Source organism: Bacillus sp. TH13 (genome assembly GCF_016651175.1).
In the GTDB taxonomy this organism is placed as follows: domain Bacteria; phylum Bacillota; class Bacilli; order Bacillales; family Bacillaceae_G; genus Bacillus_A; species Bacillus_A thuringiensis_S.
In genome coordinates this window covers 115,344-230,686 of sequence record NZ_JAEKEJ010000020.1, presented here as the reverse complement: position 1 = coordinate 230,686, position 115,343 = coordinate 115,344, and the positions used below count along the sequence as shown (strand labels likewise).

Here is a 115,343-nt window from a genome sequence, read left to right as displayed (position 1 = left end):
AATAAAAAATGAGAAGGGAACCATTTCAATATCTCAGTTAAACAAAAAGGTATGGGTTCATACGGAGTTAGGTTATTTTAATGGAGAAGCAGTTCCTTCGAACGGTCTAGTTCTTAATACTTCTAAAGGGTTAGTACTTGTTGATTCTTCTTGGGATGACAAATTAACGAAGGAACTAATAGAAATGGTAGAAAAGAAATTTCAGAAGCGCGTAACGGATGTCATTATTACACATGCGCACGCTGATCGAATTGGCGGAATAAAAACGTTGAAAGAAAGAGGCATTAAAGCGCATAGTACAGCATTAACTGCAGAACTAGCAAAGAAAAGTGGATATGAAGAGCCGCTTGGAGATTTACAAACAATTACGAGTTTGAAGTTTGGCAATACAAAAGTAGAAACGCTCCATCCAGGGAAAGGACATACAGAAGATAATATTGTTGTTTGGTTGCCACAATATAAAATTTTAGCTGGAGGCTGTTTAGTGAAATCTGCGGAAGCAAAAGATTTAGGAAATGTTGCGGATGCATACGTAAATGAATGGTCTACATCGATTGAGAATGTGCTGAAGCGATATGGAAATATAAATTCGGTAGTACCTGGTCATGGAGAAGTAGGAGACAGAGGATTACTTTTACATACATTGGATTTATTAAAATAAGAAATTGTAGAAATACAAAAGAGAGGAGAAATAATTTTCTCCTTTCTTTCTTCTAACTATATTTAAATGCTGAATCTGTCGATTACGCCAGCATGTATTACTGAGATTTTAATTCCAAGTATACAAATACTAGAACTGTCATAATTGCTATAACAACATAAGTAGCATCAAGCATTATAAGTGTTTTTAAAGTTTCAGTCATTCTAATTCACCCCTGTTATAAAAATATAACATGATCTTTTTATTGATTAGATAAGAGATCATAAAGATAAAATGTATATGAAATTTCTTAAGTAGTTTCTATATAAATATATCATATAAATAATGTAAGTAATGTTAAGATAGTGTAAATGTATTGTAAATAAAAGGCTTTACAATAAAGGCTTTAATAAAAAATGATAGTTCCTTAAAATAAAAAATACGCTATTCTTTCTATTGAATGATAGAAAGAATAGCGTTTTTGTATGTCTATTTTCATATGTGATGAATTGCAACTATTTGTATAAGGATTCAAAAAATTTTCGTTGTATATATTTCTCCAAATTAATTATTTAGCTATTTAAAAGTATCGAAAGATGTGTGCACACTAATGTATATTTTTTAGTGTCAATAAAAATATTATGTCAACAATATGAACTGTCACAAATCTTTATATATTATTGTGATTGATATCACATCACTTTTTTTCAATGGGTATTATGCTTAAGGTGTAATGAATGATTGGGAGAGGGTGGGATGATATGTTTTGTTATCAATGTGAACAAACGCCAACAGGCGGATGTAAAGTAATGGGTGTTTGTGGTAAGAATGAAACGATTGCGAGTTTACAAGATACGATTGTGTTTGGGCTAAAAGGAATTGCAGCTTATCGCACACATGCTGCTCAGCTAGGGTATACGGATGCATTTGTAGATGCTACAACACAAGAAGCTTTATATATGACATTAACAAATTCTAATTTTAACGAACAAGAGCATATTGATATGGCTATGAAAGTTGGGAAATCAGCTTTACGGGTGATGGAGTTATTGGATGAGGCACATACGAATCATTTTGGTGTGCCAGAGCCTGTACAAATTACACAAAATCGTGTAGAAGGTAAAGCAATTGTAGTTACGGGTCATAATTTATTTGCATTAGAAGAACTATTAAAGCAAACAGAAGGAAAAGACATTAATATTTATACGCATTCTGAAATGCTACCAGCACACGGATACCCGCAGCTGAAAAAATATAAACATTTAAAAGGAAACATCGGTAAGGCATGGTATGATCAAAGACGCCTTTTTGAAAAATTTACGGGTGCCATATTAGCTACAACGAACTGTGTTATGCCAATTAAAGGCTCGTACTCTGATCGATTCTTTTCATATGACATTGCAGGTTTAGAAGGTGTACAAAAAATTGAAAATGATGATTTTACACCATTAATTCAAAAAACGCTAGAACTTCCAGAAGTACATATGGAGTCGGATGAACAGTTAGTGACAGGGTTTCATCATAATACAGTATTATCATTAGCTCCAGAAATTATTGATGCAGTAAAAGAAGGGAAAATAAAGCGTTTCTTTGTTATCGCCGGTTGTGATGCACCGGGAAAAGGCGGAGAATATTATCGTGAATTAGCAACGTCACTTCCGCCAGAAACGGTTATTTTAACAACTTCTTGCGGGAAATTCCGCTTTAATGATGTGGATTACGGTGTTGTACCTGGTACGGAAATTCCGCGTTATATTGATTTAGGACAGTGCAATAATTCAATTTCTACAGTGAAAATAGCGGCTGCTTTAGCTAATGCTTTTCAATGTGAAGTGAATGAATTGCCAGTAAGTATTGTCCTATCATGGTTTGAACAAAAAGCGGTTGCCATTTTACTAGGGCTATTTAGTCTTGGGATTCAAGATATTCGCATCGGTCCAAAGGCTCCTGAATTTATTTCACCTGGCGTGCTTGATGTATTACAAGAAACATTTGGTTTAAAACTAATTACAAATGCAGCAGAAGACATGGCTATGATGTTATCGTAACGGAAAAGATGTTTTCACTTAATTGTAGTTTTATAAATCATTTGTATGTGTGTGAGTAAACGTACATACAAATGATTATTAATAAAGAAAATCTGCTATATCTATAAATTTTATAATTTTATAAAGCTTTTAAAGTGTAACACCACATGCCCATCACCTTAAGATTTTAAGTATCCCCAAAACGAAATTTCTACATGAATATCTATAATTTTACCTCTTTTTCATTTGATTTGAAAATAAGCTTTCTATTTTTAAAAACCAACGATACCACCTCAAATTATATGAATAAAATCCATTCATTTATTAGGAAAATGGATTGAAAATAATAAGGTAGACTAAAAAGTAAAATATTATTTATGATAATCATTCTTTTATAAAATTTAAATTGGAAATAGCCCTACTCATTTTCAAAATGGAGGGGCTTTTTTTACTGTAAAATCAATATCTGCAGCTTATTTTTGTTGAAAAAATTCTCATTCTTATTTTGATAGTGATATGGGTACATATACATGCCCATCAATCTTTTATTATGAAGTAGCCCTTGAATATATTGTTTTTTATTGACAGACATAAAAATGATTCATTTGCTGTATTGATAATTTATAGACGTTATAATAAAATGTTTATGTATATGCAAACTTAATTTATTTTTGTTTGGTTTTATTGGGAGGTTAGGCAGTGTTAATAACAATAAAATAATGGATATATCACCTGCAAAAAGAATGAAACCAATACGGAGAAGATGATTTCGTTAAAAATTCGAAAAATAAGCATTATTAGCTCTTGAAGAAAAATGACTAGAAAAATTACAAGCATATGGAAAATAGGGTTATACAAAAAGTCCTAAAGGGGGACGGAATTATGGAGAAAAGAAAGTATTCAGTAACACCACAAGATCGAATGAATTATGTATTAGGTCTTTATTCTGCAGATCAACAAATTAATGCAGTTCTTTATTTTCCTGTAGGTATATCCAAGGAAATACTTGAAGAATCAGTAAGGATAACGTTGCAATTGCAACCAGTTTTGAACAGCCAGTTTGTAGAAAATGATATTCCTTACTGGGAGGAACATTCATCTGACACTAACTCATCTATTTGCTTTTTTGCAGAAGGAAATAATCAAGAACTTGAAATAATGGCAATAGATTTTATTAAAGAACCTGGTGATCGTATACAGGGGCCTATGGTTCAAACGAAATTATTACGGGGCACTACAACAGATATGTTAGTTGTGAAATTATCTCATCTATGTTCAGATGGTGCAGGAGTCAAGGAATATATTAAATTGCTTGGAACAATATATACGCACCTTTCATTGGGACGGTCTAAGAAGCAAATTATAAAGGAATTTGATGAGGGAAATGAGAGTTGTCGAGATCAATCACATGTATTCAAATACGCTGGAATATCGGACATAAAAAGTGCGTATCGTCCTAACCAAGAACAACAGGCATCGTTATGGTCTTTTCCATCTCAACCTAACAAAAATAAATTTCCCCAAGTGTCCGTACGGCGATTGAGCCATGAGCAAACTCTACGTTTAACCCAATGGACAAAAGCACAACAGGCTACCTTGAATGATGTAATCATGACTGCATACTTCCGAGTTTTATCACATTTCACTGTGTATGCAGAACCTCGCACTGCAGAAAAAATGATTGGCTTGACAACTGATTTACGTCGATATCTGCCTAATAATACAACTGGTGCTATTTGCAACTTATCCGGTATGGAAATGCCAGTGATTAAAATGGAAGACGATGAAACATTTAAGCAGACTCTTGTTCGAGTTAAACAATCAATGGATAAAATAAAGTCTCAAAATCCAGGTCTTTCTTCAGCAGCAGGAATGGAGCTACTGGCAGAAATGAAGCTATCTACAGTGAAGGAAATGTATAATCAGCAATATGAACAGGCTGTACAGATGGGGATGGCGTTGCCATTACTGACAAATTTGGGAGTGATCGCTGAGGAACCTATTCAGTTTGGTCAAATTCAAGCTGAGGATGGGTATATGGCATCACCTATTATGTATGCACCATTCTTTTCAATGGGAGTAAGCTCTTATAATGGAAGACTTACATTTACGATTGGTTATCATGCGCCGGATACATCAAAAGAAAAGGTAGAAAAATTTTTAGATAGTGTTGTTAATCAACTATCAGAAATAAAATAAAAGAGAATATAGAGAACAAATTTCTAACAGAATTGTATTTTAGGGGCTCGTATCATGTACGGATAATCTCTGGGAATTTTCTCTGACCGTACTTGCCTTTATGCTTTATATGCAATGGGAATGGTAGTGAGAAACAATTTGTATCGTGAAAAAACAAGATATATCGGTATGAAAACAATAAAGCAGTGCTGATTTAAATTACACTTTGAATCAGCGCTGTTTTACTAGTTTGATGGCCCTTACAACAAAAAAAGGAGACTGTATCCGGTTAGGGTAAAGCGGATTTTTAATTTTTTTGAAAATAAAGTTGACATCCACAACTACTTAGTCATACAATGTAGTTGTAATAAGTAATACTGAATAGTGTAGCTTTACTCAAAAGCTATTCGGTAAAAATTCGCCTTAGTACTCTGTAATACTGAATATAAGTCAGACAGAATAGGGGGTAAAGGAGGATCAGGACATGGAAAATTTAACTGAAATGCTGAAAGGTTCACTGGAAGGGTGTGTACTGGAAATCATTAGTCGCCGTGAAACGTATGGCTATGAGATTACCCGCCATCTGAATGATCTTGGGTTTACCGAAGTTGTGGAAGGTACGGTGTATACCATCCTTGTACGATTAGAGAAGAAAAAGCTTGTGAATATTGAAAAGAAACCATCAGATATGGGACCGCCTCGTAAGTTTTATTCATTAAATGAAGAGGGCCGCCAAGAGCTTGAATTGTTTTGGAAAAAATGGGATTTTGTAACGTCAAAAATTAACGTCTTGAAGTCAAAATAGGTTCATAAGATAAAATGTTCCGGCCGATACTTTGGGAATTTCTTGTTCGGTTTTATAAAAAAGGAGGAAAATAAGATGTTAGAAATGTTTAAAAAGTTAATTGGTGATAAAAAAGAGTACAAAATGATGATGGCACGAGTTGAGGCTCTGCCAGAGGACTACCAGTTTGTATTTAAGAAAATTCAAAACTACATGTGGAATTTCTCAGCGGGTAACGGGATGGATATGTTACACATACAGTATGAATTAATCGATTTGTTCGAAGCGGGTGCAGCGGAAGGAAGACAAGTGCTTGACATTACTGGGGATGACGTGGCTTCCTTTGCTGACGAACTAGTGGCAAACGCTAAAACTTACGTCTCCAAGTATCGTGAAGATTTGAATGAAAGTATTATGAAGAAATTGAGAAAAAAATAAATGGAATAAGTAATAACGACTGATTAGCTGGTTACACATATGAATTGCATCATAGCTATTCAGTTATATTTTTAACTCGGTACTAAGTAATACAGAATATCAGTGATACTAAATAGGTAGAGGTAAATAAATTATCTTCGTAAAACATTTTATAGGGAGGAAAAAAGTATGAGTAATGCAGCGATTTCTGTAAAAAGCTTGAAAAAATCCTTTAAAGACAAGGGAGTTTTAAAAGGGGTAGATTTTGAGGTGCAGCGTGGAGAAATTTTCGCGTTGCTAGGCTCAAATGGAGCGGGAAAGACGACAACGGTCAATATCCTTTCGACGCTAATGAAGCAAGATGATGGTGAAGTGAGTATTTGCGGTTTTGACGTCCAGCGACAACCAGATTATGTTCGTCAAAGCATCAGTTTGACAGGACAGTTCGCAGCTTTAGACGGCATGCTTACTGGAAGGGAAAACTTGATAATGATCGCTAAGTTACGTGGTGTTTCCAATCCCGCACAAGTTGCTGATAATCTACTTGCAAGATTTAGTCTGACTGATGCGGCCAACCAGAGGGCAGATCAGTATTCAGGAGGGATGAAGCGCCGGCTTGATATCGCAATGAGTTTGATTGGGGCGCCAGCAGTTATTTTTCTCGACGAACCAACGACCGGACTTGATCCAGAAGCGCGGATCGAAGTGTGGGATACAGTAAAGGAACTTGCCGGTAGCGGTACAACTATTTTGCTTACGACTCAGTACTTGGAGGAAGCAGAACAACTGGCAGACCGTATCGCTATTTTGCATGGCGGAAAAATTATTACGACAGGTACTCTTGCTGAACTGAAAGAGATGTTCCCACCGGCAAAAGTGGAGTATATCGAAAAGCAACCGACATTGGAAGAAATATTCCTTGCGATTATTGGCAAAAAGGAGGAGATGTAAATGAAAAGTAAAACAGGTGTATTACTAGGTCGTTTAATGCGTAACATTATGCGCAGTCCGGATACAATTATTACAGTAGCGATTACACCGATTATGATGATGCTATTATTTGTCTACGTGTTTGGCGGCGCAATAAAAACTGGAACGGAAAACTACGTTAATTATTTATTGCCGGGAATTTTGCTAATGGCTATCGCATCCGGTGTAGCTTACATTTCCGTGCGACTCTTTACGGATGTAAAGAGTGGGCTGATGGCACGTTTCATTACGATGCCTATTAAGCGCTCATCGATATTGTGGGCTCACGTTCTAACCTCTCTGGTTGCTAATGTACTTACTATCGTGGTGGTTATTCTTGTTGCACTCTTAATGGGTTTCCGTTCCAGTGCTAATATTCTAGATTGGCTCGCGGTAGCTGGGATACTTGGGATGTTTACGCTGGCGCTAACATGGCTAGCTATCATTCCAGGATTGAAAGCGAGGTCTATGGAAGGTGCGACTGCTTACTCGTACCCGCTAGTTTTTCTTCCATTTATTAGTTCGGCCTTTGTGCCTACCGAAACGATGCCAAAAATTGTTCGTGCGTTTGCAGAGAATCAGCCTGTAACTTCAATCGTGAATGCGATTCGTGCTCTTTTATATGAAGGAACTGTTGGAAACGATATTTGGATTGCGCTTGCTTGGTGCGTAGGTATAATGGTCATCTCTTACTTTTTCGCCAGTAAAGCATTTAAACGTCAGTTAGGGTAAGAAACGTGATAAACGAAACCTTCAGGAATAATATATATTTAGAAAAGCACGGGAGATTTTCCGTGCTTTTATTATTTATCATGCTCTCATTGTAGTAAATGAAATGGTATTTAAAAATAGGATAATTATCCAGTGATAAAGCTTAATATTTGAGGCTCACTGCTTATGGAATGTATAAGCACACTCGTTTTTGTAAATCTGCTAATACTTCATCGGGTATTTCTTTGATTTTAATATCCTTCCCTAGAAAAAGCAGCCAATTTATTATTTCCGTCACTTCATCGGGATTGTTAACATTGATAAAAGTTTTTAAAATGGCTGTGGATTGGTAAGGATTAGTATAAGATATTGAAATTTTTAAAGGATGGTATTTTTTGAACTGGGCAATTGCTGTCGGACCAAGTTCAAGTACAAGGTTAATTGCTTCAGCCTTCTTACTTAGTTTTTCTAAAATCTTTTTCTTATTGAGCCTTTTATTCGTCGTGTATGGTTCGATATTGATGAGAGCATCGACAGGAAACATTAACTTCTTTTCTTCTTTTAAGTCAAATCCTTCAATGATCCAATGGCTTTTTTCTTGATAAAGGTGTAATAGATAAATTGGATAAGACTTAATTTCTTCATCTTCTTTAATGGTAATCAATAAATGGTTATCCAAAAGAAGGATTTGAATGAGTTTTTCTAACATAGGATGGGGGAGATCAGAAAGCTCAAGTAGATCGGGATTATGAGGATTAGTTCCTTGGAACAGCAAGAGTTGATTTAAAAGAACGAGGTCATCCTGCTGGGTTTCTGAGATGAGTCCTAGTAGTTTTTCGGCTAAAGATTGACGACTCTTTAGGTAGGGAAGTTGTTGATTCCTCGTAGCCATAAAGGCAATAAAAAGAGCTTTCACTTCATTATCAGTAAAGCGAACAACGGGCAGGATAGAATTATGCATAACAAAATATCCACCCGTTCTCCCAACTTCAGCGACAAGTGGCATTCCCATAGCTTCAATTTCTCTAATGTCTCTAATAGCTGTCGACCGTGATATGTTAAATTCTCGTATGATTTCAGAAATTGTAAAGTGGGAGCGGTTGTTGATATACCGCATAATTGTATTAATCCGTTCAACTTTTTTCATTTTGGTCTCCTAAACAGTATCATTTTTTGACATGGTTTAAAGATATTATAAACGTATCAGATGAAAAGATAAATCGTTTGATTAATAAAAAAAGAGGCAGGTTTTGCATATGAAAAATTATTCTATAGAAGAAAAAGATAGCTTTATTGTATTAGGTATTGGAACTGAAATTAAGAGTGAATACACAGACTTTGCTGGAATAAATAAAGAAAAGGACGACTTTTGGTCGGCTGTTAAAGAAGATGGAAGGCTGGACACTTTAAAAGCTTTAGCGACAAATGAATACATTTTTTCTGTGAGCGAAGCGGTGAATAACAAGATGATGTATTATGCTGGTGTCATGACAGAAGCACAAATAGAAGAAGAATCTAGAGTGATCCAGTTTCCAAAGGGAGAATACTTAGTAGTGAAAGGGGAAGACAAAACGGCTGAAGAGCTAAGTAATAAGCTGACTGGCATCGCCTTCGGTCAAGCTTTAAGAGAAGCAACGGATTTTGCTTATGTTGGTGGGCCAAATACAACGGTTGAGATGGGGCAAAGAAACGGCTTAGTATTTGGTGAAATGTGGATTCCAGTTGTTAGGAAGTAAAGTGATAAAAGGTACGAATATGGAAAGTAGAGGCTAACAATATTGAATTGTTGGCCTTTTTGACATAAATAAATTATTCATATGCTACTACACATTATGTTCTGATAAAATGGAATAAAAGGAAATTAATGTAAGGTGGTGGCGGTTTGAATAAAAAAAGGATATTTGAGCTATTCATAGTAGCGTTTGTTTTTCTATTCCTTCATGTAAGCACATATACCAATGAAAAATTTAACGATAAATTGGGTTCCTTTACTTTCGTTGTTCTATTTCTTATGGTTTATATTTACGCTGTATTTATAGAACGGTATTTTGATGATATACAAAAGTGGGTTCGAAATATCACAATTTGTTTTGCTTTGTTAGTAGTTGCTGTAGTATCACTATGGATAGGTTACTTTTAAATCCTTACTTAAGAGAATGAGAAGTATGTAATTACAATACATTGAATCCGATTATATTACTTAGCTGCATCGGTTTATATTAATCTTTTCTCTCCCCAATCAGGATAAAATGTACAATAGGAAATTTTATGTAAGATAAAGAAGGAAGGTTTATGGTCAGCTTGAGTACTTTGCTAGCTTTTGCGCTTGTTTCACTTAGTATGGTTTGTTCACCTGGGCCTAATTTAATTTATCTTATTTCTCGTCCCATTACGCAGGGGCGTATGGCAGGATTTATTTTTTTTATTGAGCATCATGCTTGGATTTGTAATTCATATAATCGCAACAATGTTCGGACTTACAGTTTTATTCCTTGCAGTACCCGCTGTCTACGAGGCAGGTGCTGCTTACTTGCTCTGGCTCGCCTGGAATTCGATAAAACCTGTTGCTACATCTATTATGGAACCGCGTATGATTTCTAATGAGCCACCAAGGAAATTATTTCTGATGGGACTCATGACGAATCTTCTGAATCCAAAGATTGCTATTTTGTATGTATCACTTCTACCTCAATTTGAAGATCCAGAGAAGGGATCGTTGCTTTTTCAAGGTGCAGTTTTGGGGCTTACGCAAATCACTGTTAGCTTTATAGTTAACCTTGTAATTGTATGTACAGCAAGTAAAATTGCAAAATGGTTTGGCACACGCCCGACGTGGCTACGAGTACAGCGTTGGCTTATGGCAAGTGTTTTAACGGGGCTTTGCTGTACGTCTTGCTTTTGAACGTCGACAGTAAGAGCCTCTTGACCTTCAGTTTCTATAATATAACCTAATAAATATTAATATAAGTTATGTATAACAGATATTTACCTTATAAAATAAGGGGGGCATATTATGACTGAGACAAACGAATTTTCAGGAGTCAATTTGAAAAAAGATGTGAAGTTTTCTATTATAATTCCTGCACACAATGAAGAAAAGTACATTAGAAAATGTTTAGATTCAATTGCAAAGGCATCAGAGGCATATAAAGAGCAAACGGAAGTTATAGTTGTTTTAAATCGTTGCACAGATAAAACAGAGGAAATAGCAAAATCTTATAATTGTGTTACATTGAAAAATAACGATAAAAACTTATCTAAAATTCGAAATGCAGGGGCTAAAATAGCTAATGGAGAAATAATCGTCACTATAGACGCTGATACCATAATGACAGAGTCTATGTTGTCTAATGTAGATAAATATTTAGCTTCAGGTACATACATTGGTGGTGGGGTAAATGGAAAGTTTGAAAGAATATCTTTAGGAATATTTCTCTCCGCAATGTTAATAATCATCCCCTTACTTTTTAAGTACGGAGCTATATCTGTAGGGATTTTTTGGTGCTATAGAAAAGACTTTATGGCAATTAACGGATTTAATGAAAACATGCTTATGGCAGAAGATGCAGATTTCGCTAAACGGTTAAAAGAATGGGGAAAGAAAAATAATAAGAAATTCGGTACTATTAAAAATGGAATGATAACTTCATGCAGAAGATTCGATACATATGGAGACTGGACTTTACTTAAAAATCCAAAAGTAATTTTAGCTTATCTAAAAGGAAATGATAGAAAATACGCAGATAAGACATATTATGATAACCAAGAAAGATAAAAATGGAGAAAAGCGGCAGAGGATAGCTAGTACTTTTTTAGATATAATGAGAATCCAACTTAATTTAATAGATATTATAAGAAAACCATCAATTTGATGGTTTTTATTTTTGAAATAAATATGTATTTTTTTATAAAAATATTTTTTGACCCCCATAAAACTTTGTACTCCTCCGAATATGTATAGTGAAGAAAAATGAGTAGGAAAGAATATAGAAGTATTAATAAAATTACTAGATTAAGTGGGCATCCAAAATAAAAGGATGAAATTACCAATGGTATAGAGGAGAGTTATTCAAGGATTGCAGATAAAATAGAAAAAGAATAAACAAAACGAACGGTAGAAAATAAGAAAGTAGATAAAAATATAAACTTAACTTTAGTGCCGAGAGAAAAGGAAAATCATTAAGAAAGCGTTAGGAAAAGTTAGAATCGAAAAATATAACTAACAGCAAGAAGACAAGCCCAAAGAAAAGTACCAAGAAAATCTGGTTAAATGGTCACTTGTGTAGTGACCATTTTGCTATTTGAAGGAGGCTGGGAGATTACAAGTGTTGAGTTTAGTAATGAAGATCTTAAGAAAACCGAAAATAGAAGATATCGTATGTAACATACAAAACAACGAAGAAGATAAAGAAGCGTTTATCGTACAGTATCAGCCTTTTATTAGAAAATCAATCTCATCTGTCTGCCGTCGATATATTACAGAACAGGATGATGAATATAGCATTGGATTGTTTGCGTTTAACGAAGCAATTGAACAGTATTCATATACAAAAGGAAAGTCCTTTTTAGCGTTTGCTGATCTTCTTATAAAAAGAGATGTAATTGACTATATACGTAAGGAGTCTAAACATAACTTTGTCTTTTTAAAAGAAGATGAGCAAGAGGAAATGTTAGAAATGCAAGTGTCGCTTACGGAGTATATGAAAGAGATGGAAAATAGTAACCGTAAGGAGGAAATTCTTCATTTTCAAAGTGTGCTAGCTGAGTTTAAAATCACATTCTCAGAGCTTGCTAAAGAATCTCCTAAGCATCGTGATACACGTGAGCACTTAATAGAAATTGTGAAAATAATTATAAAAGAAGAGGAAATGATGGAAGAGCTGTTCCGAAAGAAAAAGTTACCGCTTAAACAGATTGAACCGCGTGTTAGGGTAAGTCGTAAAACGTTGGAACGACATAGAAAATACATTATTGCAATGTGTATTATTTTTGCAAACAACTATACATATATTCTGGATTACATAAGAGGGGAAAAGCATGATGAATAAAGGAATTGTGATGGATATAAAAAAGCATAGCGTAGTTGTTTTAACACCAAATGGAGAGTTTATTACGTGTAAAAGAAAAGGGGATTCTTGCATAATCGGGGAGGAAATCTCGTTTGATGAGCAAGAACAAAAAGCATCGCATTTTTCGATTCCTTCCTTTTTAAAGCCTGCATCAATACTTGTTGCTTGTTTTCTATTTGCAGTGCTGTTTTTCTACAACCAACCAGAAGAAAAAGTATTTGCTTACGTCTCAGTTGATATAAATCCAAGTTTAGAGGTGAGCGTAACAAAGGATTTTCGTGTTATAGATTTGCAGGCTTGTAATGATGATGGAAGGCGTATTTTAAAAGAATTGAAGCAATGGGAAAATAAACAATTACAAGAAGTAATACGTACTATTATAAAGCAAAGTCAAGAGGATAAGTATTTAACGAATGATAAGCAAGTTATGCTAACAGCTGTTGCAAAGGACAAGGCACTAGAACCACAGTTGGAAAAGGCAATGAAAGAATTAAAGAAAGAATATGAGCTAAAACATATTACAGTTGAATATCAAAGTAGCACAATGCAAGTACGAGAGAATGCTAGAAAAGCTGGAATTGGCACAGGTGTTTATATAAAGCAAGAGAATGAGAAGAACAAATCGCTTACGCCTCCTGCCACGCCGTCTAATCCGGTGGAAAACGAAGAAGAGGTGCAATCACAGCCGGAGTCATCTCATGATGCATCACTGGATTTGTCTCCTGTAAAAGAAAAAAAATATGAAAAGCAAGAGCAGAAAGAACAAAAGAAAACAGAGGAACAGCCATCGAAGCAAATAAAAGAAAACAATGAAAGAGGATCTCAGCAAGAAAATAGAGGGAATCAACAGGAGAATAACAGTAGAGAAGCTCAACAAGGAAATAATGGGAATCAGCAAGGGAACAACGGAAGAGGATCTCAACAAGGGAATAATGGAAGAGGATCTCAACAAGGAAATAATGGAAATGGGCAAGGGAACAACGGAAGAGGATCTCAACAGGGAAATAACGGAAACGAGCAAGGGAACAATGGAAGAGGATCTCAACAGGGAAATAACGGAAACGAGCAAGGGAACAATGGAAGAGGATCTCAACAGGGGAATAATGGAAACGAGCAAAGGAACAATGGAAATGGGCAAGGGAACAATGGAAGAGGGTCCCAGAAAGAAAATGACGGAAACGAGCAAGGGAACAATGGTAGGGGGTCTCAACAAGAAAATAGAGGCCACCAGCAAGGGAATGAAAAGAAGAATCAATAGAATATGGAATTGAGAGATTCATTTCAAAGCTAAAAGGATTTCTCTCGCTATTGTGGGCAGTAAAACTTCCATCTCAAAATTTGGCTGGGGCAAAGAAGTTAGGTGGGAGTTGGGCTGCTTGTAAATGCCCAATTGGTGAGGGCTGATTAAAGTTGCACTTTATTATTCTATAGTTCTATTAAGAAGGAGTATGTGAAAAATATAATGGAGAAAAACATTCAACAAGAGAAAGATAAAGAAAAACCTGTTTTTTATGATCCGAAAGGAAGGAGAAACATAGCCTTTATTTGGTTTCTATGTATCTCAATAGTTAGTGTAGGTGTTGTATTTTATTTTTTCTTTCAAAGTATTTTTTCAACACCAGAAATTCCAAATATGAATACCGCTGTACAACAAGATACTAAACTGGTACCAATTAATCAAAAACTTAGTGATCAGCAGTTAAAGAAGGAAGAATTTAACCTAAATACCGAAACGAAGGATAATAAAAATTTGGTGAATCCGCCGAAGGATAGTAAACATCCTAAAGAAGTGTATGGTTTTTATGTAAACTGGGATGAAAATAGTACCGCTTCTCTAAAAGAAAATATCGATTCATTAACTACGTTAGTACCAGAGTGGTATCATTTAAAAGCAGATTTAACGATTAGAAGTGAGATAAAACCTGAGATAGTAAAGTTGGCAGAAAAGAATCAAGTGAAGATTATGCCTTTGCTTACTAACTATACTGAGGAAGCTTCTGGTCCTGATAGTGGGCTAATTCATAAGTTACTGAGTTCCTCAAACGATGTAAAGACAAAGTTTATTAATGATTTAGTAAGCCAAGTTAAAAAAAATCAGTTTTCAGGTATTAATATTGACTTTGAGGCCGTACCTGAAAGTGATAGAGAAAGCTTAACAAATTTTATGAAAGAACTTACTACGGAATTTCATGAACATGATTTGCTCGTTACACAAGATGTTCCAGCTAATGATAAGGCTTTTGATTATAGTGCGTTAGCAAAAATAATAGATCGAATGATTGTAATGATGTACGATGAGCACTATGAAGCCGGGGAACCAGGACCAATTGCTTCAAATAAATGGTTCCAACACACATTAAAAGAACTGAATATTCCGTCTAATAAGCTTATAGTTGCTTTCGGTAACTATGGATATGATTGGCAAGTAAATAGTAAAGAAGCTGCGAAGTCTTTAACTTTCTCAGAAGTTATGGCAATAGCTCATGATTCAAATATGAAAATTCAATGGGATAAGATGAGTGGAAACCCTTATTTTAGGTATAAAACAGAAGGGAAAGAACATACTGCTTGGTTCTTAGACGGTGTAACTCTTTATAATCAAGTGAAAATCGCAATGGACAATAATGCAAAGGGATTTGCGTTATGGAGACTAGGAGCAGAAGACCCTACAATATGGAAAGTTTTAAAAAATCCGATTGAGGCACAAAAAAATCCTAATGTATTACATAAAATCAATAGTTTAGATGAAGTAAATTATTCTGGACAAGGTGAAATTTTACAGATTGAGAATGAAAGAAAAAATGGATTGAGAGATTTTAAAGTAGGCAAAGATGGTTACCTTACAGATGAAGTATATCAATCCTTACCATCTGCATATGAAGTGCAACGATATGGAAAACCAAATGGGAAACAAGTAGTATTAACATTTGATGATGGACCAGACCCGAAATATACGCCAGAAATTTTAGATATATTAAAAGAGAATAAAATAAAAGCTGCTTTTTTTGTACTTGGTGAAAACGCACAACTAAATACTAGTATTGTAAAAAGAATATACGATGAAGGGCATGAAATTGGCAATCATACTTTCAAGCATCCTAACATAGCTGATACGTCTTTACTGCGAACGAAAGTAGAACTTAATACGACGCAACGTTTAATTCAGGAAGTAACTGGACATTCTACGGTTTTATTTAGACCACCATATGAAGCGGATGCTAACCCGGATTCATCAAATGAAATATTGCCTATTTTACGTGCACAAAATATGAACTATACAATGGTAGCGGAAAAAGTTGATCCCGAAGACTGGGCAACACCATCAACAAATGAATTAGTAAAGCGTGCTCTTAATCCCATTTATAAGGGAGAGGGAAATATTATTCTTCTCCATGATGCGGGAGGGAATCGTACACATACAGTAGAGGCGCTCCCAATCATTATTAAAGATCTAAAAAAGCATGGATATAGTTTTGTAACAATTTCAGATTTAATGAATAAAGAACGAGATGAAATTATGCCTCCTGTTTCTTCTGAGGGGAAGCAATATTTACTTTACAATAAAGCTGTCTTTTCAGGGGCAGGATACTTTAAGCATATATTAACAACTATTTTTTATATTGCTATTGGATTAGGGATTTTTCGATTTTTATTCTTAATTTATTTTGCATGGAAGCAGAAAAGAAAAACGTTATCTCGCTATATTAATTCGTCCTATCAACCTTTTGTTAGTGTTGTCATAGCAGCATATAATGAAGAAAAGGTGATAGCTAAGACGATTCGCTCAATTTTGGATAGTAATTATAGAGAATTTGAAGTTATTGTTGTGGATGACGGATCGACAGATGGTACGTCAAAAGTAATGAAAGAAACATTTTATAAACACCCTAAAGTTCGTTTCATTCAGAAAGAAAACGGCGGGAAATCATCGGCAATGAACCTAGGGTTTCAACAATCGCGAGGAGAAATCATTGTCACTTTAGATGCGGATACTATTATTGCGCAAGATGCTATTTCTTTAATGGTTAGACACTTTGAAGATCAGAATGTAGCTGCAGTTTCAGGTAATGTCAAAGTGGGGAATAGACGGAATTTGTTAACTACTTGGCAACATGTTGAGTATATTACAGGGTTTAATTTAGAACGTAGAGCTTTTGATGAGTTAAATTGTATTACAGTCGTTCCAGGAGCTATTGGGGCGTGGCGCAAGAAGAATGTAGTTGAATCTGGATATTTAAGCGAAGATACATTAGCAGAAGATACGGATCTTACTATTACATTTTTACGTCAAGGGCATAGAATTGTATATGAAGAAAAAGCGCATGCTTTTACGGAATCACCTGAGGATGTGAAAAGTCTCATTAAACAGCGCTATCGTTGGTCATATGGTACACTTCAATGTCTTTGGAAACATCGAAAAGCGTTGTGTAATTCAAAACATAAAACATTAGGATTTATTGCACTGCCTAATATGTGGTTATTCCAATATGTTCTGCAATTCATTGCTCCTTTTGCAGATATATTAATGATTATAGGACTATTTAGTAGTAATCCGCTAAAAGTTTTAGGATTTTATCTTGTATTCTTTTTAATGGATCTTCTCGCTTCTCTGTTCGCATTTAAATTAGAGGAAGAGAACCCAAAACCATTGGCATGGTTAATTTTACAACGTTTTATTTATCGTCAATTTATGACCTATGTTGTCATTAAATCTATATTCTCATCGCTTTGAGGAGTAGCGGTAGGGTGGAATAAACTAAAGAGACTGGGGAGTGTTAAACATTCCACGGAACATAAGGAGGCATCATAAAAGAGCAGACTATTTGCTCTTTTTCATTAGTTTTAGTTAGTTGAATGTAGAGTTGTAGCATAAAAACTGCTGCTTCTATAATGAGATTCCTATTCATTATGAATAGTGAGACATTATGTTAAGCTAATCCTTTAGTTTCGGATTAAAGTTTTTTTATATTTTTTAAAATGACGGACACAAAAACGCATATACCTTCGAATTATATATATGGATAACATAAATATGTATATAAAAGGGGAGAAATAAGATGAAAGAAAAAAAGAAATGTTTCAAGAAATCGCTGAGGTGTTAAAGGTATTGGCGCATCCAGTTCGTCTATCTTTAGTAAAAATAATGCTTGCAAAAGGTCCTACTAATGTAACAACAATGTATGGGGATTTACAAATGCCTCAAAGTACAATTAGTCAACATTTATCTAAACTAAAAGCTGCTAAAATGGTTACAGGTACTCGGAAAGGATTAGAAATTTATTATGAGGTAACTGACAATCGCACAAAATCAATATTAGCATGTTTAGTTTAAATGATGACTTCTATTTCAAAATAAAAAGCGCTATTCTTTTCTATGATTTTACAGAGAGAATAGCGTTTTTTATTTTTAAGGAGTATCTTTTTATATGCCTATAGAATGGAGTGAAAGGTTTATGGGTTTAAATGTACCTACTGTTACCTTAGGTTCTAATGCGTCTAATAATGAAAAAATTCTCGGTTTAGGGGTGCTTCTTTATAGCTTACGTACAATTGAGATTAGAAAAAGTAGAGCGAGCGCTTAATGAGGCGGAAGTAGTGTTTATATGCGAAACTTTATAGAAATCTCATTTTTCTAATTGTATCTTTTTAGATTGATGGATGTGGGGTCACGTCCATCAATCTAAGAAAACAAGTTAGCTAAAAAATGATGAAAATAAACTTTATAGAAATAAAAAATATGAACGTAGAGGATTAAACAAAGTATATAGTGCTTTTTTAGTCATGTAATCTTTTAATCTGATGATCTTTTCCCCATTCAAACAGATCATTCATTATTTGCATTAAAGATTTTCCGTATTCACTTATGGTGTACTCAACCTTTGGTGGTACTTCTTGATATACGGTACGATAGATAATCCCATCAGCTTCAAGTTGCCGAAGTTGTTGTGTAAGAACCTTTTGTGTAATGTTTGGGATTTCTCGTTTAATTTCATTTGTTCGCATTTTTCCATCCGACAAAATACATAAAATATGAACTTTCCATTTTCCACCGATTACATCGAGTGTTGTTGCAATTGGGCAATTATCATTTTGATTCATATAACACCTCCACAGGTACTTTAAGGTTCCTATAGCACTTTAAAGTACGTACTTTTCAATTATATGTGACTCATTCATACTAATACGTAAAGGGTTGAATAATTTATAAAGGGGATGAAAAAAGATGAAAACACTTGTAATTGTAGCACATCCTGATATTGAAAAATCAAAAATTAATAAAAGATGGATTGAAGAACTTGAGAAATATTCGGATGAAATTACGGTGCATGAATTGTATAAAGTGGCACCGAATTGGGAGTTTAATATTGAAGAAGAGCAAAAGTTATTAGTAGAACATGACAGATATATATTTCAATTTCCGCTTTACTGGTACAGCTCACCACCATTATTAAAAAAATGGTTCGATGATGTATTAACATATGGATTTGCGTACGGATCTAAAGGAGATAAAGTGAAGGGGAAAGAATTTGGTGTAGCTATTTCTATAGGTGGATTAGAAAAAGACTATGAAAATAGTGGGATTACAATGGATGAGTTGACGAAACCATTCCAAGCTACATGCTTATATACAGGTATGGAATTTATACCTTCCTTTTATTTATATGGTGCAGAATATAAACTAAGTGATGAAGAGATTGATAAAAGTGCACCTGAGTATGTGCAATATGTGATGAACAAGAAGTATTCTAATATATAATGAAAAATAGCCATTTACTTGTGAAGTAAATGGCTATTTTATATTTTCCTTATATTCACTAAGTGTAATCTTTAGTAAATTAATAGTTAATCTGGTAAAATAAAAAACCTAACATATATAAAGGGGAGTTTTACTTGAGAACGATGCGACAATTATTACAAAAGAGAGCAATGCAATCACCAAATTTGGAAGCGCTTGTAGGGGGGAAGAAAAGATATTCGTTTCAGCAATATAATGAACGAGTAAATCAGCTTGCACATTATTTGTTACATAATGGTGTGCAAAGAGGAGATCGTATAGGAATACTATGCAAAAATAATCACCCATTTCCAAGCGTTATGATGGCAAGTTTAAAAATTGGAGCGGTATTTATTCCGCTAAATCATCAGCTGACTGTTTATGAATTAGAAACGATTGTAAAAGAAGCGAAATTAAAAGTGTTAGTTATTGATGAAGAATTTAGTGAAGTGTTATTAAAGGTTGATGCTGTTAAAGAAATTCCTTATGTAATTCAAACGACAAAAAAAGACTTTGGTTCATTTGAATTAGAGTTGCAAAAACAGCCAACGACAGAACCGAACGTAGAAGTTCATGAAGAAGACGATGCCATTTACTTGTTTACTTCAGGAACGACTGGACAGGCGAAAGCATGTGTAATTGGACATAAAAACTTACATCACTATTTTGCTGAAATTGCGGGACAAAGAGAAATCCCAGCAGGTGAACGCTTTTTATCTGTGCATCCATTGTTCCATATGAGTGGCGTGCTTTCTATTTTAAATTGTATTTATCATGGCGTTACGATGATTTTCTTAGCTGATTCGAATCCTACTCTTATTTGGGATAAGATTGAAGAAGAGAAAATTACTACGATGCTTGCGTTCCCAGCTGTTTATAGTTACATGCTTGATGAATTAAATAAAAAAGAACGTAATATTTCAACCTTTAAAGTAGCACAAAGCGGTGGTACAAAAGTGCCAGAAACACTCATTCAAAAATATATGGAAAAAGGAATATATATGGTGCAAGGTTATGGTAGTACAGAAGGTTGGGTTGTAACCTCATGGCATCCAATGATGGGAAAAGAAAAGATGTCTTCTGTAGGAAAAACCTTGAAAAATGTAGAGGTGAAAATTGTTCATCCGGAAACAGGACATGAACTAACAACAAATGAAGTTGGAGAGATTCATGTGAAAAGTCCATACATGTTTAAAGGGTATTGGAATAATGAAAAGGCGACAAAGAAGGTAGTAAAAGATAACTGGTTTAACATGGGTGATGCTGGCATGATAGATGACGATGGATTCCTGCATATTATGGGAAGATATAAAGACGTTATTATACGCGGTGGTGACAATGTATATCCAGATCAAGTAGAAGATGTTATTCATGAAATACATGGTGTTTTAGAAGTTGCAGTAGTTGGAGTTCTAGATGACTTTTGGGGAGAGGTTCCAAGAGCTTTCATTGTGAAGGATAGCGAAACAATATTAACAGAAGAAAGTATTATTCAGTATTGTAAACAGAAATTAGCCAGTTACAAAATACCAGAAGTGGTATTCATAGATGAGTTACCGAAAAACGCTTTAGGAAAAGTGTTGAAGAGGGAATTAAGAGATGCTGTTCTTGTGAAATAGAAAATTATGAAATAATGGAGAACCCAGTTATGTATAAAGCATGACTGGGTTTTTGTTAATGTTTCTGATAGTGGAGAGTATAAACGTTTTTGTTTTTTTGATGCAATTTTTTAGCTTGGTAACGCTCGAACGATATTCGATTATTAGGTAATTTAAACCTCGCTACCTCCACTTGAAATTGTTATAATTAAAATGTTTTTAACATTTAAATAATTAGGGGGCTAGAGAATGAAAATTGCGATAGTCTGTTTCGATAACTTTACTGATATAGATGTTTTTTTACCATGGGATTTATTAAATCGTGTACGTTTAGTTGGCGGTATTTCTGATTGGACTGTCCAGCTATTAGGAACGGAAAAAACTCATATATCCATGTCTGGCTTACGTATCCCCATGACAGGAAGCATATCTGATATACCTTCCGCTGACGCAGTAATATTTGGAAGTGGCAAGGGGGTCCAAGGTTTATATCAAAATCAAGAATATCTTAATAGCATTCATGTAGATCTTCAAAGACAATTAATAGGCTCTATGTGCTCTGGTTCACTACTACTAGGAGCTAAAAAATTGTTAACTGGTAAAAAAGCAACTACATATCCATCTGTAGTAGAACAACTTAAAGAATTTGATGTAGACGTTATTGAACAAAGCTTCGTAAACGAAGGGAATATCTCGACTGCCGCAGGTTGTTTTGCTGCTCAAGATCTCTCAGCTTGGATTATAAGAACTTTGATTAATGAAGAAATGGTTGACACTGTGCTTGAAACTGTTCAGCCAGTGGGCAAAGGTTTATATTTTAAATAATCAAGTTAGAAATAGATAATCTGACTTGATTATTTAAAATGACGTTTTTGTACAATTTCTTCTTTAGTGAATCCAAGTAATTTTCCTAAGGAGGGCGACCGTCACATCGTTATCAAGCCAAGGATTTGGAATTACCTCAAAATGAAAAATTTCCCCTTGTACAGTTAATTATAGAATTCGACTTATTTTTTTCGTATTGGGGAACTACCGATTTCTTAAGTTGATGGGCATAAGGTTTGTTACTAGATTTTGTATTTCGTGTAAGATAACAAAGAATATTCAATCAATTACTGGAGGAAGAGATGTAAATGAAGCTGCCGCTATTACAAGTAGAGACGGAGAAACTTATGATCCGTCCGTTCCAAAAAGATGATTACGAAAGTTGGTTAGATGGATTTAATAAGAGACTGCCATCGCAGTATAAATATGACGATGGCTATCAAGTTATGGCATCATCAACAAAAGAATGGTTCACGGAATGGATAAGGGGTTTTGATGAAGCAGCACATCGAGATGAGATGTATGTATTAGGTATTTTTCGTAAAGAAGATGGGGCTAATATTGGAAAGCTAGAGCTAATAAAAATTTTACGTATGGACTATCAATGGGCGATGATGGGCTACTCTATTCATAATCAATATTGGAAAAATGGATATGGGGTAGAAAGTGTAAACGCTACGTTACCGTTATTTTTTAATAGCCTTGATTTTCATAGAATCGAATTACATATACGTGTTGATAATGAGCCATCAGTGCGCCTTGCAGAAAGAGCAGGTTTTTCATTTGAATGCAAGAGAGAGGCATTTTCATTAGAGAATGGTAAATGGATGGATTTTCTTATTTATTTTAAAAATAAGGAGATGAATATATGAGAGTATTTATTACAGGTGGAAATCGTGGATTAGGGTTACAGTTAGTAAAAGTATTTCATGAAAATGGGCATATTGTTTATCCATTAGTTAGAACTGAGGCTGCGGTAACGCAATTGGAGCAAATGTTTAGTTGTAGATGTTTTCCTATGTTGGCAGACTTATCGGCTGATGAGAGTATGGGGCAAATTAAGAAACAGCTTGAGGAATATACAGAGTATGTTGATCTAGTTATAAATAACGCTGGCATTACTGGGAAGGAGACTGAGATTTTACATACAAATTCAGAAGAGTTAACGGACTTATTTAATATTCATTGCTTAGGTGTAATTCGGGCTGTAAAAGGTACATATGTGGCGTTAACTAAATCGAATCATCCGAGAATAATAAATATGTCCTCTCGATTAGGATCATTACATAAAATGGCGAACAAAGAGTTTCCGCAAGGCCAGTTCTCATATTCATATCGAATTGCTAAAGCTGCACAAAATATGTTAACACTCTGCTTACAACAAGAGTTTGAGAATAAAGGAATTCGTGTAACTGCCATTCACCCAGGGAAATTAAGAACTGATATTGGTGCCTTTGATGCGAATATGACTCCGGCTGAAGGAGCAAAAAATATATATGATTGGATAATAGATTCAAATGAGGATGTTTCAGGGAAGTTTATTGAGCCTGGTATGGGGGAATTAAAGTGGTGATATACGATCTTGCAATCATTCAGAATCTATTTGGCCCGTCTAAAAAAATATTAAATGGCTTACCAAAGGCAGTAACGATTGAAGAAATAGAAGAAGATGTTTTGTATAACGTACAAACATATAAAGAAAAGATAGGTAGATTTGAAGAGGTTTGTTTTAATTGGGAGTTAAAAAGAGCAAGTATTGTATTAAACAAAAGGTTTAGTAGTTATAACTCAAGTGTGAAAGAGTTACTTGATGCCGGTTTTTCTTTGTATGCCGCAAAGATAGAAGTATGTAGAGAATTGAACAATGTAGAAGAGCTTGAAAGACAATATACATATCGATCAATAGCAGAAGGAACGTTATTGGAAAAAGAATTTAAATACATTTGGGAACAATGTATGTCGGGTTCAGGGAATCAAACTTCAATTTTAACTATCGATGAACATTTTTATTCAGTGCAAACAGAGTTAGGTAAGGGTTGGGAAAAGTCATGTATTGTTTTTTATGATAAAACTGAGCCAATTGGTATGTCCATACCGCATATAGAAACTGGAACAGAAAGTGAAGGACGATTATTTTACTTTGGAGTAATGCCTTATTATCGTGGGAAAGGAATTGCTTCCCAGCTGCATCTTCAATCTTTACATATGTTAAAGGAAATGGGGGCTACTTATTACATCGGAAGTACACATACTTCAAATGAAAAGATGCAGAGGATATTTTGGAGAAATTATTGTTCGGTGAAAACGGAGACAGAGCTTTATTATAAAATTTTTAAAGTAGATTAGGAGAAAAGAAAATGAAGACTATAAATGTATTTCATTATGACGCATTTACGGATAAACCAAATAAGGGAAATCCAGCAGGTGTTGTATTAGAGGCGTATGGATTAACAGAAAAGGAGATGCAGCGTATTGCTGAAAAAGTTGGATATAACGAAACAACTTTTGTTCTTTCCTCAGAAGTAGGAGATATAAGAATGCGCTATTTTACACCTGGTTTTGAAATGGATTTATGTGGTCATGGGACAGTAGGGACGATATATGCCTTGCGCGAAAAAGGTTTATTAGAAGAGAAAAGTAACCTTACGATTGAAACGAAGGCTGGGATTTTACCGATACAAATAGATGTGAATGAAAAGGGAGAAACCTTTATTAAAATGAGGCAGGCAGCACCTCAGTTTAAAGATTTTGCAGGTTCAAAAGAAGAATTAGCTCATAGTATTGGTTTGGAAGTAAATGATTTAGATGTAAGTTTACCGATAGTATATGGAAGTACGGGGAATTGGACTGTAATTGTGCCGATTAAAAATCTAGATGCGTGTGAGAGAATGAAACCTAATAATGCTGCATTTCCATCAGTATTAAAAGAAATACCTAATGCTTCTATTCACCCAATTTGTCTAGAAACTTATGATGAACTAGCACAAATGCACGGCCGTCATTTTTCGTCAGCTTACGCTGGGACGATTGAAGATCCAGTGACAGGAACAGCTTCAGGTGTAATGGGAGCGTATTATGCGGAGTATTTAGAGAAAGATTTTGAACATGAATTGGATTTAATCGTTGAGCAAGGTCAAGAAATACATAAAGATGGTCGTGTAAAGGTATATGTAACGAAAGATGTAAAAAATGAGAAGTTACAAATAGATATTGCTGGAACTGCAGTGTATGTGAAAGAGTTTGAAATTTCAATATAAAGTGAAACTTTAATCAGTGGGGGTCCTACTGCCCGTTAATTCGGGATAAAAAAGAAAGCCCGGAATACATCCGGACTTTCATTATCTGTTCAACACTTCAATATACGAAGCATCTCCAGTTGTTCTTAATGCAGAGCGGAAATTGTTGTTTTCCAACGTTTTAGCAACTTGTTGTAATTGCTGTGCATCATCGTGATGAATAATTAAACTGTCAGCACCGCTTTCTTCTATATGAATGTGTTCGACATTTCCAATGGCATCATGTACAGCTTTTAAAAATTCAGGTTTCATAATGTCCTCCTATATGTATGTAACGTGTTTATTTAGTATTTCCTTATTTTTGAAATATAAAAGTAAATGAAAGGAGAAATAAAATGAATATAAAGCAGTTTAACGAACATATAACATCACTATTTGGAGAGCATCTTCATAAATATGGCGATGATGAATATGGTTTTACTTATATAAGTAAAGATGAATTTCACAAAATCGGTTACACAACAAATTTAACGTTAGAAACTATTGAAGAAGCGTATCGAAATGGAGTCGATATGATAGTTACACATCATGCGCCGTGGAGTTTTTTATTTGGTATGGAAGAGGCTTGTATTGAGAAATTGAAGCAATATGAAATGAATCATTTTTGGATTCATTTGCCGTTAGATTTTGTAAAGTTTGGCACGTGTACATCGTTATTTAACGAAATTGGGATAGATACAATACTGGAATATTCAACCTATGAGGAAGAAGAACTACCGGGAATAGGAAAATATAAAGAAGCGATTCCTTTTTCAAACTTAGTTGGAAAACTTGAAGAAAAAATGGAAGAGAAAGTGAAGAGCTGGAGAAATCACGATAAACCAGTAAAACGGATTGCGATCTTAACCGGTGCAGGAAACAATACAAATTTGATTGAACGTGCATTAGAAAAAGGATGTGACACGTACATAACAGGTGAAAAAACATTATATACAGTGCAACATGCGAAATTTAAAGGAATTAATTTAATTGTAGGCAGTCATACGTTTACAGAAGTGTTTGGTGTAGAAAGTTTGGCTCATAAGTTAAAAGAAAGAGATAATTCAATAGAAATTATTAGATTAAATGAAGATCATTTGGAGTGAAGAAATCACATCGTATTACCATAAATGGAATGAACTATATGATGGAATATTGAAGGAAGCAGTTGAAATGAAATAAAATTATTTTTTGTTATATTAAGATTTTTAGGAGGAATTCCTTTATGTTTGTCAAATGATAGTAAAGGTGTCTTTTGAATTAAGGAAATATTCGGAGTTGAAGGGTGAGAGAATGGACATTTCAATAATCACCGCACAACTAGTTAAGGAAAAAATTATTTCACATTATCCAAATAGCGTAAAAGCATTAAACGGGGAACGACAAGTACTATATATTTGTTAGATGAACAATACGTTATAAAGTTGAATGAATCGGATGTCATACGTGAAGAAGCTTATTTTCTTCAGTTTTATAAAAAGGACGAATTATTTCCAAAGCTTTTATATAAGGAACCTTTAAATCGCTATATTGTTTACTCATTCCTTGAGGGCACAACTTCTTGCAAACTAGGCCATAAATGGAGTGTTCTTAGTAAACTTGTAAAGAAAGTTATCAAATTGAAAATAAAAAAGTAGATCATTATCAACAAAAATCAGTTTAATAAAAATATAGGGATAGGGGAAATTATGATGAAAAATTTCGTTTGTACAACGTGTGGCGTGCAGTATGCAGCGAGTGTAGAAGAACCGGTGAGTTGTCATATTTGTGATGAAGAAAGGCAGTATGTGAATCCGAAAGGGCAGTCTTGGACGACTTTAGAAAATTTGCAAACAGATGATACATATAAAAATGAAATAATCAAAGAGGAAAATGGACTTTATAGTATTACGACAAAACCAGGATTTGCGATCGGTCAAACGGCATTTATAGTGAAAACAGAGTCATATCGTTTACTGTGGGACTGCATTACGTATTTAGATGAAACGACAATTGCGAAAATAAAAGAGCTTGGTGGATTAGATGCAATTGCATTGTCTCATCCTCATTATTATTCAACGCAAGTAGAATGGGCAGAGACATTTGATGTACCAATTTATATACACGAAGATGATAAAGAATGGGTGATGCGCCCAAGTAGTCGTATTATTTATTGGTCTGGTGAGTCTTTACAATTAGCGGATGGGATTACTGTACATCGTCTTGGAGGACATTTTAGTGGTGGTTCTGTATTGCATTGGGAAGAAGGTAATGATGGAAAAGGGATTTTGTTAACAGGTGATATTATTCAAGTTGTAGCGGATGAGCGGTGGGTAAGTTTTATGTATAGCTATCCAAACTTAATTCCATTACCAGCGAGAAAAGTGGAAGAAATGGTGAACCGAGTGAAGCCGTTACAGTTTAATCGTTTATACAATGCTTTTCATCGAGTAGTAAAAGAAAATGCAAATGAGGCAGTTGAACGTTCTGCTGACAGGTATATAAAAGCAATAGAAGGAAAGTTGTTTCATACGTAAAAGGAGAGTAGCTTAATGAAAACGTTAGTATGTTTTGGAGATAGTATTACAGCTGATGATGTATTTTTTGATGGGATACCTAGATTAACGCCAAGGTTACAAGTAATGTTTCCAGATTGGAAAGTAGTGAATGCAGGTGTTCCAGGTGATAATACGTTCGATGCGTTAAATAGGATTGAAGAAGATGTAATATTATATAAACCAGATTTCGTAACAGTTTTTCTTGGTACGAATGATGCGGTCTCTTTTTCACAAACGTCACTACAGGAATACAAAGAAAACTTAGAGCAGATTGTGAAACAGATTTCATCAAATAAAGTACTACTGATTAGCCCTGCACCAGTTGATGAAGAGAGGCAGCACAATAGAACAAATGAAGTGCTCTGTCAGTATGCAGACGTGGTAGAGGAAGTGGCGAAAGAAACAGGAAGCTATTTTCTAAATTTGTATGCTGAAATGATTCAAGAACTGAATTATAAAGGGTTTGTAGAAAATGATGAAAAAGATGGATTACACTTTGGGCCAGAAGGCTATGAGTATGTAGCGAAGTTAATTGGTGAAAAGTTAAAAGGGATTTTATAAAAAAGCAAAGCGATATCGCTTTGCTTTTCATTTTTTTTAGTAGCTCAATCTAGAAATGCTTGCTGCAATGCTTTCAGTCCATCGCTGTAAATACCATGAAACAGATTTATTACCTCTTCATCACTAACCTCAACAGGAGTGAAAGTACCTGACCACTCTACTAACGATGTGTTACTTTCAGTACCTTCTTTAACCTGGATTGTAGATAAATAATTAGTGACTGGGAACGGTGCATTCATGATTGAATACGTGTAGTAGCGTTCTTTATCATTGAATACTTCTAAGCGTTCTATAATTGTATCGCCATCTGGATTAGCTAGATGACGTACACGACCGCCTTCAGTTAATTTACTGCTAGGTATATAAGGTAACCAGTCTGGAAGGGAGTTGAAACCTCCGATTAATTGCCATACTTGTTCAGGTGAAGCAAAAATTTCCATAGATGTAGTAGTATGTGCCATATTCATTACGCTCCTTTTCATCCCGGTATTTACGGGTAAATAATCAGTGGGGGATGCTCCCACTGATTAAATTTTCATTATTATTTTACGTTGATTGGTAGTGGTGCATTAGGTGCTACTAGTTTTTGTTCGCGCATTTCTTCCCAGAATGCTGCTGGAATTACTGTATTTAAGGCATTTTGGTCTTCTACAATTCGTTCCGGTTTACTTGCCCCAGGAACAACAGCAGCAACTGCTGGATTAGCTAGTGAAAATTGTAGTGCAGCAGCTTTGATGCTGATATCGTGACGATCTGCAAGAGCTTTGATTTTCTCAACTTTTGCAATAATTTCTGGCGATGCTTTTTGATATTCGAAGTGAGCGCCTCCAGCAAGAATACCTGAGCTATATGGGCCACCAACAACAATATCCATATTATGCTTTACAGCTGCAGGCATTACTCGTTGCAATGCACGTTCGTGGTCTAATAATGAATAGCGACCAGCTAATAAGGATATATTTGGTTTTGCTTCTTCTAGATCAAGCATAAGTTCAATTGATTCTACTTTGTTTACTCCAAGCCCCCAGCCCTTAATAACTCCTTCTTCACGTAAACGTGTAAGCGCACGGAATGCTCCTGTTCGAGCTGTTTCAAATTGTGAAACCCACTCATCACCATAAAAGTCTTGTGCTAAATCATGAATGAAAACAAAGTCTAGACGATCTGTTTTTAAACGTTTCAAACTCTGCTCGATAGAACGAAGTGTTGCATCTGCGCTATAGTCATTGATCATTTTATTTTTGCGACCAAATTCGAAAAGTCCGCCTTTTTCACCTAAATCACGTGCAGTTGGATCCTCTAGTTCATCCGAAATAGTTCGACCTACTTTCGTACTTAAAAAGTAATCATCACGATTTCTTTTTGACAGTGCTTCACCAAGACGGATTTCCGCTAATCCAGATCCATAAAGTGGAGCTGTATCAAAGTAACGAACGCCATTCTCCCAAGCAGCATCCACTGTAGCGATTGCTTCTTCCTCTGGGATATTACGGTACATATTCCCTAGTGGTGCTGTACCAAACCCGATTTTTTCTTTTAGTAATTTACTCATTATAGATATCCTCCTAAAATGTATTTGGAAATTATTTACTCATTATGAATGGATGTGAAAATTAAAACATGTCATTTCATCATCTGACAAAATGTATGATAAAAATACTCACTTTAAAGTACAGGTACTAACAGGTAATTTTTAATACTGCATGACTCACTCAACTCTTACAAATGCTATTATGAAATGTATTTTACATAATGAAAAGTACGTACTTTAAAGTGATATAGATACTAAAAAGTAACACAGGTACTTTTTAGTACCGTACTACTCATCTACTGTTTACGTATGCTATTATGAAACATGTTTAACACAATAAAAAGTACGTACTTTAAGGTGCTATAGATACTTAAAAGTAATATTTAAATATTTTAGCTTATTTGTCTTATAAAATTATTAAAGGAGATTTTTATATGAAAACATACAATATTCCTGTAGAGGCGACTTTAGAGGTTATCGGTGGAAAGTGGAAAGTAGTTATCCTTTGTCATTTAAAGAAAGACAAAAAGAGAACGTGCGAGTTAAAACAATTAATGCTTGATATTACACAAATATAGTAAAGAAGTAGGGATGAAAATCGAAATGGTTTCTATCCCTACTTTTTCATTTTATATATAAATTAAGAACTAAAACTATATACTTTTAAAAAGTAAACTATATAATAAATGTAGAAACGAAAATTTATGAGCAAGGAAGTTGAAAAACATGACATTAACAATGGGCTTTATTGGATTTGGAAAATCAGCTAACCGTTATCACCTACCTTATCTGAAGACACGTAAAAATATAAAAGTAAAAACGATTTTTGTGCGTCAAATAAATGAAGAATTAGCGGCTCCATATGAGGAAAAAGGTGTTTACTTCACTACTGATTTGGACGAATTGTTGAATGACAAAGAAATTCAAGTAGTGACGATTTGTACGCCAGCACATACGCATTATGAATTAGCAAAAAAAGTTATACTAGCCGGAAAATCAGTTATCGTTGAAAAACCATTTTGCGATACAGTAGAACATGCGAAAGAATTATTAGCTTTAGGACGAGAGAAAGGTGTAGTCGTTATGCCTTATCAAAACCGTCGTTTTGATGGTGATTTTTTAGCTGTAAAGCAAGTAGTTGAACAAGGATTCCTTGGTGATATTATTGAGATTGAATCACATATTGATTATTTCCGTCCTGGTTCAATCACTCATGAAGCCCCAAAAGAAGAAGGTTCATTTTACAGTTTAGGTATTCATACGATGGACCGCATGATTTCACTATTCGGCCGTCCAAATACAGTGACATACGATATTCGTAATAATGAAGTGGAAGGTGCGGTTGATAACTATTTCGATGTTGGTCTACATTATGGAAATCAGTTGAAGATTAAGCTGAAAACGAACCATGTCGTAGCAAAAGATTATCCACGCTTTATCGTTCATGGAACAAATGGCTCATTTATTAAATACGGTGAAGATCAGCAGGAAAATGATTTGAAAGCGGGTATTATGCCTGAGAGTGCAGGATTTGGTGAAGATTCGCCGATGTATTATGGAATTGCTAAGTATCGTAATGCAAATGGTGACTGGATTAAAAAACAAATTAAAACGCCGCTTGGTGATTACGGTCGTTTCTATGATGCCGCGTATGACACAATTGTAAATGGTGCACCAAAACTTGTGAAAGACGAAGAAGCGGTAACGAATATTGAAATCTTGGAAAATGGATTTGCTGCCCCATCACCTTCAGTTTACAAACTTGAGGCTTTACATTTGAATGAATAGAAGAGGGGATAGAGTATAAAGGAGGTATGGAAATGGCAAGCGGATCAACACAAGTAAAATACCTCGGCATTTATCAAAAGATTAAACAGCAAATTTTAGACGGTGAATATAAAATCAACAAAAAAATTCCGAGTAGCCCCGTCCTTGCTGAAGAATTCGATGTTTCAGCACTTACTATTAAAAAGGCGCTGGATCTATTAGTTAGAGACGGCTATATCATCCGCCGGCGCGGAAGTGGAACAGTAGTGCAAGATTGGCGTCAGCAGGAAAAGGCACGAATGATTCAAACTTTAACAGGTACGAAAGCTGTTTACGGCAGTGAGGTAAAAAGTGAAATTATCGAGTTTGCGATTGTTGGTGCTGATGAAGTAGTTGCTGAGAAATTGGGAGTTTCAATCGGTGATTTCGTCTATAAGATCATTCGCCTTCGCATCATTCACAGCATTCCGACGATTATGGAGCATACATGGATGCCAATTTCGGTTATCCCAGGTGTTGAGGCTTCTGTTTTAGAGGAGTCGATATACTCACATATTCAAAAAAAACTGGGCCTTGAAGTAGGGACATCTGTTGTCAGGGTTAAAGGAATTCGCCCAGATGATAGGGAAAAGCAGTTTATGAACTTAACAAATCAGGATTTCCTAATGCGAGTTGAACAAGTAGCTTACTTAACGGATGGACGAACTTTTGAATATTCTTATGCAGATCATCTACCGGAAACCTTTGAATTTGAAACAGTTATTACGGCAAAAAATTATAAAGAGACATAAAAAACGGTTGAGGCAAGTATTGTCTCAACCGTTTTTTTTATCTTGGATAGAATTTACACATATAGTAGGAGCAGTTATTATTCATCGGCTGTAATCAGCATGGATGTGTTCCCGGTTTTTTCAAGATGAACTTCTCCCCAGGAACAGAGGGAATCGAGTATAGCTCCTAAAGACGAACCGTAATCCGTTAAAGAGTACTCTACTTTCGGTGGTACTTGGTCATATATTTTCCTTTGGATTACACCATCTTCTTCTAGTTCCCGTAATTGTTGCGTTAACATTTTTTGCGTAATACCAGGCATTAATCGTTTTAATTCACTCGTTCTTTTTGTCCCTTTTTTTAAATGACAAAGGATAACAACTTTCCACTTTCCGCCAATAACTTCTAAAGTCGCCTCTACAGGAATATTGTATGTTTTCATAAAAAAACTCCTTTGATGAATTTAGATTATAGTTTTGAGCTTAAATACGTTGTAATACTAAAATTATTTCTTTTTAGTGCCTATAACACTTTAAAGTACGTACTTTTTATTATGTTAAATATATTCCATAATAGCACTTGTAAGCAAGAAATGAATAGAATGTACTTTAAAGTATATTTGGAATTGGTTAGCCGTAAAAATGCGGGGATATTTACACAAAAGAAACCGATTTATACGTTAATAGAATGAATCCAAGACTTAACATTTGATTTATAGAACTGTAAAGTTTAAAATTACAGTAAGATTTTTAGAAGTGAGTTGTCATCGTCTGTAAAATGTAGTTTCAACAATGTTATAGAAGAAGCATTTTGAAAAGAAATGAATAGTAGAGATAAACGAAACATTGCAGAATAACTAACATTACGTGAATTTGATTCTAAACTGTAATTTTTTTTAATACATTTCAATAACCGATATGTAAAATGTACGTTTGATAAAAAACATTAAAGGAGTGAGTTAAATATGGTAATTCTATATACAACAGCAAGCTGTAGTTCATGCCGAAAAGCGAAAGCATGGCTTGAAGAGCATCAAATTGATTATATTGAAAAAAACATCGTATCAAATTCTATGACAGTTGATGAGCTTAAATCAATTCTTCGTTTAACTGAAGAGGGGGCTACTGAAATTATTTCAACTAGATCCAAAACTTTTCAGGACTTAAATATAAATATTGAGGAGCTTTCGCTTAATGAATTTTATAAATTAATAATCGAGCATCCGCTAATGTTGCGTCGCCCAATTATGCTGGATGAGAAAAGATTACAGATTGGTTTTAATGAGGAAGAAATTCGCAAGTTTTTACCACGTAGCGTTCGAACATTTTTGAACATTGAACTGCAAAAATTGGCCAATTAATAAGTAATATTTTTTAGAAAAAGTTTTTTGAAAGGAGGAAGCAGAAGATGATTGAAGTATGTGTTACAGTTAATTATAATGATAGAAATTATCAAACAAATGTTATTGTGAGTAAAGATACGATTTGGACAAAAATTAAACAACTGGCAGAAGAACAAGTGAAGAAACAGTGGAGTGTTTAATTTTATTTTCAACTTAAAAAGCTAAATGAAGTTATCGGATATAGGTGAGACCGGATAGAATATAAAAGAATTAATTTTTTATGGCAAGAAGTATTCTATATGTTTTAACGTTCTAACCTATCTGTAATATTTATGGCTACAGTATGTTAATATATGAAAAACAATATTTTTAATCGTAGGAGGAAAACCATGAACAGCGACTTTACCTTGGCCATACACAGTTTAACTTATTTAGCTTTACAGCCAGACAGGATGTCAACAAGTAATGCTATTTCAGAAAGTGCGGGGGTTCACCCAGTACGTATTCGCAAAGTGCTAAGTTTGTTAAAAAAGCATAAGTTTATACAATCAAAAGAGGGAACTGGTGGAGGTTTTATTTTCGCTCGCGATTTAGATGAAGTTAATCTTTGGCATATTTATCAGATAACCTCTGAAGGTGCTTTGCAGCCGAAGTGTCCGGAATCAAACAATCAGTGTGTTGTAGGTTCGAACATGCGAAAAGTTCTTTTCGCTATTTTCTTAGGTGCTGAAGAACATCTAGGTGAATACTTAAAGAATTATACAATGAAAGAAGTTGTTGACCTTATCAATCATGAGCGTTAAGCGGCTTAATTATTATATAGCTGTGAGTTTTTAACACTTAAATGTAACGGAAAACATTACAGTTAAGTTTATTTTTTTATATGTTGTTTATCGTGATTAAAAATAATTTGTAGGAAGGTGAAAGAGTATGATGTCAAAGTATAATCCTGTTTTAAAAGTAGGAGATTGGGTTCGAGGGATATCGGTAGAGGGTGAATTAATACTTGGTTATATTGAATCATTTGATAATGCAGGGGAAGTAGTTAAGGTTAATGTTGTGAAATGTGACAACAGAGATACAATAAATAAAACAATGTCCTTTTTAAGTAAACACGTAAAAAAACTCCCTGAATCAAAGGCAATAAATAAGGAGCAAATTCTTTATCTTATAGACCTCGCATTATTAACAGGAGACGAAGAATGGTTTATCGGGCTTTCTTCAAAATTAAACTCGATAAACGAGCTAGTTAATGGGGGAGTTTAATTTTTTAGCTTATGCTCTAATCAATAATATCCTCTCTTTTGTTGCATCTTAATAAAAGAGAGGATTGATGTTATGAAAATAAGATTAACAATGGTTAGCATCATATGTCTGTTTAGTTTTTTATTACCCTGCATTTCTGCTCAAGCAATTGTAAAAAAGGAACATGATATAAACAGAAATTTTGGCATAGATTTAACCGGTTATGAACTTTATTCGTTTGGCGACTTTAACCAATTAGATTATAAGATAACGCCACTTACTCAGTTGTTTTTAGGGATAGTGCAAACAGAAGGTGAGTGGATTAATGAACCACGATTATATATTAAGGGAAATAAAGGTTATTTTCATCTTTTGAAAGCGGACGGTACGAATGTTCTTTATACCGTTGAAAAGAGCGGGGATTTTTGGAGAATTATAGATGTAAAAAGAAAGAAAATAAACAGAATACCTGTACCAAAAAAGTTTTTAAAAGAAGTGGTAATTGATCTCTTATTGGAGCCGATAAGCAAAGAGGTTGAAAACTATTATAAGGAACCAAAACTTTGGTATCGAGGTTCTGAAAAAATACTTGAAATAAAAAAAGATACAACAAACTATATTTTTTATGTAACTGTTCAAATTCAAACTTTTGAGGGTGCACACAATCCGCCTTATGGAGAGGACACAATTACTTTTCGCATAAAAGGAAATGATCTAAAAACGATTCATTACAAACATAGAGATATTCCTGAAGAAGAGTCGAACAAACTACAATTAAGATAACATTGAAGTGATTTGTTTGTGCATCCTTGATAATGATAATTATGTAAATGAGCTGTCCATATTGGGCAGCTTTTTTGTTTTTTGTTCAATGTAGTTTTTTTTAAGTGTATATGAATTCAATATTAATAATATATATCCTAAAATTTGGTTTTTGTATTTGGGGAATCTTTTCTTTTTACCTACATTAATTATTTATTAGAATATCTTTTATGTTTAAAATGAAATTTTTTGATAAAAGGGGATATAAGTATCTCCATCATGAGTTACCTAGAAAAACAATGTATTATTGTATTTTTTTACTAACTAATTCAGCTTTAAGCGATAAAAACAATGGCTACATGCTAACTGTAAAATATTATCCATATAAAATTATTCCGCTTTAATATTTCTGAAAATATAAAAATATTAATTTTATAAATATACACGTTATAATGAGGGCGTCGAGAGAAATTTTATTATCTCTGGAGAAAATATAAAAAATGCGATTCTTAGTAAGAAAGGTGTGTGATTAGAGGCGAAATGTATGTAAAGTGCTTCAGTGGCTTGTGTAAGCAATATCATCAGTGCTGCCGAAGTTATTAAAGTAATGTATAGAATTGAGAAAGAAATGCCTCGCAAATTAAGAGAGGCCGGTTTAGCTAAAATTACTGTTAAAAGTAAAAAAGAGAAACCATTAAAGTAATACACTGTTATTAGAAATGTTGCAACGTATTTATGAAGTCTATTCTATATTGTTCTCTTAAGGGGTCTTTATATAAAGAGCGGATATTACGAGTAAACTTTTTTGTGAACGCTAACAATTATATTAGGACGCTAACTAGCGAATGTTTCAATTTGGTTTCATTATGATGAAGGACATATAATGTGGGGCAACTTGTAAGGAATTTATTTTCCGAAAGGGAATATTTGTTAGCAGCAAAGAGAGATGCAGAAATAGATACAAGGGGGAGTTATTATATGAACGGGAATACTGCAAAGAAAATAGAAGTTCAAGCTGAAAATACCGCACTAAAAAATGAGCAATATGCAGATCCGAAAAAGTGGCATAAGCAGGATACTACATGGGCACTGAGTCTATTTGGAACTGCAATTGGAGCAGGGGTGCTCTTTTTACCGATTAATGCAGGTTCAGGTGGTTTATTATCTTTACTACTAATTACATTACTTGCATATCCAGTTATGTACTACTCACATAGGGCGCTTGCTAAAATGATATACGCTTCTAATTCTGCTGATGAGGGGATCACAGGTACAATTAGAGAGTATTTCGGAAATAAAGCGAGTATCATTTTTAACATCGTATATTTCGGTTCAATTTATACAATCGTATTAATGTATTCGGTTGCGCTTACAAATACTGCAAGTAGTTTTATCGTGCATCAATTGCACATGCCAGAGCCTCCAAGGGCTATTTTATCACTTGTATTAGTTCTTGGTCTTATCGCTATACTGAATTTTGGTCAAGATATCACTGTAAAGATCATGAGTATGCTAGTGTATCCTTTCATAGCTTCTCTACTGTTTATCGCAATATCTTTAATTCCACAGTGGAATACGTCAATGCTTAGCTTTTCAGCTGTTTCTACTGCTTCAACAGGAACAGGATATTTGGGAACGATACTGTTGATTCTACCAATCATCGTATTCTCATTTAATCATTCACCTATGATTTCATCATTTGTTGTGAAACAGAGAGCTACGTATGGAATCGAAGCCACTGATGCTAAATGTGCGCAAATACAAAAGGTTTGTTATATCATGACATTCGTTGTAGTTATGTTCTTCGTTTGGAGTAGTGCACTGAGCTTAACTCCAGAGGATTTAAAAATGGCAAAAGAGCAAAACTTATCAATTCTTTCATACCTTGCGAATGAACTTAATTCACCTGTAATCACGATTGCAGCTCCAATTATTGCTTTTGTGGCTATTACAAAGTCTTTCCTTGGCCATTATATCGGAGCATTTGAAGTAATGCGTGACATGATTATTAAGTTCGGTAAATCACGTGGAAAAGATATTGAAGAAAAAACAATTAAGACAATCATCCTTACTTTTGTTGTATTATCATGCTGGTTTGTTGCTTATACAAATCCAAGTATTCTTGGACTTATTGATTCTCTAAGCGGTCCTTTAGTTGCTGCTATCTTATGTCTATTACCGATGTATGCAATTCAAAAAGTACCAGTACTAGCTAAATACAAAGGGAAAATGAGTAACGTATTTGTTATTATTGTAGGTGTACTTACTGTTTTAGCAAGTATTAAGTCACTATTCTAATTCACTATTATTGGTATTAGTGTAAAAATAGTTAACACGAAAAACCTTTTGGACAAACTTCTCACATTGGAGAGTTTGTCCTTTTTTATTCAATCTATCAACTTTAATGTTAATTTTTGCGATTAGCGAAAAAAAGCCACCTTTCATATGAAGTGAACCCCGAAAACGGGACACCAATCAAAACACCTAAACCACTTGTTCCCTAAATTCTTTAGGGGATAGGTGGTTTAATTTTTCTTGAATTCGCACACAATTGTAGTAATGAATGTATTCTAGCACAATCTTTCGCACAGTTGTGTTGGATACTTTTGTTATCTTTTGTGAATAGAAAGCTTCACTTTTTAAATGACCAAAGAAGCTTTCCATGACGGCATTATCATGGCAATTTCCTCTCCGGGACATGCTGGTGATCATGCCGTTTTCTTTGGCATACGCTTGAAATTCTTTTGCTGTATAAATACTTCCTTGATCCGAGTGAAGAAGGACATCTTTTACTTTTCGCCCTCTCATTGCTTGTTTCAATGTTTTCATCGCTAATGTCAGTGTTTGTGATTCGCTGATGACACAACTAATAATTTCACGATTAAAGGCATCCATGATCGTTGATAAATACAAGGTACGCTCTCCAAATAAGAGATACGTCACATCCGTAAACCACTTTTCATTTGGTTTGGATGCATCGAATTGGCGCTCCAATCGATGAGGGGCTACCATTGGTTCCGCACCATTGATATATTTCTTTTTCTTCCGACGCACTTTTGAAAGAATATGATTTTGTCTCATGATTCGTAATACTTTTTTATGATTGACACACAGTCCCATTTTTCGAAGAGTAGCGGTCACTCTTCGATATCCATACCGGAATTTATGCCTAAGACAGACGTCCTTTACTCTTTCTTCTATATCATCTTTCAGATCTTCCGTTCGTTGTAACCAACGATAAAATGTAGAACGGGGTAATTCTAATACGTTACACAAGTCTTTTACCGTTATTTTTGTTTGTACATTTCTCCATAAAGTAACTACAGTTTCTGGTTTCAGCCCCTTTCGATTTCCAGATACTTTCCCCATACAAGTAATTTTGTTTTTAGATGTTTATTTTCTAAACGTAGCTGTTCTAATTCACTGAGCTCTTTTGGTCCTTTTCCATAAGAATATTGTTTTCCTACAGGTTGTTGAAAACGATACGTTTGATCTGTACGATACCATTTCATCCATGTCTTAATTTGGGAAACATTTTTAATTCCGAGTTTCTCCATAATTGCACGATTTGAATAACCGTCTTTCTTCATTTCAATGACTTTCCACTTTGTTTCTTCTGGGTAATGAACTCTTGTCTTCAAACGAAAAACACCTCCAATGAATTTGCATACTTAGTATGCGAATTCAGGAGGTGTTTTTTCATGTACCACTATTCGGGTTCACTTCAATATAAGGTGGTTTTTTCAATATTAATATATTTTAATTATTCGCGTCTAAATGCCTTTTTTGAAGCAATTAGCTCTAAATTAGTACCATCTGGGTGCTATCCTATGCCCATCAAGCTAACAAAATGGATTGCCTCTGAAACAAAACAATGATTTTTATTACTATAAAAAACGTAAAGTATCTGTTTTTAGAAAAAATTTATTTTTATAAATTGATGGAGATATAACTCAATTCTTTTATGTGTTTAGTTAAATATAATAAAAGAATGAACTTAAAGTTGCTAGAACAAAATAAAACCAATTGAGCAAAAAAACTTGCAAAAATAAAAAGAGAGATGTATATTAATTGACGGATCAATGATTGACACGTCAATTAATATTTTGACAAGAAAGAAGGGTGGATATTGATGGCGCAGCCATCACCAGACACCTTAAGCAGCTTGAAGCCAAAGGAATAGTATTAAGAAGAAAGAAGTCTGAGGATAACCGTATAACACGTGTTCGGTTATCTGAGCAAGGACGAGAACAAATAGAGTCTTCCAAGGAAAGAAAAGGAACGTTTTATGAAGGGAATGTTCGTGAATATCAGTGGAGAAGAACGCAAAATACTTATTCATGTTCTATTACAGATGCAAAAAAATGTAGAGAATAGAGAGTGTAGGGGGGCGGAATAGTGTGGAAATAATCGCAGCTATTTTAGTCGGGATCGTAGCATTAGAACATTTATTTATCATGATCATCGAAATGTTTTTTATTGATTCAAAAGTAGCGAAACGTGCTTTCAAATTACCGAAGCATTTAGAAGGAGATCGAAACGTAGCCATTATGTTTGCAAACCAAGGTTTATATAATGGATTTTTAGCCGCTGGTCTCGTTTGGGGACTTGTACTTGGACTCAATCCAATTGGTTATATGGTCCAATTATTTTTCGTGATTTGTGTGGTGGTAGCAGCTATTTTCGGAGGTTTTACATCTAATAAATCAATTATTGTGAAACAAGGACTTCCAGCTGTTTTAGCACTGGTTGCCCTTTTATGTATGATATAGAATCAAAGTTTCTCAATAAAAGAACTCATTTTTGAAAAAAATACGCTATTCTTTCTTTAGAATTATAGGAAAGGATGGCGTTTTTGTATGTCTATTTCTATATGTAGTGAATTATAACTATTCCCTCAAGGGATTCAAATGCTTTTCAGCTTTTGGATATATTTTCATCCATCTTTGTTTCCTCCTATTGTTGGATAGTGTAATAATTGATAAAAATTTTGATGAAATTGGATTATAATGATTGATCAAAAAATTTAGTGATTAAAAATATTATTCTTTAGTACATACATTTTTAAGATGTTAAATATATTTCATAATAGTCTCTGTAAGATAGGGATAAGTAGAATAGTACTTTTTATAACTTTGAATATCATTCATAATAGCACCAGTAAGAAGAAACCAAGCTTTATGGTACTAGTTACCAAAGATGTTACAGTAGTTTATTTAGAATCAGATTGATTGAAAGGTTGTACTATATGGCCTAATAATTTCGAAAAAATGTCGGTGTGGCATAAAACAATTATGGAGGTTAAAGATATGAGTACTTCAAATTTGAATGAAATAAGTAAACAAATTTTAATAGAGGAGGAAACACTTCAATTTACCTCTTTTACAAATGAAGATGCACTGCAAATAGGTTTATTTATCGTTGAAACAGCAAAGAAAGAGGGAAAATTGATTGCTGTTGATATAACGAAAAACGGTGTGCAATTGTTTCATTTCAAAATGACAGGGACAAATGAGGAAAATACGAAATGGATTGAGCGTAAAAAACGAGTCGTTTCCCTGCATGATCATAGCTCGTATTATATGCAGATACAAAGTGAAATAACTGGAATCTCATATAATGAAAAATATCTTTTAGATACTTCGGAATATGCTGCGTTTGGTGGCTGCTTTCCTATCAGAATAAAAGACGTAGGGGTTATTGGAATGATAACAGTTTCGGGATTACCACCAGAAGAAGATCACGAATTGGTTATAAGAGCAGTTAAAAATCATCTGAAGCAATAATAAAAAGGCCAAAACGAACAAGAATATGTTCGTTTTGGCCTTTTTATTATTCATTTCATGTAATGAACATAGATCTAATCTTTCCCTAATAAATAGACGAGTACTAAAAGATATTAGGGAATGAAAAATCTTTAATTCGAGACACTTTTCTTGACGATGATAATTTATGTAGTTAATATGATAGATATAAAATAACTTAATTACTTTTAATAATTAAGTTATTTTATATAAGTTATAGTAATTAAGTAGTATGTGGTAAAAATGCTTTGAATTGCCACTATTAATATTGGGGACAATGAGAAAGCGACAAATATAAAAAATTTGAAGTTAAGAAGCAAGAGTGAATCAACAATGATAGTAGCTTCTGTACAATGCATTTTTACTATAGTGACAATGACTATACATCACGAGGGGGACTGAACTTGGAATCAATGACCTTTGTTTTATTTGGAGCGACAGGGGACTTAGCGAAACGCAAAATTTACCCCGCGCTATATAACTTATATAGAGATCAAAAGCTTCCAAAGCAAATATCTGTTATCGGGCTTGGAAGACGTGAAGTATCTCGTATAGATTTTCAAAAAAGAATAAAAGAATCAATAGAGACGTTTTCTCGCCAGAGGGAAGAAGGTACTTCAGAACTCGAAGGTTTTTTAGATAATTTTCGCTATTGTCCATTAGATGTGAGTAAGCCGGAAGATTATGAGAGGTTATTACAAGTCGTTCGTGAAAGGGAAGAAGAACTACATATAAAAGGTAATAGAATGTTCTATCTTTCAGTTGCTCCTGAATTTTTCGAGACAATCGCTTTAAATATTAAGGAAAGCGGACTCGATAAAACGGATGGATGGAAACGCCTGATGATTGAGAAACCGTTTGGGCACGACCTTACATCTGCTCGTGAGCTTAATGATAAGCTTAGTCGAACGTTTGAAGAAGACGAGATATACCGTATTGATCATTATTTAGGTAAACCGATGATTCAAAACCTTGAAGCGCTAGAATTTGCAAATCCTGTTCTTCAATCGATTTGGAACAAAGAACATATAGCGAATGTACAAATCACAGCTAGTGAAACGGTTGGGGTTGAAGAAAGGGCCGGATATTATGATCACGCAGGAGCCATTCGTGATATGGTTCAAAATCATATGTTACAAATATTAATGATGACTGCTATGAATCTGCCGGAAAAGGTTAATGCATGTGAAATTCGAGAGGAAAAGCGAAAGGTAATGGAGACGCTTCGTAAAGTGAAAAAAGAAGACGTTCAAAACCATATCGTTCGCGGTCAATACGCTTCAGGAGAAATAAAAGGCGGACAAGTTGTAGCGTATAAAGAGGAGTCAGGAGTAAATCCTTCTTCTAACATAGACACATTTGTTGCTGCTCGCCTGTGGATCGATAATCCATTTTGGACTGGCGTTCCCTTCTATATACGAACAGGCAAACGAATGAAAGAAAAGTCTACTCGTATTGTAATTGAATTTAAAAATACGTTAAAACAGCAATATCAAGATAGTAATCCAAATGCAGCACCTAACTTGTTAATAATTGAAATTAGTCCAGGTGAGAACGTTTCATTACAGTTAAACAGTAAAAATCCATTGAAAAATGGAGAAATTGAACCGATGCGTATTAACTTTACTTGTGAGCAAGCGGATGTGGGAGTACCTGAAGCGTATGAAAGACTCATTCATGATGCTGTGAGTGGAGACGCTACATTCTTTGCACATTGGAGAGAAGTTGAATTGTCATGGGAATGGGTACAACCAATTCTTGAAGCGTTCGAGGAAAACTTATTGCCGCTTCATGAATATGAGTCTGGTTCATATGGTCCAGATGCGTCTAATGAACTGTTGCAAGAAAGTGGATTTAAATGGTGGTTAGATCAAGAGACGGAAAAATAAGTACTTTCTTTAATGAAAGCATTTAGGGGGACGATTACTATGACACAAAACATAAATCAATTAGCAGTGAATACACTTCGTACGTTATCGATTGATGCTATTAATGCGGCAAACTCAGGTCATCCAGGTCTTCCAATGGGAGCAGCACCAATGGCTTATGCATTATGGGCGAATCATTTAAATTACAATCCTAATCACCCAGAATGGTTTAACCGTGATCGTTTCGTTTTATCGGCGGGACATGGATCTAGTCTATTATATAGCCTACTTCATTTAGCTGGATATGACGTTTCAATTGATGACTTGAAAAACTTCAGAAAGTTAAATAGTAAAACACCAGGACATCCTGAATTTGGTCATACTCCTGGAGTTGAAGCGACTACAGGCCCGTTAGGACAGGGGATTGCTAATGCTGTCGGAATGGCAATGGCAGAAGCTCATTTAGCAGCGAAGTTTAATAAGGATGGTCACTCTATTATAGATCACAATACGTATGCTTTAGTTGGAGATGGTGATTTAATGGAGGGTGTCGCTTATGAAGCGATGTCAATGGCAGGACATATGAAACTTGGCAAGTTAATTGTACTGTATGATTCAAATGAAATTTCACTTGATGGTGAATTAGGCATTGCTTTCTCTGAAGATATTCAGAAAAGAGCAGAATCTGTACATTGGCAATATGTAAGAGTTGAAGATGGAAACGATGTTGATGCTATTACAAAAGCCATTACATTAGCGAAAGAAAATACGGACCAACCTACTATTATAGAAATTAGAACAATTATAGGTTATGGAAGTCCAAAAGTTGCTGGAACAAACAAAGCACACGGTAACCCACTTGGAGTAGAAGAGGCGACAGCGACAAAACAAGTGTATGGTTGGCATTATGAGGAAGATTTCTTTGTACCTGAAGAAGTAAAAGCTCATTTTAATGATTTGAAACAAAAAGGTATTGAAAAAGACAATGACTGGAATGAGCAGTTCAACTTATACAGAGAAGCGAATCCTACACTGGCAGATGAATTAGAAAAAGCAATTACAGGTGAAGTTTTAATCGAAGCGAATGATATTCTATCCTTTGATACTGATAAAACAATTTCGACTCGTGTTGCAAGCGGGGAAGCTATTAATCATTATGTGAAATCGATTCCTTCTATTTTTGGTGGAAGTGCAGATCTTTCGCATTCTACTATGACAGATATGAAAGGTGAAGCAGTGTATGCAGTAGAATCGTATGCTGGACGAAATATATACTTCGGTGTACGTGAACATGCAATGGGCGCAGCAGCGAATGGACTGGCACTTCATGGAGGAGTAAAACCTTTCGTAAGTACATTCTTTGTATTTAATGATTATCTTCGTCCATCCATTCGACTTGCTGCATTGCAAAAGTTACCTGTTACTTACGTATTTACACATGATTCGATTGCTGTAGGAGAAGATGGTCCAACGCATGAACCAATTGAACAATTGGTAGCTCTTCGGGCAATTCCTGGTTTAACAGTTATCCGCCCGTCAGATGCAAATGAAACAGCGAGTGCTTGGGCATATGCTTTACAGCAAACGGATGGTCCAGTCGTTTTAGTACTTAGTCGTCAAAATTTACCGGTGTTTAATGAAACGAAAGCGAACATAGAGAATCTTTCTAAAGGAGCTTATGTATTAACGCAAACAAATGAAAATCCGGATGTAATTTTAATTGCGACAGGTTCTGAAGTTTCTTTAGCTGCTAGTGCGAAAGCAAAATTAGAAGAAAATCATGTTTCTGTTCGCATCGTTGCAATGCCAAGCTGGGAGCTATTCGATCACCAATCGAAAGAATATAAAGAATCGGTTCTTCCGTCTTCTGTAAAGAAACGAGTATCTCTTGAGATGGGTGTCTCTCTCGGCTGGGAGCGTTATGTAGGACAAGAAGGAAAAGTGCTATCAATTGAAACATTTGGAGCTTCAGGAACTGGAGCTGAAGTCATGAATCTATTTGGATTTACGACAGAAAATGTTGTTCAAATTACAAAAAGTGTACTGAATTCTTAAGCTATGACTGTGAATACCGTTCTGGATTTATCAATACTGAAAGGTATTCACAATCGTAGTGATATGGATTTTTAATAAAAGATAATCTGAGGAGGAATTATATTATGCAAGTAGGATTAATTGGTTTAGGTAAAATGGGATTAAATTTAGGGAAAAATTTAATTGATCATAAACATGAAGTAGCAGCATTTGATTTAAATACGAGCGCAGTAGAAGAAATGAAAGAGTATGGGGCTACAGGTACATCTAGTTTAAGTGAACTTGTTCAGTCATTACAATCACCAAGAATTCTTTGGGTAATGGTACCACACGCTGTTGTTGATTCTGTTATTGATGAGGTTACACCATTGCTTTCAAAAGGAGATATTTTAATTGAAGCGGGTAATTCACATTATAAAGAGTCTATCCGCAGATATGAGCAATTAAAGAAAGATGGCATTCACTTTATGGATGCAGGAACTTCTGGCGGAATGGAAGGCGCTCGTAATGGTGCTTGTTACATGATTGGAGGAGATCAAGAAGCTTGGGACATCGTTGAACCTATCTTCCGCGATACAGCTGTAGAAAATGGGTACTTATATGCTGGAAAAGCTGGTAGTGGTCACTTCTTAAAAATGATTCACAACGGAATTGAATACGGTATGATGGCTGCTATTGGTGAAGGATTTGAGGTTTTAGAAAAAAGTGAATTTGACTACGATTATGAAAAAGTATCAAGAGTATGGAACAACGGTTCAGTAATCCGCTCTTGGTTAATGGAATTAACTGAAAATGCATTTTCTAAAGATGCAAAACTGGATGAAATTAAAGGCGTTATGCATTCTTCTGGTGAAGGGAAATGGACAGTAGAAACAGCATTAGACCTTCAAACAGCAACTCCTGTTATTGCGATGTCTCTATTAATGCGCTACCGCTCATTAGACAATGATACATTTACAGGAAAAGTTGTAGCAGCTCTGCGAAATGAATTTGGCGGACATGCAGTAGAAAAGAAATAAAGTGAAACTTTAATCAGTGGGGGCTTCATCCCACACCAATCGGGCTTTTACGGGATAATCATATTAAACATGTAACTCATCAACGTTTAAAAACTGGAGGGAATTGATCATGAAATTTTTTATTGATACTGCAAATCTTGAGGACATAAAAAAAGCATATAAACTTGGAGTTTTAGCTGGTGTTACAACGAATCCTTCTTTAGTAGCAAAAGAGGGCATTAAGTTTGAAGACCGTATCGCAGAAATTTGTCAGGCAGTACCTAAAGTTGAGTCTGTATCGGCAGAGGTAACTCCGGATGCTGTTACGGCAGAAGAAATGATTGCTCAAGCAGAAGAATTAATTAAAATTAACGGTGGCGATAAAAATGTCACGATAAAACTTCCAATGACGCTAGCAGGATTAGAAGCTTGTCGCTATCTTACTGAAAAAGGTGTGAAAACGAACGTTACACTTATTTTCACTGTGAACCAAGCACTTTTAGCTGCTCGAGCAGGTGCAACGTACGTTTCTCCATTTTTAGGACGTTTAGATGATATTTCTGAAGATGGAGTACTATTAGTTGCTAAAATTGCTGAATTATTCGATGTTCATCAATTAGATACACAAATCATTGCGGCTTCTGTTAGACATCCAGATCATGTCACTCGTGTAGCGATGGCAGGTGCTCACATTGCAACAATTCCTTATAAAGTAATTGAGCAACTTGCTATGCACCCATTAACAGACCAAGGTATTGAGAAATTTGCTGCGGATTGGGCGAAAGCGCCTAAATTATAATGAAGTGAAATGTTCACTAATTACTTTTTTACGAGAGGGTCAATCTCTATGTAACTTCATCCTATAAACTTAATCTCGATTTTGGCATCTTATTACGTGAAAACAGCAATATCATAAAGAAACGATTCATTTTCAAATTAGTACAATAGATATGAAAAGGCCCCCTTATGAGAGTAAAGTTAGTTAGCACGTAATTCTCATAAGGGAGAGTCTTTTTTCGTATAAACCATGGTGCTCCCAAGTATGTATACATAATCAGTAAAGAATTGAGAGTGTTCTTTTGTTAATGGGATATTCTGAAAGGGGTTACATAGTGAGATCGAAATATATGATCGGTGTAGATATTGGGACAACTAGTACAAAATCGGTTTTGTTTTCAATTGATGGATCTGTTATTGCAAGTCATGGAATTGAATATCCTTTATATTCTCCTACGCCTGAAACAGCAGAACAAGATCCAGAAGAAATCTTTCAAGCGGTGATACATACGATTAAAGAAGTTGTGCAATCAAGTAATATACAAGCGGTTGATATTCTCTGTGTTTCTTTCAGTTCGGCAATGCATAGCGTTATCGCTGTAGACGAAGATGGAAATCCGTTAACGAGATGTATCACGTGGGCAGATAATAGAAGTGCAAGCTGGGCGGAGAAAATAAAGAATGATATGAATGGTCATGAAATTTATTTACGTACTGGGACACCAATTCATCCGATGTCACCACTTTCGAAATTAGTTTGGCTACAGAATGAGCGGGTAGAATTGTTCGCAAGAAGTTATAAATTCATTTCTATTAAAGAATATGTTTTCTACAAGTTATATAAAGAATATGTAATTGATTATTCTATAGCATCAGCAACAGGAATGCTCAATTTGAAATCTTTAAAATGGGATGAAGAGGCTTTACATGTTGCGGGAATTACAGATGACAAGCTTTCTAAACTTGTTCCAACAACGCACAGTTTAACAGGATTAGATGAAGAGCTTGCCAAAGAAATGAATGTACTTGTTTCTACGCCTTTTGTAGTAGGAGCGAGTGATGGAGTACTATCTAATTTAGGTGTAAATGCAATAGATCCTGGCGTTGTGGCTGTTACAATTGGTACAAGCGGTGCGATACGTGCTGTAACAAATCGTCCTGTAACAGATCCAAAAGGTAGAATTTTTTGTTATGCCTTAACTGAAGACCATTGGGTAATCGGTGGACCAGTTAATAATGGTGGTATGATTTTCAGGTGGGCTCGTGACCAATTGGGCACTTCAGAGATTGAACTTGCGAAGCGTTTAGGAAAAGATCCATATGAAGTACTTACTGAAATAGCAGCAAATGTGAATCCTGGATCTGACGGTTTATTATTTCACCCGTATTTAGCAGGGGAAAGAGCTCCTTTATGGAATGCAAATGCACGGGGATCTTTCTTTGGACTCGGATTGCATCATAAGAAAGAACATCTTATCCGTGCTGTTTTAGAAGGAGTAATTTATAATTTATATACGGTTCTTCTCGCTTTAAAAGAGTTAATTGGTGAACCGAAAAAAATTCAAGCGACAGGCGGTTTTGCAAGGTCGGAACTTTGGAGACAGATGATGGCAGATATTTTCCATCAAGACGTATATGTTCCTGAAAGTTTCGAAAGCTCTTGCTTAGGAGCTGCAATCCTCGGTTTATATAGTTTAGGTGAAATAGATACATTATCCGTAGTTTCTGAAATGGTAGGTGCAGATTTTCATCATGAGCCAAACATGGAAAGTGTGGAAAAATATAAAGATTTAACGCCAATCTATATTCGTCTGTCCCGTCAATTGGAAGAAGAATATGAAAGTATAGCAGCGTACCAAAAAAAGTGGGTTTAAAAGCTATTTATCAAGAAAATATGGTAACGTATAAAGAGGTACTCCGATTTTTTAGGATACTCTTTCAACATAAAATATTTTAAGAAGTATGATGAACGAAAAATATAGGGAGAGAGGGTTATAAAAATGAAGGATAACAAAGAGTTTATTGGATATGTTGGAACTTACACGAAAGAAAATAGTGAAGGAATATATAAGTTTACTTTAGACACAGAAGCAAAAAAAATTAGTAATGTAACACTTGCCGCTAAGCTGGATAACCCTACATATGTAACGATTAACCGAAATAATGAATATCTCTATTCTGTTGTTAAGGAAGGCGAATCTGGTGGTTTAGCTGCGTATTCCATTGATAGTCATACTGGAGAACTAAAAGCGAAAAATAGACAAGTAGTAGAAGGTGCTTCTCCTTGTCATATTAGTGTTGATAGTGGAAATCATACAGTAGTTACAGCGAATTACCATAAAGGAACGATTGAGTCTTTTGAAATAAATGAAGAAAATGGAACTGTAAATCCTGCTTCATCTATTATGGCGCATGAAGGTTCAGGTCCAAATAAAGAAAGACAAGAAAAACCACATGCACATTACGCGGGATATACTCCTGATGAAAAATATGTGATAGGTGTTGATTTAGGAATTGATAAGTTAATTACGTATGAAATAAAAGATAGTACATTAACAGAAGTGAATAGTTTATCTGTAAATCCAGGGAGTGGTCCAAGACACATTACTTTTCATCCAAATGGAAAATACGCTTATGTAATGACGGAGCTTAGTTCAGAGGTTATTGCGCTAACATATAACTCGGAAGAAGGATCCTTTACAGAAGTACAGTATATTTCTACTCTTCCAGCAGAGTTTGATGAAAATAGTCAAGGAAGTGCTATCCATATTTCTTCTGACGGTCGTTTTGTATATGCAGGTAATCGTGGTCATAATAGTATCGCTGTTTATAGCGTAGATCAAAATTCAGGTCAGCTTACATTTATTGAACATACATCTACAGAAGGAAATTGGCCGAGGGACTTTGTATTAGATCCTACTGAAAAGTTTCTTGTTGCTACAAATGAAAAGTCACATAATCTTGTGCTATTTTCAAGAGATGAATCTACAGGAAAGTTAACACTTTTACAATCTGATGTTGTTGTGCCAGAGCCTGTTTGTGTGAAGTTTTTAAATGTTTAAGTTGTGTTCCATATAATTTCATATACTCAGAAAACAATAAAAAGCAAAGCGATATCGCTTTGCTTTTTATTGTTTCTTTTTCGGTCTACGTACTAATTCGCCGCCGCAGTTTGGACAAACGTTTTGTCTTTTTTCTGTACATGGTGCGCAAAATGTACATTCATATACACAAATGTAAGCTTCAGAATTTGGTTCGAGCGATTGATCGCAAATTTGACAGTTTGTTTTCATTTCTAGTGCCATAATAAGTCTCCTTTTAGTTAGAAAATTTATAATTTAATTATAATTCATTGAATAGAAATAGTCCTTTTCAATTGAAAGGAAATCGAATGATAAAGTTATGAATTGAAACGAAAGATGCTGGTTTATTTTAAAATTGATTATTTATTACAGTTGGAATATTATGAAATAGTCAAAAGACAACAGGGGGTATAGATTTTGACTAATCATAACGATCATTTAAAAGCAAACTGCGAAAAATGCTTCGGTCTATGTTGCGTTGCATTACCGTTCGCAGCATCGGTAGATTTTGCAGTGAATAAAGATGGTGGTAAACCATGTTCCAACTTACAATCAGATTTTAAATGTAGTATACATAAAAATCTTAGAGGAAAAGGTTATAAAGGTTGTACAGTATTTGAGTGTTTCGGTGCTGGGCAGAAGATTTCTCAGGGTACGTTTAAAGGGATTGATTGGCGGAAAGATGCAAAGCATGCGAAAAAAATGTACGATGCTTTTCCGGTTATGCATCAACTTCATGAAATGCTTTGGTATTTGAATGAGGCGATTCTTTTAAAGGCAACACAGCCAATCCATAAAGAGCTGGAAACCGCAATTGAGGAGACAGAGCGACTTTCGAATTTAAATCCAGATGAGTTAATGAAAATAAATGTTCCAATGCATAGGGCAGAGGTGAACATTCTTCTTTTAGAAACGAGCGAATTAGTATGGAAGGAAATGAATACTGCGCGTAAGAAACGAATCATACACCGCGGCGCAGACCTTATGGGAGCAAATCTGAAAAAGAAAGATTTACAAGGAGCAAATTTAAGAGGAGCATATTTAATTGCGGCAAACTTAAATGGAGCAGACTTACGAGGGGCAGATCTCATCGGAGCAGATTTACGAGATGCAGATATTCGCGGGACTGATTTTACAAATAGTATTTTCCTGACGCAAGTTCAAGTTAATGCGGCCAGAGGGGATAAACATACGAAATTACCGAAATTGTTGTCTCGTCCATCGCATTGGAGTGAGTAAAGAGTGAGGAGTATTTAGTGTGGATATATTTCAGTATTTAGAAGAGATGCAAGAGGATGTCTTTTCGTTAGCAGTAGAGCAAATAGAAGCGAAGTATTATGATATTTGTTGCATGTTGGCGTCTACAGAATGTGCAGAACGAATTAAAGCAATTGATTTAGAGTCATATAAGGAAAGTATTCGAGTAGGTTTGGATGCAGCTGTAGAAATGGCTACTAATGAAGAAGCAAAAGCGATTTATTTTGAGTATGACCTTGATAACGAATGGGATAGTCAGTTCTATATTTGTGAGGAGTATTTTCCAATGGAAGAAGAGTATGACGATTGGGCTTCTGAATGGACATATAATATTGAGGGTCCGGGGTCTGTAGAATTAGCGGATATGTATAATGAAAATGGCTTTGACACAAGTGAAAAAGCAATCGGTATAACTTTATATTTAATTGCTAAAACGCTGTGTAGTTTTATAAGTATACGTAGTGAAGTGCAAAGTAATATACCGATTTGTATTGGTTTTCACGACCAAGATCCAATTATGCGAACAGGCAGAGATTAAGAATCTCTGCCTGCTTTTTATTTCTTTTCAAAAGTAGTAATGAAAACGCTACATATAATGAGAATACCACCAATGAAAAAGTTACTATTTAATGTTTCATTTAATAAGAGCCAACCGAGCAACGATCCAACGATAGGTTGGAAGAAGAAAAATAAGGAACCGATGCTTGCATCCATTAATTCTAATCCTTTATTCCAAAGGAAAAAGGCACCTGCTGTTGAGACAATACCTAAGTATAATACGCCTAATATTACGTACGTATTTACTGTTCCGATAGAGGCTGCTTGTAGTTCCCATATCATAAAAGGTGTAATAAAAAAGAGTGAAAAGAATATGGCATACGTTGTAATAACTAAGGATGAAAATTGGATTGAAGCGATTTTTACATAAATAGATAGTAAAGCCCACGTAATAGCGGCTCCAACTAAAATGATTGTTCCGATAAAATAGGAGCCAATTTCAATATCCCATCCGATTACGATAATGACACCGATTGTCGCTATTATAGTAGATAAAAGTCTACGAGCAGTTAGTTTTTCTTTCAAAATGAGCGCTGCAAATATAACCATAAATGCAGGTGTAGCTGATGTAACTAACGAGCCTGTATGAGCGTCGGATAATTTTGTTCCGATAAATTGGCATGTGATCGAAATGAAATAGCCGATAAATCCAATCCAAGCGAATAGGAGCCAATCTTTTTTGCGAATGGTTACTTTTTTCTTTTGCTTTTTCTCAGCTATTTTCAAAATGAAATACAAAACAACAAAAGCGATAATAAAGCGTAGCCAAACGAGTGTTAGTGGTGGGATAAAATCGAGTACGTATTTGCTAACAACATACATACCGCCCCATATACTTGCTGCTAGTGATAAGCATATAGCTCCTAAAATGTTTTGTTTCATTTGAAGTACCTCCGTCTATTTTAGGGTAATATGAGTTCCCTAAGACGAGGCATAGTGTATGTGCTAAATGAATGCCCGCCTTAGTTTATAGACGGCCTACAGGTTGATCGTTTTCGAATGAAGTGTTGTAGTACATGTGTATTCCTCCTTTTTAAGTTATAGTGATAGTATAACTTAATTTTCTGATTATTGGGGGGTGTTATGAAATATATCGTTATAAAATCACATGTTAGCAATTATCCTAATCCAATTCGCTTAGAAGAGGGGGATGTAGTGAAAATGATAGAGAGTTACGCTGGTCCTGAAAATTGGGAAAACTGGATGTTTTGTCACGAAGAGAAATATGACCGGAAAGGATGGGTTCCGGAGCAAATTATAAGAAAAGATATGAATGGAACAGGAATTATTATAAAACAATATACTGCGAAAGAATTAAATGGAGTATTGGAGAAAGAGTGATCGGATTAGAAGAATTGAATGGATGGGTTTGGTGCGAAGGAAGAGATGGTGAGAAGGGCTGGGTACCAAAGGAAAACTTACAAAAATATTAATAATAATATTTGATCAATAATTAGGAAACATATTTTTGCTTATGAGTATATTGGTTGTAGGATAAAAAGTAGATTAATAGAGAAAGAGGAGGAGATTATTATAACTACAACCGTTATTTCACATTTTTACAATGAAGAGTATTTATTGCCATGGTGGCTTATGCATCATACGAAACTTTTTGATCATGGTATTTTAATTAATAAAGGTTCAACAGATCGTTCCGTTGAGATTTGTAAAAAATTTGCACCGCATTGGGAAGTGCGAGATTCTGTAAATCCAGAGTTTGATGCATATGCGACAGATCATGAAGTGATGAGGATAGAACAAGAAGTACAAGGATGGAAAATGGTTTTAAATACGACTGAGTTTCTTTGCATGCAAGATAAAAATCAGTTTTGGAAATCACTAAATGAATTGGGAGGGAGGATGTATTGGCTGGACGGGCTTATTATGGTTGATGATCCTAACTACAACTATCCGGACCTTAACTTTGGAATACCTTTAATGAAACAGCGATTTCATGGTTATTTACCAGAAGATTGGCCGTTATGGAGAAGAGGTAGATTTATTCATAATCATGAACATGGAAGTTATACGGTTGGAAGACATTTATCCGCGCATGAATCTATGATTTGTCCGCCCCTTGCTTGTATATTATGGTTTGGATTTAGTCCGTGGAACGATGTGATGAGAAAGAGAAAGTTACAAATTGGTCCGACTCTTTCTGAAGCTAGTAAGCATGGGGGAATGGGGACGCACCATATTATTACGCCGGAAAGATTAGAAGAATGGTATAAGGAATTAGCGAGAGGAACGAAGGATTTACGTTTTAGTAATGCATATCGTTATGTTTTTGTATAAATGATTCCCACCATAAAATTGTTTCTTCTATTCCTGTATTTAAATCGTATGTTGGTTTCCAGTTTACTTCAGTTTTTAAACGTTCTACACTAACGCCGACGAATAAAGGTTCATCCTTAGAGAAAGGAATCGCGTCTAGTTTAATTAAATGTTCTTTTCCTATTTTTTTAGCGATGATAGAAGCTAGTTCTTTAATTTGTACAGATTGACCTGAAGCGATATTGATGGTGCCTGTAACGCCATGTTCTAATACTGTTACGAGAGCGTCAGCGACGTCACTCACATGGAGGAAATCTCTCGATTGTTTTCCATGTGTACATAGTGCTTCCTCATTTTTTAATAAGGAAGTGATAATGTTAGAAACGAGCCGATTACCTTGTTCGTAAGGTCCATACATATGAAAAATGCGGCCCCAACACATGCTGAGGCCTGTTTGTTGTGCATACGTTTCTAACCAGGAGTGCAGTGCGTTTTTACATAATGAATACGGGGTTTTATAGGAAAGAAGCGGTGAATCTTCAAATAATACGCCGTTAAACCATTCATATTCTGCGCCAGTACCTGCAACGACAACACGCTTTCCGCCGCATGCTGTGAAGTGTTGAATCAATGAAATACTAGACTTTAGCCAATAGTAATTATTAATAGATACATAGCATGCTGGTGGCACTGCTTCCCAAGCAAGGTGAATGAGATGGCTAGGCTGAACGTCGGAAATGAATTGTTTTACTTCGTCATTGCGAAGCAAGTTTACTTTATGCCAATGGCAAGGGAGGTGAGAGGGTTTATTTTTATTATACGTGGCGTGCACTTCATATCCCTTTTGTATAAGTGAATGTACAACATATTTACCTATCCAGCCACTACCACCTGTTACAACAACTTTCTTCATGGCTCGATCACCTCAACTTCTGGAACCGTCACTAAAAATTTACCGCCCCATTCACGAATGAAAGAGCATTCTTTCATAATTTCGTCTTTCAAATTCCAAGGAAGTATGAAAATGTAATCCGGTTTTGTACGTTTAATTTCTGCTGGAGATTTTATTGGAATACGAGTTCCTGGTAAAAGGAGATTTTGTTTGTGAGGATTTTTATCTACTGTATAAGCTAGAAATTCTTTACCTATCCCGCAATAATTCAAAAGGGTGTTTCCTTTAGCTGGAGCACCGTAACCGATAATTTGTTTGTTTAAAGCTTTCGCTTCAATAAAAAACTTTAAAATATTTATTTTCAATTGTTCGATGCTTTTAGAAAAAAGGAGATAGCAATCTAAAGCATCTAACTCGTGGTCGACTTCTTTTTGAATTAATTTTGTAACATTGGAATGGATAGTTGATTGGGCACTTAGATGGTTTACAAAAATACGTAATGAACCACCATGCGTTGAAAGTTCTTCTACATCAACAATTTGTAAATGATGATAACTTAAAACTTTTTGAAGGCTTATAAGTGAGAAGTAGGAAAAGTGCTCATGGTAGATAGTATCGAACTGTTTAAAGGATATGAGGTTTAATAAGTGTGGGAATTCAATTGTTATTGTGCCATCTTGTTTTAATAACGTTTTTAAACCGGCAACAAAATCATGCAAGTTTGGAACGTGTGCTAATACGTTATTTGCGACGATTAAATCAGCTTGTGGTAATTTTTTTGCTAAGTCATTACTGAAAAAATTCACATGAGTAGGAATTCCTTTTTGGATAGCAATTTCTGCTACGTTTTTCGCGGGTTCAATTCCCAATGTCTCGATATTTTCTTTTTTAAAGTATTGTAATAAGTACCCATCGTTACTTGCAATTTCAATCACTTTTGAATGTTTCGTTAAGTTGAAACGCTTAATCGCCATTTCTACATATTGTTTAGCGTGTAGTAGCCAACTTGAGGAGTAAGAGCTGAAGTATAAATAGTTATGAAAAATATTTTGTGGGGATTCAAATTCATCTAGCTGTACGAGTAAACAAGAGTTACAAACAAATGTGTGCAGCGGATAAAAAGGTTCCATTTTATATGAGCTTTCAGGAGCTACAAATGAATTAGCAAGAGGGGAAACGCCCAAATCTAAAAAAGTGTTGGTTAGTAATGATTGGCAAAAACGGCATTTTTTCTGTTCCATTTTATAGCCTCCTTATAAATTTTTGAATGTATCGATTTGTTGTCGTGTGAAAGATTCTATCTTTTCACCAGATGCATATTTTTTGTACCAATCAACAGTCCAAGCGATAGCATCATCTGTTGATAACTTAGGAGTCCAGCCGAGTTTGTTTACTGCTTTTGTACTGTTGAGTGTTAAAATTTGTGATTCATAAGGAGTTTTTATAGAGGGAGAATGGATTGTGAGTCGTTTATTCCATAAGTTCGTTACGGATTGAATGACATCATTTACGGTTCTGCTAGATTCATTAATCGGTCCGAAATTCCATGCTTCTGCATATTTAGCATTATTCCAAAGTTTCTCAGCTAAAAGGATATAGCCATGTAGAGGATCTAAAACATGTTGCCACGGACGGACGGCATATTTGTTTCGAATACACAAAGTATGATTGTGCAAATATGCCCGAATGATATCAGGGAATAGTCGATCTTCTGCCCAATCACCACCACCAATAACGTTACCTGCTCTTACAGAAGCAAGCGAAGTAGTATTCGTGTGAAAAAAAGATTTGTGATAAGATGTTGCAACTAATTCAGCACAAGCTTTACTAGCGCTATAAGGGTCGAAACCTCCTAGTCGGTCATTTTCCACGAACGCTCGGTCGCCACTACCGTCATTCTCATAACATTTATCGCTTGTCACATTAATAATGGCACGTACGTTTTCGACGGACTTTGCTGCTTCTAGCACGTGGACAGTACCTAAAACATTCGTTTTGAATGTATCGATAGGATTTTTGTATGAAGCGGTTACGATTGGCTGAGCTGCTAAATGAAATACTATGTCAGGTTTATGCTGCTTCATGGCATGAAATAAAGAATGGTAATCTGTAATATCGCCTTTCATTGTCGTGCACTCTTTTGCTACGTTACCTTGTTCAAAAATGTTAGGAATGGATGGGGGATGAGAAGAAAAGCCTACTACTTCTGCACCTAAAGAACTTAAGAAAAGGGTGAGCCAGGAGCCTTTAAATCCAGTATGTCCCGTAATAAATACTTTTTTCTTATTCCAAAAAGATGATGAAGCCATATTACCAAACCTTCCACGGAGCGTTATTACTTTCCCATAGCTCGACTAATTTATTTTTATCGCGCAATGTATCCATCGGATGCCAAAAACCAGAATGTTGATATGCGGCCAATTCATTTTTGTTTACTAACTGAACTAAAGTGTCTGTTTCAAAAACAGACTTATCTCCACTAATGTAATTGAAAACTTCAGGATTTAAAACGAAAAATCCACCGTTAACCCATCCGCCATCACCTAATGGTTTTTCTTGAAAAGATGTTACAGACTGTTTATCTAATATGAGAGAACCAAATCTACCAGGAGGTTGTACGGCAGTAACAGTAGCCATTTTCCCATGTTTTTTATGGAATGTAATAAGTTCTTTTATATTTACATTACTTAATCCATCACCATAAGTGAGGCAGAAAGGTTCGTCTCCGACATAATTTTGAATCTTTTTCACTCGGCCACCCGTTTCGGTATTTACACCAGTATCGATTAGTGTAACTTTCCATGGTTCTACACGATGAGAATGGCTAGTAATTGTATTATCGTTTAACTGTATTGTGAAATCAGACATGTGTAAGTTGTAATTTAGAAAGAACTCTTTAATTGCATATCCTTTATAGCCTAAGCAAATAATAAACTCAGTAATCCCGTAATGACTATACAAACTCATAATGTGCCATAGAATGGGTTTTGTTCCAATTTCAATCATAGGTTTCGGTTTTAAATGTGTTTCTTCCCCAATTCTTGTACCGTACCCACCAGCAAGAATAACAGCTTTCATTTTTTCCTCCTAAAATAAAAATTTATTATTTATACAGTATTCATGTTTTATGCAAATGAGATTGTTTTTGATTAAGTGAATGAAATTGTTTGAGGTGATGACAATACAGAAAATATTACGGTTTGAATTTTGGAAATAATTCTTGATATTCAGGGTTATTACGTAGGTCTTGTGTTAGGTTACTAAGCTCTAAAAAACGTATGTCCAGTACTTCAGGAGATTGACCGTAATGTGTTTGAAGCCCCATTTGAACACCCCTTTTTGAAAGGGTAGGCGTAATTTGTAATTTTCTTGCCTTTGATTGTTCATTCCAAGGGCTAAAATAAAATTTTAAAATAAATGAAGGATAGTCATAAATTATATATCCGTGCCGCGAATGATGTCTACCAGGTAAATATGCACCGTCTAGATGATTGTGAATAAATCTCCAAGCACATCCGAGATTTGGGTTATAAGGGAAGACACCGTGGTATCGCTGTTCTACTAAGGGGATAGAATATCTAGGCTTTGAATAATTATAATTATGATTATCTATCATTAAAATCATTCTAATCGCATACATGTTTTGGCCTAGTGTATGAAGAGATGAAAAAAATTCTTCAGTATTATTACAACAAAAGAATTCAGTAGTATTTAAAACGATTTTCCAACCTGAAACTTCTCTTTCAATTTCCATCACTTCAACATCAGTATTAGTTGGATCAAACTCAAGAAATCTTGAATTTCGTACTTCCCAGTGGGGTGCTAATAGTTTACAAATCTCTACGGAACGATCTGTAGACCCTCTATTAATTAAAATGCCGTGATCGAATATTTTCGTGTGATGCATAAGCCACCATGGGAGTAGGTATTCTTCATTATAAAAATGAGAAATGATTGTCTTTTTCATGTTAATTCCCTCCTATACAAGCAATCATTATTAGTAGGATATGCTTTTAAATAAGAAAGGTTAAAAGGGGCAGACAATGTAGTGATTAGGTAATAGTTTAGTAATTTTATTGTATAAGTGTAGATTACTCGTATTGAATAATCATAGAAGGAGAGTGAAATTTTGTATAAATTGTGAATAATAAACCATCACGTTTGACTGTACAGTTTATGTGTTGTATGATGTTAGTAATATAAACAAGGGGGGAAGATCGTTGGGAAGGTGTATCGAATCGGACAGTTGGCTCTCATGGCTCACGTGTCGAAACGCACGATTGATTATTATACGAATCTAGGAATCTTAAAAGCGGAGCGATCTCAATCTAATTATCGCTATTACGATGAAACAGCATTTGAGACATTACAATTTATTGAGAAGTGCAAAGAAATGCATATGCCGCTTTGTGAGATTAAAGAGAAAATCGAGGAGAAGAAGAAGCTGCTCGGTATCAATGAACACGTTTCGAAACAAGTGAATGAAGTGACAGACCATATTCATCGGTTAGAAGCAGAGTTAACGGAGTTAAAGCCGCTTTTAGATGGATTGACTGATTCACAACGTGAAAAAATATCGAAATCTTTATCTGGTCAAACGACAGCTTTAATACAGACACTTGCTCTATTATTATAGAAAAAAGTGAAATCCGACCTCTTTAATTTTTGTATCGGGCTATGTTTTCTAGTGAACAAATAAGAAAACATTATAGTATACAGGAGGTGGACACCTTAGTTTTTTAAACTAAGGGGATTCATTGGAAATATTTAATTTAGTCATGGTTGCGATTTTAATCGCATTTACTGGATTTTTCGTAGCAGCAGAGTTTGCGATTGTAAAGGTACGTTCAAGTCGTATTGATCAGCTTGTTGCGGAAGGGAAACGCGGTGCTTTAGCAGCGAAAAAGGTAACAACAAATTTAGATGAATATTTATCTGCTTGTCAATTAGGTATTACAGTTACAGCTATGGGATTAGGTTGGTTAGGTGAACCGACAATTGAAAAGTTATTACACCCGTTATTTGAGAAATGGAATATAAATCCTTCTATCTCATCAGTATTAACATTTGGTCTTGCCTTTATGCTAATGACGTATTTACACGTTGTAGTAGGGGAATTAGCTCCGAAAACGATGGCAATTCAAAAGGCTGAACAAGTAACATTGTTATTGGCAGGTCCGTTAATGATGTTCTATAAAGTCATGTATCCATTTATTTGGGTATTAAACGGTTCAGCTCGTGTTGTAACTGGCTTATTCGGTTTAAAACCAGCTTCAGAACATGAAGTAGCTCATACAGAAGAAGAATTACGTCTTATCCTTTCAGATAGCTATGAAAGTGGCGAAATTAATCAAGCTGAATACAAGTATGTAAATAACATTTTTGAATTTGATAATCGTATTGCAAAAGAGATTATGGTACCGCGAACAGAAATCATTGGTTTCTACCTGGAAGATTCAGTAGAAGAACACATGAAAGTAATCCAAAATGAACGATACACACGTTATCCGATTTTTGGAGAAGATAAAGATGATATTATCGGTATGGTCAATGTAAAAGATTTCTTTATTCGATATATGAACAACGATAAAGAAGATTTATCATCGATTCGCACGTATATGCGTCCGATTATTGAAGTGATGGAAACAACTCCAATTCACGATTTATTACTTCAAATGCAGAAGAAGCGAATTCCGATGGCTGTTTTATATGATGAGTACGGAGGAACAGCAGGAATTGTAACGCTTGAAGATATCTTGGAGGAAATCGTCGGCGAAATTCGTGACGAATATGATGAAGATGAAGCACCACCAATTCAACATGTGAATGAGCACCATAAAATCGTTGATGGAAAAGTGCTTATCTCAGAAGTAAAAGATTTGTTTGGATTACACATTGAAGAAGACGATGTGGATACAATCGGTGGTTGGATTATGATGCAAAATCATGAAATTGAAGAAGGACAACATGTTGAGGCGGAAGGTTATGAATTTAAAGTGTTAGAAAAAGACGCTTACCAAATTAAACGTGTTGAAATTCGTAAAATGGAACAAGAGCAAGAAGAAGAGAAAGCAGCAACTGTGTAAGTTGCTGCTTTTCTTCTAAAGTACAAAAAATGAGAACTTAGGAGCGGATATTTTGATTCAAGAAGCCTTACGTGTATATCGATTACAATTGTATGTGATCTTTAGTGGTTTACTACTTATGTGGACGATTACTCCGTTTGGAAAACAAGTGACAGGGTTTGGTATTGGATTAGCAGTAAGCGCCTATTGTCTTTGGTTATTAGCTCGCAGAGTGGAGAAACTCGGAAAAAGTATCGTAATGAAGGAAAAGGCTCCTGGATTAGGAGTGTTAAACCGATTTGCAGCTGCTATTTTAGGAGCTATCATCATGTATGAAATTGAGCATGAAATGGAAATGTGGGCATTCGGTACAGGTATTTTAGGTGGTCACTTTTTAATGATTGCAAATTTAGCTTATGCAAATATGCAATTAGTGAAAGAAGAAGAGAAGCAAAGGGAACATGCTTCGAAAAACATAGAGCTATGATGAAAGGGACCTAATCGGGTTCCTTTTTTAGTTTAGCGATATGATACAAGTAATCAAATTAACGACAAATATAATACGCTTCTTTTTATTATTTTTCAATAGTATGAAAAATAATAAAAAAATTTTAAAAAACCCATCGATTTCTAAAGGTTATGTATGTTATTATGACAAAAGACTTTTTGAAAGAGGTGGATACCAATGTTACAAGCGCTACTTATTTTTGTGCTTCAAATTATTTACGTTCCAATTTTAACAATCCGTACGATTTTGCTTGTAAAGAATCAAACAAGATCCGCTGCTGGTGTTGGATTGTTAGAAGGAGCTATTTACATTGTCAGTTTAGGTATTGTATTTCAAGATTTATCAAATTGGATGAATATTGTTGCCTATGTCATTGGCTTTAGTACGGGACTGTTATTAGGCGGTTATATAGAGAATAAATTAGCAATTGGTTATATTACGTATCAAGTTAGTTTACTAGACCGTTGTAATGAATTAGTAGATGAATTACGCCATTCTGGATTTGGTGTTACAGTATTTGAAGGTGAAGGTATTAATTCTGTACGTTATCGCTTAGATATCGTCGCAAAGCGTTCTAGAGAGAAAGAGCTTTTAGAAATCATTAATGAAATCGCACCGAAAGCGTTTATGTCTTCGTATGAAATCCGTTCATTTAAAGGTGGATATTTAACGAAGGCGATGAAGAAGAGAGCGTTAATGAAGAAGAAAGATGAACATGTATCGTAAAAAAGAGGAGTAGTGCTGCATTAAAAGCGCAGTATAAGTCCAAATGTAAAAGGGAGGAATCTATTTTGATGTAGATTCCTCTCTTTTTTTATGAAAAATATTCATCTATTAATTCAAAAAACTAAATCGTATAATTATTTTTTTACACATTCTCAAATTAATGATTAGCCATATAATTTGAAAAAATACCGGTATGATAAACGTGATTAATAAAACGATAAGTGATATTGATTTAATTTCGGGTGTTTGAGTAACACCGGCCCCATCAACATCTCGTAGCCAAATAATAGCTGCCCATATTCCAAAAACGATAATCCAAAATATGTTACCAATCCACCAAGAAATCCATCGTTTTTTCATGTTAGCACCCCCTACATTTATCTACTGTTAAAAGTATATTTTCGTTCGTTACATTTATCCCGCTATTTGCCGGGCAGTAAGACCCCCACCTCAAAATTCAGCGGAAGCAAAAAAGTTAGGTGGGGATCGGGCTGTCCGTAAAAGCTCGATTGGTGAGGGCTAATAATCAGTGGGGGATGAACAAAACCCCTACCGATTAAAGTTTCACTTTATAATGAAATAACTATAAAATTAGTTTTTCTTAACTGTATACCTAACTTGTTTAAAGGTTACCATTTCTCCATCATCATTATCATCTTTCGTTTGCAAAAGTTGAACTTTTGGTTTGTAGTCCGTCCTATGAGCGTGTTCGATATCTTTAATGTTAAGCTTGTAGGATTCACCATTTTTTAGTTTTTGTTCCAACACTTTTTTATTAGCAACATAAATAAAAGTTACTTTATTTTCATCAATGCCTTTCGTTTTAATTTCTAATTCATTATCTTTTGCTGTGATCGTTGGTGTTAATAATTCCATACTGCCTTTCCCGCTTTCTAAAGAATTCTCTGCTATAGTTGAACATCCTGATAATATGATTCCAGTGAATAGAAGAACAGCTAATTTCTGTTTCATAACATCCCTCAATTCCATGTGAATTTTGATTTTGGTATTGCTAGATTACTAGTGTGGAGCGTAAATGTTTAGTTAGTACCCTTTTAATTGTACCATAATATGTAAATTAAAACAGGATGTATATCCAATTTAAGGGAGATTTAAAAATTTACTGATTGTTGTAAATTCGTGTGTTTTAGCTTCTATTTCAATCGAAATGTAGACGAGAGAAAGAAATTTTTTTATAGAAATTATAATTTTTACATTTTACAATAATGATAGGGAATAGATGAATTCATTTACTTCGGAGGTAGTTACTTGAACATTAACGAGAGGGCAATTGAAATGTTTGAACAAAATAAATATGAGGAAGCGATGGAATTGTTTCAACAAGCAGTACATGAATCTAGAGGTGTACAATCTCTCAATAATCTTGCTTGGATGTACTTTTATGAGGAAGAAAATGATGATAAAGCTCTGGAATTAATAAAAGAAGTTGTTAAGTTAGATCCTTCCTCATACTTTCCTTATAACATCTTAGGGGAAATTTACACGAAACAAGAAAAATGGGAAGAAGCGAAAGAAGTATTGCAAAAATCTATTTCGATGCAACCATCGGATGAAGCATTTCACAATGTAGCTGTAGCGCATTATAACCTTGGAGAGCTGGAAAAAGCTTCGGAATTTTTCTTGCGAGTTGCAGGGGATTCGGACTATATAATGTATAGCTATGTAAAATGTTTAATTGATTTAGGGCGAACGACAGAAGCGAAAGAGCAGTTAGATGCTTTTAACAGGAAATCTGATGATTTTTTAGGAGAAATTCATGTAGCAGATTTATATGTTGAGTTGAATTGCTATAACGAAGCAATTGAATGGTTCGAAAAGGGATACAAAGAAGTTTGGAAAAGTCCTAACTGGATTAGTAGGTTTGTGTATGCTCTATATAAAGCTAATAATTTCTCCCGTATAAATGAAGTTATACAGGAATCTATCGAAGCGAAAACATCAGAAATAGAAGATGTTCAGAATGAAGAAGTAGAAGAAAACTGGACAGCAAAAGATAAGAAAGAGTTAATTGAGGAATATACAGAAGAGAATAATTGTTATAAAGCAATGATAGAATGTATCAAATCTGGATATGTTCCAGGGTTAGAATTTGAAACTTATCATTTAGGGGGTTGCTATTTATTTGGTTGTAAAAGACATAATCATCTTGAATATGAAAAATAAAAAGATTCGACTGTCAAGTATGATGGTCGAATTTTTTTATTATAGGTTGCTTGTCTAAAGGTACCATCTCAATTGTAATGTGTTAAAGAGGTTTCGTCTCATTACATAGGTATATATCCTCTTTAGAGCTCTCTTTTTTAATATTTAAAATATGTAGTGAAATAAAACCAATAAGTCCTATTCCGCCAAAAATAAGCCATGGTGTATACATTCCGCTTAAGTTGGATGTAAAAGATGTACCGGTATAATTACCAATGATAAAACCAAATGCGAGTGATAGTTGATAAAATCCGAAGAAAGTGGCTGTATATGATTCATTACTGTAATTTGCAATAGCGATATCAGCGTTAGGTAATACGAGTGTTTCACCGATTGTAAATAAAATTACACAAATAAAGAGCCAATATGGGTGTTGAAATAAAGGAATGAGTAAAAAGGAAATACTCATTAATAAAACACCGTATTTAATAATCGAAAGTGTGTTGTATTTATGAAATAGTTTTCGGAATAACACCATAAATATGACGCCTGTTATTGCATTTATCGTAATAACTAGTGTAGCAAGCTGATTGCTATTACTAATATTTTTCATATGAAGTGGAAGTGCGACAGTAAGTTGAGTAAACATAATATAGAAGGAAATCATAATAAATGAAAACAAAAGGAAAGATTTGTTTTGTGAGATAGCTTGTATGCCTAATGTAATAGACGTGTTTTCAGTAGTGACTTGGAAGTGATTTTTAAGTAAGTAAAAGATAAAAGCAAATAACAGCATAAGAGATCCTGTTAGAGAGAAAGCGTAGAGTGGATCGAGTAAGAGTAAGAACCCTCCTGCAATTGGTCCGATTATTGCACCGCAATTAAAGCTAAGGTTTAAATATGTAAATAAATTTTTTCTCAAATGAGCTGGCTGTGAGCCAAATATAGCGCGAGCGGCAGGTTCGTAAAATGCAGTTCCGAAGCCAATAAGTGCAGAAGAAATAGAAATTGTATAGAAATCAGAGCATATTCCTAAAGCGATAAATCCGATTCCTCTCAAAAATAAACCGGCTATCATCATAATGATATAGCCTATTTTGTCAGCAATTAACCCTGAGAATAATGGGATAACTCGTGATGTAATTGTCATAACCGTCAACACTGTTCCTACTTGGACAGCAGAAAAATGAAGAAAGGTTAATAGATAAATAGCTAAAAATGCGTATACTGCAAAATACCCAAAAGACATAAAAAATGAAGAAATAAGCATGAAACGTATCGGTGTTGAGAAACTTTTCATAGAAATCCTCCTAATTATGTAACCAGTAAAATTATTTGATGGTTAACTATTTTATACTATAATTATACATAAAGTCAGAAAAAAGTAAATTTTAAGAAGAAGGTGGATCGAATTGAATCAAAACGCTCCAAATGAACTAGAATATATTCGGGAATTTTTAAATACATGGAGAATACCAAACGATACGAGAGAGCCAATTGATTTGCTGCAAACAAAAGAAGATATAAAGCTCTTTATGAAAGAATATTTTGATGAAGAGTTTCCATTTCATACGATAGAGGAATTAAGAGGTTTTCGAGAAGATATTCGGATGACAATTGAAGGCGAAGGGTCATTGCAAAAATGGTTAGAGAAATACCCATTTCATGTACATATAAAGGATGATATGAAAGGTATTACATATGAACCAGTATATGAAGAGAATGTGTATACAAAAGTGTTAAGCATTGTGTTAATGTCAATTCAAGAAAATGTGTGGGGAAGGTTAAAAGCATGTCCAGATTGTCGCTGGGTATTTTATGATTATTCGCGAAATGGAAGTAAAAGATGGTGCGGTATGTATGCTGGAGAAGAAGGAGGAAGAGCATGCGGTACGATTGCGAAAGTGAAAAACTACCGGGCGAAAAGAAAAGGGAGATCAGATTATAGTGTGTAATTTATATTAGGAGAAATAAAATCGATGGGGGAATAAAGGATATGGAAGGCACACAAATGTTAGCTATAAATAAAAAGTGTTGGGATACAGTTGCACCTTATTTCTTTCAAGTTGATTGTTTGCCTAGATACGGTCCGTATACAGCGTCTGAAGATGAGATTCGTTTGTTCGATTCAATCAGAAAGAAAAAGGTTCTTGATATTGGCTGTGGAAGTGGGCATTCGTTGCAATATATGGCGGAACAAGGGGCAGAGGAATTATGGGGGCTTGATCTTTCGAGTACACAAATTGAAATAGCGAATAAGATGTTAAAGGATTGGAATCCAAAGTTAGTATGCGGAGCAATGGAAGAAGAAGGAGATATTCCGAAAGGGTATTTTGATATTGTATATTCCATTTATGCATTAGGTTGGACTTCAAATTTAGGGAAACCAGTAAAGCTTATTTATTCCTATTTAAAGCCAGGAGGAAGTTTTATTTTTAGTTGGGAGCACCCAGTATATTCAAACTTACAGTATGGTACAGAAGAAGTTGCTATAAAGTCTTCTTATCATGAGGAAACGTCCATTACGTTTGAAGCATTTAAAGGAGAAAATGTACAAGCGATATTATATAAGAGAAAAATAAGTACATATATAAATGAGTTAAATAGAGCAGGCTTTACAATTGAGAGAATAGAAGAGCCTGAACCATCGAGCTCGTTTGATGGAGAACTAGCTGAGCCGTCTACGAAATATTATTCTTTATATAAAGCTAGGATGGTGCCAACTACTTTTATTATTAAGGCGAGGAAATAAATTGTTTTATAAAAAGAAGCCTATCGTTTCAAATAGTTGAAATGATAGGCTTCTTTATTTTTAAAAAAATAAGGTCAGAGGTGTACTTTTTAAAAAAAAATGCATTTCATATAAAAGGTGTAATGATTTTAGGGAAGGGGGATTGTTGTGCGTCATCATAAAAATTGCAAAAAATTCGGAGTGGCACTGCCTCTTCCGCTTATAGGTGCAACTGGTCCAACAGGGATGACTGGACCGACGGGAGCAACTGGTCCCCAAGGTCCTCAAGGTATCAGGGGAATACAAGGTTCGCGAGGGACAACAGGAGCACAGGGAATACAAGGAGCTGTTGGTGATACCGGAGAGCAAGGTATAACTGGTCCAACTGGCCTCCAAGGTGCTCAAGGATTAATTGGAAACCAAGGTCCAATTGGTGATATTGGAGTACAAGGATTAGAAGGAACACAGGGAGCTACGGGTCCTGCTGGTAGTCAAGGAATACAGGGCACACAAGGAATACAAGGGGAAATAGGTGAGCGAGGACAAAAGGGGGCACAAGGAATACAAGGAGAGAGAGGGGTAACTGGAGTCCCAGGGATAACTGGTCCCCAAGGTCCTCAAGGTGTTCAAGGGATACAAGGAGAGCAAGGGGCTATTGGTATACAAGGAGAAGACGGCCCTCAAGGAATACAAGGAATTACTGGAGAACAAGGACACCAAGGTGATCAAGGGGCACAAGGTGTAGTAGGACCAACTGGTTCTACTGGAATACAAGGTCCTCAAGGTATAAGCGGAATAAAGGGAATAACCGGTGTAACAGGCCCTCAAGGTCCACAAGGTGTTCAAGGAATACAAGGAGTAAGTGGATCCACAGGTTTTCAAGGAGCAAAAGGAGTACGAGGGATAACAGGAGCAACTGGTCCTACTGGTACACAAGGCTCAGAAGGACCACCGGGCGGTCCGACGGGAACAACCGGTCCAATTGGTCCATCTAGTGGAGTGACTGGTCCATCAGGTCCAACGGGTGCGACTGGTTCAACAGGTGTAAGCGGGGGGATAGGACCAATTGGAGCGCAAGGAGTGCAAGGTATAACAGGTCCAACAGGTCCTCAAGGTGTAAGGGGAGCCCAAGGTTCCCAAGGTGTAGTTGGAGCAGTTGGAGTCCAAGGGGCACAAGGTCCTCAAGGTAACCCAGGTATAACGGGTCCACCGGGTGCAGAAGGTTCTCAAGGAATACAAGGTACGCGTGGAGTAACTGGTCCAACAGGTGCAGAAGGCCCTAAAGGTATTCAAGGTATTCAAGGTGTAATAGGCCCAACAGGTGCACAAGGAATGGTGGGAATACAAGGGATAGCCGGTCCAGCTGGTGTTACAGGAGCGGAAGGAGTTCAAGGTGAACAAGGAATCCGAGGAGCAACGGGTCCAGCTGGAGCGCAAGGTATACAAGGAGTACAAGGAATTCAAGGGGAAACAGGAGCAGCTGGAGCACAAGGTCCTCAAGGAGTTCAAGGGATACAAGGGACTACGGGATTGACAGGTGCACAAGGTGCACAAGGTCTTCAAGGAGTGCAAGGAATAATCGGTCCGACTGGAGCTATTGGTTTGCAAGGTCCTCAAGGATTACAAGGAATAACGGGTCCAACAGGAGTTCAAGGTGTGCAAGGAATACAAGGAGTGCAAGGAATAATCGGTCCAACAGGAGCACAAGGAATTAGAGGTCCCCAAGGAAATACAGGGGAGGTCGGTATAATTGGCCCTCAAGGAGTCCAAGGGGCACAAGGTAGTCAAGGACCCCAAGGCCCACAAGGGAATATTGGAATTACTGGTGCAATGGGTGAAACTGGAGCTACTGGAGCAACCGGGTCAACTGGACCACAAGGTTTGCAAGGTGTTCAAGGGATTACGGGAATACAAGGAATAACAGGAATGACAGGCGATATAGGTGCAACGGGTCCGCAAGGAATACAAGGTATACAAGGAATTCAAGGTTTGCAAGGCCCAATTGGAGCAAGTGGGGTGACAGGTGCTAGTGGTAGTATAGGCCCAGTTGGAGCGCAAGGTAGTCAGGGGCAAAACGGAGCGGTTGGACCAACAGGCGCAACTGGTAATGTAGGATCAATAGGTTTCTCGGGAATAGCAGGAGCGACTGGAGCGACTGGTTTACCTAGTGGGGGCGGTTATTTCTTTTCCACTGCAACGAGTACAATTGCAGCGAATGCGCTAATACCAATTAATTCTGGTTCTACAATTTTTGGAGCAGGAGTTAGTTTAACAAATGCGACAACTATAACGTTAAGTACGCCAGGGATATATTTAATAAGTTATTATTTTCAAGGGGATGCAATTTTGGGGAATGAAACGATTTCGGTAAGGCTTGTTTTAAACGGAACGCAAGTCGCAGGGAGTTTTATTCTTTATGTTACAAAAGGTAATTTTATATTAGAACCAGCGATTTCAAATACGATGGTAATTGAAGTTACTTCTCCAAATTCCACTTTGTCATTACAAAATGGTCCATTAGCTATTGGGCATGTAACGACATTAGCGGGAGTAATAACAGCTAGCTTAAACATATTACAAATAGTTTGATGCGTTACAAACGGGAGGAGATGCTTGTGAAGAATCAAGATAAGTGTAGTAAGTTTCAAGCACCTATTCCTTTTCCGCCGCCAGGTATTACGGGGCCCACTGGACCAACAGGTCCAACAGGTGCTTTAGGTGGACCAACTGGACCGCAGGGAATACAAGGCGTACAAGGTCCAATCGGTCCAACAGGTCCGACAGGAATACAAGGGGTGCAAGGGGTACAGGGAGAAAATGGTCCAACAGGTCCAACAGGTTTAACTGGACCACAAGGCTCTCAAGGTAGTCAAGGACCTATGGGAGAACAAGGCCCACAGGGAATACAAGGTGTTCAAGGAATTCAAGGCGAAAGAGGTCCGACAGGTCCAACTGGTATTCAAGGGATACAAGGAATTCCTGGTCCAATCGGTCCAACAGGTTCAACAGGAATACAAGGAATACAAGGAATGCAAGGAGAAGTTGGTCCGACAGGTCCAACAGGAATACAAGGTATACAAGGAGTGCAAGGGGACAATGGTCCGACAGGTCCAACTGGAAATACTGGTATACAAGGTGTTCAAGGTAATTTAGGAAGTAGTGGTTTACAAGGTATAACAGGAATACAAGGAATACAGGGTCCAATTGGTCCAACAGGCCCAACAGGTTCTCAAGGAATCCAAGGGGAACAGGGGCCAATGGGGCCACAAGGGGAAACTGGTGTTCAAGGTTTACAAGGTCCCCAGGGAGAAATGGGGCAGGTAGGTCCAACCGGTTCTCAAGGAATCCAAGGAGTGCAAGGTGTAATCGGTCCGACAGGGGCAACTGGTTTACAAGGGGATCCAGGTCCAACTGGATTAACCGGATCAACTGGGGTAACCGGTCCGACTGGTTCTGCAACGGGTCCAACAGGAGCAACGGGTCCAACGGGTCCTCCGGGAGGCCCAACAGGTCCAACCGGTCCAGCAGGATCACCAGGGGGTCCAACCGGTCCGACTGGAGCAACAGGGGCAACAGGGGCGACCGGAGCAACAGGAGCAACAGGAATCCAAGGAGTGCAAGGAATACAGGGTCCAACAGGAGCAACCGGTTTAACAGGTTTGCAAGGGGTGCAGGGGCCGATGGGGGCAACAGGTCCAACGGGTGACCAAGGCATTCAAGGTCCACAAGGGATACAAGGAGTAACCGGCCCGACAGGTCCGCAAGGTCTACAAGGATTACAAGGCTCAATCGGCCCAACCGGTCCGACAGGTCCCCAAGGAGTGCAAGGGGCACAGGGTCCAATCGGTCCAACCGGCCCACAAGGGGTTCAAGGTATACAAGGTGAGCAAGGAGTAAGGGGAGCGACAGGTCCAACTGGTTTACAAGGTCTACAAGGCGTACAAGGTCCGAGTGGCCCAACTGGCCCACAAGGAGTGCAAGGCGTACAAGGTCCGAGTGGCATAACAGGCCCAACCGGTCCTCAAGGAATACAAGGTATCCAGGGACCGCAAGGAAGTATAGGCCCAACCGGTCCTCAAGGAATACAAGGAGTGCAAGGTCCCCAAGGTCCAACCGGTCCGACAGGGGCAACGGGTCCTCAAGGAATTCAGGGAATCCAAGGTCCAATTGGTCCAACTGGTCCCCAAGGAATTCAGGGGATACAAGGAGTGCAAGGTCCAATCGGCCCAACTGGTCCAACCGGCCCTCAAGGTCTACAAGGAATAACCGGCCAGGCGGGCCCAACCGGTCCAACAGGAGCAACCGGTCCGACTGGAGAAACGGGTCCCCAAGGTCCTCAAGGAATTCAAGGACCCCAAGGGATAACGGGTCCAACGGGAGCAACCGGCCCGACTGGAGAAACGGGTCCCCAAGGTCTACAAGGAATCCAAGGACCCCAAGGGATAACGGGTCCAACGGGAGCAACCGGCCCGACTGGAGAAACGGGTCCCCAAGGTCTTCAAGGAATCCAAGGACCCCAAGGGATAACAGGTTCGACGGGAGCAACCGGCCAGACGGGAGTGACTGGTGCCACTGGACCGACTGGAATCCAAGGCATACAAGGAATAACTGGAGCAACAGGGGGAACGGGAGTAACAGGCCCAACCGGTGCCACTGGTCCAACCGGCTTAACTGGAGCAACAGGATCATCTGCTATATCGACAGGTGGTGGCTATTTCTTTTCTACATCAACAAGTACAATTGCAGCAAATGCCAATATTCCTATTAACTCGGGATCCACTGTATATGGAACTGGTGTATCTTTAACTAGTGCTACAACTGTCACAGTATCGACGCCAGGAATATATTTAGTAAGCTACTATTTCCAAGGGGACGCGACTGGTGGGAATGAAGTAGTATCTGTAAGATTACTATTAAATGGAACACAAGTAACAGGGAGTTTTATACAAAATGTAACGACATCAACTGTAGTATTGGAACCATCTATTTCAAATACGCTTCTTGTAAATGTAGCTAGTGCAAATTCAACGTTTATATTACAAAATGGCCCGCTCGGTGTTGGGCATGTGACTACAATAGCAGGTACGATTACGGCAAGTTTAAATGTAGTGAGAATATTATAAGAAATATAAAAACACAAGGAATGTCTTTTTAGACACACCTTGTGTTTTTGATGTTAAATGAACAATTTTTTATCCTGCATTAACGGGCAGTAAGACACCCACTACAAAATTCAGCTAGAGTAAAGAAGTTAGGTGGTAGATCAACGGACCGTAAAAGCCCGATTGGTTTAACTAATAATCAGTGGGGATGCCCCCACTGATTAAAGTTTCGCTTTATCTTTTTGGCTGAAAAATATGTTGAAAGAAGTATTTATGATGTAAGTTATCTACAATTTTATTTGCTTGATATGTGCGATGTTGTTCGAGTCGAAGTCTTTGCTCCATCATTTTTATTGCGTGATCAGATAAACGTAACATAATACATATCTCCTTTTCTATAAATATAGGTGACTATTTGATATCGATCCCATATTTATAATTAAGGAGGCAAGATGTGTAACATAGGCAAAAAGCACCTTCCTCTCCCATTACGCTTACGAGGTTAGCTGTCGGACTCGGGAAGTGAGAGTTTCCCTACTTAAAAAAGATTCGCCCCAAGTAGCATAGCTACAAAATTGGTTCCCCCGCTCCAAAATTTGGACTCAGCAAAAGGTATTATAAGGTAAAAGGTAACATAAACAAAATGATTAGTCAAATTATTTTGTTTTTTCTGTTTTTTTTAATTGTGTAAGTACTATTCCATCAGGTAGTTCGGTGTATGTTACTTCAAGGAAGCCGTGTTTTTTATATAATGCGATAGCAGGGGTATTCGCTTTACCTGTTTGTACAATGTATGTCATAGAAGAAGGGAACATGTTAAATATATAAATTAGGAGTTTCGTTGCAATTCCTTTTTGTAAAAAATCGGGCGATACAACTAACCTGTGGATATCAATTAGTTTTTCTTCTTGTGCAAAAGAAATAAAGCCGACAAGTTTATTTTCAAAAAAATATCCATAGAATGTTTCAACGCAACTTTGAATATCGTTTACAGTATCATATAAACGGGGTATGGCAGTACTATTTAAGTAGTCCCCTTCAACTTTATAGGCTGGAATTTGAACTTGTAAAATGGATGTTGCTACTTCAAAAGAAGTGGAATTTACCTTAAGAATCATAGATAATGATGTCTCCTTTGAATATGGTATATTAATATAATTTCTTTATGGGTGAGTTTGACAATATTTTTCTTTTTTGCATATAATATATGTATCTCCATATGTAAAATAGTAGTAAATATATTTCTATAGTGAAATATGATTAGCAATGATAAATACATATGTTTGTATTGAATCATACAAACTATAATAGAAATGGAGGACTAAAAATGGGATGGATTATCACATTAATAGTTGGTGCTATTATAGGTGCAATTGCTAGTTCTATAACGGATAAAAATTTCCCGGGTGGTATGTTCGGAAATATTATCGCAGGTTTATTAGGTGCTTCGTTAGGTGGTAGATTATTTGGATCCTTTGGGCCATCATTTGGTGGGATTCATGTCGTACCAGCATTATTAGGTGCAATCGTGTTAATTCTTATTGTATCATTTGTAGTGAAAGCTGTAAGGAAATAGAGATATAGATTATGATGAAGAGCCCTGAATAAGGGCTTTTCATCATTCGAAGAGGTGGTTTCATTGGAGAAAATAAATATAAGAAAAAGAGATAAGTTAAGAAAGTTTTTTAGAGAACAAAATTATTTGGCGGTATTGCTTGGATTTGCGTTATTGTTTATTAATATTTTATTACTAACAAAAATATCATTTGTTTTTACACCGTTTATCGTATTTTTAAAAACAATTTTCTTCCCAGTACTATTGGCGGGCGTGCTATTCTATATTTTGCATCCATTCGTTTCACTTTTAGAAAAGAAAGGTGTTTCAAGAATCGTATCGATAGCCTCAATATACTTAATAGTAATTGGATTATTTGTGTTTTTAGTTGTAACGGTTATCCCTATTATTAAAGATCAAATTGATGCATTAATTGATAACTTACCGTACTTTGGCCATGAGATTGAACAAGCAGCGCGTAGATTCGGGGAAAGTAATTTACTTGGTAAAATTCAGGAGAATTTAAATATTAATGTTGCGAATATGGTAAAAGACTATACAGTTGATTTTACAAAGTCATTATCATCAGTAACTGGGAATGTAACTGGATTCTTGAGTACTGTTACAGAGGTTGTTTTAACATTTGTAATGGTTCCATTTATATTGTTCTATCTTTTAAAAGATGGCGAACAATTGCCGAATCACTTCTTAAAATTCATTTCAGAACAAAGACAACCAGCAGCAATGAGAATACTAGATGATATGCACTATGCGATTAGCTCGTATATTAGAGGTCAAATTATCGTGAGCTTGTTTATCGGTATTATGCTATTAATCGGTTACCTTATTATCGGTATTAAATATGCGGTACTACTTGCGATTTTAGCGATGATTGTAAATATCGTTCCGTACGTAGGACCAATTATTGCTATTACACCAGCGTTAATTATCGCATTTATCGACTCGCCAGCAATGGTGTTAAAAGTAATCATCGTTATGATGGTTGTACAATTAGCAGAAGGTAAATTTATTTCTCCTCAAGTAATGGGGAAAAAGCTAGATATTCACCCAATTACAATCATATTTATCATTTTAACTGCCGGAAACTTATTCGGGATTATGGGCATTATTTTAGCCATTCCAGGATATGCGATATTAAAAGTGTTAGTTACGCACGGTTATAGATTTGTTAAGTTAAATACGTGAAAAAAGAGCTAAAACAGTGGGAACTGTTTTAGCTCTTTTTTATTAATAATTCATTTGCATATTGGCGCGCCCATTGATCCGCTTCTAATATAGCATCTAGTGAAGGGTCTTTTATGTTATGATGAGCTTCAACTGTTTTGTAAATTGTTTTTTCAATATCGAAAAAGACAATTTCATTTTTTAAGAATCGTGCATTCGCAATTTCATTTGCTGCATTTAATACAGCGGGAGTAGTACCACCGATTTTGCCACATTCATATGCGTAGTGTAGACAAGGGAACTTCTCTAAATCTGGTTTTTCAAAATGTAAACTACTGATTTCTAATAAATTTAATTTTTCATAGGAAGAAGGTAGCCGAGTAGGATAGTGAAACGCATATTGAATAGGCATTCTCATATCAGGAGCACCGAGCTGTGCCATAACTGATCCATCAATAAATTCTACTAAAGAATGAATGATACTTTCTTTATGAATCATTACATCAATTTTTTCATACGGAATATCAAATAGCCATCTCGCTTCCATTACTTCGAACCCTTTATTCATTAATGTGGTAGAATCAATCGTTAGTTTTGCGCCCATTAACCAGTTGGGATGTTTTAAAGCGTCCTTAGCTTGTAATGTTTGCATTTCTTCACGTGTTTTATCACGAAAAGCACCACCGGAAGCTGTTACAATTAACTTCTCAATCTCTTTATTATTTTCTCCGTTTAAACATTGGAAAATAGCTGAATGCTCACTATCTACTGGAATTAAGCGACATCCGTTTTGTTTCGCTAGTTCAGTTACGATATGTCCAGCTGCAACTAACGTTTCTTTATTAGCGATGGCGATATCTTTCTTCGCTTTTAATGCTTCAATTGTTGGGAGTAATCCTGAAACACCGACAACAGAACTTAATACAAGATTTGAATCAGGGTGAGTAGCTACTGCAATTAAGCCATCAGTCCCGTGTGTGATTTTTGTATTTGCTGAAATACGCGTACGAAGCGTGTCTGCTAAGTCTTTTGTCGCAACGCTTACAATACGAGGTTGAAACGTTTTGATTTGTTGCTCAAGAAGATCAATGTTATAATTTGCGGTTAAACCGACGATTTTGAAATGTTCAGGATGAGCTGAAACAACATCTAATGCAGATGTGCCGATGGATCCTGTGGAACCTAAAATGGATATATATTTTACCATGAAAAAACCTCCAAAGTTGTTTCGAATATTTCTGCAAACCTATATATCATTAGACAATTGAAGTGGAAATTCCTGCTATATAAAATAGAAAATTCGGGTTTGTTTGGAAGTGAAATGTGATAAACTGTAAAAAAATAACGAAAAAGCAATGAAAGAGAAGAGTACATATTCGAAACTTTTCAGAGAGCTGATATGTGGTGGAAATCAGTAAGGGATGAATATGGAATGGGCTCTGGAGCTTCTAACTGAAATGAGTAGGTAAAGACGGTTACTTCACGTTATTGAAGTATGAAGTGAGCTAATGATAGCTAATTAAGGTGGTACCGCGGGAGTCTCTCGTCCTTTTTTAAGGATGAGGGGCTCTTTTTATTTTGAGAAAGGAGGAGTTAGTATGAGTGAGAAAATAATGTTAACAGGAATTAAGCCTACAGGTTATCCGCATTTAGGAAATTATATTGGTGCGATTAAACCTGCATTGCAAATGTCAAAGAATAATGAAGGAAAAGCATTGTACTTTATAGCTGATTATCATGCGTTAAATGCTGTGCATGATTCAGAAAAGTTCAGCAGTTATACGAAAGAGGTAGCAGCTACTTGGTTATCGCTTGGACTTGGGGAAGATGTTATTTTTTATAGACAAACAGAAGTGCCGGAGATTCTAGAATTAGCTTGGATATTAGCTTGCTTAACTCCGAAAGGACTTATGAACCGTGCTCATGCGTATAAAGCGAAGGTGGAGCAAAATAAAGAAGCGGGGTTAGAGGTCGATGCAGGAGTGAATATGGGGTTATATACGTATCCGATTTTAATGGCAGCTGACATATTATTATTTCAAGCTACCCATGTACCAGTTGGAAAAGACCAAATTCAGCATATTGAAATCGCGCGTGATATTGCGACGTATTTTAATCATACATTTGGCACGACATTTACACTACCGGAGTATGTCATACAAGAAGAAGGAGCTATTTTACCTGGTCTTGATGGAAGGAAAATGAGTAAAAGTTACGGAAATGTAATCCCATTATTTGCAGAGCAAGAAAAACTTCGAAAATTAATATTTAAAATCAAAACAGATTCTTCACTTCCAAATGAACCGAAAGAATTAGAAACATTATTTATGATATATAAAGAGTTTGCGACCGAAGATGAAATACAGTCGATGCGTGAAAAGTATGAGACTGGAATCGGATGGGGCGATGTAAAAAAAGAGCTATTCCGTGTTGTAGACCGTGAGTTAGCTGGACCTCGTGAGAAATATGAGATGTATATGAACGAACCGAGCTTATTATACGAAGCGTTAGAAAAAGGTGCTGAGCGGGCAAGAGAAATCGCGAAGGTACATTTAGCAGAAATAAAGAAACGGATTGGATTTGAGAGGGGGCGCTGAGCGTTCCCTCGTTTTTCGATATAAATTATTCTTCATATCGATACGTAGAGCAAGGAGTTCGCATTTCTTTCCCGAACTTATTAGTTGCATATATTAAAAAGTATGCTAATATAGGGTTACTTATTAAACATGTTTAATAAGTGAATCTCATTCAATAAAAAAGGAGATGAATGTATGAAAACGGAGAAAGAAAAGATGTTAGCGGGAGAAATGTATGTTGCGGAGGATGAAGAATTAGTGGCTGATAGGGTGGAGGCAAAACGTTTAACACGCCTTTATAACGAGGCGATGGAGACAGGAGATGAGAGGCGTTTTACGTTATTAAATCAGCTTTTAGGTTCTTCAGCTGATGGGAAAGCCCAAATTAATCCTGATTTTCGTTGTGATTACGGCTACAATATCCATGTTGGAAAGAGCTTTTTCGCAAATTTTAATTGTGTGATTTTGGACGTTTGTGAAGTACGAATCGGTGATAATTGTATGTTTGCACCAGGTGTCCATATTTATACGGCCACTCATCCTTTACATCCGGTGGAACGGAATTCTGGTAAAGAATATGGAAAGCCTGTAAAGATTGGTAACAACGTTTGGGTTGGCGGGGGAGCTATAATTAACCCGGGTATTTCAATTGGAGACAATGCTGTAATTGCCTCAGGGGCAGTTGTGACAAAAGATGTACCTCATAATGTAGTTGTTGGTGGTAATCCAGCTAAAGTTATTAAAACGATAGACTTATAGAAATCGTTTTTTACGGGTATATGAATAAACTGGTGTCTTATCGTATAGACAATGTGAAAGGTGTTTCATATGGAGAAATATAGTGCGGACAATCATACAAAGACATTACTTGCCTCTCGAAACGCTCTTTTTCTCTTATTTGCTTTGCCAGGTGTCGCGTTTGCTACATGGATTTCAAGAACAGCAACTACTCGAGATGTTTTAGCAGTGTCAAATGCAGAAATGGGCTGGATTTTGTTCGGACTATCTGTTGGTTCAATAATTGGTTTACTGAGTGCAAGCCGCTTCATTGACTGTAAGGGAGCTAGAGACGTTATTATAGGCAGTATGTTTTTTATGATTGTTGGATTGATTTGTTTAGGTATAAATATTTATTTTGTTTCTAGTATGGGGGCTTTTAGTAGCTTACTAGTATTTGGAGTAGGCTACGGATTGGCGGAAGTCGCATTGAATGTAGAAGGTTCTTCCATTGAGCAGAAATTAGGAACAACTCTTCTTCCGAAATTCCATGGCTTTTTTAGTGTAGGAACTTTAGTAGGCGCGCTCAGTGGTTCTGTCGCAGCGTCGCTTCACATCCCGATTCTGTATCAGTTTCTTGTGATTTCGGTCATGTTTCTATTACTTGTATGTATGGTGTATCGTTTTCTTCCGCATGGAACAGGAAAGAAGGAGAAATCGCGGAACAAAAGGAGAGAGAAGCGTACTTCCTTACGTATGGAAAAAAAGGTGCTTTTAATTGGTCTTTTTGTGCTTGGAATGGCATTTGCAGAAGGTAGTGCAAATGATTGGCTACCTATCGTGATGGTAGATGGACATGAGCAAAGTATAGTGGCAGGTTCTATTATGTACGCAATTTTTGTATTAGCAATGACGTTAACTCGTATGTGTAGCAGCTATTTCCTTGATCGATTCGGTCGTGTCGCTGTCGTACGTGCCACTATTATGATGGCGATTCTAGGAATTTCAATCGTAATATTTGGGGGTAATTCGTATTTTCTAGCATTTGGCGTAGTACTGTGGGGGATTGGTGCAGCGCTAGGGTTCCCAATTGGTCTGTCAGCTGCTGGAGATGACCGTGAAAATGCGACTTCTAATGTTGCTGCAGTTTCTATAATCGGTTTTACAGCGTTTTTAGTCGGACCACCATTTTTAGGGATACTTGGGGAAGCATTCGGAATACGTAATGCCTTGCTAGCTGTTTTATTATTTGTTCTTTTGTCTGGAATTGTATCGTCTATTACAAGAGAGAATACACCGAGCTAAATAAGGATTGCATGCAGCGGAAATATATCATCTCTATTGCTTTAGAAAATGATGTATGATATATTGTCAACGCAACTTATTAAAAGTGTTTAATAAGTATGTTGATTAAGGTGGTGAGCGATTTGAGTGAACAATTTGTTACTCAAAAATCGATTAAAGAGACGATCCTTCGCGGCATTCGTACGGCTCTTCTAGAGCAAGGAAGTGCGACGAAAGTTGAACTTAGTAATACATTAGAAATTAGTTTTCCAACGATAAGTAAATTTATAGAAAATATGAAACAAGATGGTGAAGTCACTTTAGTCGGTTTAGATGATTCAAGTGGCGGAAGAAGAGCGAAACGATATGCGTATAATCCAGAATATATGTTAGGATTAGCGATATTTTTAGAAAAAAATGAGACGAATTATACAATTTTTAACTGTTTAGGGGAAGTAAAAGAACAAGGGAGTACTTCAAGTGCATTAATTGATGCGGGACTAAGCGTATTAACAGAACATATAGAAAGTCTTATAGCTATGTTTCCAAAAATAAGTTCTATATCAATTGGTGTCCCTGGTGCGGTCGATAATGGGCGTATTTTCTATATTCCTGGATATGAAAAGTTTCAAAATTTTAATTTGAAAAGTCACTTTGAGGAACTGTTTTCTATACCAGTAGTAATAGAAAACGATATGAATGCTGCAGTGCTCGGGTATCATAAAAACACGGGGAATAATGACAATTCCTCTCTTGTATATTTGTATTCAGGTCAAAATGGCCCAGGTGCGGGGATTATGGTAAATGGAGATGTCGTACGCGGAAGTACATGTTTCTCAGGAGAGATATCTTTCGTTCCGCAGTATGATAATAAAAATTTCTTACAAGCTTTGAGAAGTGGGGATTCGAATAATTCAGAGGAATATAATATAGATGCTATTACTCGTTTAATAGCTACATGTATAGCTATTATTAACCCTCATGCCTTTATCTTCTGTGATGATGAAGTGAATGAATTTGTAATAGAGCAAATTGTAAAAACTTGTCCGCAGTACATTCCGGCGGAACATATTCCGAAAATAACAGTGAGTAATTGGAAAGAAGATTATTTATATGGATTAAAAAGTCTTGGACTTGATCTTATGATTACTAGAACGAATAAAGAAAATTAAATGTGCTGGCAATGAAGCATCCAATTGTCAGTTGAATAACATAAAAGAAAAGGTGTCGATTATGAAAATTGAACATGTAGCAATTTGGGTGAATGATTTAGAAGGAATGTGTGATTTCTATAAACAGTACTTTAATGGTGAAGAAAATAGCTTATATCACAATCCGAAAAAGCAGTTTGAATCTTATTTCATAACTTTTGAAGGTGGTGCGCGTCTAGAACTTATGAGACAAGTAGGGATAGACGATAAAATAAAAACACAAACAGTAGGATATGCGCATATTGCTTTTTCTGTAGGTAATAAAGAAAAGGTGAACGAATTAACTCATACATTAAGAGAAGCAGGGTACCCTGTGTTAAACGGCCCACGAACTACAGGGGATGGTTACTATGAAAGTGTAGTAAATGATCCTGAAGGGAATCAGATTGAGATAACAATCTAACATTATATTTACTAATAACTGATAAAAAATAAAATTTTGTTGTTCCCCCAAATGTTTACGAGAAACCTATTATTTCTGCAGAAAGGGGGACATAACATTGAGTGAAATCATTTTTATTTTCTGTATATATCCATTGCTTGTTTGTATTGTTTCAATAGCTGGAGCATATAAAGTAGGTACATTTTATGTGATGCCAATAGTAACATTTCTTATTTTTCTTATGTTAAATGTTACAGTGCACGATCCAGCATTTTTCTTTTGGGTTGGCATGTATACTATTCTTTCATTTATTGTTTCTTATATAACTATCCTTTTTATAAAGGGATATTAAGTTGTAGAAAGAGAGCATTAATATCATTTTGGGGAAATAGGGATTTACGGTGAACGATAACAACCTCATTTCACGTTGTAATGACGGGAAATGAGGTTGTTTTATTTCTATTTTTAATTAGAGTGATGAAAATCTCGAAGAATCCCCTCAATGACTGGATGAAGAGTGCTAGGTAACTCATCAAGCGGAAAGAAACGTAATTCTTTTGACTCAGTTTTATCACATATAAGCTCCCCGTGAAATTCGCGGCAAATATAAACAACGAGTACACCGTGTACTTGATCGCCGTTTGGATAGATTTGAAAGAAGTCTCGTCCTGAGTATGTACGGAATAGTTCTGGATTTTTGATGATAAGTCCAGTTTCTTCATATACTTCTCGCTTTAACGCGTCTTCTAACGTTTCGTTATATTCTAATGCACCGCCAATAATGCCCCATCGGTTAAAATCTGTCCGGAGCTGCAGTAATACTTCATCTTTTTCATTTAATATAATGGCATGTGATCCTATTAAAATAAGTGGATGATTTCCTACTAGATTTCTCATGTCTTCAATGTAGCCCATATTTTTGCTCCTTGTATTTAATAATAGTTAGGGAGTTCTTTTAACATTCTTTCTGTTTTACGCGCTGTAAAAGCTAAGTTATGGTCATCTTTCGTTCTGAAAAATAATGTGCGTAAAAAGGTTTTAATGTTGGCGCATAAAATACAATACTCATTAAGCGAAAGGCGTTTTCTAATTTGAGGAAGCCTTTTTATTTTTTTATGAATAATAGAAATTAACTCGTTTTGAGGAAAATCATGATACAGCATTGCTAGTAATGGAGTAGCAATGCGTTCATCTTCATTATTATGAAAAAGGTCAGATGGAATAAAAATTTTATTTAATAAACAATGAATTAATTCTTCGTACCATTCAAAGGTCGTATACGTATTATGAACAATTTCGGTGAAAGTATCAGATACGTGAGCAAGACAATGAGCCCATCCTTTGTTTTCAATATAGCCTCGAAAATCCGTTTCTAAGTTTGTATATGTAATGAGTTTATTTTTTATTTCTTCGATATCCTCCTCTGTACAAAAGTAGTGCGAATTAGCGAATTGGAGTATTAACGCAATTAACGAAACAGTGTAAGAACGTGTGAAAACCCCATCTGTATGTGGGGAGTAAATGTCACAATATAAATACTCATCACTTAAACAAGTTTGTAACAGTAATTTCAGCTGATCGTCCATAAGGAATTCATGATGAATGAAATGCGCAAAACATTTATATATAAGTTGGTAACGAACGTAGCTATCAGTCGTTCCGATATACTGAAGCATGTTCAAAGTTAACTCATTTATATCTATATGTTGCAGTTGCGTATAGTCATTTTGTTGTATAAGCTCTAACTGTTGTTGCAATGCTGTAATATCCACTGGAGAACCTCCTCCGCACTTTAAAGATGCGATCTTTTCTAGTATTCTATATATTCAAGGACAATCCTGCTCATGCAAGGAGAACGATTAGAAATTCGAGTATGATATAGATGAGGGAAGAATATGACGACGATAGAACAGTTAGAAAAACATTTTAAAATAAGAAGAAGTGCTTCTTCTATTATGATAAAAGAAAATAATGCAGAGGTTTTTACAGAAGAGCAATTAGAAGAGATGGTGCAATATTGCGTTGCTGAAGCTGAAAAAGATGGATTAGAAAAACTACATTTTGAAATCTCTTCAAAAAGTCTAAATTATGATGTGTATAAAAAATGTTTCGACACGTATTCATTTGAATATGTTACTGAAAACATGATTGTATTTAAAGATATATATGAAGTAGAAGATGTAGAAAGTGAAATTGATTTTAAGCTTATTGAAGAAGTTGGAGAAGAGGCTTTTTATTCACTGTGGAATGAAGTGACGGGAGAACTAGTCGTTTATGATCAATTTGTACATATGATGCTAGAAGAAATTGGTGAGCAGTGGAAAGAACATTGTTTAACAGCGAGTGTCGATGAAGAGCCGATAGGAATTGTAATTCCGCATATTGAAAAGGGGACGTTAGAAGAGGGGAAACTTATGTACTTCGCAGTTACTCCAAATATGCGTAATAAGGGATATGAAGCTGCACTATTTGCAGGTGCGATGTTTGTCTTAAAGGAAATAGGTGCATCTTATTATATTGGTGAGACAAATGTACAAAATGAGTGGATGAAGGATGTTTTTGAAAAGAATGGATGTCAGTTGCTGAGTTGTACTGAGCGGTATGTGAGGAAGGTTTAAAGGATGAATGACGTACTCTCGCGAACTCATTTAGCGGGAGAGGCTATATATGTTAAAGCAAACATTTCATTCATTGGCTTTACTGTATCCAGATGTATTGTTAGAAGGCTGGAAAATTGAAAAAGTTTCAGAACGTTATGAAGGTGAAAAGTGGGAAAGTTTTTGGTTTCAAGTTGTTACTCTAACCGGAATGTTTCGGGTAAAAGAGTTTTTTCTCGATATAATGGAGCCAGTATTCCCTGATAGTTGTATTTCTCAGGCGAAAGGATGTTGTTTTCAATATAAAGGGCTTGTGTATTGGAAAGGTATAAATTACAAGGGGAAAGAAAGTTATGTTACATCTAAATGGAAAACACAAATTGAAATTTCTATTGAACGTGGATATGTAAACAAAGATGAAATGGAAAGATTTCTATTCGGGTTACAACCAGTAAATATGGAGTTCGCGAAAATGATATTACATACACCATTTCACCTATTGAGCTTTCAAGCAAAAAGAGATGGAATTGGTGAGATAGGAAGATGTCGAGGGTGGAGTGCTCCAGATGATGTATCATATTCGAACTTGCCAATTCATGAAAAGATAAGTTGGAAGCTCGAATCGGTCGGATTAGGGAATGATAAAACGCAGTATGTATACTGGGACGAAGGTAATAAACTATATGCACTTTGGGTTTGTAGACATAAAAATAAATTGTATTATCCTGTTTCTTCATGGATAACGAACTATGGCGTTAAACAGATTATAAATGGGTTAGAGTTTTATTCGCATAGAGAGCGGGGAACAGTTGTATATGAGGATTTAGGCATGGAACAAATTGCATATGTATTTCGAGGAAACCCGTGTACAAATTTTGAACAAGTAAAAGAACTTTTCGCCTGTTTGTAAGATAAAAAGAAAAATGAGAACGACAAAGTAGTTATTCCTATAATACAATAGAGTAAGATTCGATTATAAGAGAAAGCGTTGGTGAAAGAATGGAGCAGCAGAGAAATTGGCTACAAGCAACTGTAGAAAGAAATGAAGACAACACGTTATATATAAAATGGGAAAATAGTATAGAAGAAGTTCGCATTTACTGGAGTACTTCACCAGAGCATATTGAGGAAAATGGAGAATTACTTGCAACGGTAAATGGAGAATCATCATATACAATTGAAAACCCGAGTGAAAATGAACGTCCATATTTTAGACTAGTAGGAAGTAATGGACAAGCAGTGACAGTAGCTGAGCGTAGATTGCCATTGCAAGGCGCGTTTAACTTCCGTGATATGGGAGGATATGAAACGACTGAAGGCCGTAAAGTAAAATGGGGCAAGTTGTACCGTTCTGAAGAATTGGCAGGACTAACAGAATGGGATATTGCGTATTTACAAAAGTCTGGTTTAAAGTTAATTTGTGATTACCGTACAGACTTTGAAGTGAAGCATAAGCCAAACCCAGAGATTACAGGTGCTCGTCAAGTGTGCTTACCAGTTATGCAAGATTTAGCGAAAGACTTAAATATAAATGAATTTTTCCAAGTTGGTGACCTTTCTATGTTAGGAAAACCAGGTGAGTATCTTGTGAAAATGAATCAAGATTTCGTAAGTGGTAACGAGGCATTTGTAAGCTTCTTAAACTTAGCGCAAAATCCGGAAAACTTACCGTTAGTAAACCACTGTACAGCTGGAAAAGACCGTACTGGATTCGGATCAGCACTATTATTACTTTTACTAGGTGTACCGGAAAAAACAGTAATGGAAGACTACTTACTAAGTAACGGTTTCCGTGAAAAGCTAAATGAAAAAATGATGGCCTTTTTAGGTGCGAAATTACAAAACGATGAGAGCAGAGCGATATTAGGTGCAATGTTTGAAGCACGTGCTGAATATTTACAAGCTGCGATTGATGTAATCCAAAAGCAATACGGATCAGTTGAAGCATACGCCGAAAAAGCTCTTGGCTTTACGAAAGAGTCGTTAGAGGAAATGAAAGAGTTATTGCTAGAAGATTAATAATGAGAAGGAGGCTGATTTGGATTAGCCTCCTTTTACTATTGTTGTTATAATTAAGCTATGAGAATATAGGAGTTGAGGAGAACATCATGAAATACAAATTTATATTATTCGACGTAGACGATACATTATTAGATTTCCCTGAAACGGAAAGACACGCATTACATAATGCGTTTGTACAGTTTGGCATGCCTACAGGGTATAGTGATTATCTTGCAAGTTATAAAGAGATTAGTAATGGATTATGGAGAGATTTAGAAAATAAAATGATTACGCTAAGCGAATTAGCAGTAGATCGATTTAGACAATTATTTGCACTTCATAATATAAACGTAGATGCGCAGCAATTTAGTGATGTATATCTTGAAAACTTAGGGAAAGAAGTACACCTTATAGAAGGTGCAGTACAATTATGTGAAAATCTACAAGATTGCAAGTTAGGTATCATTACGAACGGATATACAAAAGTGCAACAATCAAGAATCGGAAATTCGCCTTTATGTAATTTCTTTGATCATATTATTATTTCTGAGGAAGTCGGTCATCAAAAGCCAGCACGTGAGATTTTTGATTATGCATTTGAGAAATTTGGAATTACGGATAAATCAAGTGTACTAATAGTCGGAGATTCGCTAACTTCTGATATGAAAGGCGGAGAAGACTACGGCATTGATACGTGTTGGTATAATCCGAGTTCGAAAGAAAATAGGGCAGAAGTTAAGCCGACTTATGAAGTGGAGAGTCTGCTACAAATTTTAGAAATTGTGGAGTTGGCGGGAGAAAAAGTAGCCTCATTTTAAGTGTGCTGATATTTGTCGGCAAATCGATGATATATTGTAAGTTGTGATAGATATATTTGAAAAATCGATGATATATTGTAAGTTGTGATAGATATATTTGAAAAATCGATGATATATTGTAAGTTGTGATAGATATATTTGAAAAATCGATGATATATTGTAAGTTGTGATAGATATATTTGAAAAATCGATGATATATTGTAAGTTGTGATAGATATATTTGAAAAATCGATGATATATTGTAAGTTGCGATAGATATATTTGAAAAATCGCTCATATAAGTTCATATACTAAGATATAGAACAAAAAATAACGCTACTATACAAGGTCATTCACGTGTTATAATGCGTGAATTAAATATACGTATATAAATAGTTTCTCAGAGTGATGCGATGTCATGTATGATTAGTGTAACAACTAGAGGTGAATAAAGAATGTTAACTTTTTTATTTGAGTTAGACAAGAATCTTCCGCAGAAGGATGAGCCGCGGTATGATGCTTATTCAAAGGGCTTTATCGAAGGAGATGTAACGATTTGCGCGAGTGATAGCGTATTTTTTCAAAAGTCACGTATGAAGGTTGCAGAGCTGGGCATTTATTTAGGTCAGTGGATGGAACAAGTTCAACATGGGCAGAACGTGCCTATGAAATATGAAACGGCTGACCGTGAAGAGGTAATTCTTGGTTTCTTCTATGAAGAGGATCATAATCAATGGAATGTTTCTTCCAGTTGGCAAGAATTTGAACTTCAAGAGCGTATAGCTACTACAACATTAATAGAGAGTGTTCAACGCTATTTGTATGAGCTAAATAAAGAACTGCGCATGATAGAATATCCTGTGACGTTTGATCAGTACTTAAGAGGAGAGCGAATGATGCAGCTCTCTTACAAACGACCATGTGATAGTAAAGCGGATACGACGCCGATAGAGGTTTATAATGGAAGTGAGCAAGTAGGCGTAGTACGGGGCTATTATAAAAATACGCTGATGAGAGTGCTGGATTTTATTCCGAAAATTGGTAGTAATATCATTTATGAAATAAAGGATATTAAGAACAATATTCGCGTCATTGCAAAGGATGTAAGTAGGCAGCGCCAAAGAAAGATTTTAGTAACGTACATCGATAATAATGATGCAGAGCATGAAATACTTGTATGTGACGGAAAGTTATTGGATGCAAATTTTATATTTACCTTTACATATAAGGCAGAAGAATATGTTGTTCATAAAACTTCATTTGGAATGGGAAAATTATTACGAAAAGGCTATTTAATCGCAGATTGGAATATTCGTCTTGAGGAAGATATGTATTACATCGAGATGAATGCATATGATGGAGATTACATGGAGGATCAATACTTACTATTAGGCGTATTTCATGCGGTTTTATATGGATAATCGATGAGAAATACCGTCATTCTTCTTGGAAAGAATGACGGTATTTTTTATTTATCCTCAAAAATAAAAATCTCATCAATCGTACTATGAAGTGCCTTCGCTATATCGTGAGCGAGTTGCAATGAAGGATTATACTTACCTTTTTCAAGGTGGCTAATTGTTTCACGGCGTACACCAACTTGCTTCGCTAAATCTTCTTGTGTCATGTTCAATTTGGCACGGTATTCTTTTATCCTGGTTACGAACGCCATGGTGCATCTTCCATTTCATCAACAGGTTTATCATAAAAGAACATAGAAAAAACGAACGTAAGAATGAGTGTGCCAAAAATAAGAGCGATATCAATTTCTTGTAGTGTAGTGTTTGGAAATAACATTTCAATAAACATAATGATTGCGGTAGTTAGTAACGTAACGATAAATGCATTGCGGCACGATTTATTGACAATTTGTTCAAACAGTTCATCGTGTTGAACTGTTCTATACGATGTGAAAAAGGAGAAGAAACAGAACATAGTAAACAATCCTTTTTCATAAAAAAATCCGAGGAAACCGAAGAAACCGAGAAATCCTAAATATTTTATCCAAGTTGTTTTCATGATAGATTCTCCTTTCGATATTAGAAATAAATCACGTTATGTTATAAATATATCACATGAGATAATGTATAGTAATAATAGTTTTCCAATTCTTTTCATAATAATAGTAAAAAGAGGAAATATGCTGCGAAATAAAGAGGATAATATTGTAAAATGGTTGTAAGGAGGGGGAGGAAGGAATGCTAACTTGGATTATGATCGTTGTATTACTTGTAGTGATTACTGTAGTGGCAACAGTGTTAATTGGGCGGAATGGTGATGCGAATTATAGTAAAGCGACAAAAGGGAATATTAAACGGCTTACGATGATCTATATTTTACTAGCTGTCGTTTTAGTTGTTGGATTAGGGGTGTATATTTATTTTAAAGGTTAAATAAACTGAAAAATGTAAAAATCTTAAAATAGAAGTATGCTATAATATCAATATAGTTATTTGGTAATTAAGGAAAGGATTGGATGGAATGATTGAAATTACGAATGTGTCAAAAAGTTATAATGGGTCTACCTATGCAGTAAAAGATTTAAGTTTATCTGTACCTAGCGGCGAAATCTTTGGATTTTTAGGACCGAATGGTGCGGGTAAATCAACGACAATTAAGATGATTACTGGTATTCACGGGGTGGACAAAGGGACGATTACGATTAACGGAAAAAATATTATGGAAGATCCGATGGAAGCGAAGAAGACGTTTGGTTATGTGCCGGATAGTCCAGATATGTTTTTACGTTTAAAAGGAATTGAATATTTAAACTTTATGGCTGATATGTATGAAGTGCCGAAAGAAGTAAGACAAGAACGAATAGAATCTTTAGCAAAGAAGTTTGATCTTTATAATGCTTTATCTGATCAAATTCAAAGTTATTCGCACGGTATGAGACAAAAAATCGTTATTATTGGTGTGCTCGTGCATGAACCAGATGTATGGATTTTAGATGAACCATTAACAGGACTTGATCCGAAATCTGCATATATTTTAAAAGAAATGATGAGAGAGCATGCGGATAAAGGAAAGATTGTATTTTTCTCTACACACGTATTAGAAGTGGCAGAAAAAATATGTGACCGGGTTGCTATCATTAATAAGGGGAATTTGCAGTTTAAAGGAAATTTAGATGAAATGAGAGATCATTTTAAATCCAATGAATCACTTGAAAAAATGTTCTTGGAGATGACGGGAAATGAGTAAAATTTGGACGTTAACAAAGGTACTATTAAAGTTGAATTATGCAGATTTTATAACAGATAAGAAGAAGCGATGGGCGTATTTATTTTCATTTGCAGCTATTTTATTTGTTGGCTTTTTAATATTTGGTTCGATGACACACGGAATGTATGAAGGTCTGAAACAATTAGGGCAAGAGCCGGGAATGATTATTGCAATGGGATTGGCGATTGCGAGTATATGGGTATTTTTAATGAGTATAACGAACATTTTAACTGTATTTTACTACAGCAATGACATTGAAATGTTACTGCCGTTACCATTAAAACCAGCGCAAATTATTTCGGCAAAATTTTTAACGGTATTAATTACACAGTACGTAATGAGTTCATTCATTTTATTACCAATCTTCATTACGTACGGTTTAAAAAGTGGCGCATTTATTACATATTACATATATATGATTTTCATTTACTTACTCTTCCCAATCGTGCCGTTAGTATTAGCTTCGTTACTGATGACAATTATTATGAGGTATACAAATATAGCGAAAAATAAAGATCGAGGAAATATATTTATTGGAATCGTAAGTATATTATTTATTGTAGGAATTAACGTATTTATGCAGTGGAGAAATAAAAGTGCGTTTTCTGGAGACGGGGCTGCGGAATACCTTGTAAATAATCAATCTTCTCTTATAGTACAAATGACAAATTATTTTCCAACTACATATTTTGGAGCAGTCGCATTAGTAGAAAATGCGAATTGGAAGGGTCCTTTATACGTAATCATCTTTGCGCTTATTTCATTTGTATTCTTTGTGTTGTTTTATTACATTGCAGAGCGTACATATTTAAAAGGGGTAATTGGACTTTCAACGAGTACAGCAAAGAAACAAGTTATTTCGGCGGAAGGTTTACAGAAATCAACAGTACAAAGTTCACATTTAAAAGCGTATGTGAAAAAAGAATTTAAAACGTTATTCCGTACACCGCAATTTTTCTTAAATTGCATTGTACAAACTTTCGTTATGCCAATTATGTTATTCTTTGTTTTATTCGTGAAGGAAGGGAATATAGAGTTGATTACAGGATATATTGATAATCCAGAATCAGCAGGTCTTGCAATTGGTGTAGGCCTTTGTGCATCGTTATTTTTAATGGGTAGTAACGTCATTGCAACAACGTCATTTTCGCGAGATGGAAGCTCTTGGTTTGTGAATCGTTACTTACCAGTAAAGGCTTCGGATATCTTTTTTGCGAAAGCAATCACTGCTTGGTTAATTAATGTGATCATTTTAGCCGTATTCGGTATTACGATGGCAGTTGTAGCTGGAATTTCTCCAGTCTTCATGATACTGTGGTTTTTACTAAGTGCGAATGGGTTACTATTAATTAATTTAATCGGAACACGCTGGGACGCACAAACTGCAGATATTCATTGGGACACAGAGCAGAAATTATTTAAAAGCAGATATACAACTTTGTGGAATTTTTTAGCTAATATTTTAATAGCTTTAGTTATTGTAGCGGGTGTAGGTGTATTATACTTCTTCCTTAAAGTAGGACTGTGGATTATGTTTATCGTTTTATTTGTAATGTTTACTATTGTAAACTATATCTTTATTAAAATGTTAAAATTAGGTGCTGAACGTATACTGTCAAATATTCAATAAGAAGATAGATCCTCTGTATTCATGCAGGGGATCTACGTATAGATGGAGGAGAAAAAGGTGAAGAAAATAGCAATTGTAACAGGGGCAACTCGTCTGAATGGAATTGGTGCAGCTGTATGCAAGGTGCTTGCTCAAAAGGGGATAGACATTTTTTTCACGTACTGGCCAAAGTATGATAAAGCGATGCCATGGGGAATGAGTGATCAAGAACCCTTTTGGCTGAAAAAGGAAATTGAAAGTTACGATGTTCGATGTGAAATGGCAGAAATCAATTTATCGCAGTCTTATTCGCCAAATCGTTTGTTTTATATGGTATCAGAACGGTTAGGTGATCCATCTATTCTAATTAATAATGCAGTGTATTCTACTCATACGAGAATTGAGGAATTAAATGTAGAGCAGTTGGATAAACATTATACAGTTAATGTTCGGGCCACTATGTTATTAAGTTCATTGTTTATAAAACATTATTCACTTAAAACGAGCGGGAGTATTATTAATCTTACTTCAGGGCAGTCAGTAGATCCAATGCCAGATGAACTAGCATATGCAGCAACGAAGGGAGCAATTGAAGCATTTACAAAGTCAGTGGCACCAGTAGCGATGGAGAAGGGGATTACTGTTAATGCTGTTGATCCAGGACCAACAAATACAGGGTGGATTACAGAGGAATTAAAACATTATTTAGTATGGAAATTCCCGCAAGGTAGAGTTGGAGAAACGATGGATGCTGCGCGCTTAATATCTTTTTTAGTAAGTGAAGAAGCGAAATGGGTTACTGGGCAAGTCATTCACTCGAATGGTGGTTATTCATAAAAATATTATGTTAACAAATGTTGAGAAACAAAAAACGAAAGAAAATTTTATTTTTTTGTATAAATAAAATGTCAAGAAAGATAAAAATTTGATAGAAGAGTATATCGTCATATAAAGATAGTAATTCTTAATGTGACAATATACTCTTTTTCTTTTACTTACGAGCAGAAAAATGAAGTAGAAGAAACTCGAATATTAAAATGAGTTTATCAGTTTTTGTCCGTATTATTATGAAGATTACTGTCGGAAAGATGGTAATTCGTATGAAAAGGGATTTTTTAAGGGGAAATCGAATCGTAAAGGGGAGGATAAATAAAGTAAACATAGGGGGATTTATATGAAAATGAAAAAGGTCGCTATCGCATCGATAACAATTGGTACAATGCTTACTATGGCAGCTTGTAGTCCATCAGCAGATAAAGAGGCAGAAAAGAAAGAGCAAGTAACAGCGCAAAATGAAGGAGAAGCAAAAACGACAAGTGCAGATGAAGCGTCCAAAACAACGAAAGATACTGAAAAAGAAACAAATACTTCTTCAAATGAAAAAACAGATAAAGATGCAAAAAATACGAAAGAATCATCAGGAACAGAAAGTAACGGCAAAACGTCAACTCAAAATGAGAATGTGAAAACAAAAGAAAAAGAAACGACAGGAAAAACGAATGACCAAACGACTAGCGGGAAAACAGCAGATCAAAGCACAAGTACAAGCTCAAACACAAACAATAACGAAAAGACAACGAAAGATCCGAAGAAAAGTGTTGCTGTGAAAACGAACGTTAAAGAAGTTGTGGCATTAATTGATAGCTTGGACAAGCAGTTAGCTGCTAATCCAAAATTGGAAACAGTGAATAAGCTTGGCAAACAAATTAATGAAAAGTGGGACGTGATTGAAAAAGAGCTAGAAGCATCACATCCGACGGATTCTAAAACAATCGGTCAAAGTATGTATCCGTTAATTGTAGGAGCGGAGAAAGAAAAAATCGATATTAATAAAATGAAATCATTAACGACGAAAACGAAAAAAGATTTAAATCAGTTATTGACGAAACTTTCATAGTTTCAAAAGCCTACTCGTGTGAGTAGGCCTTTTTTAGGTTGTTGTAATGTGCACAGTATAACTTATTTATTTTCATTTTCAATTACGATGCGAAAGGAACTGAATGCTTGTTGACTGATATAATCTTCTTCGCTAACTTTAAAAGGAAATGGAAAAGCGACGAGTTGAAAATTACTTTCCTGATCCACTGAAGGCAATGTGAAATTAAAGATTTGTCTTGTTTCAGGTGCAACCTTAGTATAAACGACTTTTCTATTGTTAAATATTTCAACTTGTTTCCAATCTTTAAAAGCCACGATTGCGTAAGTCATTTCATCATTCGTTTCATTACCGTTTGATAGGGTTAATTGCTTGCCTTCCTTTTCAAAGAAGACAGTTTGTAAGTTCTCTTCACGGTTCGTAACAAATAATGGTTCGTAAAGACCATCTTTTAAAATAGCATCTGGATCTATAAGGGAGAGTTTTATTTTTTCGTTTTCTTTCTGAAGAGGATGCATTGAATATCGCATACTTAGAATATCTTCTAAAATAGCTGCTTTATTTAAGTTATTATCTTTTAATTTGTATTCAGGTTTTTTAATTATTAAAAAGGTTAATTCATTTGCATTAGGAGAGGTGTGTAAAGAGATTTTCGTAGTAATTGAACTGTTTGGTTTCATATCAAAAAAATAGTGTGATATTTCATTAGTAGTATCTTCTATTTTAAAAGGTTTTTGTTCGTAATCTTCTAGAACAATTAATCCATATTTTCGGTTTTCATTAATAGTATGTACGAATGATAATGTTACATTAATTTTATTATCCTCACTAGTAATTGTACTACCATTGTTAATATGTTGGCCTTGATTATCCTTCAATCCGTAAGAAATAGTATTGGTTTGTTGCTCTCGTTTATTTTCTATGGAAGATGGATGAGGTTGTATGATTGAAGTATTGAACAAAATATAAATAGTTAGTAATGAAATAAATAAAACACCGCAAATAATATATATTTGTTTCATAAATAGCACCTCAATATATGTAAAATATTAGAGAAAAAAGATATGCAAGATGCATATCTTTTTTCTCTTTCTTACCAGAAAGCTTTTGTTTCGTGATTCACATCATTATAACCACTTAATTTATAGGTATGATTACCGATAGCGTAATCATCTCCATAATAAACGCTTGTGTTGGTCGCTGTAGCACTTACAAAGGATGATTTTTTTGCACTATTACTTTTCGTATTTACTAATGAGCCATCGCCATTGAAAGTTCTTGCTTTTGCATAAACATAGTCTTCGGTCGTAGTTGATTTCGATTTAGCAACTGCATATGGGTTACCAAAAAAGGGAGTATATACGCTAATGTTAGAGTCATTCTTAGGTGCAGCTGCAACAGTCAAACTAGGAACACTAGATGTTTTTGTTGATTGAATTGTATCAAAGTCAACTAAAACGGGCTGCTTGTCTACAGTATCGACCTCTGAAGCACTTGCGTTATTAGTAAAACCAAAACCTAAAACCGCTAACCCTAAAGTTGTCACCGATAAAGATTTTTTCATATTCACTAATTTTCCCACCTTTTTAAATTTTGAGTTCGAACTCAATTCATACAATATATGAAAATTTCGAAACTCTCAATGGTTTATCCCATACTTAACTTTTCTTTTACTTTCGATTCAACATGTCTTCATTTGCAAAAAAGGAAATATATCTTCTAATGCTTAGCCAGCAAGGGATACAGGTTAACTTTATGAATTTCGTGTAAATTTAAATCTATTCATGTCATAATCTCTGTTATTTTTAAGTTCATATGGGAAACGTATTAAAAAAAGGATGGTGACAAAAATGACAATCGATCGAATTTGTACAATTGGACCTGCAAGTAATAATAAAGAAACGTTAGCACAGTTAATAAAGAATGGTATGAAAATTGTTCGACTGAATTTATCGCATGGCACACATGAAAGTCATAAAGACATCATTCGTTTAGTGAAATCATTAGATGACTCTATTAAATTTTTGGGTGATGTACAAGGACCTAAAATAAGATTAGGTGAAGTGAAGGGAGAGCAAATTACACTTCAGGCAGGAGATTCTTTTATTTTACATACAAAACCAGTTACAGGGAGTAATACAGAAGCAAGCGTTGATTATGAAGGAATTGCGAATGATGTGAAAGTAGACAGTAGAATTTTGATTAATGATGGAGAAGTTGAATTAATTGTTGAAAAGATAAGTACGGACAAAATAGAAACGAAGGTAAAAACAGGTGGCAATATCTCATCCCATAAAGGAGTTAATTTACCAGGTGCGGCTGTTCGTTTACCAGCTATTACAGAGAAAGATAAAAAAGATATTCAGTTTCTTTTAGAAGAGAATGTTGATTTTATCGCGTGTTCTTTCGTACGAAAACCTAGTCATATAAAAGAAATACGAGATTTTATACAACAGTATAAAGAAACGTCACCTAATGTAATTGCAAAAATAGAAACGATGGAAGCAATCGAGAATTTTCAAGATATATGTAAAGAAGTAGATGGAATTATGATTGCAAGGGGCGATTTAGGAGTAGAGTTACCATATCAATGTATTCCACTTTTACAAAAAATGATGATTCGTGAATGTAATCGAACGAATACATATGTCATTACAGCAACACAAATGCTTCAATCTATGGTAGATCATTCTATTCCAACAAGAGCAGAGGTGACTGATGTGTTTCAAGCTGTACTGGACGGGACGAATGCAGTTATGCTTTCAGCTGAAAGTGCATCAGGAGAACATCCAATCGAAAGTGTGAGAACATTACGTCTCGTTTCAGAATTTGCGGAGCATGTTAAAAAAGATGGGCCTTTTGCGATGAAAGATGTACTGCAATTACTGCGTGAGTCTCTGGATGAGTAATAAAAAACAAGAGGGCGGATATGCATCCGCCCTCTTGTTTTTCATTCATACTATTCTTGCTCTTGCTCATCCAAAATCTTTTCAAACGCAGCAGATACTTTATCAAACTCTTCATCATTTTCAATGTATGAAAACTCATTATCTTCTTCTACTTTTAAAAAGAAAATATCAATGTCTTCCTCAGTTTCTGTTTGGATATCTTCAACAAAGGCAACTGCAATATACTCTGCACCTTCGACATCCATCGCTCCAAGTACTTCTACTTCTTGCTCTTCGTTATTCTCATCACTAAGAGTAAACACTTCGCCAACTTCAATATCAGACATATTCATTCTCCTCCTGTTCGACTCTAAAAATAGAGCACTCAAACTGTATACATACTAACATATCTTTCCATGAAAAACCAAATTCATACGTAAGAAAACAACTGATTCTTCTTTAGTATGAGTATACAGCTATTAGGAGCATTATTTGTGTGTACTATATTACTAAATCCATTCAACAATTGTATCCATAGTCTGTCTTGTTTTATCACGCTTTGGCTCTTCTTTACGGTAACCAAAGGCAACCATAACTGATACTTCAAGATTATCGCCTTGTATAATGCCTTCTTGACGAAGTAAAGAATCTACTTCCTCTTTATCAAATCCTTCTATTGGACAAGAATCAATACCGATTTGAGCTGCGCTCGTCATCATATTACCTAAAGCAATATAAGTTTGTTTAGATGCCCAATCAAATACAGCACGATCGGATTGTAATAAGTTAAAATCTGTTTTCTGGAACTTTTTGAAGAATTCATATCTAATTTTTTGAGTGTCTTCAGGCAATCCAATAATATCGTTCATCATATATTTAATATACTCTGCATCATAATGCATATCTTTAATGTTTCTTGAAAGAACAATGACGAAATGGCTTGCTGTTGCAAGTTGCCCACCAGCGCCCCATGAATACGGTTGTAGTTTTTCTCTTAATTCTTTATTTTGTACGACAATAAATTTCCAAGGCTCATATCCAAAAGAAGAAGGAGATAATCTGCCTGTTTCTAAAATGAATTTAAAATCCTCTTCTGAAATTTTGTGCATAGGATCGAATTCTTTACATGCATGTCTGAAATGAAAAGCCTCCATAATTTTTTCTTTTGTATTTGTCATAAAAGTTCCTCTTTTCATGAATTTATTTTTGTAAGTAAATTATATTTTTAAAGTAACATAGATACAAGTACGCACATTTATGTGTTATAGTATCAAAAAAGATACTAATGTTAAGGGAAGGGATTTATTATGGATTGTCCAAACGAAAATAATATAAATTACCCATTTTTAAATAAATATTCTTGTCCAGTTGAAGCTATGGTTGAGGTGATTGGAGGGAAATGGAAAGGGGTAATTTTGTATCATTTATTAGATGGTACAAAGCGGTTTAATGAGTTAAAAAGATTAAAACCAAATATCACACAAAGAATGTTAACACTGCAGCTGAGAGAACTTGAAGCAGATGGCATCATACATCGCGAAGTATACCGTGAAGTGCCGCCAAAAGTAGAATATTCATTAACTGAGCTTGGTGAATCACTACGTCCAATGATTCTATTAATGATGGAATGGGCAACTCATAATATGGAGAAAGTTTTGGAGAGTAGGAATGCACAAAATAAAAGTTAATAGATGAAAGTGGTATAGTAGAGACGGATATGAATTCTTCTTAAATTGGTAGTGGAGTTAGAAAACCATATATTATTAAAATAGGTAATTGGATGTTAAAGTTTTGTAAGATTAAATTGATTATAATTATTTTATGTAAACTAATCGCCCGGTTATCTATAAAATGAAAAAATCTATGTATCGTTGATATAGTGTAAATTATGATAGATATATTCGAAAAATCGTTAATATAATTTCACTTATGAAGGTGTTGTTCATTAAGGGAAAAGGGCTGTCATGCGCGGACAGCCCTTTTTTGTTTACCTGATTTACATTTTGAGAATACTTCACAGTCATAACGTAGTAGGCGTAGTAAAATACTTATTCAATGTATTATTTTTCAAAGAAGAAAGCGGAACCTTCACCTCACTACCTTCCTTCATATTCCGCAGCATAACGGTTTCTGTACTAAGTTCTTCTTCACCAATAATAAGCACGTAAGGGATATTCTCTTTATTGGCATAATTAAGAGCACGTTTTAATTTGCGTCCTGCTAGTTCGAGTTCGACTTTTAAGGAAGTGGTAGAACGTAATTGCTGGGCAATTTGTAAGCATTGTAATTCTGTCCCGAGTGGGATGATAAATACATCCGCTGTAGATGATATCGTTTCTTTCTGTGAGAGTGCTGTATAAATAACGTCTAAACCGAATGAAATACCGACTGTTGGATAGCTAATATTATCGCAACGGAATGCCCCAATAATATTATCGTATCGACCGCCGCTACCGATGCTAGATGTAATCGATCCATCTTTTAAAAAGATTTCATATACGGTGCCTGTGTACATTGTAAGTCCTCGCGCTAAAAACGGATTGAATATAGCATTTTCATTTATTCCAAGAGCGATTAAATATTGCTGTAATTGTTGCAATTCGTTTACTCCATCGGCAACGAGTGGAGTATTGAAAGCGTCTTTAAAGTTATCAATTGAAAGCTTTAGACAAGATAATACAGTATTACATATTGTATCAGCCATTTCTTCAGAAATTCCGCGCTCTAATACATCTTTTCGTACACCATCAATCCCAATCTTTTCGATTTTGTCTAATGATAAAATGACGTCACTTGTTAATTCAGTAGGGATGTTAATGGCCTGAAGAATACCATTTAACAATTTTCGGTTATTATATTGGATCGTTATCTCTAAGTTTAATGTTCGGAACAGCTCAAACGCCATGCTCATAAGTTCCGCTTCTGCCATGACTGATTCTACACCGACTATATCAACGTCGCATTGTATAAATTCACGAAATCTTCCTTGTTTAATTGGTCCATCTCGAAATACTTTTCCAATTTCATAACGTTTAAAAGGAAGTCGGATGTTCGGATTCATTGCCACAACTTTTGCGAATGGAATAGTTAAATCGTATCGTAAGGTAAGCTCACGTTTTCCTTGATCCTTTAGCGTATATATTTCTTTTAATATTTCATCGCCACCGCCGTACTTGTAAGACATAAGCTCATACATATTTAACGTTGGTGTCTCTAACGGTTTGCATCCGTATCGTTCAAATGTATCTTCGCAAGTTCTTTTAATTTTATTTCGCAGCACTTGCTCCTCTGGTAAATAGTCTTTCGTTCCTTTTACATTTTTCATTTCCATTGTAATCACTCCTTTTTTAAATTAAAAAAAGCTATGCAGGTATAAAAATACCCACATAGCTTTATGAACGCTTCGTGGGTCAACAGGAAAAGCCCTGTACCCACGAAGAAAAATTTTTCTTCGGATACACGGCGTTACGTATGATGATGAAGTTGGAAAGAAGTATTAAAATTTCGCATTGCAAATCTCTCCTTAACGTAAGTTTTTCCAAATTATATCAGATGATTTTTGAATTATCAATATTTTTAGTTTTGAAATATACGTGAAGTTATGTAGGAGAAATGGAAAAGGGTGTATAATAAAACTTAATAATATGAAATAACCTTTTAAGGAGAACGTTATGAAAAAAGATAAAACAAATGCGATGCGAATATTAGATAAAGAAAAGATCGAATATTCGATGATGTCATATGATCCAGACGATGGGAAAATTGATGGCGTATCAGTAGCCGAGAAAATTGGACGAGAAGTGAGAGAAGTATATAAAACGTTAATCGCTCAAGGGAATAGTAAAAATTATCATGTGTTTATCATCCCGGTAGATGAGGAACTAAATTTAAAAGCTGCCGCAAAAGCGGTAAGTGAAAAGAAGATTGAAATGATTCCTGTAAAAGATATTACGAAAGTGTCAGGATATATTCGTGGTGGTTGCTCACCAGTCGGAATGAAGAAGTTATTTTCTACATGTATCGATGAAAGTGCTCAATCGCTTGAAACGATGATCGTAAGTGGCGGGAAAATTGGTATACAAGTTGAGCTTAAAGTTGATGACTTGGCGAAAGTGACGAGAGCGCAGTTTGGTGAAATAACGAAATAATGATACATAAGAAAAGAAGTTCTAGTTTTATAGGATAGTTAGTCCATGATGAGGGCGGATTATCCTTTTTATTTACGTAATAATACGTTATATTAACTGATTATGTATACAATATTCAACCGAAAACAAACAACATATCAACTCTATAAAATGGTAAAATAGGGAAAAATATATTTTAAATAATATCTTTAGAAACGATTATTTATTACATAGGGGTTTCCGAAAAAAGTAAAGTAAAAAGGGAGGGGCATAAGTGAAATATATTAATGGATTGTACATATCACTTATATTGATGATGTTCATCAATTTACTTAATATTACCATGTTTGATAATGAATATTCAGGGATAACAATGTATCTTTCTTCCGTTATATTCATAATTGGAAGTGCTTTTTTCGGAAGTGCAAAACGGCTTAAAATGAGTGAGAAAAAATAAACCATTTAGGAGATGACAATCATTAATGAAACAACAAGAAGAAGTTATCTTTCGTGAGGTTCAGAGATCCCCAATTTTGGTATGGATACTCATATTAGGAATCGCCATGCTGATGTGGTATGGATTCATTCAACAAATTATTCTTGATACCCCGTTTGGAGATAAACCAGCTCCTAATGGTGTATTAATTGTTTTGTGGTTGTTTTTCGGGATTGCCTTTCCTGTATTAATGCTTGGAGTATTGAAACTAATCATTGAGGTTCGTGAAAAAGGTCTTTATGTTCGTTTTGTTCCTTTTCATTTCCAATATAAGCAGTACCTTTTCAAAAATATACATCATTATGAATGCATTACTTACAGTCCACTAAAACGATTTGGGGGATGGGGAATTCGTTTTAACCTTAAGAATGAAAAAGCCTATAATATGAAGGGTAATAAAGGTATAGAGTTAAAGTTGAAATATAACACAGTGGTAATCGGCACTCAAAAACCAGACGAATTAAAAAAAGCGCTGGACTCATTACAAAAAGTATAATGAAAATTAAACTTGAACAAACGGGTACAATTCAGGAATTTGTACTAGGCATACTTTATATTTATTTTAAAAATAACTTAAAGTTACTTCCAATAACGAAAACTATGCAAATAAGTTGTTCACTGGATTCTTATAGAAAACTGTGTTGAAATGAAATTTTTGATTTTGCAGCACTTCAAAATCTTAGCTAGATGGCTATGTATCGGTACCCACAATAAAGAGGCAGGAACATATCAAATATGTTCCTGCCTTTGATTTTAGAGAGAGGTTTCCTAACAGTTGATTTTGTTAACGAAAGTCGACTTTAAATCCATATTTTGTATAGAATATAGTACATATAATAAAAGTATGAGGTGATACAGTGAGAGAAATTCAGATTCATAAAATCATTGCAGATAAGAGAAAAGAAAAGGGAATTACGCAGGAAGAGTTAGCGGCGTATATCGGTATTACGAAGGCGTCTGTTTCCAAATGGGAGACGGGGCAGAGTTATCCGGATATTACATTTTTACCACTGTTAGCATCATACTTTAACATTAGTATAGATGAACTAATTAGTTATACACCGCAAATGAAACAGGAAGATATTAAAAATTTATATCATAGACTCGCAGAAGCTTTTAGTGAAAAAACGTTTGCTGAAGTAATGATAGAGTGCAGAGGAATAATTAAAAAATATTATTCTTGTTTTCCGTTATTACTTCAAATGGGACTTCTTTTTATTAATCACCATATGTTAACAGAGGATACGGATAAAAGAATTGAAATTTTAGAAGAGGCAATGCATCTTTTTAGCAGAGTGCAGGAAGAAAGTGACGATGTTTCTCTTGTGAAAGAGGCGGTATCGTTTCAAGCAACTTGCTATCTTATACTTAATAAACCCAATGAAGTATTGCAATTGCTTGGCGGAACGATACGTCCTAACGTTCCAGAGGAAGATCTAATCGCACAAGCGTATCAAATGCTTGGAAATGCTGAAAAGGCAAATGAAATAATGCAAATTAGTATGTACCAACATTTAATACAACTCGTTGCGACAATACCGAATTATGTAGTAGTAAATGCCTCAAGCGCTGAAAAGGTAGAGGTAATTTTAAATAGAGCTTTCATGTTAATAGATATATATGAAATAGAAACATTACATCCTAATATGACTTTAAAAGTATACTATGCTGCTGCGCAAGTATATTGTATGCAAGGGAATTTTGAAAGAGCATTAGAAATGTTACGGAAATATGCAGCGGTTTGTGCGGCTAGCTTTACAGTAAATAGCCTGCATTTACATGGAGATTCCTATTTTGATGCGATTGATGACTGGTTTGCAGAATTTCCGCTAGGCGCTAAAACGGTTAGAAATGAAGAGATTATAAAGCGGAGCATGTTACAAAGTATTGCAGAGAATCCAGTTTTCGCTCCTATGAAAGATGTAAGAGAGTACAAAAATATAATAGCGAGTTTGAAATTCAAATTAGATATAACGGAATAGAAGGAGGATTAATATAATGATCTTTGATGAATATGAAGTAGCGGTAAAAAGTGAATTAACTTTGCAAGGTACGATTACAAAGCCAAAAGCTGGTGGGAAGTATGCTGCTGTTGTCATTATTGCTGGATCTGGAGAAGTTGATCGTGATGGAACGATAGTACCGCTAAAGCTTGAGTCGAACATATATAAAGATTTAGCACATGTAATGGCGCAACTTGGAGTAGTGACGCTCCGTTTTGATAAGCGCGGAGTAGGAAAGAGTAACGGAGAAATTCTGAAGACTGGAATGTGGGATTTAGTTAGTGATATAGAAGCCATGATAACGTATTTAAAAGAACAACCATTTGTTGATCCAGAAAATATCATTTTAGCTGGTCATAGTGAAGGGTGTATGTTAGCCACTGTAGTAAACGCAAGAACACCAGTTAATGGACTCATACTTATTACAGGAGCTGCAGAATCATTAGAAGAAGCTACAAAAAGACAAAGAGAAATTGCTTATAAAGAACTAAAAGAGCAGAAAGGAATAAAAGGAAAACTAATGCGTCTTCTTAATGTAGAGAAACGCGGAGAAAAACAGATGGAAAAAATAAAAGAGAAAATGATGAACACAGAAAAAGATACGATTAAAGTTGGTTTTAAACCGATGAATGCAAAGTGGTTTAGAGAGCATTTTCAGCATGACATCTATAAAGACTTACAACAAGTAACATGTCCAGTACTAGCTATTGCTGGTGATAAAGATATTCAAGCTGACCCTGAAAGAGCAAAGCAGATTGGTGATTATGTGAAGGGTGATTCTGCAGTACATGTAATAAAAGATATGGATCATAGTTTAAAAAGTTTTGAGGGGGAGTTCAAAGCTTTAGAGTTTAAAAAGAATTATGAAAAAGGAGCGGGAAAGCCCCTTCATCCAGAGCTGGAAGAAATAATTGTGAATTGGATGGATACGCATTTTATCTCGCAACATGCGGGTTGAAAGATTCCCGGTTCAATATTAGGCGAAAGTGAGGAAGTCGGAAGGGAGAGTAATTGTCTGTAAAAAAAACGGTTGTTGTAGGTTGATTTAGTTTAGTATATGAATTTATTTTTTTGCGAATTCATTCATTATAAAATGTTCGTTTTTATTAATTAACGCGATAAAAACGAACATTTTTTTATTTAAAATAAATTGGATAATTAAACTATAACATCAATATATACCGTTGAATATCATAATAATATAATGGAGGTGATGTTATATGGCTCTTACTACAGGACCAATTGAAAACGTAGGAAATCAACCTGCTAACGCAAATAAAGTTAGGGTGAAGATCCTTAACCGTACTGCGGGCCCACTTACTGGAGTAGCTAGAGTTTTTAGACTTGACGGTTCATTAGTATTAATTGAACAGGTAAACTTCAATGTGAATTCTAATGCTTCTACTTTTGCAACTCTAAGTTTAGTTCATCCTGCTCTTGGACAAGCATTTGAATATGAAGTTCAAATTGTTCCTAATCAACCTGGTGGACTATATAGTGTTTATGGACTAACAGCTGAAAATGTTATTATTACTGCACAACGTGTTGTGAACTCAGAATTGACACAGTTTCTTTAATTAAAATAGATTGGTGCCTACATGGTATCCAATCTATTTTTGTACGTATTATTCAGAGAAAGAATGGTTTTACACAAAAATAAAGATAGTTATGGAAAAGGGAAAAGTCGAGCTATCATCTTAATTTTTATTATTTCTGTCTTAGACCGTATCTGTTTTGTGGCACGGTTTTCTTTGAATGCATTTTATTCAAACTGTTTTTTAAAGTATTTATCAAATATGCATTATTGCATAAATAAATTTAAATTTATAAGTTAATATTAAACTACTTTTTAGTTGTAAAGAATATGTTAATAATCTTTATAAGAAAAGGATATTCCTTGTAAAAAGTGAAATTGTTTGGAATGTGAATAAATAAAAAGTTTAGAAGTGATACAGACTGGATAGAGTCTTGTATTAAATAAACAGAAAAGGGGTAGGGGTTTCTAAAAGGTTTTGGGGGTTAGAAAGCACTTTTTAGTTAATAGCTTTAAATTATATTTTAAAGGGGAATGGGTATATGAAGTTTCGAAATACAAAGATTGCTATGATTACACTGTCTTCATTTTTTATTTTAGGTTCTGCATCTCTATCATTCACAGATACTATACACGGTGAAGTAGCTCCTGCATCAGCACAAGAGATTATTGTAAAAAGTTATGACGATACATATTATAATAACGCAATAGGAAAAACGGGGTTAGAATTAAAGAAGGAATTGCATAATGTTATTGATAATCATACAAAATTATCATACAGTGCGGTTTGGGAAGCACTAGGAGATACTGATGAAGATCCAAATAATAAAAATAATGTGATACTCTTATATACTGGTCGTTCGCAAGGGAAGCTTACGAATGGATCAGGAGTAAATAACTGGAACCGAGAGCATGTTTGGGCAAAATCTCACGGTGACTTTGGAACGACTGCAGGACCTGGAACAGATCTACATCATTTAAGAGCGACGGATGTATCTGTAAATAGTTCACGTGGAAATCTAGATTTTGATAATGGTGGTGTGAATCATTCTGAGGCGACAGAATGTAAATATGATAGTGATTCTTGGGAACCTCGTGATAGTGTAAAGGGAGATATTGCTAGAATGCTGTTTTATATGGCTGTTCGTTACGAGGGAGACAACGGCGAAATAGATTTAGAACTAAATGAAAAAGTGAATAACAATAAAGATCCATACATGGGGAAACTATCTGTCTTATTAAAATGGAATGAACAAGACCCGGTCGATGATTTAGAGCGAAAGCGTAATGAAGTGATTTTTACAAAATATCAACATAACCGCAATCCTTTTATTGATCATCCTGAATGGGTAAATAAAATTTGGAACTAAGATTTTTAAAGGTATTATATTTTGATAAAAGGGATTGATCATTATGATCAATCCCTTCTTATATTTTTACTAGAATAAATGATTTTTATAGGACTAGTGAGGGAAATAGAATAGATATTTATATGGAACGATAGTACTTATTTATCTAGTTAAGTATTTAGTAAGGTCCCCACTCAATATTCACCCCAACAATAAGAAAAACAAGTCCAATGATAAACCAAATGAGTGCAAGTGGAGCCATGAAACGAATCCATTTTCCATAAGAAATGCCGCTCGCTGCGAGAACGCCCATTAAAACACCGGAAGTTGGATTAAGGCAGTTTACTACACCCTCGCCGAGCATAACAGCCTGTACTGTAACTTGGCGTGTAATGTGCATGAAATCAGCTAATGGAGCTAATATCGGAATAAAAATAACCGATTCTCCTGTTCCGGATGAAATAAGGAAATGTAATGCGGCACTACTTACGTACATACCGATAACACCAAATACAGGGCTTTGTCCTTCAAGAGACTGTGCGAGCTGGTTAACGATAGTATCAAGTAATTTGCCTTGTTCTAAAATGACTGAAATACAGCGAGCCATTCCGACAATTAAAGCACCATAGATAAGGTTTTGGCAGCCAGTTAGAAAAGTAGAAGCGATATCGTTTGCTTTCATGCCACCTATTATTCCGGCTGTAATTGCTATGAAAATAAAAGTAGCGGTCATTTCTGCGTCCGTCCAATGTAGACGAAAAGCGCCTATTAAAAATGCAATTAATGATAAAGCTGAAACGAGTAAAATTAATTTATGACGTATCGTCCAAGGAACTTCTTTTTTCTCTGCTTCCTTTTCGCTTGAAAGAGCGTTACTTGGAAACCAGTTATCGCCAAGAATGCTTCCTTTATTCGATTTTTTCAAGCGCTTTACATACCAATTAATATAAAGGATAGTGGCAAGTAAAAAAGATATATAGATAGCTGTGCGTAAACCAATTCCCGAAAACATCGGAAGTTCTGCGATCTTTTGTGAAATGCCTAAAGGTGAGGGGGATAAAATAGTAGCGTTAAAACCAGCATAAGTGCCTAAATAAATAATTGCTACACCGACGATAGCGTCCCATTTTAATGTGCGTGCAACGATGATACCGATGGGGATAAAACCGATAACTGAATTAACGATAATGCCAGTCGTTCCGAGAATAGAAAAAAGTGCGGCAACGATACAAATGAAAAGTAATTGCTGATTACGAAATTTGTTTATAACATGATAGATTAAACCGTCAAGAGCACCTGTTTTTTCAAGAATGGCAATGGCACCGCCTGTAAATAAAATTAAAAAGATGATCGGAGCAGCAAGTGTCATTCCTTTTTCAATAGCGGTAAAAAAAGAAACAAATCCTACAGGTGATTGCGGAACAGAATGATAGCTACCTGGTATTGTCGTTGTAACGGTCCCGTTTGTAACTCTTTTAAATTCTCCAGCGGGAACGAAATATGTAGCAATGGCGCAAAGTAAAGCAATAAAAAATAGTAGTACGTACGCATCAGGCATTTTAAACTTTTGTTTACTAGGTTGTTTTTTTGCCTCAGTTTGTATTTGCATAAAATCCCTCCTTCTTCACTTGGTTAATTTTTAATATTCTGAATTCAATCTGTGAAATAGATTATAATAAAGGTAGCTTCTTAAGGCAATAGTTTTTGTATCCTTTTCCCGCACATACAAATTATTGCAATATTAGACAGGGAAACGATAATAAGCCAAGAATATGTTATGTAAAAAGAAAAAGGAAAAGAGGGAACAAGATGTGGAAAACTACTGATCTATGTGATGAATTTGAAAAGGAATTACAAATATGTCGCCAGTCTTTTCGGTCTTTTGGGAAGAAAGAACAATTCCATGGGAAAATTGCAACTGTAAAAGTGAAAGATGATAATGTACTAGTGAAGGAAGGATTGCAAACATTACCAGAAGGAACAGTATTAGTTGTTGATGGAGGAGCGTCTGCTAATTGTGCGTTACTTGGTGATAATTTGGCAGCTATTGCAGAAGAAAGAAAGCTAGCAGGAATTATTGTGAATGGGTATGTTCGTGATTCTAGTGAACTAAAGAATATTAATATTGGTATTTTAGCGTTAGGAACGATGCCAAATAGAAGTGTGAAAGAAGGAAAAGGAGAACGAAATATTTCATTGCACTTTGGACAAGTAGAATGGAATCCAAATGAATATGTCTATGCGGATGAAGATGGCGTCATTATTAGCGAAAAGAGTTTACATAGTTAAGAGTTAATAAGTTATTATTCTTAGAAAATAAATCCGATAAAGCATGGACAAAATTCTTTGTCAATAGTAAAATAATACAGAAATTTAAAATTTACAGAATGTATAGGTTTATCGTTTTATGATAACTTAAATGGAAGTAAGTTGTGCCAAGAAAAGTGAATGTTATCACAATGATACGTTCATAAACAAAATTATTTTTCCTATACAAATATAGCCGCGAATAATGCGGGTAGGAGGTGTTGTACATTTTTGTTCGACACTTACAAAAAGAGAGTGTCAATCGCACGCCCTTGAAGGGCCTTTTTTTGTGTAAATGGTAGTAAGGGAGGAAATTTTGGGATGGCAATGTTGAAAAAGTGGCTGCTTACGTCGTTAATGGCAGTGACACTTGTATTTGTTTCTTTTGCGAATACAGTACATATTACGTTTGCTGAAGAAAATACAGCAAAACTTGCAATTATTGGGGAATCACAAAAAGGCATTATGTTATGTCCGAAAGAAGAGCAAATTAAAGATGGGGAAACAGCTTTAAGTTTGCTGCAAAAGGTCATGGGGGACAAGGTAGAATCTGAAACGATGTCGTTTGGAACATATGTAAAAGGAATCGATGGTTTAATGGCCGGGGATACAAGTGCTTGGCTGTATGATGTAAATGATAAGTCTGCAGAAGTCGGAGCAGATAGTTATAAATTAAAATCTGGAGATGTTGTTGTCTTTCGCTTTGCTTCAGACTGGAGCAATATAAGCCAGGAAACATTGAAAGAAACGTTAGATAAGTTTGGGACGTGTAAAACAGAAGAACCAAAGACGGATGATCCAAAACAAGAAAAACCAGAAGAGCCAAAGACGGATGATCCAAAACAAGAAAAACCAGAAGAACCAAAGACGGATGATCCAAAACAAGAAAAACCAGAAGAACCGAAGACGGATGATCCAAGACCAGAACAACCAGAACAACCAGAACAACCAGAACAACCAAAGCAAGAGAACATTCAAGATTCAAGTGCACAATTAAACGAAGCCATTTCTAAAACATCAGATAAGATGTTACAAGATGGAATTGAAAGTGATTGGGTAGCTGTAGCGCTTTCTCGTTCTGGAAAGAATGTGCCAATTGAGGCAAAATTAAATTATGTTAAGTCAGTAACTGAAAAAGTAGAAAAGCGCATTAATCGTTTTTCAGCGACAGATTTAGCTAGAACAATTATTATGATGAATGCAATGAGTGCAGACCCTAAAAATGTAGGTGGACATAATTTAGTTCAAAAATTGTATGAGTCAGATAAAGTGAATTCTGTTACAGGTTATGCATTTGCTTTACTTGCATTTGATACGAAGAAGTATGAGATTCCAGTTGAATCAAAATGGAACAGAGTTGCTCTAGTGGAAGCACTGTTAAATAATCAGCATACAGACGGTGGATGGACTTATAATAGTTCAGGTAGTAAAGATAGTGCTAGTAGCGTTGATGTAACAGGTATGGTTTTATCAGCATTAGCCCCTTATCAAGAGCGATCAGATGTGAAACCAGCTATACAAAAAGCTGTTGCGTATTTATATAACGAACAGCTGCAAAATGGTGGTTTTTCAGCTGATGGACAAGAAAATTCAAATAGTACTGCGCAAGCAATTATTGGATTATCGCTTGTTAAAGATGTAGATCAAAACCGTCTTCATAAGGCAATGCAAAACCTATTATCATATCAACTTTCAAATGGTGAATTTAAATGGTTACCAAGTGATCAAAATGGTAACGGAATGGCTACAGAACAGGCTCTTTTAGCATTACTTCAATTTAAGGAAATGGGGAAATCTATTTATGATTGGTCTAATGTAGACATTGGTGATGTAATTAAGCCAAAACCGATTGAAGAGCCAGAAAAGGTCGTTGAACCAGAAAATAATGTAGTAGAAAAAGAAGTTACTGAAGAACCGAAAGAACAAAAACAAGTACAAGAAGAAACAAAAGATGAAAATCTAAAAGTAGTTGTAGATAACGAACCGGTTAAGAATAAAAAAATCGGAAACGGTAACAGTCTACCAAAAACAGGAGCATCTTCTCATAGTCCAGCAACAGAAGTAGGTATGGGTGTATTATGTATTGCTTCTGCATATGTATTATGGAGACGTAAAGCAGCTTAACAAAAAATTAGGAGCAATTATTTGCTCCTAATTTTCGTATGAAAGGTGAGAGATAGGATGAGTAAGGTGAAATGGTTCATTTCTTTACTGCTTTCGCTCGGGCTACTTGCCGGATGTGAAGAGGCAGCTGTAAAGCCTGAAAAGAAGGTAGAACCGAAGCAAGAAGAGGTAGCGAAACAAGAAGAACAAAAAGATGAAGCGAAGCCAGAAGAAAAAGCAGAAGAAAAGCAGCAAGAAGAACAGAAAGAGAAACAAGAACAAAAAGTAGAAGAGAAGCCGAAAGAGGAAAAGCCGCAGGCACAACCAGAGGTAAAGAAAGAAGAGAAACAACAGGAACAACAGCCGGCTGTAAATAAGCAACCAGAGCAGCAACAAGCACCAGAAGAGAAACAACAACCGAAAGCACCAGAAGTAAAAGAAGAAGCAAAGGTTGTGAATCAGCCGAAAGAAACACCGAAGCAGGAGCAAAAGAAAAAGCCAGAAGAGAGCAATAGTGTACCAGCTCCACCAACACCGGTACCACCACCAAACCCAGTGCCACCACCAGTACCACCACCAGTACCACCAGTACCTAAAGCAAAACAAGTAACAATCTCGGTAAAAGGAAATAACGGATATATAATGGGTGCGAAAAAGATGGATGTACAAGATGGCGATACTGTGTATAAAGTATTACAACGTACAGGATTAGATGTTGATGCAAGCGGATCTAGAGATAGTATTTATGTAAAAGGTATTAATGATTTATATGAAAAAGATATTGCGGATACTAGTGGATGGAAATATCGTGTGAACGGTGCTTTTCCAAACCATAGTGCTGGTGTAGCTACGGTAAAACCAGGAGATACAATTGAGTGGGTATACGTATTACAATAAGAAAGGCATTCGGTAAAGGGCTATGAAAATAAGTTTTTCTTCTTTACATCCTTTTGTGAATTTTTTCTATTATATCGGGGTGATGATACTATGTACGGTGTGTCTTCATCCTCTTTTTTTAATTGGAGCAATAGTATTAATTATTATGTTAAATGTGATGCAAGGAAATAGCGAAAAGATAAGAAAGATGCTACCGAGCACAATTGTTTTCTTTTTTATGGTAATTTTATTTAATTCGTTATTAACGCATAGAGGTCGAACTACGTTATTTTGGTTAGGTGATAGCCGTATTAAGCTTGAGGCGATTATGTTTGGAATAGTAATGGGGTTATTACTAGTTGCAGTTATGTTTACGTTTGCGTCGTACAATGATATTATGTCCAGTCATAAATTTTTATATTTGTTTTCAAGAATTTCACCGAAAGTTGCATTGTTAACGATGATTACAGTGAGATTTGTTCCTTTGTTTATAAGACGATTAAAGAAAATCACACTCGTCCAAAAAACGAAAGGTGTGCAGGTAGATTCAGGTTCGATAATTGAACGCGTCAAAAATGGTATGCAATTGCTGCAAGTATTATTAATTTGTTCATTAGAAGATGCACTGCAAACGGCAGATTCTATGCAAGCTCGTGGATTTGGTGTAACGAAGCGTACGACGTATATTCGCTATAGAATGGAAAGGCGTGATTGGTATACGCTCAGTTATTTAATCATTTTATTTATAGCTGCTATTGTATGTAGTAATTATGGCGGAGGGAAATTGATTATTTATCCGAAAGTCGAATCTATTTTATTCCAGCAATACGATGGAATGATGTTTGTATTATTTACACTGTTTATTAGTTTACCAATTATGATGGAAGGGAGAGAATGGATATGGTGGCGCATGCAGAAATAAACAATTTATCATTTGTATATGCTGATGAAAACGAATACGCGTTACAGCATATTTCTCTTTCTGTTCAAAAAGGTGAGTTTATTGCACTTGCTGGAGGATCGGGATCTGGGAAGACGACGTTATTAAAACATTTTAAAAAGGAGTTACTTCCAATTGGTACGCGTTCTGGAGAGATATTTTATGAGGGTGTTTTAATAGAGGAAGTAGCTGATTTGTTATCTGCCCAAGAAATTGGGATGGTATTTCAAAACCCAGAAAACCAGATTGTTATGGATACAGTGATTCAAGAATTAGCATTTTCTTTAGAAAATATCGGATTACCATCACATATTATTCAAAAAAGAATAGCAGAGCTTATTAGCTTTTTAGGATTTCAAGATTTATTGCATCAATCTGTTCATACGTTATCTGGTGGGCAGAAGCAGCTTGTCAATTTAGCTGCGGTATTAGTTATGCAGCCGAAATTGCTATTATTAGATGAACCGACAGCGCAGTTAGATCCAATCGCTGCAAAAGAATTTTTAGGATTATTAAAACGGATTAATGAAGAACTTGGAATTACGATTATTTTAAGTGAACATCGCTTAGATGAAGTTATCCCGCTTGCAACACGCGTTGTTTGTATGGATAATGGCCGTATTATGTATGATGGTAGTCCTAAAATTGTTATTACGGATATGTGGGGAGTAGAAACATTCCGTCCATTTATTCCGCAAATTCCAAGGCTATTTTTAGAGTGGAATGTGAGAGATATTCCGTTTACAGTGCGAGAGGCGCAAATGAAAATGAATGATTTTGCAGCGATATCATATGTAAATGAGCCAATAGCACAAAGTGAAAAGCAAGAGGTAATTTTAAGCGCAGAGCATATTTCGTTCCAATATGAAAAAAATAGTCCGCTTATTTTACGTGATTTATCAGTTTCGATTGAAAAAGGAAAATGGGTAGCACTCGTTGGGAAGAATGGTACAGGTAAGTCTACACTGTTAACGATTTTAGCAGGATTACAAAAAGCGAGAAGAGGGAAAGTAAAGTGGAACGGAAAAGTGATACATAAAATTGATTCGAAAGAACGATTTAAAAGTATTGGGTATGTATCGCAGCATCCGTATTATCATTTTACATTTGATACAGTATGGGACGAGGTTTATGAACGTGCACGTGAATTATACGGAGAACAAGGAAAAGAAATAGCAGAAGATACGCTAAAACAGTTTTGGTTGTATTCGCTTAAAGAACGCCATCCGCACGATTGTAGCGGAGGAGAGCAACAATTACTTGCGTTATGTACGACGTTATTATCAAAGCCGACTTTATTATTACTGGATGAACCGACAAAGGGGTTAGATCCATGGAAGAAAGAAAGAGTAGGAGAGCTATTTAGGAAGCTACAAAAAGAAGGAACAACAATTGTAATGGCGACGCATGACATTGAATTTGCAGCGAAATACGTTGATCAATGTATGATGTTATTTGATGGAACAGTCATTATGAATGATGCACCGAAAGAATTTTTTAGCGGCAACTTCTTTTATACAACATCTATTAACCGATTCATTCGAAAAGAATTGCCATATGCATTAACGTGGGAGGATGTGTACGAAGCTTGTCCAAAAGATATGTTGCATTCATAATATGTATCTTTGCAGTAATAATCGGCACATTACTCTTTACGACACTTGTCATGGACGGTTATTACATGTTAAGTAGTTTGTTTATATTAGCGGTTATTATGTTACCTTTCTATATCCGTTTTGAAAGAAAGGCGTTTGTTTCACGTGAAATTGTTCTCGTTGCTGTATTAGCGGCAATTGCAGCAGTAAGCCGGGTGCCATTTTCTATTTTACCAAGTGTACAACCAACTTCTTTTGTCATTATCGTTTCTGCAATTGTATTTGGAAGTGAAACTGGTTTTATGATTGGTGCTACAGCAGCAATTGTATCTAATATTTTTTTAGGACAAGGTCCATGGACACCGTGGCAAATGTTTTCGTGGGGTATGATTGGTTTTATAGCAGGTTTACTTCGTAATACATTTTTTATGAAAAAGCTATGGGGAAGACTTCTTTACGGAGTAATTGTTGGCTTTTTATTTGGCTGGATTATGAATTTCTGGGGCCTTCTCGGTTTTATACGAGAAGCAACGTGGGAAACTGTCATTTCGTATTATATCGCAAGTTTTTACTTTGATTTGAGCCATGCGATTTCGAATGTTATTTTCTTATTACTATTTAGTACTTCATGGATTACGATTCTTACAAGATTTAAAAAGAAATACGGTATATTAGATGAGCATAACGTGACATAGAAAAGCATACTCATATAAGGTAGGGTCGCGACTTACATATTCGTTTGCCTCTTTCATGCTTCTTACATATTGTAAGGAGCATTTTTTTGTCAAAAAATCGATTTAATATACATCCGTTATTATATAAAATTATTTGTATAATTGTAGGTGAGAACTTCTTTCAAAAGGGAGGTGTATAGTTAATGAAGTTAGTTATTCCGAAGCAACATGGTGCATGGGCTATGCTTGTTATTCCTTTTTTATTAAGTGTCATACTTGGAAAACCTACTATTTATCATATTCCATTGTTTTTAGCGTGGTTCTTTATCTATTTAGCCACGTATCCATTTCTTACGTACATAAAGCAAAGACGAAAAAAAGAGTTTTTACAAGCTGCCATTGTTTATTTCAGCATTGCGTTCCTATTTGGGACGATTTCTTTATTATATGAGTGGCGAATTCTTTTATTCTTAATAGTAATGATTCCATTATTTATAGTGAATATGTATTACGCCCGTCAAAAAAATGAAAGAGCACTATTAAATGATATTTGTGCAATCATTGTGTTTTGTATCGGTGGGTTAATTAGTTATTACTTTTCAATGAAGCAAATCGATCATACAGCTTTATTCATTGCACTTATTTCATTTTTATACTTTTTAGGTAGTACGCTCTATGTGAAAACGATGATTCGTGAAAAAAATAACCCGAAGTATCGTCTTATATCTTGGGGATATCATATCGTATTAACGATAATCATATTTGTGATTAATCCGTGGTGTTCTCTTATTTTTATACCAAGTGTCATT

The 115,343-nt window shown here is 35.5% G+C and carries 115 protein-coding genes, 7 pseudogenes, 1 riboswitch and 1 other annotated feature (2 of these 124 cut by a window edge); of the genes and pseudogenes, 92 read left to right on the top strand and 30 right to left on the bottom strand.

What is annotated here, in order from left to right:
- From bla2 to JFU02_RS05885, 7 genes are all read left to right on the top strand, one after another.
- A protein-coding gene (gene bla2, locus JFU02_RS05915) for a BcII family subclass B1 metallo-beta-lactamase (protein WP_000742484.1) crosses the window boundary here: on the top strand, positions 1-661 show its 3' portion. 113 nt of this gene lie to the left of the window's left edge; only the last 661 of its 774 coding nucleotides appear in the window; its start codon lies beyond the left edge, outside the window; its stop codon occupies positions 659-661.
- A gap of 740 nt (positions 662-1,401) precedes the next feature.
- Positions 1,402-2,688, top strand: coding sequence for a hydroxylamine reductase (gene hcp, locus JFU02_RS05910; protein WP_042973382.1), 1,287 nt, complete (start codon positions 1,402-1,404; stop codon positions 2,686-2,688).
- Between the two features lie 861 nt (positions 2,689-3,549).
- On the top strand, positions 3,550-4,866 hold the full coding sequence (locus JFU02_RS05905; RefSeq protein WP_201070229.1) for a condensation domain-containing protein: 1,317 nt from the start codon (positions 3,550-3,552) through the stop codon (positions 4,864-4,866).
- A 463-nt stretch (positions 4,867-5,329) separates the two neighbouring features.
- Positions 5,330-5,650 (top strand): PadR family transcriptional regulator, encoded by a 321-nt coding sequence (locus tag JFU02_RS05900; protein WP_061666676.1) that lies wholly within the window; start codon positions 5,330-5,332, stop codon positions 5,648-5,650.
- Between the two features lie 75 nt (positions 5,651-5,725).
- On the top strand, positions 5,726-6,067 hold the full coding sequence (locus JFU02_RS05895) for a DUF1048 domain-containing protein (protein ID WP_000891986.1): 342 nt from the start codon (positions 5,726-5,728) through the stop codon (positions 6,065-6,067).
- 168 nt (positions 6,068-6,235) lie between these two features.
- Positions 6,236-6,997 carry an ABC transporter ATP-binding protein gene (locus tag JFU02_RS05890; RefSeq protein ID WP_000063332.1) on the top strand — a complete coding sequence of 254 codons (762 nt, stop codon included), beginning with the start codon at positions 6,236-6,238 and terminating at the stop codon, positions 6,995-6,997.
- The gene (locus JFU02_RS05885; RefSeq protein WP_201070226.1) at positions 6,998-7,747 is read left to right on the top strand and encodes an ABC transporter permease; all 750 of its coding nucleotides are present in this window, start codon (positions 6,998-7,000) and stop codon (positions 7,745-7,747) included. It begins immediately after the preceding gene.
- 163 nt (positions 7,748-7,910) lie between these two features.
- Here JFU02_RS05885 and JFU02_RS05880 read toward each other — a convergent pair whose 3' ends face one another.
- Positions 7,911-8,873, bottom strand: a complete 963-nt coding sequence (locus JFU02_RS05880; protein ID WP_086406939.1) for a helix-turn-helix transcriptional regulator — start codon at positions 8,871-8,873, stop codon at positions 7,911-7,913.
- A gap of 109 nt (positions 8,874-8,982) precedes the next feature.
- Here JFU02_RS05880 and JFU02_RS05875 point away from each other — a divergent pair, with 109 nt between their 5' ends.
- The 9 genes and pseudogenes from JFU02_RS05875 (at position 8,983) to JFU02_RS05835 (ending at position 18,377) form a co-directional block, all read left to right on the top strand.
- The gene (locus tag JFU02_RS05875) at positions 8,983-9,462 is read left to right on the top strand and encodes a GyrI-like domain-containing protein (RefSeq protein ID WP_003307553.1); all 480 of its coding nucleotides are present in this window, start codon (positions 8,983-8,985) and stop codon (positions 9,460-9,462) included.
- Positions 9,463-9,608: 146 nt separating this feature from the next.
- Entirely contained in the window at positions 9,609-9,866 is a 258-nt protein-coding gene (locus JFU02_RS05870) for a DUF3963 domain-containing protein (RefSeq protein WP_001036171.1), read from the top strand.
- A gap of 152 nt (positions 9,867-10,018) precedes the next feature.
- Positions 10,019-10,641: pseudogene (locus JFU02_RS05865) on the top strand (LysE family translocator).
- Positions 10,642-10,739: 98 nt separating this feature from the next.
- The gene (locus JFU02_RS05860; protein WP_201070223.1) at positions 10,740-11,501 is read left to right on the top strand and encodes a glycosyltransferase family 2 protein; all 762 of its coding nucleotides are present in this window, start codon (positions 10,740-10,742) and stop codon (positions 11,499-11,501) included.
- Between the two features lie 550 nt (positions 11,502-12,051).
- Positions 12,052-12,774: an RNA polymerase sigma factor SigI gene (sigI, locus tag JFU02_RS05855; protein WP_002101143.1), complete on the top strand. Its 723-nt coding sequence runs from the start codon at positions 12,052-12,054 to the stop codon at positions 12,772-12,774.
- Positions 12,764-14,053: an anti-sigma factor domain-containing protein gene (locus tag JFU02_RS05850; RefSeq protein WP_061666674.1), complete on the top strand. Its 1,290-nt coding sequence runs from the start codon at positions 12,764-12,766 to the stop codon at positions 14,051-14,053. Before sigI ends, JFU02_RS05850 begins: the two co-directional genes overlap by 11 nt.
- Before the next feature lie 204 nt (positions 14,054-14,257).
- Positions 14,258-17,605, top strand: a pseudogene (locus tag JFU02_RS05845) (trifunctional glycoside hydrolase family 18/polysaccharide deacetylase/glycosyltransferase family 2 protein).
- Positions 17,606-17,869: 264 nt separating this feature from the next.
- Positions 17,870-18,127, top strand: a complete 258-nt coding sequence (locus JFU02_RS05840; RefSeq protein WP_000485077.1) for an ArsR/SmtB family transcription factor — start codon at positions 17,870-17,872, stop codon at positions 18,125-18,127.
- Between the two features lie 94 nt (positions 18,128-18,221).
- Entirely contained in the window at positions 18,222-18,377 is a 156-nt protein-coding gene (locus JFU02_RS05835; protein ID WP_170959179.1) for a hypothetical protein, read from the top strand.
- A 193-nt stretch (positions 18,378-18,570) separates the two neighbouring features.
- Here the strand turns inward: JFU02_RS05835 and JFU02_RS05830 are convergent, their stop codons facing one another.
- A complete protein-coding gene (locus tag JFU02_RS05830) occupies positions 18,571-18,894 on the bottom strand; it encodes a winged helix-turn-helix transcriptional regulator (RefSeq protein ID WP_001072980.1) in 324 nt (107 codons plus the stop codon).
- 124 nt (positions 18,895-19,018) lie between these two features.
- Here JFU02_RS05830 and JFU02_RS05825 point away from each other — a divergent pair, with 124 nt between their 5' ends.
- The 7 genes from JFU02_RS05825 to JFU02_RS05795 all read left to right on the top strand — a co-directional run bounded on the left by JFU02_RS05825 (position 19,019) and on the right by JFU02_RS05795 (position 25,250).
- Positions 19,019-19,552, top strand: coding sequence for an NAD(P)H-dependent oxidoreductase (locus JFU02_RS05825; protein ID WP_000855231.1), 534 nt, complete (start codon positions 19,019-19,021; stop codon positions 19,550-19,552).
- 134 nt (positions 19,553-19,686) lie between these two features.
- A complete protein-coding gene (locus tag JFU02_RS05820; protein WP_141541157.1) occupies positions 19,687-21,189 on the top strand; it encodes a class I adenylate-forming enzyme family protein in 1,503 nt (500 codons plus the stop codon).
- Between the two features lie 228 nt (positions 21,190-21,417).
- The gene (locus JFU02_RS05815) at positions 21,418-21,993 is read left to right on the top strand and encodes a DJ-1/PfpI family protein (protein WP_000684451.1); all 576 of its coding nucleotides are present in this window, start codon (positions 21,418-21,420) and stop codon (positions 21,991-21,993) included.
- A gap of 308 nt (positions 21,994-22,301) precedes the next feature.
- A complete protein-coding gene (locus JFU02_RS05810) occupies positions 22,302-22,865 on the top strand; it encodes a GNAT family N-acetyltransferase (protein WP_098223402.1) in 564 nt (187 codons plus the stop codon).
- Positions 22,862-23,566: an SDR family NAD(P)-dependent oxidoreductase gene (locus JFU02_RS05805; protein WP_001263470.1), complete on the top strand. Its 705-nt coding sequence runs from the start codon at positions 22,862-22,864 to the stop codon at positions 23,564-23,566. The genes JFU02_RS05810 and JFU02_RS05805 overlap by 4 nt, the downstream gene beginning before the upstream one ends.
- On the top strand, positions 23,563-24,339 hold the full coding sequence (locus JFU02_RS05800) for a GNAT family N-acetyltransferase (protein ID WP_103945151.1): 777 nt from the start codon (positions 23,563-23,565) through the stop codon (positions 24,337-24,339). The genes JFU02_RS05805 and JFU02_RS05800 overlap by 4 nt, the downstream gene beginning before the upstream one ends.
- Before the next feature lie 11 nt (positions 24,340-24,350).
- A complete protein-coding gene (locus JFU02_RS05795) occupies positions 24,351-25,250 on the top strand; it encodes a PhzF family phenazine biosynthesis isomerase (RefSeq protein ID WP_098285352.1) in 900 nt (299 codons plus the stop codon).
- An 81-nt stretch (positions 25,251-25,331) separates the two neighbouring features.
- On the opposite strand, the gene JFU02_RS05790 is transcribed toward JFU02_RS05795, so the two are convergent.
- Positions 25,332-25,541: a hypothetical protein gene (locus JFU02_RS05790; RefSeq protein ID WP_000801646.1), complete on the bottom strand. Its 210-nt coding sequence runs from the start codon at positions 25,539-25,541 to the stop codon at positions 25,332-25,334.
- A gap of 83 nt (positions 25,542-25,624) precedes the next feature.
- On the opposite strand from JFU02_RS05790, the gene JFU02_RS05785 reads away from it, so the two are divergent.
- The 4 genes and pseudogenes from JFU02_RS05785 to JFU02_RS05770 all read left to right on the top strand — a co-directional run bounded on the left by JFU02_RS05785 (position 25,625) and on the right by JFU02_RS05770 (position 28,366).
- Complete coding sequence (locus JFU02_RS05785; RefSeq protein WP_098285351.1) at positions 25,625-26,374, top strand: Nif3-like dinuclear metal center hexameric protein; 750 nt, start codon at positions 25,625-25,627, stop codon at positions 26,372-26,374.
- A gap of 187 nt (positions 26,375-26,561) precedes the next feature.
- Positions 26,562-26,884: pseudogene (locus tag JFU02_RS05780) on the top strand (aminoglycoside phosphotransferase family protein); the annotation flags it as partial.
- 72 nt (positions 26,885-26,956) lie between these two features.
- Positions 26,957-27,784 (top strand): MBL fold metallo-hydrolase, encoded by an 828-nt coding sequence (locus tag JFU02_RS05775; RefSeq protein ID WP_003307565.1) that lies wholly within the window; start codon positions 26,957-26,959, stop codon positions 27,782-27,784.
- Positions 27,785-27,799: 15 nt separating this feature from the next.
- Positions 27,800-28,366, top strand: coding sequence for an SGNH/GDSL hydrolase family protein (locus JFU02_RS05770; protein WP_000855185.1), 567 nt, complete (start codon positions 27,800-27,802; stop codon positions 28,364-28,366).
- 44 nt (positions 28,367-28,410) lie between these two features.
- Here the strand turns inward: JFU02_RS05770 and JFU02_RS05765 are convergent, their stop codons facing one another.
- Together JFU02_RS05765 and JFU02_RS05760 are read right to left on the bottom strand one after the other, a co-directional pair.
- Positions 28,411-28,827, bottom strand: a complete 417-nt coding sequence (locus tag JFU02_RS05765) for an SRPBCC family protein (RefSeq protein WP_000951513.1) — start codon at positions 28,825-28,827, stop codon at positions 28,411-28,413.
- 80 nt (positions 28,828-28,907) lie between these two features.
- Positions 28,908-29,918: an aldo/keto reductase gene (locus tag JFU02_RS05760; protein ID WP_000040537.1), complete on the bottom strand. Its 1,011-nt coding sequence runs from the start codon at positions 29,916-29,918 to the stop codon at positions 28,908-28,910.
- A 413-nt stretch (positions 29,919-30,331) separates the two neighbouring features.
- On the opposite strand from JFU02_RS05760, the pseudogene JFU02_RS32720 reads away from it, so the two are divergent.
- The 3 genes and pseudogenes from JFU02_RS32720 to JFU02_RS05745 all read left to right on the top strand — a co-directional run.
- Positions 30,332-30,469, top strand: a pseudogene (locus JFU02_RS32720) (winged helix-turn-helix transcriptional regulator); the annotation flags it as partial.
- Positions 30,470-30,623: 154 nt separating this feature from the next.
- The gene (locus tag JFU02_RS05750; protein ID WP_000176596.1) at positions 30,624-31,685 is read left to right on the top strand and encodes an oxidoreductase; all 1,062 of its coding nucleotides are present in this window, start codon (positions 30,624-30,626) and stop codon (positions 31,683-31,685) included.
- Between the two features lie 32 nt (positions 31,686-31,717).
- Positions 31,718-32,455: a GntR family transcriptional regulator gene (locus JFU02_RS05745; protein WP_061666667.1), complete on the top strand. Its 738-nt coding sequence runs from the start codon at positions 31,718-31,720 to the stop codon at positions 32,453-32,455.
- Between the two features lie 77 nt (positions 32,456-32,532).
- On the opposite strand, the gene JFU02_RS05740 is transcribed toward JFU02_RS05745, so the two are convergent.
- Positions 32,533-32,877 carry a winged helix-turn-helix transcriptional regulator gene (locus tag JFU02_RS05740; RefSeq protein ID WP_000860826.1) on the bottom strand — a complete coding sequence of 115 codons (345 nt, stop codon included), beginning with the start codon at positions 32,875-32,877 and terminating at the stop codon, positions 32,533-32,535.
- 522 nt (positions 32,878-33,399) lie between these two features.
- On the opposite strand from JFU02_RS05740, the gene spxA reads away from it, so the two are divergent.
- From spxA to JFU02_RS05710, 6 genes are all read left to right on the top strand, one after another.
- Complete coding sequence (spxA, locus tag JFU02_RS05735; RefSeq protein ID WP_201070220.1) at positions 33,400-33,795, top strand: transcriptional regulator SpxA; 396 nt, start codon at positions 33,400-33,402, stop codon at positions 33,793-33,795.
- A gap of 47 nt (positions 33,796-33,842) precedes the next feature.
- Positions 33,843-33,977 (top strand): BA3454 family stress response protein, encoded by a 135-nt coding sequence (locus tag JFU02_RS05730; protein WP_000573532.1) that lies wholly within the window; start codon positions 33,843-33,845, stop codon positions 33,975-33,977.
- 189 nt (positions 33,978-34,166) lie between these two features.
- Positions 34,167-34,580 (top strand): Rrf2-family transcriptional regulator SaiR, encoded by a 414-nt coding sequence (gene saiR, locus JFU02_RS05725; RefSeq protein WP_001083468.1) that lies wholly within the window; start codon positions 34,167-34,169, stop codon positions 34,578-34,580.
- A gap of 130 nt (positions 34,581-34,710) precedes the next feature.
- Complete coding sequence (locus JFU02_RS05720) at positions 34,711-35,043, top strand: IDEAL domain-containing protein (protein ID WP_330548205.1); 333 nt, start codon at positions 34,711-34,713, stop codon at positions 35,041-35,043.
- Between the two features lie 72 nt (positions 35,044-35,115).
- Complete coding sequence (locus tag JFU02_RS05715) at positions 35,116-35,805, top strand: DUF3888 domain-containing protein (RefSeq protein WP_000702351.1); 690 nt, start codon at positions 35,116-35,118, stop codon at positions 35,803-35,805.
- A gap of 957 nt (positions 35,806-36,762) precedes the next feature.
- Positions 36,763-38,082, top strand: a complete 1,320-nt coding sequence (locus tag JFU02_RS05710; RefSeq protein WP_001014165.1) for an aromatic amino acid transport family protein — start codon at positions 36,763-36,765, stop codon at positions 38,080-38,082.
- 186 nt (positions 38,083-38,268) lie between these two features.
- On the opposite strand, the gene JFU02_RS05705 is transcribed toward JFU02_RS05710, so the two are convergent.
- Positions 38,269-39,425 (bottom strand): IS3-like element ISBt2 family transposase gene (locus JFU02_RS05705; RefSeq protein ID WP_097821174.1). Its coding sequence is split into 2 segments (ribosomal slippage): positions 38,269-39,173 and positions 39,173-39,425, totalling 1,158 coding nucleotides; the frame shifts between segments, so codons are not numbered across the junction.
- Between the two features lie 481 nt (positions 39,426-39,906).
- On the opposite strand from JFU02_RS05705, the pseudogene JFU02_RS32715 reads away from it, so the two are divergent.
- The 9 genes and pseudogenes from JFU02_RS32715 to JFU02_RS05660 all read left to right on the top strand — a co-directional run.
- Positions 39,907-39,957, top strand: a pseudogene (locus JFU02_RS32715) (quinone oxidoreductase); the annotation flags it as partial.
- A 227-nt stretch (positions 39,958-40,184) separates the two neighbouring features.
- Positions 40,185-40,556 carry a DUF1304 domain-containing protein gene (locus JFU02_RS05695; protein WP_098285350.1) on the top strand — a complete coding sequence of 124 codons (372 nt, stop codon included), beginning with the start codon at positions 40,185-40,187 and terminating at the stop codon, positions 40,554-40,556.
- Positions 40,557-41,054: 498 nt separating this feature from the next.
- On the top strand, positions 41,055-41,570 hold the full coding sequence (locus tag JFU02_RS05690; protein WP_003307497.1) for a heme-degrading domain-containing protein: 516 nt from the start codon (positions 41,055-41,057) through the stop codon (positions 41,568-41,570).
- 422 nt (positions 41,571-41,992) lie between these two features.
- On the top strand, positions 41,993-43,477 hold the full coding sequence (gene zwf / locus JFU02_RS05685; RefSeq protein WP_098838361.1) for a glucose-6-phosphate dehydrogenase: 1,485 nt from the start codon (positions 41,993-41,995) through the stop codon (positions 43,475-43,477).
- A 39-nt stretch (positions 43,478-43,516) separates the two neighbouring features.
- Positions 43,517-45,511 carry a transketolase gene (gene tkt / locus JFU02_RS05680; protein ID WP_000193048.1) on the top strand — a complete coding sequence of 665 codons (1,995 nt, stop codon included), beginning with the start codon at positions 43,517-43,519 and terminating at the stop codon, positions 45,509-45,511.
- Between the two features lie 104 nt (positions 45,512-45,615).
- Entirely contained in the window at positions 45,616-46,509 is an 894-nt protein-coding gene (gene gnd / locus JFU02_RS05675) for a phosphogluconate dehydrogenase (NAD(+)-dependent, decarboxylating) (RefSeq protein WP_001195908.1), read from the top strand.
- A gap of 109 nt (positions 46,510-46,618) precedes the next feature.
- A complete protein-coding gene (gene fsa, locus JFU02_RS05670) occupies positions 46,619-47,287 on the top strand; it encodes a fructose-6-phosphate aldolase (protein ID WP_000667681.1) in 669 nt (222 codons plus the stop codon).
- Between the two features lie 328 nt (positions 47,288-47,615).
- Entirely contained in the window at positions 47,616-49,139 is a 1,524-nt protein-coding gene (gntK, locus tag JFU02_RS05665; RefSeq protein ID WP_061666683.1) for a gluconokinase, read from the top strand.
- A 126-nt stretch (positions 49,140-49,265) separates the two neighbouring features.
- Complete coding sequence (locus JFU02_RS05660) at positions 49,266-50,327, top strand: lactonase family protein (RefSeq protein WP_000654320.1); 1,062 nt, start codon at positions 49,266-49,268, stop codon at positions 50,325-50,327.
- A 66-nt stretch (positions 50,328-50,393) separates the two neighbouring features.
- Here the strand turns inward: JFU02_RS05660 and JFU02_RS05655 are convergent, their stop codons facing one another.
- Positions 50,394-50,570: a DUF1272 domain-containing protein gene (locus JFU02_RS05655; protein WP_001162787.1), complete on the bottom strand. Its 177-nt coding sequence runs from the start codon at positions 50,568-50,570 to the stop codon at positions 50,394-50,396.
- A gap of 195 nt (positions 50,571-50,765) precedes the next feature.
- On the opposite strand from JFU02_RS05655, the gene JFU02_RS05650 reads away from it, so the two are divergent.
- Both JFU02_RS05650 and JFU02_RS05645 read left to right on the top strand, forming a co-directional pair.
- Positions 50,766-51,587 carry a pentapeptide repeat-containing protein gene (locus JFU02_RS05650; RefSeq protein ID WP_098223037.1) on the top strand — a complete coding sequence of 274 codons (822 nt, stop codon included), beginning with the start codon at positions 50,766-50,768 and terminating at the stop codon, positions 51,585-51,587.
- A gap of 19 nt (positions 51,588-51,606) precedes the next feature.
- Complete coding sequence (locus tag JFU02_RS05645; protein WP_000350934.1) at positions 51,607-52,143, top strand: hypothetical protein; 537 nt, start codon at positions 51,607-51,609, stop codon at positions 52,141-52,143.
- 17 nt (positions 52,144-52,160) lie between these two features.
- Here the strand turns inward: JFU02_RS05645 and JFU02_RS05640 are convergent, their stop codons facing one another.
- Complete coding sequence (locus JFU02_RS05640; protein WP_000812377.1) at positions 52,161-53,045, bottom strand: DMT family transporter; 885 nt, start codon at positions 53,043-53,045, stop codon at positions 52,161-52,163.
- Between the two features lie 201 nt (positions 53,046-53,246).
- Between JFU02_RS05640 and JFU02_RS05635 the strand changes: the two are divergent.
- Both JFU02_RS05635 and JFU02_RS05630 read left to right on the top strand, forming a co-directional pair.
- Positions 53,247-53,596, top strand: a pseudogene (locus tag JFU02_RS05635) (SH3 domain-containing protein).
- A 61-nt stretch (positions 53,597-53,657) separates the two neighbouring features.
- Positions 53,658-54,458, top strand: coding sequence for a glycosyltransferase family 2 protein (locus tag JFU02_RS05630; RefSeq protein ID WP_080546849.1), 801 nt, complete (start codon positions 53,658-53,660; stop codon positions 54,456-54,458).
- Here JFU02_RS05630 and JFU02_RS05625 read toward each other — a convergent pair.
- From JFU02_RS05625 to JFU02_RS05605, 5 genes are all read right to left on the bottom strand, one after another.
- A complete protein-coding gene (locus JFU02_RS05625; protein WP_103945138.1) occupies positions 54,427-55,350 on the bottom strand; it encodes an NAD-dependent epimerase/dehydratase family protein in 924 nt (307 codons plus the stop codon). The genes JFU02_RS05630 and JFU02_RS05625 overlap by 32 nt on opposite strands.
- On the bottom strand, positions 55,347-56,570 hold the full coding sequence (locus JFU02_RS05620) for a class I SAM-dependent methyltransferase (RefSeq protein WP_000435786.1): 1,224 nt from the start codon (positions 56,568-56,570) through the stop codon (positions 55,347-55,349). Before JFU02_RS05620 ends, JFU02_RS05625 begins: the two co-directional genes overlap by 4 nt.
- A 12-nt stretch (positions 56,571-56,582) precedes the next feature.
- Positions 56,583-57,638, bottom strand: coding sequence for a CDP-glucose 4,6-dehydratase (gene rfbG / locus JFU02_RS05615; protein ID WP_097889003.1), 1,056 nt, complete (start codon positions 57,636-57,638; stop codon positions 56,583-56,585).
- Between the two features lies 1 nt (position 57,639).
- Positions 57,640-58,407, bottom strand: a complete 768-nt coding sequence (gene rfbF / locus JFU02_RS05610; RefSeq protein WP_000648807.1) for a glucose-1-phosphate cytidylyltransferase — start codon at positions 58,405-58,407, stop codon at positions 57,640-57,642.
- A 115-nt stretch (positions 58,408-58,522) separates the two neighbouring features.
- A complete protein-coding gene (locus tag JFU02_RS05605; protein WP_098838362.1) occupies positions 58,523-59,296 on the bottom strand; it encodes a glycosyltransferase family 2 protein in 774 nt (257 codons plus the stop codon).
- Positions 59,297-59,557: 261 nt separating this feature from the next.
- Here JFU02_RS05605 and JFU02_RS05600 point away from each other — a divergent pair, with 261 nt between their 5' ends.
- From JFU02_RS05600 to JFU02_RS05585, 4 genes are all read left to right on the top strand, one after another.
- Entirely contained in the window at positions 59,558-59,965 is a 408-nt protein-coding gene (locus tag JFU02_RS05600; protein ID WP_000285637.1) for a MerR family transcriptional regulator, read from the top strand.
- 121 nt (positions 59,966-60,086) lie between these two features.
- A complete protein-coding gene (locus JFU02_RS05595; protein WP_046957914.1) occupies positions 60,087-61,415 on the top strand; it encodes a hemolysin family protein in 1,329 nt (442 codons plus the stop codon).
- Between the two features lie 52 nt (positions 61,416-61,467).
- Positions 61,468-61,881, top strand: a complete 414-nt coding sequence (locus JFU02_RS05590; RefSeq protein ID WP_000613876.1) for an ATP synthase subunit I — start codon at positions 61,468-61,470, stop codon at positions 61,879-61,881.
- A gap of 198 nt (positions 61,882-62,079) precedes the next feature.
- A complete protein-coding gene (locus JFU02_RS05585) occupies positions 62,080-62,628 on the top strand; it encodes a DUF2179 domain-containing protein (protein ID WP_000938444.1) in 549 nt (182 codons plus the stop codon).
- Between the two features lie 108 nt (positions 62,629-62,736).
- Here JFU02_RS05585 and JFU02_RS05580 read toward each other — a convergent pair whose 3' ends face one another.
- Together JFU02_RS05580 and JFU02_RS05575 are read right to left on the bottom strand one after the other, a co-directional pair.
- A complete protein-coding gene (locus JFU02_RS05580) occupies positions 62,737-62,988 on the bottom strand; it encodes a DUF3923 family protein (RefSeq protein ID WP_201070218.1) in 252 nt (83 codons plus the stop codon).
- A gap of 231 nt (positions 62,989-63,219) precedes the next feature.
- Positions 63,220-63,618 carry a hypothetical protein gene (locus JFU02_RS05575; protein WP_086406947.1) on the bottom strand — a complete coding sequence of 133 codons (399 nt, stop codon included), beginning with the start codon at positions 63,616-63,618 and terminating at the stop codon, positions 63,220-63,222.
- Positions 63,619-63,897: 279 nt separating this feature from the next.
- Here JFU02_RS05575 and JFU02_RS05570 point away from each other — a divergent pair, with 279 nt between their 5' ends.
- Entirely contained in the window at positions 63,898-64,812 is a 915-nt protein-coding gene (locus JFU02_RS05570) for a tetratricopeptide repeat protein (RefSeq protein WP_061666614.1), read from the top strand.
- Between the two features lie 82 nt (positions 64,813-64,894).
- Here JFU02_RS05570 and JFU02_RS05565 read toward each other — a convergent pair whose 3' ends face one another.
- Positions 64,895-66,091, bottom strand: coding sequence for an MDR family MFS transporter (locus JFU02_RS05565; protein WP_061666613.1), 1,197 nt, complete (start codon positions 66,089-66,091; stop codon positions 64,895-64,897).
- A gap of 112 nt (positions 66,092-66,203) precedes the next feature.
- Between JFU02_RS05565 and JFU02_RS05560 the strand changes: the two genes are divergently transcribed.
- The 4 genes from JFU02_RS05560 to JFU02_RS05545 all read left to right on the top strand — a co-directional run bounded on the left by JFU02_RS05560 (position 66,204) and on the right by JFU02_RS05545 (position 72,645).
- Positions 66,204-66,746, top strand: a complete 543-nt coding sequence (locus tag JFU02_RS05560; RefSeq protein ID WP_001072945.1) for a CGNR zinc finger domain-containing protein — start codon at positions 66,204-66,206, stop codon at positions 66,744-66,746.
- 41 nt (positions 66,747-66,787) lie between these two features.
- Complete coding sequence (locus JFU02_RS05555) at positions 66,788-67,543, top strand: class I SAM-dependent methyltransferase (RefSeq protein ID WP_061666612.1); 756 nt, start codon at positions 66,788-66,790, stop codon at positions 67,541-67,543.
- A 147-nt stretch (positions 67,544-67,690) separates the two neighbouring features.
- Positions 67,691-70,111 carry a collagen-like protein gene (locus JFU02_RS05550; protein ID WP_201070216.1) on the top strand — a complete coding sequence of 807 codons (2,421 nt, stop codon included), beginning with the start codon at positions 67,691-67,693 and terminating at the stop codon, positions 70,109-70,111.
- 20 nt (positions 70,112-70,131) lie between these two features.
- Positions 70,132-72,645 (top strand): BC_3345 family exosporium-associated protein, encoded by a 2,514-nt coding sequence (locus JFU02_RS05545; RefSeq protein WP_207193688.1) that lies wholly within the window; start codon positions 70,132-70,134, stop codon positions 72,643-72,645.
- Positions 72,646-72,858: 213 nt separating this feature from the next.
- Here JFU02_RS05545 and JFU02_RS05540 read toward each other — a convergent pair whose 3' ends face one another.
- Both JFU02_RS05540 and JFU02_RS05535 read right to left on the bottom strand, forming a co-directional pair.
- A complete protein-coding gene (locus JFU02_RS05540) occupies positions 72,859-73,002 on the bottom strand; it encodes a hypothetical protein (RefSeq protein ID WP_000945244.1) in 144 nt (47 codons plus the stop codon).
- Positions 73,003-73,099: 97 nt separating this feature from the next.
- A riboswitch (cyclic di-AMP (ydaO/yuaA leader) is annotated at positions 73,100-73,242 on the bottom strand.
- A 38-nt stretch (positions 73,243-73,280) separates the two neighbouring features.
- Complete coding sequence (locus tag JFU02_RS05535) at positions 73,281-73,742, bottom strand: GNAT family N-acetyltransferase (RefSeq protein ID WP_201070212.1); 462 nt, start codon at positions 73,740-73,742, stop codon at positions 73,281-73,283.
- A 209-nt stretch (positions 73,743-73,951) separates the two neighbouring features.
- Here JFU02_RS05535 and JFU02_RS05530 point away from each other — a divergent pair, with 209 nt between their 5' ends.
- Entirely contained in the window at positions 73,952-74,200 is a 249-nt protein-coding gene (locus JFU02_RS05530) for a GlsB/YeaQ/YmgE family stress response membrane protein (protein WP_097888902.1), read from the top strand.
- Positions 74,201-74,263: 63 nt separating this feature from the next.
- A complete protein-coding gene (locus JFU02_RS05525) occupies positions 74,264-75,385 on the top strand; it encodes an AI-2E family transporter (RefSeq protein WP_000411479.1) in 1,122 nt (373 codons plus the stop codon).
- Positions 75,386-75,413: 28 nt separating this feature from the next.
- On the opposite strand, the gene JFU02_RS05520 is transcribed toward JFU02_RS05525, so the two are convergent.
- The gene (locus tag JFU02_RS05520) at positions 75,414-76,571 is read right to left on the bottom strand and encodes a 1-deoxy-D-xylulose-5-phosphate reductoisomerase (RefSeq protein ID WP_098617678.1); all 1,158 of its coding nucleotides are present in this window, start codon (positions 76,569-76,571) and stop codon (positions 75,414-75,416) included.
- Between the two features lie 139 nt (positions 76,572-76,710).
- Positions 76,711-76,918 (top strand) — a binding site (T-box leader).
- Positions 76,919-76,962: 44 nt separating this feature from the next.
- Between JFU02_RS05520 and JFU02_RS05515 the strand changes: the two genes are divergently transcribed.
- From JFU02_RS05515 to JFU02_RS05490, 6 genes are all read left to right on the top strand, one after another.
- Positions 76,963-77,961, top strand: coding sequence for a tryptophan--tRNA ligase (locus JFU02_RS05515; protein ID WP_001290887.1), 999 nt, complete (start codon positions 76,963-76,965; stop codon positions 77,959-77,961).
- A 174-nt stretch (positions 77,962-78,135) separates the two neighbouring features.
- The gene (locus JFU02_RS05510) at positions 78,136-78,699 is read left to right on the top strand and encodes a maltose O-acetyltransferase (protein ID WP_000845626.1); all 564 of its coding nucleotides are present in this window, start codon (positions 78,136-78,138) and stop codon (positions 78,697-78,699) included.
- Positions 78,700-78,768: 69 nt separating this feature from the next.
- The gene (locus tag JFU02_RS05505) at positions 78,769-79,962 is read left to right on the top strand and encodes an MFS transporter (RefSeq protein ID WP_061666608.1); all 1,194 of its coding nucleotides are present in this window, start codon (positions 78,769-78,771) and stop codon (positions 79,960-79,962) included.
- A gap of 122 nt (positions 79,963-80,084) precedes the next feature.
- Positions 80,085-81,113: an ROK family transcriptional regulator gene (locus tag JFU02_RS05500; protein ID WP_000003030.1), complete on the top strand. Its 1,029-nt coding sequence runs from the start codon at positions 80,085-80,087 to the stop codon at positions 81,111-81,113.
- A gap of 61 nt (positions 81,114-81,174) precedes the next feature.
- Positions 81,175-81,555 (top strand): VOC family protein, encoded by a 381-nt coding sequence (locus JFU02_RS05495; protein ID WP_000687551.1) that lies wholly within the window; start codon positions 81,175-81,177, stop codon positions 81,553-81,555.
- A gap of 97 nt (positions 81,556-81,652) precedes the next feature.
- The gene (locus JFU02_RS05490; RefSeq protein WP_001289514.1) at positions 81,653-81,886 is read left to right on the top strand and encodes a YbeF family protein; all 234 of its coding nucleotides are present in this window, start codon (positions 81,653-81,655) and stop codon (positions 81,884-81,886) included.
- 113 nt (positions 81,887-81,999) lie between these two features.
- Here the strand turns inward: JFU02_RS05490 and JFU02_RS05485 are convergent, their stop codons facing one another.
- Together JFU02_RS05485 and JFU02_RS05480 are read right to left on the bottom strand one after the other, a co-directional pair.
- Complete coding sequence (locus JFU02_RS05485) at positions 82,000-82,449, bottom strand: NUDIX hydrolase (protein ID WP_000540464.1); 450 nt, start codon at positions 82,447-82,449, stop codon at positions 82,000-82,002.
- Between the two features lie 17 nt (positions 82,450-82,466).
- Positions 82,467-83,306: a DUF2785 domain-containing protein gene (locus JFU02_RS05480; RefSeq protein ID WP_000355445.1), complete on the bottom strand. Its 840-nt coding sequence runs from the start codon at positions 83,304-83,306 to the stop codon at positions 82,467-82,469.
- A gap of 123 nt (positions 83,307-83,429) precedes the next feature.
- Between JFU02_RS05480 and JFU02_RS05475 the strand changes: the two genes are divergently transcribed.
- From JFU02_RS05475 to JFU02_RS05455, 5 genes are all read left to right on the top strand, one after another.
- A complete protein-coding gene (locus tag JFU02_RS05475) occupies positions 83,430-84,152 on the top strand; it encodes a GNAT family N-acetyltransferase (RefSeq protein ID WP_086406951.1) in 723 nt (240 codons plus the stop codon).
- 49 nt (positions 84,153-84,201) lie between these two features.
- Positions 84,202-85,041, top strand: coding sequence for a hypothetical protein (locus JFU02_RS05470; protein ID WP_086413821.1), 840 nt, complete (start codon positions 84,202-84,204; stop codon positions 85,039-85,041).
- Between the two features lie 89 nt (positions 85,042-85,130).
- Entirely contained in the window at positions 85,131-86,150 is a 1,020-nt protein-coding gene (locus JFU02_RS05465; RefSeq protein ID WP_201070209.1) for a tyrosine-protein phosphatase, read from the top strand.
- 89 nt (positions 86,151-86,239) lie between these two features.
- The gene (locus JFU02_RS05460) at positions 86,240-86,950 is read left to right on the top strand and encodes a YjjG family noncanonical pyrimidine nucleotidase (RefSeq protein WP_098471969.1); all 711 of its coding nucleotides are present in this window, start codon (positions 86,240-86,242) and stop codon (positions 86,948-86,950) included.
- A gap of 434 nt (positions 86,951-87,384) precedes the next feature.
- Positions 87,385-88,350 carry a tubby C-terminal domain-like protein gene (locus JFU02_RS05455; protein ID WP_086406954.1) on the top strand — a complete coding sequence of 322 codons (966 nt, stop codon included), beginning with the start codon at positions 87,385-87,387 and terminating at the stop codon, positions 88,348-88,350.
- 47 nt (positions 88,351-88,397) lie between these two features.
- Here JFU02_RS05455 and JFU02_RS05450 read toward each other — a convergent pair whose 3' ends face one another.
- Positions 88,398-88,601 (bottom strand): helix-turn-helix transcriptional regulator, encoded by a 204-nt coding sequence (locus JFU02_RS05450; protein WP_000896321.1) that lies wholly within the window; start codon positions 88,599-88,601, stop codon positions 88,398-88,400.
- On the bottom strand, positions 88,589-88,948 hold the full coding sequence (locus JFU02_RS05445; RefSeq protein ID WP_000859223.1) for a DUF3796 domain-containing protein: 360 nt from the start codon (positions 88,946-88,948) through the stop codon (positions 88,589-88,591). Before JFU02_RS05445 ends, JFU02_RS05450 begins: the two co-directional genes overlap by 13 nt.
- Before the next feature lie 179 nt (positions 88,949-89,127).
- Here JFU02_RS05445 and JFU02_RS05440 point away from each other — a divergent pair, with 179 nt between their 5' ends.
- From JFU02_RS05440 to JFU02_RS05420, 5 genes are all read left to right on the top strand, one after another.
- Positions 89,128-89,322 (top strand): hypothetical protein, encoded by a 195-nt coding sequence (locus JFU02_RS05440; protein WP_061666598.1) that lies wholly within the window; start codon positions 89,128-89,130, stop codon positions 89,320-89,322.
- An 88-nt stretch (positions 89,323-89,410) separates the two neighbouring features.
- The gene (locus JFU02_RS05435; RefSeq protein WP_000570201.1) at positions 89,411-90,136 is read left to right on the top strand and encodes an ABC transporter ATP-binding protein; all 726 of its coding nucleotides are present in this window, start codon (positions 89,411-89,413) and stop codon (positions 90,134-90,136) included.
- On the top strand, positions 90,129-91,787 hold the full coding sequence (locus JFU02_RS05430) for a putative ABC transporter permease subunit (RefSeq protein WP_000036855.1): 1,659 nt from the start codon (positions 90,129-90,131) through the stop codon (positions 91,785-91,787). The genes JFU02_RS05435 and JFU02_RS05430 overlap by 8 nt, the downstream gene beginning before the upstream one ends.
- A 57-nt stretch (positions 91,788-91,844) precedes the next feature.
- Positions 91,845-92,603 (top strand): SDR family oxidoreductase, encoded by a 759-nt coding sequence (locus tag JFU02_RS05425; protein WP_042973375.1) that lies wholly within the window; start codon positions 91,845-91,847, stop codon positions 92,601-92,603.
- 337 nt (positions 92,604-92,940) lie between these two features.
- Positions 92,941-93,663, top strand: a complete 723-nt coding sequence (locus JFU02_RS05420; protein WP_000782525.1) for a hypothetical protein — start codon at positions 92,941-92,943, stop codon at positions 93,661-93,663.
- A gap of 62 nt (positions 93,664-93,725) precedes the next feature.
- Here the strand turns inward: JFU02_RS05420 and JFU02_RS05415 are convergent, their stop codons facing one another.
- Complete coding sequence (locus tag JFU02_RS05415; protein ID WP_000810146.1) at positions 93,726-94,664, bottom strand: hypothetical protein; 939 nt, start codon at positions 94,662-94,664, stop codon at positions 93,726-93,728.
- Between the two features lie 71 nt (positions 94,665-94,735).
- Positions 94,736-95,212 carry a hypothetical protein gene (locus JFU02_RS05410; RefSeq protein WP_001056356.1) on the bottom strand — a complete coding sequence of 159 codons (477 nt, stop codon included), beginning with the start codon at positions 95,210-95,212 and terminating at the stop codon, positions 94,736-94,738.
- A gap of 280 nt (positions 95,213-95,492) precedes the next feature.
- Here JFU02_RS05410 and JFU02_RS05405 point away from each other — a divergent pair, with 280 nt between their 5' ends.
- Positions 95,493-96,551 carry a pyruvate kinase gene (locus JFU02_RS05405; RefSeq protein ID WP_000151074.1) on the top strand — a complete coding sequence of 353 codons (1,059 nt, stop codon included), beginning with the start codon at positions 95,493-95,495 and terminating at the stop codon, positions 96,549-96,551.
- Positions 96,552-96,601: 50 nt separating this feature from the next.
- Here JFU02_RS05405 and JFU02_RS05400 read toward each other — a convergent pair whose 3' ends face one another.
- Together JFU02_RS05400 and JFU02_RS05395 are read right to left on the bottom strand one after the other, a co-directional pair.
- The gene (locus JFU02_RS05400; RefSeq protein ID WP_002005464.1) at positions 96,602-96,883 is read right to left on the bottom strand and encodes a DUF1292 domain-containing protein; all 282 of its coding nucleotides are present in this window, start codon (positions 96,881-96,883) and stop codon (positions 96,602-96,604) included.
- A gap of 156 nt (positions 96,884-97,039) precedes the next feature.
- A complete protein-coding gene (locus JFU02_RS05395; protein ID WP_000185608.1) occupies positions 97,040-97,708 on the bottom strand; it encodes an NAD(P)H-dependent oxidoreductase in 669 nt (222 codons plus the stop codon).
- A gap of 129 nt (positions 97,709-97,837) precedes the next feature.
- Between JFU02_RS05395 and JFU02_RS05390 the strand changes: the two genes are divergently transcribed.
- Entirely contained in the window at positions 97,838-98,218 is a 381-nt protein-coding gene (locus JFU02_RS05390; protein ID WP_000340577.1) for a winged helix-turn-helix transcriptional regulator, read from the top strand.
- A 332-nt stretch (positions 98,219-98,550) separates the two neighbouring features.
- Here JFU02_RS05390 and JFU02_RS05385 read toward each other — a convergent pair whose 3' ends face one another.
- Positions 98,551-99,861: a histidine--tRNA ligase gene (locus JFU02_RS05385; RefSeq protein WP_000425335.1), complete on the bottom strand. Its 1,311-nt coding sequence runs from the start codon at positions 99,859-99,861 to the stop codon at positions 98,551-98,553.
- A 340-nt stretch (positions 99,862-100,201) separates the two neighbouring features.
- On the opposite strand from JFU02_RS05385, the gene ybaK reads away from it, so the two are divergent.
- From ybaK to JFU02_RS05350, 7 genes and pseudogenes are all read left to right on the top strand, one after another.
- Positions 100,202-100,678: a Cys-tRNA(Pro) deacylase gene (ybaK, locus tag JFU02_RS05380; protein ID WP_061666595.1), complete on the top strand. Its 477-nt coding sequence runs from the start codon at positions 100,202-100,204 to the stop codon at positions 100,676-100,678.
- A 253-nt stretch (positions 100,679-100,931) separates the two neighbouring features.
- Complete coding sequence (locus JFU02_RS32580) at positions 100,932-101,114, top strand: hypothetical protein (protein ID WP_000875166.1); 183 nt, start codon at positions 100,932-100,934, stop codon at positions 101,112-101,114.
- Between the two features lie 25 nt (positions 101,115-101,139).
- On the top strand, positions 101,140-101,649 hold the full coding sequence (locus JFU02_RS05370) for a DUF6141 family protein (protein ID WP_061666594.1): 510 nt from the start codon (positions 101,140-101,142) through the stop codon (positions 101,647-101,649).
- Between the two features lie 361 nt (positions 101,650-102,010).
- Positions 102,011-103,135, top strand: a complete 1,125-nt coding sequence (locus JFU02_RS05365) for a helix-turn-helix domain-containing protein (protein WP_001206983.1) — start codon at positions 102,011-102,013, stop codon at positions 103,133-103,135.
- A 16-nt stretch (positions 103,136-103,151) separates the two neighbouring features.
- Positions 103,152-104,177: pseudogene (locus tag JFU02_RS05360) on the top strand (alpha/beta hydrolase family protein).
- A gap of 199 nt (positions 104,178-104,376) precedes the next feature.
- Positions 104,377-104,733 (top strand): hypothetical protein, encoded by a 357-nt coding sequence (locus JFU02_RS05355; RefSeq protein WP_001229415.1) that lies wholly within the window; start codon positions 104,377-104,379, stop codon positions 104,731-104,733.
- 499 nt (positions 104,734-105,232) lie between these two features.
- Entirely contained in the window at positions 105,233-106,060 is an 828-nt protein-coding gene (locus JFU02_RS05350) for an endonuclease I family protein (RefSeq protein WP_061666592.1), read from the top strand.
- A 157-nt stretch (positions 106,061-106,217) separates the two neighbouring features.
- Here JFU02_RS05350 and JFU02_RS05345 read toward each other — a convergent pair whose 3' ends face one another.
- Positions 106,218-107,648 (bottom strand): YfcC family protein, encoded by a 1,431-nt coding sequence (locus JFU02_RS05345; protein WP_001166974.1) that lies wholly within the window; start codon positions 107,646-107,648, stop codon positions 106,218-106,220.
- Between the two features lie 200 nt (positions 107,649-107,848).
- On the opposite strand from JFU02_RS05345, the gene rraA reads away from it, so the two are divergent.
- The 7 genes from rraA to JFU02_RS05310 form a co-directional block, all read left to right on the top strand.
- Positions 107,849-108,328 (top strand): ribonuclease E activity regulator RraA, encoded by a 480-nt coding sequence (gene rraA, locus JFU02_RS05340; protein WP_061666591.1) that lies wholly within the window; start codon positions 107,849-107,851, stop codon positions 108,326-108,328.
- Positions 108,329-108,667: 339 nt separating this feature from the next.
- The gene (locus tag JFU02_RS05335; protein WP_086406960.1) at positions 108,668-110,470 is read left to right on the top strand and encodes a DUF4430 domain-containing protein; all 1,803 of its coding nucleotides are present in this window, start codon (positions 108,668-108,670) and stop codon (positions 110,468-110,470) included.
- Between the two features lie 57 nt (positions 110,471-110,527).
- On the top strand, positions 110,528-111,346 hold the full coding sequence (locus JFU02_RS05330; RefSeq protein ID WP_097959990.1) for a DUF4430 domain-containing protein: 819 nt from the start codon (positions 110,528-110,530) through the stop codon (positions 111,344-111,346).
- Between the two features lie 22 nt (positions 111,347-111,368).
- The gene (locus JFU02_RS05325; protein WP_061666588.1) at positions 111,369-112,247 is read left to right on the top strand and encodes an energy-coupling factor transporter transmembrane component T; all 879 of its coding nucleotides are present in this window, start codon (positions 111,369-111,371) and stop codon (positions 112,245-112,247) included.
- Positions 112,220-113,881, top strand: a complete 1,662-nt coding sequence (locus JFU02_RS05320) for an ABC transporter ATP-binding protein (RefSeq protein ID WP_048568382.1) — start codon at positions 112,220-112,222, stop codon at positions 113,879-113,881. The genes JFU02_RS05325 and JFU02_RS05320 overlap by 28 nt, the downstream gene beginning before the upstream one ends.
- Positions 113,854-114,555, top strand: a complete 702-nt coding sequence (locus JFU02_RS05315) for an ECF transporter S component (RefSeq protein WP_000044901.1) — start codon at positions 113,854-113,856, stop codon at positions 114,553-114,555. Before JFU02_RS05320 ends, JFU02_RS05315 begins: the two co-directional genes overlap by 28 nt.
- Before the next feature lie 182 nt (positions 114,556-114,737).
- Positions 114,738-115,343: the 5' portion of a YwiC-like family protein gene (locus JFU02_RS05310; protein ID WP_061666586.1), read on the top strand. 117 nt of this gene lie beyond the right edge of the window; only the first 606 of its 723 coding nucleotides appear in the window; the start codon lies at positions 114,738-114,740; the stop codon falls past the right edge of the window.

What these genes read in the sequence shown, in the direction of transcription:
- hcp (WP_042973382.1), top strand. Translation starts at nt 1,402, where the DNA reads ATGTTTTGTTATCAATGTGAACAAACGCCAACAGGCGGATGTAAAGTA.
- JFU02_RS05905 (WP_201070229.1), top strand. Translation starts at nt 3,550, where the DNA reads ATGGAGAAAAGAAAGTATTCAGTAACACCACAAGATCGAATGAATTAT.
- JFU02_RS05900 (WP_061666676.1), top strand. Translation starts at nt 5,330, where the DNA reads ATGGAAAATTTAACTGAAATGCTGAAAGGTTCACTGGAAGGGTGTGTA.
- JFU02_RS05895 (WP_000891986.1), top strand. Translation starts at nt 5,726, where the DNA reads ATGTTAGAAATGTTTAAAAAGTTAATTGGTGATAAAAAAGAGTACAAA.
- JFU02_RS05890 (WP_000063332.1), top strand. Translation starts at nt 6,236, where the DNA reads ATGAGTAATGCAGCGATTTCTGTAAAAAGCTTGAAAAAATCCTTTAAA.
- JFU02_RS05885 (WP_201070226.1), top strand. Translation starts at nt 6,998, where the DNA reads ATGAAAAGTAAAACAGGTGTATTACTAGGTCGTTTAATGCGTAACATT.
- JFU02_RS05880 (WP_086406939.1), bottom strand. Translation starts at nt 8,873, where the DNA reads ATGAAAAAAGTTGAACGGATTAATACAATTATGCGGTATATCAACAAC.
- JFU02_RS05875 (WP_003307553.1), top strand. Translation starts at nt 8,983, where the DNA reads ATGAAAAATTATTCTATAGAAGAAAAAGATAGCTTTATTGTATTAGGT.
- JFU02_RS05860 (WP_201070223.1), top strand. Translation starts at nt 10,740, where the DNA reads ATGACTGAGACAAACGAATTTTCAGGAGTCAATTTGAAAAAAGATGTG.
- JFU02_RS05850 (WP_061666674.1), top strand. Translation starts at nt 12,764, where the DNA reads ATGATGAATAAAGGAATTGTGATGGATATAAAAAAGCATAGCGTAGTT.
- JFU02_RS05840 (WP_000485077.1), top strand. Translation starts at nt 17,870, where the DNA reads ATGTTTCAAGAAATCGCTGAGGTGTTAAAGGTATTGGCGCATCCAGTT.
- JFU02_RS05835 (WP_170959179.1), top strand. Translation starts at nt 18,222, where the DNA reads ATGCCTATAGAATGGAGTGAAAGGTTTATGGGTTTAAATGTACCTACT.
- JFU02_RS05830 (WP_001072980.1), bottom strand. Translation starts at nt 18,894, where the DNA reads ATGAATCAAAATGATAATTGCCCAATTGCAACAACACTCGATGTAATC.
- JFU02_RS05825 (WP_000855231.1), top strand. Translation starts at nt 19,019, where the DNA reads ATGAAAACACTTGTAATTGTAGCACATCCTGATATTGAAAAATCAAAA.
- JFU02_RS05815 (WP_000684451.1), top strand. Translation starts at nt 21,418, where the DNA reads ATGAAAATTGCGATAGTCTGTTTCGATAACTTTACTGATATAGATGTT.
- JFU02_RS05810 (WP_098223402.1), top strand. Translation starts at nt 22,302, where the DNA reads ATGAAGCTGCCGCTATTACAAGTAGAGACGGAGAAACTTATGATCCGT.
- JFU02_RS05805 (WP_001263470.1), top strand. Translation starts at nt 22,862, where the DNA reads ATGAGAGTATTTATTACAGGTGGAAATCGTGGATTAGGGTTACAGTTA.
- JFU02_RS05795 (WP_098285352.1), top strand. Translation starts at nt 24,351, where the DNA reads ATGAAGACTATAAATGTATTTCATTATGACGCATTTACGGATAAACCA.
- JFU02_RS05790 (WP_000801646.1), bottom strand. Translation starts at nt 25,541, where the DNA reads ATGAAACCTGAATTTTTAAAAGCTGTACATGATGCCATTGGAAATGTC.
- JFU02_RS05785 (WP_098285351.1), top strand. Translation starts at nt 25,625, where the DNA reads ATGAATATAAAGCAGTTTAACGAACATATAACATCACTATTTGGAGAG.
- JFU02_RS05775 (WP_003307565.1), top strand. Translation starts at nt 26,957, where the DNA reads ATGATGAAAAATTTCGTTTGTACAACGTGTGGCGTGCAGTATGCAGCG.
- JFU02_RS05770 (WP_000855185.1), top strand. Translation starts at nt 27,800, where the DNA reads ATGAAAACGTTAGTATGTTTTGGAGATAGTATTACAGCTGATGATGTA.
- JFU02_RS05765 (WP_000951513.1), bottom strand. Translation starts at nt 28,827, where the DNA reads ATGGCACATACTACTACATCTATGGAAATTTTTGCTTCACCTGAACAA.
- JFU02_RS05760 (WP_000040537.1), bottom strand. Translation starts at nt 29,918, where the DNA reads ATGAGTAAATTACTAAAAGAAAAAATCGGGTTTGGTACAGCACCACTA.
- JFU02_RS05750 (WP_000176596.1), top strand. Translation starts at nt 30,624, where the DNA reads ATGACATTAACAATGGGCTTTATTGGATTTGGAAAATCAGCTAACCGT.
- JFU02_RS05745 (WP_061666667.1), top strand. Translation starts at nt 31,718, where the DNA reads ATGGCAAGCGGATCAACACAAGTAAAATACCTCGGCATTTATCAAAAG.
- JFU02_RS05740 (WP_000860826.1), bottom strand. Translation starts at nt 32,877, where the DNA reads ATGAAAACATACAATATTCCTGTAGAGGCGACTTTAGAAGTTATTGGC.
- spxA (WP_201070220.1), top strand. Translation starts at nt 33,400, where the DNA reads ATGGTAATTCTATATACAACAGCAAGCTGTAGTTCATGCCGAAAAGCG.
- JFU02_RS05730 (WP_000573532.1), top strand. Translation starts at nt 33,843, where the DNA reads ATGATTGAAGTATGTGTTACAGTTAATTATAATGATAGAAATTATCAA.
- saiR (WP_001083468.1), top strand. Translation starts at nt 34,167, where the DNA reads ATGAACAGCGACTTTACCTTGGCCATACACAGTTTAACTTATTTAGCT.
- JFU02_RS05720 (WP_330548205.1), top strand. Translation starts at nt 34,711, where the DNA reads ATGTCAAAGTATAATCCTGTTTTAAAAGTAGGAGATTGGGTTCGAGGG.
- JFU02_RS05715 (WP_000702351.1), top strand. Translation starts at nt 35,116, where the DNA reads ATGAAAATAAGATTAACAATGGTTAGCATCATATGTCTGTTTAGTTTT.
- JFU02_RS05710 (WP_001014165.1), top strand. Translation starts at nt 36,763, where the DNA reads ATGAACGGGAATACTGCAAAGAAAATAGAAGTTCAAGCTGAAAATACC.
- JFU02_RS05690 (WP_003307497.1), top strand. Translation starts at nt 41,055, where the DNA reads ATGTCGGTGTGGCATAAAACAATTATGGAGGTTAAAGATATGAGTACT.
- tkt (WP_000193048.1), top strand. Translation starts at nt 43,517, where the DNA reads ATGACACAAAACATAAATCAATTAGCAGTGAATACACTTCGTACGTTA.
- gnd (WP_001195908.1), top strand. Translation starts at nt 45,616, where the DNA reads ATGCAAGTAGGATTAATTGGTTTAGGTAAAATGGGATTAAATTTAGGG.
- fsa (WP_000667681.1), top strand. Translation starts at nt 46,619, where the DNA reads ATGAAATTTTTTATTGATACTGCAAATCTTGAGGACATAAAAAAAGCA.
- gntK (WP_061666683.1), top strand. Translation starts at nt 47,616, where the DNA reads ATGATCGGTGTAGATATTGGGACAACTAGTACAAAATCGGTTTTGTTT.
- JFU02_RS05660 (WP_000654320.1), top strand. Translation starts at nt 49,266, where the DNA reads ATGAAGGATAACAAAGAGTTTATTGGATATGTTGGAACTTACACGAAA.
- JFU02_RS05655 (WP_001162787.1), bottom strand. Translation starts at nt 50,570, where the DNA reads ATGGCACTAGAAATGAAAACAAACTGTCAAATTTGCGATCAATCGCTC.
- JFU02_RS05640 (WP_000812377.1), bottom strand. Translation starts at nt 53,045, where the DNA reads ATGAAACAAAACATTTTAGGAGCTATATGCTTATCACTAGCAGCAAGT.
- JFU02_RS05625 (WP_103945138.1), bottom strand. Translation starts at nt 55,350, where the DNA reads ATGAAGAAAGTTGTTGTAACAGGTGGTAGTGGCTGGATAGGTAAATAT.
- JFU02_RS05620 (WP_000435786.1), bottom strand. Translation starts at nt 56,570, where the DNA reads ATGGAACAGAAAAAATGCCGTTTTTGCCAATCATTACTAACCAACACT.
- rfbG (WP_097889003.1), bottom strand. Translation starts at nt 57,638, where the DNA reads ATGGCTTCATCATCTTTTTGGAATAAGAAAAAAGTATTTATTACGGGA.
- rfbF (WP_000648807.1), bottom strand. Translation starts at nt 58,407, where the DNA reads ATGAAAGCTGTTATTCTTGCTGGTGGGTACGGTACAAGAATTGGGGAA.
- JFU02_RS05605 (WP_098838362.1), bottom strand. Translation starts at nt 59,296, where the DNA reads ATGAAAAAGACAATCATTTCTCATTTTTATAATGAAGAATACCTACTC.
- JFU02_RS05585 (WP_000938444.1), top strand. Translation starts at nt 62,080, where the DNA reads ATGTTACAAGCGCTACTTATTTTTGTGCTTCAAATTATTTACGTTCCA.
- JFU02_RS05580 (WP_201070218.1), bottom strand. Translation starts at nt 62,988, where the DNA reads ATGAAAAAACGATGGATTTCTTGGTGGATTGGTAACATATTTTGGATT.
- JFU02_RS05575 (WP_086406947.1), bottom strand. Translation starts at nt 63,618, where the DNA reads ATGGAATTGAGGGATGTTATGAAACAGAAATTAGCTGTTCTTCTATTC.
- JFU02_RS05565 (WP_061666613.1), bottom strand. Translation starts at nt 66,091, where the DNA reads ATGAAAAGTTTCTCAACACCGATACGTTTCATGCTTATTTCTTCATTT.
- JFU02_RS05555 (WP_061666612.1), top strand. Translation starts at nt 66,788, where the DNA reads ATGGAAGGCACACAAATGTTAGCTATAAATAAAAAGTGTTGGGATACA.
- JFU02_RS05545 (WP_207193688.1), top strand. Translation starts at nt 70,132, where the DNA reads ATGCTTGTGAAGAATCAAGATAAGTGTAGTAAGTTTCAAGCACCTATT.
- JFU02_RS05540 (WP_000945244.1), bottom strand. Translation starts at nt 73,002, where the DNA reads ATGTTACGTTTATCTGATCACGCAATAAAAATGATGGAGCAAAGACTT.
- JFU02_RS05535 (WP_201070212.1), bottom strand. Translation starts at nt 73,742, where the DNA reads ATGATTCTTAAGGTAAATTCCACTTCTTTTGAAGTAGCAACATCCATT.
- JFU02_RS05530 (WP_097888902.1), top strand. Translation starts at nt 73,952, where the DNA reads ATGGGATGGATTATCACATTAATAGTTGGTGCTATTATAGGTGCAATT.
- JFU02_RS05520 (WP_098617678.1), bottom strand. Translation starts at nt 76,571, where the DNA reads ATGGTAAAATATATATCCATTTTAGGTTCCACAGGATCCATCGGCACA.
- JFU02_RS05515 (WP_001290887.1), top strand. Translation starts at nt 76,963, where the DNA reads ATGAGTGAGAAAATAATGTTAACAGGAATTAAGCCTACAGGTTATCCG.
- JFU02_RS05510 (WP_000845626.1), top strand. Translation starts at nt 78,136, where the DNA reads ATGAAAACGGAGAAAGAAAAGATGTTAGCGGGAGAAATGTATGTTGCG.
- JFU02_RS05505 (WP_061666608.1), top strand. Translation starts at nt 78,769, where the DNA reads ATGGAGAAATATAGTGCGGACAATCATACAAAGACATTACTTGCCTCT.
- JFU02_RS05495 (WP_000687551.1), top strand. Translation starts at nt 81,175, where the DNA reads ATGAAAATTGAACATGTAGCAATTTGGGTGAATGATTTAGAAGGAATG.
- JFU02_RS05485 (WP_000540464.1), bottom strand. Translation starts at nt 82,449, where the DNA reads ATGGGCTACATTGAAGACATGAGAAATCTAGTAGGAAATCATCCACTT.
- JFU02_RS05475 (WP_086406951.1), top strand. Translation starts at nt 83,430, where the DNA reads ATGACGACGATAGAACAGTTAGAAAAACATTTTAAAATAAGAAGAAGT.
- JFU02_RS05470 (WP_086413821.1), top strand. Translation starts at nt 84,202, where the DNA reads ATGTTAAAGCAAACATTTCATTCATTGGCTTTACTGTATCCAGATGTA.
- JFU02_RS05465 (WP_201070209.1), top strand. Translation starts at nt 85,131, where the DNA reads ATGGAGCAGCAGAGAAATTGGCTACAAGCAACTGTAGAAAGAAATGAA.
- JFU02_RS05460 (WP_098471969.1), top strand. Translation starts at nt 86,240, where the DNA reads ATGAAATACAAATTTATATTATTCGACGTAGACGATACATTATTAGAT.
- JFU02_RS05455 (WP_086406954.1), top strand. Translation starts at nt 87,385, where the DNA reads ATGTTAACTTTTTTATTTGAGTTAGACAAGAATCTTCCGCAGAAGGAT.
- JFU02_RS05450 (WP_000896321.1), bottom strand. Translation starts at nt 88,601, where the DNA reads ATGGCGTTCGTAACCAGGATAAAAGAATACCGTGCCAAATTGAACATG.
- JFU02_RS05445 (WP_000859223.1), bottom strand. Translation starts at nt 88,948, where the DNA reads ATGAAAACAACTTGGATAAAATATTTAGGATTTCTCGGTTTCTTCGGT.
- JFU02_RS05440 (WP_061666598.1), top strand. Translation starts at nt 89,128, where the DNA reads ATGCTAACTTGGATTATGATCGTTGTATTACTTGTAGTGATTACTGTA.
- JFU02_RS05435 (WP_000570201.1), top strand. Translation starts at nt 89,411, where the DNA reads ATGATTGAAATTACGAATGTGTCAAAAAGTTATAATGGGTCTACCTAT.
- JFU02_RS05430 (WP_000036855.1), top strand. Translation starts at nt 90,129, where the DNA reads ATGAGTAAAATTTGGACGTTAACAAAGGTACTATTAAAGTTGAATTAT.
- JFU02_RS05420 (WP_000782525.1), top strand. Translation starts at nt 92,941, where the DNA reads ATGAAAATGAAAAAGGTCGCTATCGCATCGATAACAATTGGTACAATG.
- JFU02_RS05415 (WP_000810146.1), bottom strand. Translation starts at nt 94,664, where the DNA reads ATGAAACAAATATATATTATTTGCGGTGTTTTATTTATTTCATTACTA.
- JFU02_RS05405 (WP_000151074.1), top strand. Translation starts at nt 95,493, where the DNA reads ATGACAATCGATCGAATTTGTACAATTGGACCTGCAAGTAATAATAAA.
- JFU02_RS05400 (WP_002005464.1), bottom strand. Translation starts at nt 96,883, where the DNA reads ATGAATATGTCTGATATTGAAGTTGGCGAAGTGTTTACTCTTAGTGAT.
- JFU02_RS05395 (WP_000185608.1), bottom strand. Translation starts at nt 97,708, where the DNA reads ATGACAAATACAAAAGAAAAAATTATGGAGGCTTTTCATTTCAGACAT.
- JFU02_RS05390 (WP_000340577.1), top strand. Translation starts at nt 97,838, where the DNA reads ATGGATTGTCCAAACGAAAATAATATAAATTACCCATTTTTAAATAAA.
- JFU02_RS05385 (WP_000425335.1), bottom strand. Translation starts at nt 99,861, where the DNA reads ATGGAAATGAAAAATGTAAAAGGAACGAAAGACTATTTACCAGAGGAG.
- ybaK (WP_061666595.1), top strand. Translation starts at nt 100,202, where the DNA reads ATGAAAAAAGATAAAACAAATGCGATGCGAATATTAGATAAAGAAAAG.
- JFU02_RS05370 (WP_061666594.1), top strand. Translation starts at nt 101,140, where the DNA reads ATGAAACAACAAGAAGAAGTTATCTTTCGTGAGGTTCAGAGATCCCCA.
- JFU02_RS05355 (WP_001229415.1), top strand. Translation starts at nt 104,377, where the DNA reads ATGGCTCTTACTACAGGACCAATTGAAAACGTAGGAAATCAACCTGCT.
- JFU02_RS05350 (WP_061666592.1), top strand. Translation starts at nt 105,233, where the DNA reads ATGAAGTTTCGAAATACAAAGATTGCTATGATTACACTGTCTTCATTT.
- JFU02_RS05345 (WP_001166974.1), bottom strand. Translation starts at nt 107,648, where the DNA reads ATGCAAATACAAACTGAGGCAAAAAAACAACCTAGTAAACAAAAGTTT.
- rraA (WP_061666591.1), top strand. Translation starts at nt 107,849, where the DNA reads ATGTGGAAAACTACTGATCTATGTGATGAATTTGAAAAGGAATTACAA.
- JFU02_RS05335 (WP_086406960.1), top strand. Translation starts at nt 108,668, where the DNA reads ATGGCAATGTTGAAAAAGTGGCTGCTTACGTCGTTAATGGCAGTGACA.
- JFU02_RS05330 (WP_097959990.1), top strand. Translation starts at nt 110,528, where the DNA reads ATGAGTAAGGTGAAATGGTTCATTTCTTTACTGCTTTCGCTCGGGCTA.
- JFU02_RS05325 (WP_061666588.1), top strand. Translation starts at nt 111,369, where the DNA reads ATGAAAATAAGTTTTTCTTCTTTACATCCTTTTGTGAATTTTTTCTAT.
- JFU02_RS05320 (WP_048568382.1), top strand. Translation starts at nt 112,220, where the DNA reads ATGGATATGGTGGCGCATGCAGAAATAAACAATTTATCATTTGTATAT.